This is a genomic window from Microbacterium sp. GCS4 (genome assembly GCF_001262495.1).
Taxonomy (GTDB): domain Bacteria; phylum Actinomycetota; class Actinomycetes; order Actinomycetales; family Microbacteriaceae; genus Microbacterium.
Map to the genome: position 1 here is coordinate 224616 of NZ_LGYE01000001.1, position 113611 is coordinate 338226.

A 113611-nucleotide genomic window follows, 5' to 3' on the forward strand; every position below is an offset into this window, starting at 1 on the left:
TCCTCGGCTGGATCCTGATCGAAAAGATCAAGGACGGCAAGCCCACCTCCGTCGGGGCCGCGTCCGGTGCCGTCGCGGGTCTCGTCGCGATCACCCCCGCCTGCGCCAACCTGACGCCGGGCTGGGCCCTCCTGCTCGGTGCCGTGGCCGGTATCGTCTGCGCCCTCGCGATCGAGCTCAAGTTCCGCCTCGGCTTCGACGACTCGCTCGACGTGGTCGGCATCCACCTCGTCGGCGGTCTGATCGGCACCGTGTACCTCGGCTTCTTCGCCACCGGCACCGGCCTGTTCGTGGGCGGCGACGCCCGTCAGCTCGCGGTCCAGGTGATCGCGGCGGCCGGTGTGCTGATCTACTCCTTCGTCGTGGCCTTCATCATCGGCTTCGCGATCCAGAAGACCATCGGCTTCCGCGTCACGAACGAGGACGAGATCGCCGGCGTCGACCAGGTCGTGCACGGCGAGGAGGGCTACGCGCTCGCAGACGCCTGAACGGCGGTTAGGGTGACCGTGTGGGCAACAGCAACGGCATCCTCGGCACTCTCGCACAGATCCTCCTGAACGCACTGGGATCGAAGAACAGGACGCCCCGGACGACCACTCGTCCGGGGCGTCCTGTCGCGCGCGTACGGCGTTCCGATGAGATGTCGGATGCGGTCGCGACGGCGGCCCCCGACGAACCTGCGGGTTCCGCGACGATCCGCGTGGATCCCGATCGCGTGGGCGACGTGCGCATCCAGTACGCCCCCGATCGGGACGGGGCGCCGGACGCGGGTGAGGTCATCTGGACGTGGGTGCCGTACGAGGAGGGTGACGGGCGCGGTAAGGACCGTCCTGTCCTGGTGATCGGGAGGCACTCCGCGAGCAGGGTCTACGCGGTACGGATGACGAGCAAGCCGCATGACCGCGATCGCGACTACCTCCCGATCGGCTCAGGCGCGTGGGACTCCCAGGGACGGGAGTCCTGGGTCGACATCGAGCAGCTCTACAGCGTGCACGAGACCGGGCTCCGCCGCGAGGCGGCGGTGCTCGACAAGGGGCGCTACGGGCGGGTGGTCGAGGCTCTCACCCGGCGCTACGGCTGGGCTCGCGGCTGACCGTTCCAATCCGTTCCGGTGAGGGTCGCGAACCACCTGTGAGCCGCACGGAGCGGCGCCACTAGGAGGAATCATGCGTTTCATCCCCACCAAGGTCCACGGCATCCTCGACTACATCGTCGGAGTGGCGCTCATCGCAGCACCGTGGCTGTTCGGTTTCGCGAGCATGGGCGGCCCCGCCGTCATCATCCCGATCGTCCTCGGTGTCGGACTGATCGTCTACAGCCTGTTCACCAAGTACGAGTGGGGCCCCTTCGGCTTCATCCCGATGCCCGTCCACCTCGTGTTCGACATCGTCGCGAGCCTGTTCCTGGCGCTCTCGCCGTGGATCTTCGGCTTCGCGAACCAGGCCCCGAATGTGTGGCTGCCGCACGTCGTCGTCGGTATCGCCGTGATCGTCGTCGTGATCTTCTCCCAGCCGCAGCCGGCGCGTGTGAAGACCGCCACGGCCTGATGACCGCCTGAGGCCCCGTACGGTATCGGTCCCGTGCGGGGCCTCAGTGCTGTCCCGGAATCCGCGCTTCTCGACCTCAGGGTGAGAGCGCCGCGCTCGTCCAGCGGGCGTAGAGCTGCCAGGGGTCGTCGGTCGTGCGCAGCGCGCGGATGTGCGCGCGCAAGTCCTCGTCGAGTGTGAACCACTCGCCGCCCTCTCGGATCGCGGCGAACTGCCGGTGCCTGGCCTGCTCGATCTCGCGACCCCCGGGTTCGAACGCGAGGAGCTCGTCGTGACGGATCGCGGCGAGGCGCTGCCGTGGTCGGCCGCTGGTACCGATCTTCACGCGACGGTCGTATCGCACGTAGTACACGACCTCGATCACGGGCCGCGGGAGGTCGACGTCGGGCGCAGTCCCGAAGCCACCCGCACCATGCGCACTCGAGGCCCGCCGCCACGCGGACGGCCTCGGATCTCCCGCACAGTGCGCAGGGGTCGGGAAGCCGGGCGATCCTCACGCTCGGACTCTAGGCGGCGCCACCGACATCCGCCGCGGCGCTCCGCCGTCTCTTCAGGCCGCGCGGCACCCAGCGCCACCATGTGACGTGGTGGTCGCCCTGCTCCACGTCGAACACCTGACCGCACACCGTGCACGCGCATTCGTAGGTCATCTCCCATCCCGGCGTGCTCGTGGAGCGGATCTCGGCGTGACCGCGGTCCTGCTCCTTGCGCGGGTCGTAGGTCAGCGAATCCGGGTAGGCCATGCACCAGCACAGGCCGTCGCGGTAGTTCTCGATGACCCGGAACGCGTGGTCGAGGTGCGTGCTGTTCAGGTAGATCATGCCGCCGAGCTCGACGCCCTCGGTGCGCGACCTCAGGCGTGGAAGAGTGGTCACCAGCGGCTTCAGGAGCTCCGGGTCCCGGCATCCGATCGTCTGCCACACGGCGTGCAGCACGCGTCGGGGATCCCCGGACTCATAGTCCTCGATCAGAGTCGGCATCCGGCCAGGCTAGCGCTCAGCACGGCACGACGAGCGGCGTTCCGGAGTGCGGGTCGGCGATCACGGTGCACTCGAGACCGAACACCTCGTGCACCCGCTCTGCGGTCACGATCGATGACGGCGCCCCCGAGGCCACCACGCTCCCGTCGCGCATCATGACCATGTGGTCGGCGAACCGTGCGGCCTGGTTGAGGTCGTGCAGCACGGCGACGATCGTCCGGCCCTCGCGGTGCAGCCCGTGGAACAGCCGCAGCAGATCGTACTGGTGAGCGATGTCGAGGAAGGTGGTCGGCTCGTCGAGCAGCATGGTCGGCGACTCCTGGGAGAGCAGCATCGCGACCCAGACGCGCTGGCGCTGACCACCCGAGAGCTCGTCCACCAGTCGTCCTGCGAGCGCGGTCGTCCCCGTGGCGGCGAGCGCGGCCGCGACCGCCGTCTGGTCGTCGTGCGACCACTGGCGCAGGATGGTCTGGTGCGGATGCCGCCCTCTCGCCACGAGGTCCGAGACGCGGATGCCGTCCGGCGCGATGGACGTCTGCGGCAGCAACCCGAGTCGGCGCGCGACCTCTTTCGTCGGCAGCTCCGCGATCGCTCTTCCGTCGAGCAGCACGCGACCTTCGCGAGGCTTCAGCAGCCGGGCGAAGGCGCGCAGCAGCGTCGACTTGCCGCACGCATTCGGCCCCACCACCACCGTGAACGATCCCGGCGGGATCTCCACATCGAGGTGCTCGGACACCACGCGTCCGTCGTACCCGATCGTGATGTCCTCGGCCTCGAGGCGTGCGGCCGTCTCGATGCGCGGCTGGTCGCGCCGGGTGATGAGGGTGTCCGTCATGCTGCTCTCCGTGATCCTCGATGCCGTGCGATCCGGCATCCGTCGTCCTGTCGTCTCGGTCGTGTCGTCGGGGCTCATCGTCGTCGGGCCTCCTGGATCAGCAGCCACACGAGATAGACCCCGCCGAGGCACACGGTCACGATCCCCACCGGGATCTGCGTCGGCGCGAAGAGGCGCTGCGCGAGCACGTCGCTGGAGACGAGGAGGAGAGCCCCGACCGCGCCCGACGCGGTGAGGGTCACGCTCGCGGAGCCGGTGAGCCGCCGGGCTATCTGCGGGGCCGCGAGAGAGATGAACGCGATCGGTCCGGCCATGGCCGTGACGACGGCCGTGAGCCCCACGCCGAGGATCACGAGCGCGAGCCGTGTTCCGCCGATGCGGACGCCCAGCGCCGACGCCGTGTCGTCGCCCATCTCCATCAGATGCATCCGGTCGACGAGCAGGGCGACCGCAATGGCGATCGGGACGATCACGCACGTCGCGACGAGCACCTGCTCGGCCGTGATGAGGTTGAGCGAACCCACGCCCCAGGCACTCGCGACCAGGGCGATGTTCAGGTCGGCGTTGAGGATGATCCACGTGTTCAGGGACGCGAGCATCGACGCCACGCCGATGCCGACGATGATGAGACGGAACCCCGTGAAGCCGCGCCGGAAGGCGAGGAGATAGACCAGCAGAGCCGTGGCGGCGCCCCCGGCGAGGGCCGCGGCCGCGGTGGTCGTGACGCTCACCCCGACGGTGGTGATCACGAGGAGCGCGCCCGTGTACGCGCCGGCGTCGAAGCCGATGACATCGGGGCTGTTGAGCGGGTTCCGAGTGAGCGACTGGAAGATCGCGCCGCCGACACCGAGAGCGAGACCGAACACGAGGGCGCCGAGGACCCGGGGGAGGCGCCACTCGAGGATCACGAGCTCGGCTCGGGAGTCACCCAGTCCCACGAGCGTCGCGAGCACCTCGCCGGGGCTGAAGGCGACGTCCCCGAGGGACAGCGCGAGCACGCCGACTGCCATCGCCAGCAGCAGTGCTGTGAGGGTCACGACCGCGGCGCGGACGTCGATGCGCCGCGAGAACAGGGCCGTGCGCGCGGCGACGACGCGGCGCCCCGCGTCGACCGCCGGGGGAGGGGCGAGCAGATCGGTCACAGTCCGCTCGCCTTCCGTCGGCGCACGAGCGCGATGAGCACGGGAGCACCGATCAGCGCGGTCACGATCGACACCGGCAGCTCCCCGGTGCGCAGGACCAGGCGTCCGACGACGTCTGCGGTGAGCAGGAGAAGCGGAGCGGCGAAGAGCGTGCCCAGCAGGATCCACCCCTGGTGCGGACCGACGAGCCAGCGCACGGCATGCGGCACCATGAGCCCCACGAAAGCGATGGGTCCGGCAGCGGCGGTCGCCGCGCCGCACAGGAGGGTGACCGCAACGATCGACAGCACACGCGTCAGGATCACGCGCGAGCCGAGCGCCGTCGCGAGATCGTCGCCGAGGGCGAGTGCGTTGAGCGACGGAGCGAGGCAGAAGGCGAGCAGCAGACCGACCGGCAGAAAGGGGAGGACGGCGTAGACGTCGGGTGTCAGCGAGGTCAGGGAGCCGGCGTTCCAGGTGCGCATCGAGTCGAAGACCTTCGGGTTGAGGAGTCCGATGGCGGCGACCACCCCGCCCGTCACCGCGCCGAGGGCCACCCCCGACAGTGTCATGAGCAGGGGGTCGGGGGCGCTGCGGCCGGCGGAGCCGATGAGGTACACGAGAACCGTGGCGGCGATCGCGCCCGCGAAGGAGAACCAGATGTAGCCACTCGCTGCGCTCACGCCGAAGAACGCGACTCCGATCACCACTCCGAGGCTCGCACCGGCGTTGACGCCGAGGATGCCGGGGTCGGCGAGCGGGTTGCGGGTGAAGCCCTGGATCAGGGCGCCGGCGATGCCGAGTGCGGCGCCCACCGCGAGGCCGACCACGGTGCGCAGGACGCGCATGCCCTGCACGATGGCTCCGGCATCGCCGTCCCCGTGGACGAGACCCGACCACACCTCGGCGAGGCCGATGCGCTGCGAGCCGAAGACGATGCTGGCGACACAGACGACGGCCAGTGCGAGAGCGAGCAGACCGACGATCAGGCCCCGACGCGATGTCGGGACCTGTGTCGCCTGCTCCTCGGTGAGGAGAGCTGTCATGACGGGAGAGTCACAGTCCGAGCTTCTCGAGCTCGGCCTCGTAGTCGTCCTCGATGTCCTCGGCCGACCGGGTGTCGTCGTCCCACATGGCCATGAGCCGGGACTGCGTGTCCTCGTCGAGGGCCTCGTAGCGCTCGCGCCAGGCCTCCGCGTTCTCGGTCCAGTATCCGATCACCTTGTATTCCGTCGCCGGCAGGCGCAGGTCGTGGCGGAGGTGCTTGCGCACTCCACGGGTCGCCTTGGTCTCGCCGGCGACCCAGACGTACCCCGGTCCGTCCGGCAGCTCGGATGCACGGAGGATCTCCTCGATGCGCGTCGGCGCGTGTCCGTTGCCACCGTGCACCCAGTGCAGCTCGACGCTCGCGGGCAGGGCGATGGCCAGCTCGTCCTCCGCGGAAGCCACCTCGACGACCACCCGGGTCCGAACATCCGCCGGCGCCGTCTCCGCGAGGCGCGCCGCGGCCGGGAGCCCTGTGGCATCCGCGATCAGCAGTTGCCACCGGATGTCGTCCGGGGGCGCGTAGAGTCCCTTCGGCGTGTTGACGCCGACCACGTCTCCCGGCTGCGCCCGCAGCGCCCACCGCGCGGCGACTCCGCCGTCGTGCACGACGAAGTCGACCGTGAGCTCGTTCGCGGCGGCATCCCAGTCCCGCACGGTGTAGGTGCGCATCGGGGCGGGCTCGACGCCGTCGGGGAACGCCCAGTACCCGTCGTCGGTCGGGTAGGGGAGGTTCGGCTCGGTCTGATCGTCCTCGGGGAAGAAGACCCGGAAGTACTCGTCGCCGACGCCGGTCGACACGAAGCCCTGCAGACCGTCACCGCCGAACACGATGCGGACCATACCGGGGCTCAGCCGTTCGACGCGCTGAGCGACGATGCGGTGCACGAGGTTGACGCTCATCCGAGGAGCGCCTTCTCGACGACGGAGAGGAATGCGTCCTGCCCGCTGGGGGAGCCGTAGATCATCTCGTAGTTGTACGGGTGGTACTGCTTGTCGGTCACGAACGAGAGGCTCTGCCACAGCGCGTTCTGCTTGAGCGCGTCGTCGGTCTCGACCCAGACGGTGCCGTCCTCGTTCGCGCCGGTGAACACGACGTCGATGCCTTCGAGCTGGCCGAGCTGCTCCGGGCTCAGCTCGGCGTAGTCCTCGCCTGCGGGCAGTCCCTCGTCGGTCGCGTTCATGAGCGGGGCCATCTCGAGGCCGAGGTCGGCGAACACGAGGCACGGCACGCCGTAGCACGACACGGTCACCTGCCCGTCCCAGTACCCCATGTCGGCGACGACCGGGTGGATGTCCGCGGCCTCCAGGCGAGCGCGGATGTCGGCGACCCGTGCCTCGTACCGGTCGACCCACGCCTGCCACTCGTCCTCGCGTCCGAGGTCCTTCGCGGTCTGGGCGACGGCGTCGCGCCAGTCACCGCCGTCGAAGGCGTTGTAGGTGTAGGTCGGGGCGATCTTCTGCAGCTGGCCGTCGAGGTCCTTCTCGTAGCCGAGTCCGCTCAGGATGAAGTCGGGCTCGGCGTCCAGGACGGCCTCGAGGTTGAACTCGGGGAAGTTGCCGAACGTCTTCAGGCCTTCGAGTTCCTCCTGCGGGAAGAAGTCCGGGAACGACGTGAAATCATCGCGGATGGGCTGGGTTCCGGCGAGGTCGAAGCCGAGCGTGATGAGGATGTCGAGATCGGTGGTGTAGAAGCCCAGTGCGGCCTTCGGCTCGGCGGGCATCGCGATCTCGGCGCCTGCGGGCGTGGTCACCTCGACGGTGTCGCCGGCCGCGGATCCGGAGGCGGAGGCCCCGGCGCAGGAGGTGAGCAGGAGGGCCGTCGCTGCGAGCGCGGCGAGGGAGAGGGGTGTGGAGCGCATGACTGTCTTCCGGGATTCGGGATCGGGGATGCCGAGCAGCAAGGTAAGGCTTGGCTAACCCAGTATCGATCCGCGCTGTGTTCCGGAGCGGCCGTGCCGTATCGCGCTCAGGCCGACTTGCGCTCTGCGGCGCTCCTGGCGGAGGCGAACTCGCCCGGAGTGCGCCCCAGTTCGCGACGGAACGCCTGCACGAAGGCGCTCGGGGTCGCGTACCCGGATCGACGGCTGACGAACGACACGGTGTGGTCGGCGGCGAGCCACTCGATCGCCCGTCGCATGCGTGCACGGGTGCGCCAGGTCGAGAAGCTCATCCCGGTCTCCGCGACGAACAGGCGGGAGAGGTTGCGCGCGCTCGCGCCTACGTGTCGACCCCAGTCCTCGATCGAGCGGTCGTCGGCGGGATCGGAGAGCAGCGCTTCGGCGATCAGTCGTGTGCGCGTGTCGAGGGGGAGCGGGAGATCGATCGTCGACACCTCGACGGGCTCGAGCAGGCTCACGACGAGCTCCTCGGCGTGCGCCCTCGGGATCGTCGGCAGGTACGGCGGATTCTCAAGGCGGTCCAGGAGCACGCGGATGACGTCGGGCATCGCGACCGCCGTCGTCCGCGAAGGCGCGTCCGCGACGTCCAGGTCGATGAAGGTGCAGCGGAAGGTCGTGCCGGCCGCGGCGGCCACGCGATGGGCGACACCCGCCGGGATCCAGAGACCCAGCGTGCCGGGGATGGCGAAGTATCCGTCGTCCGTCTCGGCGGTCAACGCCCCGCGAGTGCCCCACAGGAGCTCGTGACGGTCCTCGTGGACGTGCTGTTCCCATTCGACGCGGTCCGAGAGTGCAAAGGAGTTCGTGCCGATGCGCCACACGACGGAGTCGTCGGTCTCGGTCTCCGTCCGGGGCATCGCTTCTCGCCGGTCCTCTCGGGTCGTGGTAAGGCGACCCTAAGTTACCATGACGCGAGCGGGGGGGGACGAGGAAGCCCCGCCACTGGATCGGTGTGCGGGGCTTCTGTGGTGGGCGATACCGGACTCGAACCGATGACCTCTTCCGTGTGAAGGAAGCGCGCTACCAACTGCGCCAATCGCCCATTCCCGTGGGGTACGTCAACCGATACTACCGGACGCCCGGAGCCCCCGACGACCATCCTGAGAGACACGCGCGAGAATCGGTTCCGGTTTGGACAGCGGCGGATCATCGGCTAATGTTTCATAAGTGCCCGGGACAACAACCGGGAACAACGCGGATGTAGCGCAGTTGGTAGCGCACAACCTTGCCAAGGTTGGGGTCGCGAGTTCGAGTCTCGTCATCCGCTCAAGTGCAAGGGCCTTCTTCGGAGGGCCTTCAGCACGTGGGGTCAATCCACACGGTGGCGTGGCCGAGCGGCTAGGCACCGGCCTGCAAAGCCGTTTACACGGGTTCGAATCCCGTCGCCACCTCTCTACAAACTGAATAGCCCATACGGGCGCGATTGGCGCAGCGGTAGCGCGCTTCCCTGACACGGAAGAGGTCACTGGTTCGATCCCAGTATCGCGCACACTGAAACCCCCGGTTCTGCCGGGGGTTTTCTCGTATTCCCGTGGGAGGTCTCGTGCGTCCCTGCGCTGAAGATCTCCATCACGCAACCCCCTTCGAGTCGAGCGGTCCTCGACCTATCGTGCTGACATGGTGGACACAGGCTCGCGGGCGCATATCGAGATCGACGGACGAGACTTCATTCTCGGAGACGGCCGGGATCTGACCGAGGTGATGACTCAGATCGAGGCAGCGGCAGCATCCCCTCCCGCCTTCATCTACCTGTCCACGGGCGATCAGATGGTGGCCGTGCTGATCCATTCCCGCTCTCGCGTCGTCGTCACGACCGGCGGGGCGTACACGAGCGAAGTGGCTCCCGAGATGTGGGACAGCATGCCCGACTGGGGGCTCTGAGCGCGCTGAACTACGGGGTGGCGTCGTCCGGTAGCTCGAGGACCTCGTCCACGAGCGCGACGGCGCCGAGCCCTACCACCACGAACTCGAGATGCGAAGCATCGATTTCAGGGGTTGATATCGCAACGATCCTGCGGTAGTCAATCCCCCCTGCGAAGTTTCTCGAATGCGGGATGCTGGTGAGACGCTTGCTGAGCCCACGCAGCAATCCCTCGCATTGCACCCCCGCGGTGTCGTGGTCATCAGAGAGAAGTGCCGTGGGCCGACTCACGTATGAAGGTAGTCAGAAGGTCGAGATCGAAGACCGGGCGCTCACCCACCTGCAGATCGTCATCACGTCCAAGCTCCGCCGGGGAGAGCCGTTCGCTCTGTCCTGGAAGGACGACATCAGCACGGGCGGCGGACGCAGCACGGTGTGGGTTAACCCGCAGAGCGCACTCGTCTTCAAGTACCACGGCGGACGACAGCCCTCCATCAACAGAGCCTGGATAGACGCGCTGACGCAGACCGCGAATGCACCGTCGGGTCTGTACCTCGTTCCGGAACCCGCAGCGCGTCCGGGAGTCGCGGCAGAGGACTGATCGAGCGACGGCGCGACGGACCGCCGGAGCGCGTGCGCATACGACGAAGGTCATGGGGTGGCTGGACGAAGATCGGCGCAATTTGTGTCGGACTGCCAAAATCCCAGATCAGAGATGATCGGCTGTTCGCATGGGAGCGCTCACGCGCCTCATCCGTCACACCTGCATCATTGTCACCACCTGAGAGTTCGCCTATCGTTTTCTGACAACGTCGCATCCGGACACCGGGTCCGACGGGACCTTGAGGGGGGTTCGCGATGGTCGGGGGAGGTGCGCGGCGACGACTTCGTCGGTCGTTCGTCGCGATGGCCACCGCCGTCGCCGTGATCGCCGCCGGCCTCACGCTCGGTACTCCCACCTCGGCGGAAGCCGCCGTCGTGCAGTGGGGCACGAACTCCGGAACCGCCCCGAACTATCAGGCCAACGTCAACGGCGACTTCCTCATGGCAGGAAACGGCGTCCTCGCCTGCTCGGCAACGACGGCCACCACGAACGGCTCCTGCGTCGATCTGCACGCCGCATCGAGCACGAACGCGCAGAACGTCAAACGACAACTTCGTCATGACACAGAACAACTCCGTGACGGGGTTCACCTCGAACTCGAGCAGCGCGACCATGACGATCCCGTCCGGAGCGACCGTGGTCAAGGCGTTCCTCACCTGGAGCGCCAACACCGGCGTGTACACGGGTGACACCCGACGCCTGTGCGCGCAGTACTCCGCGGGTCGCGGGGTCGCGACCATGCCGGCGGGCAGCGCGACCGGTTACACGAACCGCTCGGTCCAGCTGAAGGTGGCGAACGCGGCCATCACCGACATCGCGCCCGGCAACGTGCTGGTCGACCCCGCGTCACAGGCGACTGCCCTGTACTACTCGGCCAGCGCCGACGTCACCTCGGCGTTCGCCTCGGTGCCCACGGGCACCGAGGTCACGATCTCCGCCGGCAACATCTGGACCCCGACGGGAGCCGGATGCTACGCCGGGTGGTCGATCTCCGTCGTCTACGACTACGGGACGTACCTGCCGAACAACCCGGCCTCCGTGCCGCACAACATCATCTACTACGAGGGCCACGTGCGTCAGGGAGCCAACGACGCCGACCTCACCGTCGCGTTCAACGGCTTCACCGCCGTCGCAGCAGGCACCCGCGCGGGCTTCACGCTCTTCGAGGGCGACCGCAACATCACCGGAGACTCGGCGTCGTATTCGCGCGGGGGATCCACCGCGTACACGGAGATCCCGAACGCCGCGGGCGCCACCGGCAACATCGGCATCTCGCGCGCGGTGGGGTCGGTCAGATACACCGGAACAGCGGGCACGGCGTTCACGAACCAGAGCGTCGACGTCGCTTCGGTCCCGCTGTCGAACGTCGTCGCCGGCGACTCCACCGTCAATCTCCGACTGGGCACTTCCGGTGATTCCTATCTGCTGCGCAACGCGATGCTCTCGGTCCCGACGGCCGGTCTGCAGCTCGTGAAGACCTTCGACGGCACCGCGGACACCCAGGCGCGCACGGCGACCGAGCTCGCGACGTTCACGATCCGCATCACGAACACGGGCGCCGGCACCCTGCGCAACATCGTCGTGACCGACGATCAGGCGAACTGCGCCCGCAGCCTCGGCACTCTCACGCTCGCGCCCCTCGAGTCGACCACCTACACCTGCACCGCATCCGCCCCCTCGTCCACGGGATACGTGTCGACCGCGGACGCGACCGCGAGAACCGTGGTGGGCGACTTCCTCGCTCAGGACAGCGACAGCACCACGGTGCTGCTCAGCGCCATCAGCCTGACGAAGACCAGTGCCCTCGCCCCTGGCGGCACCGGCAAGGCCGGCGACGTCGTCAACTACACGTTCACGGTCACGAACACCGGCCAGTCGGTCCTCACGGGCATCGTCATCACCGATCCGCTGGTCGGTCTGTCCGCGATCACCTTCGGCGCGTGGCCGGGCACCGCGGGAACGCTGACGCCGGGGCAGTCGGTCACCGCCAGTGCGACGTACACACACAAGCAATCGGACGTGGATGCCGGATCCGTCGCGAACACCGCCACGGTGAGCGCGGCGGACAGCGACGGGGGAGTGCGCCCGACCGGGCAAGCCAACCGCGTCACGCCGATCGCGGCGGCCGGCGCCGTCACCGTCACGAAGACCGGCGCCCTCGCGAGCGGCGCCACCGGCCGCGTCGGCGACCGCATCAATTACACGTTCACGATCCGCAACACGGGCAACGTCACGCTCGCGAACGCGTCGCTCGTCGACCCTCTGCCCGGGCTCTCGCCTCCGGTCGTCACCTGGCCCACGTCCACCTCGGGCGTGATCCCCGTGGGCCAGGCAGCCACGGCCACCGCGTTCTACACGATCACGCAGGCCGACGTCGATGCGGGCAGCGTCCGCAACACGGCCTGAGCGACGGCGCGAGCCTGTCGAACGCTCGTCACGACTCGGCGCGTGACGAGCGCTTGACCACGTCGTAGGCGGCCAAGGCCGCCTTCCGAGTCTCACCGAGGTCGACGATCGGCTCTGTGGGAGCGTCGGCCGCCCATTCGGAGATGTACAGACCCTGCGGGTCGAACTTCTTCGCCTGCAGCTCCGGGTTGAACACCCGGAAGTACGGGGCGGCGTCGGCGCCGGAACCGGCGACCCACTGCCAGTTGAACGGGTTGTTCGCTCCGTCGGCGTCGACCAGCGTGTCCCAGAACCACTCCTCGCCGCGCCGCCAGTCGATCAGCAGGTTCTTCACGAGGAACGAGGCGGTCACCATCCGGACCCGGTTGTGCATGTAGCCCGTGCGCCAGAGCTCCCTCATGCCCGCGTCGACCAGAGGCACCCCGGTCTCGCCCTTCTGCCAGGCCTCGAGGTGCGAGGGGTGCAGGCGCGGCCACGGGAAGGCGTCGAACTCGCGGCGCAGGTTCTTCGTCGCGAGCTCTGGAAAGTGGAACGCGGTGTGCCAGGCGAATTCGCGCCAGCCGAGCTCCGACAGGAAACCCGCCGCGCCGTCGACGGCGACCGCCTCGTGCCACACCGTGAAAGGGCTGAGCTCGCCCCAGCGGAGACGCGGCGACAGCAGAGAGGTCGCACCGGCTGAGGGCTCGTCGCGTGCGCGGTCGTACTGCGGGAGGTCCTCGTGGAGGAACTCGTGCAGCCTCGTGCGTGCGGCGGCTTCGCCGGGTTCCCAGGTGTCCCGCAGACCCCCGGCCCAGTCGGGCCAGGTGGGGAGCAGATCCCAGCCGTCGAGATCGTCGGATGCCGGGCCGCCGCGCAGCCCGTGAAGGCTGCGGGGAGTGGGGAGAGGCGCACGCGGTGCGGGCAGGGCGCGCGCCGCGCGCCAGAAGGGCGTGAACACCGAGAAGTGGGTCCCGGCGCCCGTCTTCACGGTCCACGGCTCGTGCAGCAGCGACGCGTGGAAGGAGGCGACCTCCAGGCCGTCGTCGCGCAGCGCGGTCTTGAGGGAGCTGTCGACCTCGCGCTCCGCGCCCCCGTACCGTCGGTTCCAGAACACGGCGGAGGCGCCGCTCTCGTCCACGACCTCGCGCACCACCTTCTCGGCCGGACCGCGGCGGAGCACGAGCGTCGTACCGAGATCGTCCAGCGTGTCCGCGAGCGACGCGAGCGAGTGGTGCAGCCACCAGCGCGCCGCCCCGCCGAGTGGTCGGATCCCGGGCGACTCCTCGTCGAGCACGAACAGCACGACGATCGGCTCGTCGCGGTCCATCGCGGCGCGCAGGGCGGGGTTGTCGGCGACGCGCAGGTCGTCGCGGAGCCACACGAGTGAGGGGGAGGCCATGCGCCTATTGTCCCCGTCCCCGGTCGCCCGTGCAGAGTCTCAGTTGCGGCCTCGACGCCGACGTCGGCGGACGGTAGGCTTCCGGTCCGGACGGGTCGCCCAGACAGCCCACGCGACGAGCACGGGCTGCAGGAACAGCCGTCCGAACCGACGTCGGTCGGTGTCGAGACCCGGCGCGGATCGGCCGGTCCGCCACTGGTGCACATTGCCGGGGAACACGGCGACGAAGAAAGCGGCGGTCGCGAGCCCCACACGTCGGCGTTCCTTCGTCAGACCGACCAGCGCGGCGGCGAGACCCACCTCGACCGCGCCCGAGGCGATCACGATGGCCTCCTTGTCGAGGCGCGTGAGCCGCGTGGCCCAGTAGGGAACGACGAGCCGGAAACCGCGCGTGCTGACGAAGTGCATGATGCCGGCGGCGGCGAGGAGGGCGGCGAGCAGCCAGCGGAGCACGTCTTTGAGCATGCGCCCCACGCTACCGTGGCAGCATGACCGTGCTCCGCATCAGCATCCTCTTCGTACTCGCCGCCGCCGCCGAGATCGGCGGAGCCTGGCTCGTGTGGCAGTCGGTCAAGGAGGATCGGGGGTGGATGTTCGCGGTGCTGGGCGTCATGGCGCTCGGCGCGTACGGGTTCCTCGCCGCGCTGCAGCCCGACGCGAACTTCGGACGGGTGCTGGCCTCCTACGGCGGGATCTTCATCGCCGGATCCCTGGCCTGGGGGATCATCGTCGATGGGTTCAGGCCCACGATGTGGGACTGGATCGGCTCAGCCGTCGCGCTGGCCGGCGCGGCGATCATCATCCTCGCGCCCACGGCGGCGACGGCAGCCTCGGAGGGCGGCGCGTAGAGGTCGGGAGCGGTCGCTCATGCGAGTAGCCTTGTCCGAGACCCAGATGGAGTGTTCCGTGCCTGAAAATGCCCAGCCGAAAGACGGCTTCGCCCTGTTCTCCGACCGCTCAGTCGTCGCCATGCGCGTCAACGGGACCCTCAAGGACCTCGCGACCACGGTGACCGACGCCGACGAGGTCGAGCCGGTCACGATCGACAGCCCCGACGGTCTGAGCATCCTGCGCCACTCCACCGCCCATGTGCTCGCTCAGGCGGTGCAGCGCATCAACCCGCAGGCGAACCTCGGCATCGGCCCGCCCATCACCGACGGCTTCTACTACGACTTCGGCGTCGACTCCCCGTTCACGCCCGAGGACCTCAAGGCCATCACGAAGGAGATGCAGCGCATCGTCCGCGAGGGCCAGCGGTTCGTGCGTCGTGTCGTCACCGACGACGAGGCGCGCGCCGAGCTCGCCGACGAGCCGTTCAAGCTCGAGCTGATCGGGCTCAAGGGCGGCAAGGAGGCGGCGGAGGGCGCGTCGGTCGAGGTCGGCGAGGGCGAGCTCACGATCTACGACAACACGACCCGCGACGGCGAGGTCGTCTGGAAGGATCTCTGCCGCGGTCCGCACCTGCCCAACACCCGCATGATCGGCAACGGCTGGGATCTGACCCGCATCGCCGCCGCGTACTGGCGCGGCAGTGAGAAGAACCCGCAGCTGCAGCGCATCTACGGCACGGCGTGGCCCTCCAAGGACGAGCTGCGTGCGTACCAGCACCGGCTCGAGGAGGCCGCCAAGCGCGACCACCGCCGACTGGGCAAGGAGCTCGACCTGTTCTCCTTCCCCGAGGAGATCGGTTCCGGTCTCTCGGTGTGGCATCCGCGCGGTGGCATCGTGCGCGGCGAGATGGAGCAGCACGCGCGCACGCGACACATCCAGGGCGGCTACACCTACGTGTACACGCCGCACATCTCGAAGGAGGACCTGTTCCTCACCTCGAACCACCTCGTGACGTACAAGGAGGGCATGTACCCGCCGATCGTCATGGACGAGGAGCGCGACGACGAGGGCAACGTCACCAAGCAGGGCCAGGACTACTACCTGAAGCCGATGAACTGCCCGATGCACATCCTCATCTATAAGGAGCGCGCCCGCAGCTACCGTGACCTGCCGCTGCGCTTCGCGGAGAACGGCACGGTCTACCGCAACGAGCTCTCCGGTGCGCTGCACGGCCTCACCCGCGTGCGCGGCTTCACCCAGGACGACTCGCACCTGTTCGTCACGCCCGACCAGCTGGAGGGCGAGGTCGCGAAGGTCCTCGACTTCATCCTGTCGATGCTGCGCGACTTCGGTCTCACCGACTTCGAGCTCGAGCTGTCGATGAAGGACGACGAGAAGTCCAAGTGGATCGGATCGGACGAGTTCTGGGAGTCGTCGACCGACGCGCTGCGCCGCGTCGCCGTCGCATCCGGTCTGAAGCTCACCGAGGTGCCGGGCGAGGCCGCGTTCTACGGCCCGAAGATCGACCTCAAGACGCGAGACGCGATCGGTCGTACGTGGCAGCTCTCGACGGTGCAGGTCGACCCGAACCTGCCCGAGCGCTTCGAGCTGGAGTTCATGGACAAGGACGGTCAGAAGAAGCGACCGATCATGATCCACCGCGCGCTGTTCGGCTCGATCGAGCGGTTCTTCGCGATCCTGCTCGAGCACTATGCGGGTGACTTCCCGGTGTGGCTGTCGCCCGTGCAGGTGGTCGGCATCCCCGTCGCGGAAGACTTCGCCGACTACCTCGGCGACGTCATCCGCACGCTGCGCGACTCCGGAGTCCGCGCCGAGCTCGACACCTCCGACGACCGGATGCAGAAGAAGATCCGCACGCACACGACCGGCAAGGTCCCGCTGCTGCTGATCGCGGGGGAGAAGGACCGGGATGCCGGCACTGTCTCCTTCCGTTACCGCGACGGCTCGCAGGAGAACGGCGTGCCGATCGCCGACGCTGTGTCGCGCATCCGCGCCGCGATCGCCGACCACACTCTGGTGCAGACCGCCGGGGACCTGGCGTGACCGACGAGCACTCCTCCGTCGAGGACGCCGGTCTCCTGGCCGGCGTCTCCGACGAGTTCCAGCGCCTGTGGACCCCGCACCGGATGGCGTACATCCAGGCCGGGCCCGAGCCGCTGCGCGAGGAGTGCCCGTTCTGCGAGGCACCGAAGTTCCCGGATGCCGAGCGTCTGATCGTCGCCCGCGGCGAGACGGCGTACGTGCTGCTGAACCTGTTCCCGTACAACTCGGGTCACCTGCTCGTGTGCCCCTACCGGCACATCGCCACCTACGACCAGGCGACCCCCGAGGAGGTCGCCGAGATCGGCGCGCTCACCCAGATCGGGATGCGCGTGCTGCGCGAGGTGTCCCGCTGCGACGGCTTCAACCTCGGGATGAACCAGGGCGCGGTGGCCGGTGCGGGCGTCGACGGGCACCTGCACCAGCACGTCGTGCCGCGGTGGACGTCCGACGCGAACTTCTTCCCGATCGTCGCGAAGACCAAGGCGCTGCCGCAGCTGCTCGGCGAGGTGCGTGAGGCTGTGTCGGCGGCCTGGCCGAAGCCCTGATCCGCTGCCAGCGGGGTTGTGGGGAGGCTCAGCGCACCTGGCGGGCGGTGAACTGCATCCGCGGGTGCGCGTAGAACTCCTGCGCCTCGACGAGCTGCAGCTCGCGTGCGCCGGACTCGAGCGTCAGGCTCAGCAGGTCGAACACGCTGGATGCCGTGCGCTCGAGGGCGAGCTTCGCGTCGCCGGTCGCGACGTAGTGCGAGGTGAAGAGCGCCGCGGTGACGTCGCCGGATCCATTGGCCTTCATCGGCAGACGTGGGGTCTGTACGATCCAGGCGCCCTTCGCGTCGGCGACGAGCATCTCGATCGTCCCCTCTTCGCGGTCAGGTCGTTCGACGCTCGTGACGAGCACCGTGGTCGGGCCCATCGCCATGGCCAGATCGACCGAGGCGAGGGTGGACTCGAGCGTGTCCGGCTCGGTGCCGGTCAGGAACCCGAGCTCGAACTGGTTCGGCGTGATGATGTCAGCCACGGGGACGACCTTCTCGCGCAGCAGCACGGGGATCGCCGGTGCGACGAAGCATCCGGACTTGGCGTTGCCCATGACCGGGTCGCACGCGTAGACCGCATTCGGGTTCGCGGCCTTGACGCGCGCGACCGCGTCGATGATGACGTCGCCGATCCCCTCCCCGCCCTGGTAGCCGCTGAGAACGGCGTCGATCTCGGGGAACGCCTCGCGCTCCTCGATCCCGGTGATGACCTCGCGCACATCCTCCGGTGAGATCATCGGTCCGCGCCAGGCACCGTAGCCCGTGTGGTTCGAGAAGTTCACGGTGTAGACGGGCAGCACCTCGACGCCGATGCGCTGCATCGGGAACACGGCGGCGGAGTTGCCGACGTGTCCGTAGGCGACGGCGGACTGGATGGAGAGGACCTTCATTCCCCGATCCTTTCTCTGAGTGTGAGTGCGGGCGGGTGCTCGCGGCGGGTCGTCATCGCGTGGCCGCGACGAGGTCGGTGACGAGCGTCTCCGCATCGTCGTCGGAGAGATCGTGCACCGTGAGGCGCAGGTGATGCGAGGGGGCCGCACGCTCGTCGAGGGCGAACTCGTCACCGGTGCGAGCGAGCCATCCGCGGCGCATGAGTCTTTCAGCGACGAGCCTCGCCGGCCGCGGAAGGGCGACCCACAGGCTCAGACCGTCGGTCTGAGGGGCGTCCAGACCGGCATCCCGCAGCAGCGACGAGAACCGGGCGTTGCGCTCGACGTAGTGCTCCCGGGCCGCGGCGATCGAGGCGGTTACATCGGGGTCGGTGAGCTGCGTGAGCGTGAGCCGCTGCAGCAGATGACTGACCCACGTGGTCCCTGGGCTCAGGCGCATCGCGAGGCGCTCGGCGGTCGTCGGGTCGGTGGCGGCGACCGCGAGGCACATGTCCGGACCGAGGAACTTCGAGACGGAGCGCACGAGGGCATATCGGCGATGTGCGGGGCCGATCAGGCTCTCGTAGGGGCGTCCTGACAGCATCGAGAAGTGGTCGTCCTCGATGAGGAGCACATAGGGGTGATCGGCCAGGACGGCGCGCAGCTCCGCCGCGCGCTCGGGGGTGAGGCTCGCGCCGGTGGGGTTCTGCGCGCGCGGTGTGCAGATCACGGCGCGGACGCCCGCGTCGAGAGCGGCACGGAGTCCGTCGACGGTCATGCCCTGCTCGTCGACGGGGACCGGCACGGCCCGGTATCCGCCGAGGCGGACCGTGTGGATGCTGGCGAGGAAGCACGGATCCTCGAGCGCGACCGCATCGTCGCGCATGAGGGCTTGCGCGAGGAGGCGCTCGACCGCGTCGACGGCACCGCTCGTGATGGTGATGCGGAAGTCGATCGAGTCCAGGTCGCCCGCGACCCACTCCTGCGCCCAGGTCTCGAGCCCGCGGTCGATCACGGGCTCCCCGTAGAGCACCGGTCGTCCGGCGACCGTCGCGAGGGCGCTGGAGGGGTCGGGGATCAGTCGGGGGTCGGGGTTGCCGGTGCCGACGTCGCGCAGCACGGTGTCGGCGGCGTACCCTTCCTGGGCCACGCTCTCGTGCCCGGCGATCACGGTGCCGGCGCGTCCTCGCGAGACGACGAGTCCCGCCTGCGCGAGCTGACGGTAGGCGGCGACGGCGGTGTTGCGGTTCACGCCCAGCGTCGCAGCGAGCTCGCGAACCGGGGGGAGTGCGCTGCCGGCGCCGAGGACTCCGCGATCGCGCAGGTCGCGCACGCTGGCGGCGATGTCGGCCGCGGTGGTTCCGGTGATCTGGTCGCTCATGTGTCCTCGTGTCGATTCTATGTCGTTCCGGACAGTGCTATCGTTTGACCTAGATCAAACCCCGACAGGAGTCAGTCATGACCGAGAACCCCACCACCGGATCCTCCCGCGTCAAGCGCGGTCTCGCCGAGATGCTCAAGGGCGGCGTCATCATGGACGTCGTGACCGCCGAGCAGGCGAAGATCGCCGAGGATGCCGGTGCCGTCGCCGTCATGGCGCTCGAGCGGGTGCCCGCCGACATCCGCGCGCAGGGCGGCGTGTCGCGCATGAGCGACCCCGACATGATCGACAGCATCATCGACGCCGTGTCGATCCCCGTCATGGCGAAGGCGCGCATCGGCCACTTCGTCGAGGCCCAGGTGCTGCAGGAGCTCGGCGTCGACTACATCGACGAATCCGAGGTGCTCTCACCCGCCGACTACGTGAACCACATCGACAAGTTCGGCTTCACGGTGCCGTTCGTCTGCGGGGCCACGAACCTCGGCGAGGCGCTGCGTCGCATCAACGAGGGCGCCGCGATGATCCGCTCGAAGGGCGAGGCCGGCACGGGCGACGTCTCGGAGGCGATGAAGCACATCCGCAAGATCCGGGGAGAGATCGCCGCCCTCACCGCGCTGCCCAAGGACGAGCTGTTCGTCGCGGCGAAGGAGCTGCAGGCGCCGTACGAGCTCGTGGCCGAGATCGCCGAGACGGGGAAGCTCCCCGTCGTGCTGTTCGTCGCCGGCGGCGTCGCGACGCCGGCGGACGCTGCGATGATGATGCAGCTCGGCGCGGACGGCGTGTTCGTGGGCTCCGGCATCTTCAAGTCGGGCAACCCCGCTGAGCGGGCGAAGGCCATCGTCAAGGCCACCACCTTCTTCGACGACGCGAAGGTCATCGCCGAGGTCTCCCGCGGACTCGGCGAGGCCATGGTGGGGATCAACGTGTCGGACCTGCCCGCACCGCACCGCCTCGCCGAGCGTGGCTGGTAGTCCTCGGGTCGGTGTGCTCGCGCTGCAGGGCGACGTGCGCGAGCATGCCGCCCTGCTCGCCGGACTCGGGGCCGAGGTCGAGCTCGTGCGACGCCCGGCTGAGCTCCACGCCGTCGACGGCCTGGTGATCCCCGGCGGAGAGTCGAGCGTCATTGACAAGCTGTCGCGACTGTTCGGGATGCAGGGGCCGATCCGCGCGGCGATCGACGCCGGGGTGCCGGTGCTCGGCACCTGTGCGGGTCTGATCATGCTCGCCGATCGGCTCGTCGATGCGATCGACGGGCAGGAGTCCTTCGGCGGACTCGACGTCACCGTGCGCCGCAACGCCTTCGGCCGTCAGGTCGAGTCCTTCGAGGCCGACCTCGACGTGCCGGACCTCGGGGGAGACCCCGTGCACGCCGCGTTCATCCGCGGCCCGGTGGTGGAGAGCGTCGGGCCCGCGGCATCCGTGCTGGCGTCGCTGGACGACGGTCGTGTCGTCGCGGTCGAGCAGGGCGCTTTGCTCGGTCTGAGCTTCCACCCGGAGATCACGGGGGAGACCCGGTTCCATCGCCGATTCCTCGACCGGGTCGCGGCGCGGGTCTGAACCGCATTCGGTCCGCACGGGTACGGTGTCGGAATGCGAACGCCTGTGGGGACGACCGGAGTCAGTGCGAGTGGAGGCACGGTTGAACTCGTCGGCCGGCGCGGCACGGAATGGGCAGGTGTGGCCGACCGACCTGTCTCGCTGTCGGACGCTCTTGCGCTCCTCGACGCGGACGAGCAGGGCACGGCGCACGCGGATCCGGCATACGACCGCGCCATCCCGTCGGCGGATGCTGCGGCGCCGCGTCTCGCTCGCGGACAGGAGATCCTGTGGCGCTACGGGCGCGTGATCGAGACCGCGGTCGTCGTGCGGGACGACGACCGCGGCCTGGTCGCGTGGACGCCCTCGGGCTCCGCCCGCCTCGACGCCGTGCCCGCGGATGGTCGGCGCGTGCGGGACGTGCCGCTCGCGCAGCGCTCGCTCGTGCCGTGGCACGCCGTCGAGGGCGCATGGCGAGGCCCCGGCATCCTCCGCATCGCTCCGACAGGCATGCCGTGGTCGGTGTGGTTCTTCCGCCGGGAGGATGGCACGCCCGATGGCGTCTACGTCAACATCGAGCTGCCGCACCGCCGCATCGCCGGCGCCGAGGCGGCCGTCTTCACCCGCGACCTCGTGCTCGACCTCTGGATCGACGCCGAGCATCCGGGCGATGAGGACGTCTGGCTCAAGGACGCCGACGAGCTGGAGGCTGCGGTCGAGCAGGGGCGGTTCACGCCGCAGCAGGCTGAAGCGGTGCGGGCGATCGCGGACCACGCAGGAGCGGACTTCATCGCGCACGGCACGTGGCCGCTGGACGAGGGGTGGGCGGAGTGGATGCCGGATGCCGCCATGGACGTCCCGATCATGCTGCCGGACACCGCGGCAGTGGTCGCAGCACGCGCGCGCTCGGGGTCCACGAGTCTCGAGGACTGACGTCCCTGCTCGGTCGCGCCTGCGGACCGGCGCATGCCTGCGCCGACGTCGGTCTCGGACGGGCCGCAGTGCGGTTCGATAGACTGGACGACGCCCTGGGCCAGCCCCGGGCGGATACGACGAGCGGAGACTTATGTCCGGGCATTCCAAATGGGCCACGACCAAGCACAAGAAGGCCGTCATCGACGCGCGCCGTGCCAAGTCGTGGGCGAAGCTCATCAAGAACATCGAGGTCGCGGCCAAGCTCGGCGGAGCCGACCTGGCGGGCAACCCGACGCTGTTCGACGCCGTGCAGAAGGCGAAGAAGACCTCGGTCCCGAAGGACAACATCGACCGCGCGGTGAAGCGCGGCGCGGGCATCGGCGGCGAAGCCGTCGAGTACACCTCGATCATGTACGAAGGCTACGGACCCAACGGCGTCGCCCTCATGATCGAGTGTCTGACCGACAACAAGAACCGCGCGGCCGCAGAGGTGCGCACGGCGCTCAGCCGCAACGGCGGCACGCTCGCCGACCCGGGCAGCGTCGCGTACAACTTCAGCCGCAAGGGCGTCATCGTGGTGAGCTCCGAGGGCACGACCGAGGACGACGTCATGATGGCGGCACTCGAGGCCGGGGCCGAGGAGATCGAGCCGCACGCTGAGGGATTCGAGATCGTCACGGAGGCGACCGACCTCGTGACGGTCCGTTCGGCGCTGCAGGATGCCGGCATCGACTACGAATCGGCCGATGTCGAGTTCGTCCCGAACCTCAAGGTGGAGATCGACGCCGACACGGCGCGCAAGATCTTCCGCCTGATCGACGCCCTGGAGGACAGCGAGGACGTGCAGAACGTCTTCAGCAACTTCGACCTCACGGCCGAGGTGCAGGCCGAGCTCGAGAACGAGGACGACTAGGCGCGCCGAACCCGACGGAGGCGGCGCCCCGCCTAGCCTGGGGGAGTGACCTCCACCTCGCTTCGCGTCCTCGGCATCGACCCGGGCCTGACCAGGTGCGGCATCGGCATCGTCGACGTGGATCGCGCCCGTCGGGGAACGCTCGTGCACGTGGGCGTCATCCGGTCGTCGCCGGACGCGCCGATCGGCGAGCGCCTGGCGCTCGTCGCCGCCGGCATCCGCGAAGCGCTGGAGGTCCACCGTCCGGATGCCGTGGCGGTCGAGCGCGTGTTCGCGCAGCAGAACTCCCACACCGTCATGGGGACGGCGCAGGCGAGCGGCGTGGCGCTGCTGCTCGCCGCCGAGGCGGGGTTGCCCGCGGCCACGCACACGCCGAGCGAGGTCAAGGCCGCGGTCACCGGATACGGGTCCGCCGACAAGAAGCAGGTGCAGGCGATGATCGCCCGGATCCTGCGTCTGGACACGCCCCCGCAGCCGGCCGATGCCGCGGATGCGCTTGCGATCGCCCTGTGCCACGCGTGGCGCCGCGGGACCGCGACGTCCTCGCCGGGCGACGCTCTGACACCCGCTCAGCGCGCATGGGCCGACGCCGAGCGTGTCGCTCGAACATACGTACGATCCCGCGTCTAGGCTGGGAGGATGATCTCCTCGCTGCACGGCACGGTCCTGCACACGTCCTCCGACCACGTCGTGATCGACGTCGGCGGTGTCGGCTTCTCGGTCGCCGTGCCGGGTGACGTCGCGCACACGGCCACGGTCGGGGAGCGCCTGCAGCTGCACACGAGCCTGATCGTCCGCGAGGACGCGCTGTCGCTGTACGGGTTCGCGCAGCGTGACGAGCTCGAGATCTTCGGTCTCCTCATCAGCGTCACGGGAGTCGGCCCCAAGTCCGCGCTGGGGGTGCTCTCGCACCTCACTGTCGATCAGATCGCCGAGGCGGTGACCGCGGAGGACGACGCGCCGTTCCGCCGCGTGTCGGGGATCGGGCCCAAGACCGCGAAGCTCATCGTCGTGCAGCTCGCCGGAAAGGTGCATCCGAGCAGCCCCGTGTCGAAGCCGACAGCCGCCGGGGGGTCGGACGTGGTCGATCAGGTCGCCGCGGCCCTGGTCGGACTCGGCTGGTCGGAGAAGGTGGCGGTCGAGGCCGCAGCGCAGACGGCGGCGGAGGCGACGGATGCCGAGCGCGCGGCCGTCGCGCCGCTGCTGCGTCGCACGCTCGCGGCGCTGGGGCCGGCACGTGTCTGACGCGCGCGACGCGACCGAGCCGGTCGACGAGACCGAGCTCGCGATCGAGGGCGCGCTGCGCCCCACGAGCCTGGGTGACTTCGTCGGCCAGCAGAAGGTCCGCGGGCAGTTGCAGCTGCTGCTCGACGCCGCGCGCATCCAGAGCCGACCGCCCGACCACATCCTCCTCGCGGGTCCGCCCGGTCTCGGCAAGACGACTCTCGCGATGATCGTGGCGCACGAGAGCGAGCGTCCACTGCGGTTGTCCAGCGGGCCCGCCATTCAGCACGCCGGCGATCTGGCCGCGCTGCTCTCGAGCCTCGTACCCGGGGAGGTGCTGTTCATCGACGAGATCCACCGGATGGCGCGTTCCGCCGAGGAGATGCTGTACCTCGCGATGGAGGACTTCCGCATCGACATCATGGTGGGCAAGGGTGCGGGTGCGACGAGTATCCCGCTCGAGCTCGCGCCGTTCACGCTCGTCGGCGCGACGACGCGTTCGGGTCTGCTGCCGAACCCGTTGCGAGATCGCTTCGGGTTCACCGGGCATCTCGAGTTCTACGACGAGTCCGAGCTCGAACAGGTCATCGCCCGTTCGGCGCTCGTGCTCGGCGTCGATCTGCCCGGTGACTCGCTCGCGGAGATCGCCCGACGATCGCGAGGCACGCCCCGCATCGCGAACCGGCTGCTGCGGCGCGTGCGCGACTACGCGCTCGTGCACGGTGGCGGCGCGGCCTCGCTCGACGACGTGCGCGCCGCGCTCGAGCTGTACGACGTCGATCCGATCGGGTTGGACAGGCTCGACAGGGCCGTGCTGGATGCTCTGGTCCGGCGTTTCCGCGGGGGACCGGTGGGGCTCAGCACCCTCGCGGTCGCGGTCGGCGAGGAAGGCGAGACGGTCGAGAGCGTGGTCGAGCCCTATCTCGTGCGCATCGGTTTTCTGGGCCGCACGCCACGCGGACGGGTGGCGATGCCCGAGGCGTACCAGCATCTCGGCATCCCGCACCCGGACGGGACGCTTCGCCTCGATGACCTATAATCACTGAAGACTTCCCCCCGATAGAACTGTGCGCCCTTGGCTGGTGCGTGCACCTGAGAAAGGCGCTAGCCCTCATGCCCATGGAAATCCTCCTCTTCGGCCTCCTCGCCGTCCTCGTCGTCTTCATGTTCGTCAACGGCCGCCGCCGTCAGAAGCAGATGAAGGCCGAGCAGGAGGAGAAGGCGACCAAGACGGTCCCCGGCGTGAAGGTCCTGCTGCAGGGCGGCATCTACGGCACGATCGTGGCGTACGACCACGACGACCTCGACTCGCCGGCCCTCGTCGAGATCGCGCCGGGCACCGTCATCGAGGTCCACAGCCAGGCCATCCTCCGGATCGTCGAGCCCAAGGACCTGACCGACGGCGTCGAGGGCGTCGGCGAAGAGGCCCCCGTCATCGTGGAGGAGACTCCGGTCGTCGATGAGACTCCCGCGGTCGAGACCCCCGAGGAGACGCGTCGTCGCCTCGACAAGGACGCTGACGACAAGTAAGACCCGCCCTCGCGGCACTCGGCACTCCGGCATCTCAGAAAGCTGATCTCACGTGGCCACTTCCTCCCCGGTCCGTCACGCCTGGCGGGTCCTCCTCGGACTCCTCCTGGTGACGGGCATCCTGTTCGGCATCAACGCGCTCGGCGTCTACGTCTTCCAGAAGAGCTCCTGGGCGCCCGAGCTCGCGCTCGACCTGCAGGGCGGCACGCAGATCATCCTCAGCGCCGAGACCGAGGACGGCGCGGCGCCGTCCGCCGAGCAGCTCGACCAGGCGGCCGCGATCATCCGCCAGCGCGTCGACGCCTCCGGTGTGGCCGAGGCGGACATCACGACCGAGGGCGGCCGCAACATCGTCGTCCAGATCCCGGGCGCGGCAGACGATCAGACGCGTGAGCGCATCCAGTCGAGCGCACAGCTGCAGTTCCGCTCGGTCATCTACACCACGGCCGCCACGAACACCTTCGTGGGCGACGACGGCAACGAGACGCCGTACCCGACGCCCGACGACTCGGTGAGCGACACCCCGACCGCCGAGCCCACCGACGCGAGCGACCCCTCCTGGGTCACCGACAAGCTCATGGCGGAGTTCCAGGCGTACGACTGCTCGAACCCCGAGAACGATCCCTCCCGTGAGCCGGCCGACAAGCCGCTCATCGCCTGCGACCCGACCGGTCAGGCGAAGTTCATCCTCGGCCCGACCGAGCTCACCGGAACCGCGATCACCGACGCGCAGGCCGGACGCGACCCGCGCTCCGGCGCATGGATCGTGCAGCTGACCATGAACGCCGACGGCACGCAGGCCTTCGGCGAGGTGAGCACGCGCCTGAACCAGAACCGCCTCGCGAACCTCTCGCCGCGCGACCAGTTCGCGTTCGTGCTCGACGGATCCGTCATCAGTGCCCCGCGCATGAACGGCCAGATCCTCGACGGACGCCCCAGCATCTCCGGTGACTTCACGCAGGAGACCGCGACGACCCTCGCCGATCAGCTGAAGTTCGGCGCCCTGCCGCTCAGCTTCGAGGTGCAGAGCTCCGACACCGTCTCTGCGACGCTCGGCACCCAGCAGCTCCAGATCGGGCTGATCGCGGGGCTCATCGGCCTCGCGCTCGTCGCCCTCTACTCGCTGTTCTCCTACCGAGCTCTCGGGACGGTGATCATCGCGTCGATCGCGGTGATGGCGGTCTTGACCTACATCGTGATCTGCATCCTGGCCTGGCGTCTGGGCTTCCGCCTCTCGCTCGCGGGTGTGGCGGGTCTCATCGTGTCGATCGGATTCACCGCCGACTCGTTCATCGTCTACTTCGAGCGCATCCGAGACGAGCTGCGAGACGGCAAATCGATCACCGCGGCCGTCGAAGACGGATGGGGTCGCGCCAAACGCACGATCTACATCTCGAAGTCGATCAACGTGCTCGCGGCCGTGGTGCTGTACATCCTCGCGGACGCCACCGTGAAGGGCTTCGCGTTCACGCTCGGTCTGACGACCATCATCGACGTCCTGATCTTCGTGATCTTCACGCACCCGGTCATGCAGATCCTCGCCCGCACGAAGTTCTTCGGGGGCGGCCACAAGCTGTCCGGTCTCGACCCCGAGTCCCTCGGAGCCGTGTATCGCAGCCGCACCCAGTTCCGTGAGGTCTCCGCCGCCTCCACCGGACGCGGTGCGAAGAACGCCCGCTCGCGCGGAGAGGCCGAGCGTCGCCAGACCATCGCGGAGCGCAAGCGCGCCGAAGCACTCGCCGGTGAGAAACGCACCAGCACCGGAAGTGAGGGGGACGCGTGATGGCTTCCATGAACGAGTTCGGAAACAACCTCTACACGGGCAAGACGTCCTTCCCCTTCGTCGGCAAGCGCCGCCTGTGGTTCATCATCGCGATCGCGCTCGTCGTGGGCTCGGCCCTCGTGCCGCTCATCCGTCCGATCCAGTTCTCGATCGAGTTCACGGGTGGATCGCAGTTCACGGTGCAGGCGCCGGACACGACCGACCAGCAGACCGCGACGGACGCCGTGCAGTCGGTCGTTCCCGAGGCCGCGACCAAGGTCGTCGTGGTGAACGGCTCCGACATCCGCGTCCAGACCGACCAGATGAGCTCCGCCGAGACGCAGCAGGTCTCCGCGGCCCTGGCGGAGGCATACAAGGTGGACGCGGACGCGGTCACCTCGTCGTTCATCGGACCGGCCTGGGGCGAGAACGTCACGAAGCAGTCGCTGTGGGGTCTCGCGATCTTCCTCGCGCTGACGTTCCTGATCCTCGCGATCTACTTCCGCACCTGGAAGATGTCCGCCGCGGCCATCCTCGGTCTGCTCGACGTGCTCGTGATCACGGTCGGCGTCTACGCGCTGGCCGGATTCGAGATCTCGCCTGCCGCCGTGATCGGCTTCCTGACCATCCTCGCCTACTCGCTGTACGACACCACGGTCGTGTTCGACAAGATCCGCGAGAACACGACGGAGGACGGTGAGAAGTCCGCGCGCCTGTTCGGCGAGTCGGTCAACTTGGCCGTGAACCAGACGCTCGTCCGCTCGATCAACACCTCGGTCGTCGCGGCTCTGCCCGTCGGTGCGATCCTCTTCATCGGATCGTTCTGGCTCGGGGCCGAGACGCTCACCGACATCTCGCTGTCGATCTTCGTCGGCATCCTGGTGGCGACGTACTCCACGCTGTTCGTGGCCGCACCGCTCTACTCGCTCTTCCGCGAGAACGAGCCGCAGATCAAGGCTCGTGACGCGCGAGTGCGCGAATCGCGCGAGCGCGCAGCCGTCGAGGCCTGATCGTTCCCGCTCGGCGGGGCCGCACCCCGCCGAGCACGCGTAAGATGTTGTGATTCGGAGGTGAGCGGATGGCGGAACCGCAGACGACGTCGCAGGGATCGAGCCTGAGACGACTGGTTCCCCGCATCTTCTCCCGTGCGCCCCGGGTCAACGACCTGGACAACCTCCTCCGCACCGTCCGGGCCAATCACCCCAAGGGCGACATCGCGGTCATCGAGCGCGCATACGCGGTCGCCAAGGAGAAGCACGAGGGCCAGAAGCGTCAGAGCGGCGAGCCGTACATCACGCACCCGCTCGCCGTCGCGCAGATCCTCGCCGAGATGGGGCTCGGTCCTCGGGCCATCGCGGCCGCGCTGCTGCACGACACGGTCGAGGACACCGGGTACGCGCTGACCGATCTGACCGCCGAGTTCGGCGACGAGGTCGCGATGCTCGTCGACGGCGTCACGAAGCTCGACAAGGTCAAGTACGGCGAGAGCGCGCAGGCCGAGACGGTCCGCAAGATGATCGTCGCGATGTCGAAGGACATCCGCGTGCTCCTCATCAAGCTCGCCGACCGGCTGCACAATGCCCGGACCTGGGGCTTCGTGCCTCCCGAGAAGGCAGCCAAGAAGGCCAAGGAGACGCTCGAGATCTACGCGCCCCTCGCCAACCGACTCGGCATCCAGGCCATCAAGTCGGAACTCGAGGATCTCTCGTTCGCCGTGCTGCACCCGAAGATCTACAACGAGATCCACAACCTCATCGCACAGCGCACTCCGCAGCGCGAGAAGTACCTGGGTCAGGTCGTCGAGGAGATCGACGAGGATCTGCGCGATCTCCGCATCCGCGGCAAGGTCGTCGGCCGCCCTAAGCAGCTGTACTCGGTCTACCAGAAGATGGTCGTCCGAGGACGAGAGTTCGACGACATCTACGATCTGATCGGCATCCGGGTTCTGGTCGCCTCCGTGCGCGACTGCTATGCGGTGCTCGGAGCGATCCACGCACGATGGACGCCGCTTCCCGGTCGCTTCAAGGACTACATCGCGACGCCGAAGTTCAACCTGTACCAGTCGCTGCACACCACGGTGATCGGTCCGTCCGGTCGCACGGTCGAGATCCAGATCCGCACGCACGAGATGCACCAGCAGGCCGAGTACGGTGTCGCGGCGCACTGGATGTACAAGGAACGGATGAACGGCGGCAAGGCCGAGGTCCGCGCGGCCGACCGCGACATGGCGTGGCTCGCGCACATCTCCGACTGGCAGGCCGAGACCGCCGATCCCGGCGAGTTCCTCGACTCCCTGCGCTTCGAGATCGGCGCGAAGGAGGTCTACGTCTTCACCCCGAAGGGCCGCGTGATCGGCCTTCCCGCCGGTGCGACCCCCGTGGACTTCGCGTACGCCGTGCACACCGAGATCGGCCACCGGACCATGGGGTCGAAGGTCAACGGACGTCTCGTGCCCCTGGAGTCCGAGCTCAAGAGCGGCGACGTGGTCGAGGTCTTCACCTCCAAGAATCCCGACGCCGGCCCCAGCCAGGACTGGCTCGGCTTCGTCAAGAGCACCCGCGCGCGCAACAAGATCCGCGGCTGGTTCACGAAGGAGCGCCGCGAGGAGGCGATCGAGCAGGGCAAGGAGTCCATCGCCCGGGCGATGCGACGCCAGAACCTCCCGCTCCAGCGCCTGATGAGCCAGGACTCGTTCGCCGAGGTCGCGCATCAGCTCAAGTACGAAGACGTCTCGGCGCTCTACGCAGCGGTGGGCGAGGGACACGTCTCCACGCAGTCGGTGCTCGAGAAGGTCACCGCGCTGGTCGCCGAGAGCGATCCGCCCACGGGCGCGATCGACCTGCCGGAGCGCGTCCCCACCCGTGAAGCGCGCGCCGGAGACTCGGGCGTGCTGGTGCGCGGGGCTGCGGACATCCTCGTGAAGGTCGCGAAATGCTGCACCCCGGTGCCGGGAGACGACATCGTCGGCTTCGTCACGCGGGGGAGCGGCGTCTCGGTGCATCGTTCGGACTGCGTCAACGTCAAGGCGCTCGCGAGCGAGGAGGACCGCTTCGTCGAGGTGTCGTGGGCGCCGACGACCAAGAGCGTGTTCCGGGTGCAGATCCAGGTGGAGGCACTCGACCGCTCCGGTCTGCTCTCGGACGTCACCCGGGTGCTCAGTGAGCACCACGTCAACATCCTGTCGGCGACGGTGAGCACGACGGACGAGCGGCTGGCCCTCAGTCGCTTCGTGTTCGAGATGGGCGACGCGGTGCATCTCGACCGTGTCCTCAACGCCGTGCGCCGCATCGACGCGGTGTACGACGTGTACCGCGTCACATCGTCCTGATCCGCAGAAGGGCCGCGCGCCCTGACACCTTCCCGGGCACCCGATGCAGCGCGTCGATCGCAGCGACGGCGGCGGGCACCAGCTCGGGATCGACGGCGGCGAGCGCCGTCATCCATGCCCGGACGCCCGGGTCTCGATGGAGTGCCACGGCGAGGTCGACCATCGTGCGCAGCGGTGTCGTGGTCAGGACGCCGCCGAGCAGCATCCGATCGCTCGCATCGACGAACACGTCGTGCATGACGAGTCGGGTGGACGGCGCAGGACGGAATCGGCTGCCGATCGCCCGACTCACATGATGTCTGGCCGGGGGAGCATCCCCGGCGCCGTGGATCCATGCGGCGGTCCGACCCGAGGCCGCCGTGCCGCGGGGGATCAGGGAGGCCAGGGTCGCGGCACGTGTGGCAGGCACTTCGACGAGGTCGGCCGGGATGAATCCGTCGCCGAGGTCCACGAGGTGCCCGTCGAGCCGGGCGGCGCAGAGCTCGGCGAGCGCCAGACGACCACCCGGCAGATACAGGAGAGCGGGATGCATCACGCCAGTGTGGCGCAGTGCATCCCGCCCTTCGGTGCCGTATGGCGATTCTGTGGAGAGTCGCCCGTGGAGACTCAGCCGCCGAGCGCGTTCAGCCAGGCACGACGAGCTTCGAGGGCGTCGGCCGCTTCCTTCGCTGCCTTCTTGTCGCCGGACTTCTCAGCGGCGGCGAGTTCGGACTCGAGCTTCTCGATCGCTTCCACGAGCTGCGAGCTCATGTCGTTGGCGCGTGCCTTCGTCTCCGGGTTGTTCTTCTTCCAGTCCACGTCCTCGCGGGCCTTGAGCGCCTGCTCGATCACGCGCAGACGATCGTCGAGCGCGCGCTCCTTGTCGCGGGGGAAGATGCGGCCGATCTCGTCCCACTGGCGCTGGATGCCGGTGAGCAGCGCGCGGGCGCGCTTGATGTTGGACTCGTCGGCGACGGCCTTCGCCTCCTCGAGGAGGGCCTGGCGTGCCTCGATCTTCGGAGCCGAGTCGGCCTCCTCCGCGGCGGCCTGTTCGGCGCGGGCCGAGTACAGCGCGTCGCCGGCGGCCTTGAACCGGGCCCACAGTGCGTCGTCCGCCTTGCGGCCGGCGCGACCCGCGGCCTTCCACTCGTCGAGGAGAGTGCGGTACGCGGGGATGCCGTCCACGCCACGGGGCGCGAGAGCCTCGGCGCGCTCCACCAGGCGCGACTTCGCATCGCGCGCGGTCTTGTGGGCGTCGTCGAGCTCGGAGTAGAACGCACGGCGCGCCTTGTCGACGACGGAGCGTGCGTCGCGGAATCGCTTCCAGAGCTGCTGCGAGATCCCCTTCGACAGGCGGGGTCCGTTCTGCTGCTGAGCCTGCCACGCATCGAAGAGCTCGCCGAGCTCCGCGGTGACCTGCTTCCACTGCACCTTGGAGAGATCGCGCGCGGCGATCGCCTCGGCGCGCTCGACGAGCGCGGTGCGGTCGGCGATCGCCTGGTCCACGAGCTCCTTGGCCTGCTGCGCCTCCTGCGCGGTGGCCTCCGACAGCGACGACGTCAGGGCGTTCAGACGATCCCGGAGTCCGGCGAGGTCACCGACCGCTGCGGCATCCGTGGCCTCCTCGAGGAGGTGCCCGGCCTGCTTGACGAGGTCGCTCGCCGAGGCGCCGCCCGCGGCGTGCCGCTGCTCGAGAGCGACCACCTTGAACGCGATGTCGTCGTACTTGCGCACGAAGTAGGCGAGAGCCTCCTCCGGCGTGCCGTCGGGATACTGGCCGACGACGCGCCAGGTCTCGCCCTCGCGGACCTCGACCGTGCCGTCCTCAGCGACGCGGCCCCACTCGGCGGCGTCGGACGAGGGGGTCGGGATCGCGGCGGTGACGGGCGCCACGGAGGCGGGAGTCGGCAGCTTGCGCGGCATGGGCACGGCCGGCGGGGCCGGGACGGGCGGAGTCGGCTTCGAGGGGTCGGTGGCAGACACGTGATTCTCCTTGCGCGGACGGACCGCGGGAGGCGGAAAGGACGAGAGCCAGCCTAGTACGCCGGACGCCCCGTGATGGGGCGAGGTCGCGTCACCCCGCGGGCGTCTCGCTCGGGGCGGGCTCCTCGGCGGGCGCGGGGGAGTCGGAGGGAAGCGGCGAGTCCGTGGGAAGGGGCGCGTCGGTGGGCTCGACGCTGGGCGTCGGCTCGGGCGCCGGTGCAGTGACCTGTGCATGCACCACCTGACTGGCGACGGCCCCTCCGACGACGATGATCCCGACGATCACGGCGATCGTGTTGTCACGCACCCGCCGGCGGATCTGACGATCGTGCCACCCCGTGCGCGCGACGTGGAGCCGTGCGCGCTCCGCCTCGGTGCGCGAACGCTGTGCACCCTTGGATCCGCGTGCCGCCATGCCCTGCTCCCTGTTCCGACGCGATCGGGCGCGTCGCCAGAGAGCCTACCGCCGACCGCGCGCTCACGCGGGACACCGCAGTGTCGCCGGCCCGCGTTAGCCTGGGGAGATGACCTCCGCTGCCGCACTGCTCTCCGGGCAGACGCCCCTCGCCGTGCGCATGCGTCCGGTGTCGCTCGAGGAGGTCGCGGGGCAGAAGCACCTGCTCCGCGCAGGATCGCCGATCGTCGCTCTGGCGGATCCCGCGGCATCGTCGCCGGGAGCGGTGTCGATCATCCTGTGGGGCCCGCCCGGGACGGGCAAGACGACTCTCGCGCAGGCGATCGCCCGCTCCTCGGGACGTCGCTTCGTCGAGCTCTCGGCCATCACGGCAGGAGTGAAGGACGTCAGGGAGGTCATGCAGGAGGCGATCACCCAGCGCGACCTCTACGGCCAGACGACCATCCTGTTCCTCGACGAGATCCACCGATTCACCAAGGCGCAGCAGGACGCGCTGCTCCCGGGCGTCGAGAACGGCTGGGTCATCCTGATCGCCGCGACGACCGAGAACCCCTCGTTCTCCGTCATCTCGCCGCTGCTGTCCCGCTCGCTCCTGCTGACGCTGCAACCGCTCACCGACGACGACATCGGCGTGCTGGTCGACCGCGCCGTCGCCGATGCCCGTGGGCTGAACGGCGCGGTGTCTCTCGCGGACGACGCGCGCGCCGCCCTGATCCGCCTGGCATCCGGAGATGCGCGCCGCGCGCTCACGGGTCTCGAAGCCGCGGCGGCAGTCGCGATGTCGCAGGGTCAGGAGGGTGAGACCCCGGCGGTCAGCGCCGACGACGTCGCGCAGGCGGTCGACAAGGCGCTGCTGCGCTACGACCGTCAGGGCGACGAGCACTACGACGTGATCAGCGCGTTCATCAAGTCCATCCGCGGTTCCGACCCCGACGCGGCGCTGCACTACCTCGCGCGCATGATCGAAGCGGGGGAGGACCCGCGCTTCATCGCCCGTCGCCTGGTGATCTCCGCGTCGGAGGACGTCGGGCTCGCCGATCCGCAGGCGCTGTCGATCGCGGTGGCCGCCGCGGATGCCGTGGCGTTCATCGGCATGCCCGAGGGGCGCATCCCGCTCGCCGAGGCCACGGTGTACCTCGCGACCACCGCGAAATCGAACGCGGCCTACACGGGCATCGACGCCGCGATCGCCGATATCCGCGCCGGCGGCTTCGGTCGCGTGCCGTTGCATCTGCGCGACGCGCACTATCCGGGAGCGAAGAGGTTGGGACACGGCCGGGGGTACGTGTACCCGCACGACAGCGAGTTCGGCATCCTCCCGCAGCAGTACCTGCCGGACGAGCTGCAGGGACGGCGATACTACGAGCCGAAGAACCTCGGCGCCGAACGCGACATCTCGGCACGTCTCGAACGCATCCGTCGCATCCTCGACGGACGCTGACCCCGCGGGAAACGCGCGGGCGGTTCACCGATCGGGAAGCTCCTGCCCGTGCCATTCGATATCCCGGGTCGTCGCGGCCGCGAGCGGGACGCGATTCCGGAGCGCGGTGAGAGCGAACCCGCCGAGCAGCAGGGCATACGCGAACGACGGCATCGGATCGTCGCGGACGTGCACGACATCGCCGATGCCGCGGTCGGTTCGCCCTCGGCGGAAGAGGTTCATCACCCGGATCGGCGCGGGCGCCACGGCCCTCGCCGGTGGCGGCTGATCCTCGGGCGGGTGCGGTGCGGCGAAGAGTGCGCCGAGGTCGGCATCCGCGAGACAGTGGATGCCGCTGGTGACCCGGGGGAGTGCATTCGATGCGATGCGGCGAGACGATCGCGTCGAAGTGCGGTCTCGGGGACGGGGACATCCAGGCGCTCGAGGACCCGCATCGCCTCGTGCTCGTCGTGCAGCGCGGCGATGTCGTCGAACGATCCGGCGGCGATGCGCACGTCGGGGCATCGCCGCCGCAGCCATTCCGCCCCGCGCGCCACGAAGAAGGTCTCCTCGCAGGCCGGCACGACGAGGTGTAGGACGTGTTGGCCGCCGAGCGCGTGTCGGGGACGAACAGGGGCAGCACCGTCGCGTCGTCGACGACGATCGCGAGCATCGTGCCCCGCGCGTTCGCCACCATCGACGCCACGCCGTCCGCTGCGAGGAGCCGGATGTACACGGCGGCCGTCCGCGCGTCGGGATGAACGAATCGTGCGGGATCGAGGGCGTCGGCCGCCTCGATGCGGACCCGGACGACCTCGTGCAGGAGAGGCATCCTTTCGACCGTCCGTCGGTGCGGATGGGTGATCCACGAGTACCGGAGTCGATCTGTTAGACTAGATCGGCTCGAAACCGAGTTTTCGGGCATCTCCTCGTCCACACCACACCTTGCTGGCGCCCCGGCGTGCGCTCCAAGGCAGGACGCGGCGATACGTCCGCGAGTCGCGAAAGACGCGACCGCGTCATCGGAAGGACAGCTTCGTGACCACGAAGTCCCAGGACCGCCGCAAGGTCCGTCTCAGCCGCGCCCTCGGCGTGGCGCTCACCCCGAAGGCCGCCCGCTACCTCGAGAAGCGTCCCTACGCTCCGGGTGAGCACGGCCGCACCAAGCGCAAGGCCGACAGCGACTACGCCGTCCGTCTGCGTGAGAAGCAGCGTCTGCGCGAGCAGTACGGCATCCGCGAGAAGCAGATGCGCAACACGTTCAACGAGGCTCGTCGTCAGGACGGCCTGACCGGTGAGAACCTGGTCGAGCTCCTCGAGATGCGTCTCGACGCCCTCGTGCTGCGTTCGGGCTTCGCCCGCACCACCGCACAGGCTCGCCAGCTCGTCGTGCACCGTCACATCCTCGTCGACGGCCAGCTCGTCGACCGCCCGTCGTTCCGCGTGAAGCCGGGTCAGCTCATCCACGTCAAGCCCAAGAGCGAGGGCACCGAGCCCTTCCAGGTGGCAGCAGCCGGCGGTCACGCCGAGGTCCTGCCTCCCGTTCCCGGCTACCTCGAGGTCGAGCTCGACAAGCTCCAGGCCCGCCTGGTCCGTCGTCCGAAGCGCGCCGAGGTCCCCGTGACCTGTGAAGTGCAGCTCGTCGTCGAGTACTACGCGGCTCGCTGAGCATCAGCATTCGAGCAGAGGGCGTCGGGGTCACCCGACGCCCTCTGTCGTTTCCGCCTACGATGGAGAGACCGCGCCTCCGCGGGTCTGACACGAGGATGACGACATGAAGAACGTGCTGTGGTTCCTGATCGGCGTGATCGGCGGCTTCGTCGCGGCGCATTTCATGAACAAGGACCCGCGCGGACACGACATCCTCGCGGAGGTCGACGCTCGGATCAACGAGTTCACCGGCATCATCGGCGACGCGTACCGCGAGCAGCAGGCACGACTCACCGACCCCGCGGACGACTGACCGTCGGGCGCGCGAGCGCCGAGACGACCGTCCGCCATTCCCCACCCCGTACGCAAGGACACCCGGCACACCCATGAACACTGCGGAGATCGCGCAGCGCTACCTCGACTTCTTCGAGAAGAACGACCACCTCATCGTCCCCTCGTCCTCGTTGGTCAGCGACGACCCCTCGCTGCTCTTCACGGTGGCGGGCATGGTCCCGATGATCCCGTACCTCACCGGTGTGGTCCCGCCTCCGCACCCGCGCATCGCCGATGTGCAGAAGTGCATCCGCACCAACGACATCGAAGAGGTCGGCCGCACGGCTCGCCACGGCACGTTCTTCCAGATGCTCGGCAACTGGTCGTTCGGCGACTACTTCAAGGAAGGCGCGATCCGCTACGCCTGGGAGCTGCTGACGAGCTCCGAGACCGACGGCGGACTCGGCTTCGACGAGAAGGACCTCTGGGTCACGGTCTACGAGACGGACGACGAGGCCGAGGCGATCTGGCGCGACATCATCGGTCTGAAGCCTGAGCGCATCCAGCGCCTGGGCCGTGCCGACAACTACTGGAACACGGGTCAGCCCGGCCCCGGGGGACCCGACTCGGAGATCTTCTTCGACCGCGGTCCGTCCTACGGCAAGGACGGCGGGCCCGCCGCTGACGACACCAGGTTCCTCGAGATCTGGAACCTCGTCTTCATGCAGGACTTCATCGAGAACATCCGCGGCAAGACGGATTTCGACATCGTCGGCGAGCTGCCGATGAAGAACATCGACACCGGCATGGGCCTCGAGCGCGTCGCCTTCCTCAAGCAGGGTGTCGAGAACATGTACGAGATCGATCAGGTGCGTCCGGTGCTCGACCGCGCCGTCGAGCTCTCGGGCCGTCGCTACGGCGCCGTGCACGAGGACGACGTGCGCTTCCGGGTGATCGCCGACCACGTCCGCTCGTCCCTCATGCTGCTGTCGGACGGCGTCCGCCCGTCGAACGAGGGCCGCGGCTACATCCTCCGCCGTCTCATGCGGCGAACGGTACGCGCCATGCGCCTCCTGGGCGTCGACGAGCCCGCATTCCCCGAGCTCTTCGCGGCCTCTCGCGACGCCATGAAGTCCGCGTACCCGGTGCTCGAGAGCGACTGGGCGACGCTGTCGTCCGCCGCCTTCGCCGAGGAGGAGACGTTCCGACGCACGCTCGCCCAGGGGTCGACCATCCTCGACCTCGCCCTGGACGACACCAAGAAGAGCGGATCGACGGCCCTCAGCGGTCGCGAGGCCTTCCTGCTCCACGACACCTACGGATTCCCGATCGACCTGACGCTGGAGGTCGCCGAAGAAGCGGGTCTCGAAGTCGACCGTGCGGCGTTCGACTCCCTCATGAAGGAGCAGCGGGATCGTGCCAAGACCGACGCCCGCAACCGCAAGCGCCAGCTCGCGGACGTCTCGGTGTACCGCGACCTTCGGGCGCTCGGCGAGACGGGCTTCGACGGCTACACCGAGCTCGAGGTCGACTCTCGCGTGCTCGGCATCCTCGTCGACGGCCAGGTCGTGCGTTCGGCCGCCGAGGGACAGATCGCCGAGATCGTTCTCGCCGAGACCACGCTCTACGCGGAGTCCGGTGGACAGGTCGCCGACAAGGGCGTGATCGTCGGCCCCGGCTACGAACTCGAGGTCCTCGACGTGCAGAAGCCCGTGCCGGGCCTCATCAGCCACACGGTCGAGGTGACCCGCGGCTCCGTCTCGGTCGACGATGCGGCCACCACGGTCGTGGACGCCGCGAACCGCCGCGCCGCGCGCCAGGCCCACTCCGCCACGCACCTCGTGCACGCGGCGCTCCGCGACACGCTCGGCCCGACCGCCACCCAGTCCGGATCGCTGAACCGTGCGGGGTACATGCGGTTCGACTTCGCATGGTCGCAGGCGCTGTCGACCGACACGCGCTCCGAGATCGAGGAGATCACGAACCGAGCCGTCAACGACGCGCTCGAGGTCACGACTCGCATCGTCACGCTCGATGAGGCGAAGGACGCCGGCGCCATGGCGCTGTTCGGCGAGAAGTACGGCGATGTCGTGCGCATGGTCGACATCGGCGGCCCCTGGTCGCGTGAGCTCTGCGCCGGCACGCACGTGACCTCGAGTTCCGAGATCGGTCTGGTCAGCCTCGTCGGCGAGTCGTCCGTCGGCGCATCGAATCGCCGCATCGAGGCGCTGGTCGGGCAGGACGCCTTCCGCGAACTCGCCGCCGAGCGTGCGCTCGTGTCGCAGCTCACCGCATCCCTCAAGACGCCGCGCGATCAGCTCGCCGAGCGCATCGCGGACCTGTCGTCGAGCCTGAAGGCCGCGGAGAAGCGCATCGCGCAGTTCGAGGCCAAGGAGCGCGCCGGCCAGGTGCCCGCGATCGCGGACGCGGCCTCGCGCGTGGGCGCCTATCGCGTCGCTGCCCAGTCGCTCGGGGACGCCGCTTCGGCCGATGACGTGCGAGAGCTCGTCCTCGGCGTGCGCGAGCGTCTCGGCTCCGATCCCGCCGTCGTGGCCCTCGGAGCGGTCGTCAACGGTCGACCGGTCGTCGTCGTCGCGACGAACGACGCCGCCCGCGCGGCCGGCGCGAAGGCCGGAGCGCTCGCGAAGCGCGCTGCATCCGTGCTCGGCGGTGGCGGCGGGGGACGCGACGACGTCGCTCAGGGCGGGGGGACGGATGCTGCGGCGCTGTCCGCCGCGCTCGAGGCCGTCTCTCAGGAGCTGCAGGCAGCGTGACGGGCTTCCGCCGCGGGGTTCGCCTCGGGATCGACGTCGGCCGGGCACGGATCGGCGTCGCGCGATGCGACCCCGACGGCATGCTCGCCGTGCCGGTGGAGACCGTGCCGCGCGACGATGCGGCGATCGACCGGATCGCGCAGATCGCCGCCGAGTACGAACCGCTCGAGATCGTCATCGGTCTGCCGGTGAACCTCCGCGGCGCGGACACGGCGTCGACCACCGACGCGCGCGAGTTCGCGGCGGCGATCGAGGCGCGCGTGGGCACGCCGGTGAGGCTCGTCGACGAGCGGCTCAGCACGGTGACCGCACACGCCGCATTGAGATCTTCGGGCAGAACCCAGAAGAACTCTCGTAGCATTGTGGATCAGGTCGCCGCCGTGGTCCTGCTGCAGCAGGCGATTGATACGGAGAAGAGCATGGGAAACCCGCCCGGCTCCACGATTCCGCTCGACGAGGAGTCCCCCTGACGATGCCCGAACGCGATAGTGCTTCCCCCCGGCACGATCCGGACGCCCGCCTGGGCGACCTGTTCGAGAACCTTCCCGACCCGACGCTGCAGAGCCCCACGGTGGACAACACCCCGCCGGCTCCCGGGTCGCGCCGGGCCGCGCGCGAGGCCGCGAGTCGAGCGAACGGACTGAGCGGCGGCGATGCCGCCGACCCCACCTCGCCCGACGAGGGCGGGCCGCAGCCTGAGGTTCCGACTCCCGCATCCGCGTCGCGACCGACGTCAGCGCCGGTCGACGCCCCGGGCCGCACGAGTCCGGTCGTCTCCTCGCCCGTCGCCGATGCGACACAGGACGAGGGGACGCCGACGCGCGCTCTGCCGATCACGCGCACGCCGGCGGCGGGCGCGCAGGCCCCGGCAGCCGAGACCACGGACCCCGGCGCCCCTGCCGCCGGGGGTCGTCTGGAAGATCTCTTCCACAGCGAGCCGGCGGCGGACGAGAGGCATGGTGCTCCGCGCACGAAGAAGCGCCGCACCGGCTGCCTCGTCGCCCTCATCATCGTGCTCGCCGTGATCGGCGGGATCGTGGGTGCCGGCGTCTGGGCGTGGAACACCTACGGCGACAAGATCAGCGACACGCTCGGCTGGGGCGACCCGAAGGACTGGGAGCCGGGGATCGCGTCGGGCGAGGTGCTCGTGACGATCAAGGACGGCGACACCGGGGGACCCGTGTCGACGGCGCTCTTCGAAGCGGGCGTGACCCGCACGGAGGACGTCTTCTACGACTACCTCGTGAACGAGAACATCGCGGTCACCTTCTACCCGGGTGTCTACCGCATGCAGGAGAAGATGACGGCGGAATCCGCGCTCGAGGCGCTGCAGAACCCCGAGAACAAGATGGAGAACTCCGCGAGCGTCTCCGAAGGTGCCACGATCGCGTCGTCGCTCCCGACCATGGCGGAGTCCCTGGGGATGCCGGTGGAGGATCTGCAGGCGGCGATCGATCTGGGGCCGGCCGCCTACGGCGTCGATGCGCAGAGCCTCGAGGGCTGGCTCTTCCCGGCCGTCTACACGTTCGATCCCGGTGTCACCGCGCAGGGCGTCATCCAGCGGATGGTCGACCGCACGCGCGAGTCGCTGAACGCGGCGGGCGTGCCTGCCGGTGACGAGCAGCGCGTGTTGACGATCGCGTCGATCATCCAGCGTGAGGGCATGACGGCCGACTTCGACAAGGTGTCGCGCGTCATCCAGAACCGCCTCGACATCGACATGAAGCTGCAGATGGACTCGACGGCACAGTACGGCTACGGCTCCCTGCACGAGGGCGTCGTGTCCAGCTCTGCCGAGGCACTTGCCGACCCCAACCCCTGGAACACCTACGTCAACACGGGACTGCCCGTCACGCCGATCGCGAGTCCGAGCGACGCCGCGATCAAGGCGGCGATGAACCCGGCGGATGGCCCCTGGCTCTACTTCGTGACGGTCAACCTCGCGACGGGCGAGACCCAGTTCTCGGAGACCTACGAGGAGCACCTGCAGGGCGTCGAGAAATGGGACCAGTGGTGCAAGGAGAACCCCGACGGAGGATGCGCGGCCGGATGACCCGTACGCGTCTCGCCGTATGGGGCGACCCCATCGCGCACTCCCGTTCGCCGCAGTTGCACGACGCGGCCTATCGGGCGCTCGGTCTCGACTGGGAGTACTCGCGCCGCCGGGTCGACGCCGAGGGCTTCGGCGCTTCTCTGCAGTCGCTCGACGCCACCTGGCGGGGTCTGTCCCTCACGATGCCGCTCAAGGAGAGCGCTCATCGGGCTGCGGACGTCCGTGACCGCCACGCCGAGCTCACCGGCGCCGTCAACACGCTCCTGTTCGCGGAGCGCCTGCACGGCTTCAACACCGACGTCGGCGGCATCGTCGATGCGCTGCACGAGTACCGGGTGACCGAGGTGGACCACGTCCGCATCCTCGGCGCTGGCGCGACCGCGGCATCCGCCCTCGTCGCCGTCAGCGAGATGGGAGCCACCCGCGTCGACGTGCGCGCGCGTCGGCCGGAGCGCGCCGCGCACCTCCTCGCGCTCGCGGAGAATCTGGGTCTCGATGCCCACGCGGCCCCCTTCGACGAACCGCCGTCCCCGGTCGCCCTCACCGTCGCGACGCTCCCCGGCGGCAGCGCCCTTGATGCGGGCATCGTCGAGCCTCTCGCGGCCACCGGGGGAGTGCTGTTCGACGTCGCCTACGCGCCCTGGCCATCGTCGCTGGCGACGGTCTGGCCCGGGGAGGCCGTGTCCGGACTCGGGATGCTGCTCCACCAGGCCGTGCGGCAGGTCCGCATCTTCCACCACGCCGATCCGGGCATCCCGCTCGACGACGAGGCAGCTGTGCTGAGTGCCATGCGCGAGGCGCTCGAGTCGTAGGACGACACGCGGCACGAATCGGGGTGCGACGCGTGGGAGACTAGAGCAATGCTCCGCGTGCTCACGGCCGGCGAATCGCACGGCCCAGAACTCATTGCCGTCATGGAGGGCCTGCCCTCGGGCGTCCCGGTCTCGTCCGAGGCGATCCAGGCCGACCTCGCACGTCGCAAGCTCGGCTACGGCCGGGGGTCGCGCATGAAGTTCGAGCAGGACGAGCTGTCGATCTCCGGCGGCGTGCGACACGGGAAGACCCTCGGCAGCCCGATCGCGCTCCGCATCGGCAACACCGAGTGGCCCAAGTGGATCGAGGTCATGAACCCCGAGCCCGTCGAGCTGACGGACAAGTCGCGTGGTCGCAGCGCCCCGCTCACGCGACCGCGCCCCGGCCATGCCGACCTCGTGGGCATGCAGAAGTACGACTTCGACGAGGCGCGGCCCATCCTCGAGCGGGCGAGCGCGCGCGAGACCGCCGCGCGCGTCGCACTCGGCGCCGTTGCACGCTCCTTCCTGGGAGAGCTCGGCATCCGTCTCGTGAGCCACACTCTCTCGATCGGTCCCGTGCAGGTGCCGGAGGGTGCCGCGCTCCCCACGCCCGACGACGTCGACGCACTGGACGCCGATCCGCTGCGCTGCTTCGACGCGGAGACCTCCGCGCGAATGGTCGCCGAGGTCGACGACGCCAAGAAGGACGGCGACACGCTCGGCGGCATCGTGGAGGTGCTCGCCTACGGTCTCCCGCCTGGGCTCGGTTCGCACGTGCACTGGGACCGCCGTCTGGACGCGCGCCTCGCGCAGGCGCTCATGAGCATCCAGGCGATAAAGGGAGTAGAGGTCGGAGACGGCTTCGAGACCACCCGCCGCCGCGGATCCGCCGCGCACGACGAGCTCTTCGCGACCGCCGACGGCATCGCCCGGGGATCCGACCGAGCAGGCGGCACCGAGGGCGGGATGTCCACGGGCACCGTTCTGCGCGTCCGCGCAGGTATGAAGCCCATCGCGACCGTGCCGCATGCGCTGCGCACGATCGACGTCGCGACCGGCGACGACGCCACGGCCCACCACCAGCGCTCCGACGTGTGCGCCGTGCCCGCCGCCGGCGTGGTCGCCGAGGCCATGGTCGCGATCGAGCTCGCTCGAGCCGTGCTGGAGAAGTTCGGCGGCGACAGCGTGCGCGAGACGCGACGCAATCTCGAGGGATACCTCGACGCGATCCCCGCCGAGCTGCGCACGACCCCGGCCTCCGAGGCGGCGCTCATCGCGCATGACGAGCGAGGCTGAACGGCTCACGCTGGTGCTGGTCGGCCCGATGGCCGCCGGCAAGACCAGTGTGGGACGTCGGGTGGCCCGCAGGCTGAAGGTGCCGTTCATCGACACGGACAAGCGCGTCGTCGCGGCGCACGGACCGATCCCGACGATCTTCGCCGAGTTCGGCGAGGATCGGTTCCGGGAACTCGAGCGGGAGGCCGTCGCCGCGGCGCTCGGCGAAGGCGGAGTCGTCTCGCTCGGCGGCGGAGCCGTGACGGATGCGGGCACACGCGACCTCCTCCGAGAGCATCCGGTCGTCTTCCTGACGGTGACGCCCGAGGCGGTCGCCGAGAGGATCGCCGGCGGTGGACGTCCGCTGCTGGACGGAGAGGATCCGCTCGGCCGCTGGACGCGCATCCTGGAGGAGCGTCGCCGCTGGTACGAGGAGGTGGCGTCGACGACGTTCGACACCTCACGACGGCCGATGCATCGCATCGCCGAGGAGATCGCCGCATGGAGGAGAGAGCAGGCATGAGCACGACGACCATCAGCGTCACGGGGGAGACCCCGTACGACATCACGATCGGGCGGGACATCCTCGATCGGGTGTCGGACGCGCTCGACGCCGGGGTGCGCAAGGTGCTGGTGGTGCATCCGCCGACGCTCGCCGCGCGTGCCGCCGAGCTGCGCGACCGCCTGCTCGCCGATACCGCGAACGGGCCGCGCGAGGTGCTGCTCGCCGAGGTACCGGATGCCGAGCAGGGCAAGCGCATCGAGGTGGCTGCGTTCTGCTGGCAGGTCATGGGACAGGCCGACTTCACCCGCTCGGACGCCGTGATCGGCTATGGCGGCGGCGCCGTCACGGATCTTGCCGGGTTCGTCGCCGCGACGTGGCTCCGTGGCGTGCAGCTCGTGCAGGTGCCGACCACCGTCCTCGGGCTCGTCGACGCCTCGGTCGGCGGGAAGACGGGCATCAACACCGCCGAGGGCAAGAACCTCGTCGGCGCGTTCTGGGCGCCGAGGGCCGTCATCGGCGACCTCGACGAGCTGGGCAGCCTCAGCGCGAACGAGGCCACCGCGGGCTTCGCCGAGGTCGTGAAAGCGGGGTTCATCTGGGCGCCCGAGATCCTCGACATCGTCGAGTCCGACCCCGCGCGCGCCGTCGACACGACCACCCCGGAGTTCCGCCGTGCGATCGAGCTCGCGATCGACATGAAGGCCCGGGTCGTCTCGGACGACTTCCGTGAGGCCGGTCAGCGGGAGATCCTCAACTACGGCCACACGCTCGGGCACGCCATCGAGCACGCCGAGCGCTACCGCTGGCGTCATGGCGCGGCCATCTCGATCGGCATGGTCTACGCCGCAGAGCTCTCGCGCCTCGCAGGCCGGCTGTCCGACGCCTCGGCCGAGCGGCACCGGACGATCCTGCAGTCGCTCGGGCTGCCGACGACGTACCGGGCCGGCGCCTGGCGGACGCTGCTCGCGACGATGCAGCGCGACAAGAAGACCAGGGGAGGGATGCTGCGGTTCATCCTCCTCGACGAGATCGGCAAGCCGACCGTGCTCCAGGCTCCCGACGAGTCGCTGCTGTTCGCCGCGTATCAGGAGGTGGGGGAGTGACCCGCCGCATCCTGCTCGTGAACGGGCCGAACCTCAACCTGCTGGGCACCCGCGAGCCTGAGGTCTACGGCACGGCGACGCTCGCCGACGTCGTGGCCCTCACGGTCGCGACCGCGCGGGACGAGGGGTACGAGCTCCGCGCGGTCCAGAGCAACCACGAGGGCGTCCTGATCGACGCGATCCACGACGCACGCGCCGACTGCGCAGGGATCGTGATCAACCCCGGCGGCTTGACGCACACGTCCGTGGCGCTGCGCGATGCGCTCACCGGGGTCGATCTGCCGTTCGCGGAGGTGCACATCTCGGACGTGTACGCCCGCGAGGAGTTCCGTCACCACTCGTATCTCCACGACGTCGCTGCGGTGCGCGTGATCGGCGAGGGCGTCGAGGGGTACGCGACCGCCGTGCGACAGCTCGTCGCGCTCATCCCGTAGAATCGACTGTCGGCCCGCCCCGCCATCCGGCAGCGAGCGGCCCCCACGGACTCACGAAACGGAACTCCCGCACATGGCATCTACCGCAGACATCAAGAACGGCGTCGTCCTCAGCATCGATGGACAGCTCTGGAGCGTCATCGAGTTCCAGCACGTGAAGCCGGGCAAGGGCGGGGCGTTCGTGCGCACCAAGCTCAAGAACGTCGTGTCAGGCAAGGTCGTCGACCGCACGTACAACGCGGGCGCGAAGATCGAGATCGAGAACGTCGACCGCCGCGACTACACCTACTTGTACACGGACGGCGACGGCTACGTGTTCATGGACCAGACCGACTTCGACCAGATCACGGTCGGCGCAGCCACCGTCGGCGACGCCAAGAACTTCCTGCTCGAGAACCAGCAGGTCACCATCGCGCTCAACAACGGCAACCCGCTGTACCTCGACCTGCCCGCGTCGGTGATCCTCGAGATCACGTACACCGAGCCCGGACTCCAGGGAGATCGCTCGTCCGCCGGCACCAAGCCCGCAACGCTGGAGACCGGCTATGAGATCCAGGTCCCGCTCTTCGTCGAGGCCGGCACCAAGGTCAAGGTCGACACCCGCACGGGTGACTACCTCGGTCGCGAGAAGTAAGGCGTGAGCGCCCGGACGAAGGCGCGCAAGCGCGCACTCGACATCCTCTTCTCCGCGGACGTGCGTGGCGACGAGCTCGCCGTCACGCTCGCAGCGGAGGCGACGCGTGCGGCCAGCGAGCCGGCGCGCGAGGCCTCCTGGCTCTACGCCCGCGAGGTCGTCGACGGGATCCTCGATCACCGAGACGAGATCGACGAACAGATCACGACGCACAGCCGCGACTGGCGTCTCGAGCGCATGCCCGCGGTCGACAGGGCGCTGCTGCGCATCGGCGTGTGGGAGATCCTGTACAACGACCAGGTGCCGACCGCTGTCGCGATCGACGAGGCTGTGGAACTCGCCAAGGAGTTCTCGACGGACGACTCCGGCGCCTTCGTGCACGGCGTGCTCGCGCGGGTGGCGCGCGCCGCCTGAGCGCGAACGCACGGATGTCGACGGCGTCGATGTCGGCGGATCACGGGACGATGGCGGGATGAACGACTGGCGCTCCCTGCTGCCGACCCCCGAGGGCGGAAGGCGCGCCCCTCTGGCACTGGGTGTCGAACTGCGTCTCCGCGATCCCCGGGGCTCATGGTCCGCGAGGCCGCAGCGCGCGGCCACGCCGCGTGACATCGCGAAGCGCGAGGGGGAGGTGCTCCTGGGGGTGCGCCCCCTGGTGCGCAGTGACGCGACCGGCGCCTGGATCCAGGGCGGTGCCTCGTGGGACCTGGTGCGGCGTCCGGGCACGCAGTTCGCCGCCGCGGCATCCCGCTGGTTCGCCGATCTCCTGAACATCTCACGCGACTCTCTGCTCTCCGGCGCCTCCGGCGACTGGTTGATCCTTGATCATGTGGAGTCGGCGCTCCTCTGGCCGCACCTGCGCGCCGCCGCCGCTCTCGGCATCCCGCTCGTGTCGACGCAGAAGCAGGTGAGGGTGACGCTCGTCGACTCCGTGGAACTGTCCGCGGAGATCCGGCGGGAGGACTCGGGCGCACTGCGCATGCAGGCCGCGGCTGTGTTGGACGGGACGACCGTGACCGCCGAGGACATCCACCCGATCGGGGGCACCGGGGTCTACACTGCGGCCGTCGTCGGTCGAGGGATGGACGTGCTCCTGGGGGAGTCGCCGCTGGATCCGGCCGTGCGGGCGCTGCTCACGGCGCGCTCCGGGGTCGAGATCGACGCCGGCGAGGAGCGGGCCTTCCTGCGGGACGCGTATCCGCTGCTCGCACGCCGTATCGCGGTGCGCGCGCACGGCGCGGTGCGGCTGCCCGAGCTTCCCCGTCCGACCCCGGTGATCACGGTGGCGTTCCAGTCCGGCGACGTCGTGCGATGGACGTTCGAGTGGGACTACGCCGGGTTCGGACGGCATCCCTTCTCCTGGACGGGCGATGCGGTGCGCGACGTGCACGCCGAGGATGACGCGCGCGGGGGACTCGTCGACGTCTGGACCCGTGCGACGGAACGGGAGTTCGCACCGCAGGGGTCCCTGCACGACGTCGCGGCTGCGGAGTTCGTGTCCGCGGCGGTCCCCGCACTCGAGGCCGAGGGCGTGGAGGTCGTCGTCACCGGACGTCGAAAGGCGTATCACGAGTTGTCCGGTGAGCCGGAGGTCACGATCTCGACGGTCGAGACCACCGATGCCGACTGGTTCGACCTCGGAGTCCTCGTGCGGATCGATGGACGCAGCATCCCCTTCGAGCCCCTCTTCACGGCCCTGAGCAGGGGCCGCAAGAAGCTCCTGCTCGCGGACGGAGGCTACTTCTCCCTCGCGCACCCCGCGCTCGGGCGGCTCCGTGACCTCATCGACGAGGCGGGCGGCCTCGACGAGTGGGAGACGGGCCCCAGGATCAGCCGCTATCAGGTCGATCTCTGGGAGGAGTTCGAGGACCTGGCCGACGAAGCACTGCCCGCCGTGACCTGGCGGGCGACCGTCGAAGGCCTGCGCGATTCCTCCGGCGTCCCGCCGACGCCGGTGCCGCTCGGCCTCAAGGCCGCCCTTCGTCCGTACCAGAAGTCCGGCTTCGACTGGCTCGCCTTCCTGTGGCGGCATCGACTGGGCGGCATCCTGGCCGACGACATGGGTCTCGGCAAGACGCTGCAACTGCTCGCGCTCATGCAGCACGCGCGGGAGCAGGGCGAGACCCGTCCCTTCCTCGTCGTCGCGCCGACCTCGGTGACGGGCACGTGGCGCGCGGAGGCCGCGCGCCACGCACCAGATCTGCGCGTGGTGGTCGCAGGCTCCACGATCGCGGGGGGTGCTGGATCTCTCGTGACGGCCGCTGCGGGCGCCGATGTCGTCGTGACGTCCTACGCGGTCGCGCGGCTCGACGAGGACGCGTTCGCACGCGTGTCCTGGGCGGCCCTGGTGCTCGACGAGGCGCAGTTCGTGAAGAACCCCGCGACGAGGGTGCATCGCGCCGTCGCATCCTTCGACGCCGAAGTGACCATCGCCGTCACAGGCACCCCGATGGAGAACAGCCTCAGCGAGCTCTGGGCGCTTCTCTCGCTCACGGCCCCGGGGCTGTTCGCCTCGGCACGGGCGTTCCGCGAGCACTACCTCCAGCCCATCGAGCAGGGCAAGGTTGCGGAGAACGCCGAGGGCGGCGACTACCGACGCCGTCGTCTCGCCCAGCTGCGGCGGCGGATCCGTCCGCTGGTCCTGCGGCGCACGAAGGACCATGTCGCCGCCGATCTCCCACCGAAGCAGGAGCAGCTGCTCGAGATCGAGCTGAGCTCCGCACACCGCTCCCTGTACGACGTGGTGCTGCAGCGCGAGCGCCAGAAGGTCCTGGGGCTGCTCGAGGACCTCGATCGGAACCGCTTCATCGTGTTCCGCTCGCTCACGCTGCTGCGCATGCTGAGCCTCGCCCCCGCGCTGATCGACGAGGGCGATGCGACGATCGGCTCCCGCAAGCTGGACGTGCTGCTCGAACGCGTGGAGGAACTGCAGGCGGAGGGACACCGTGCACTGGTGTTCAGCCAGTTCACGTCGTTCCTCGATCTCGCGCAGGAGCGCCTTGCGGCGGCGGGCATCCCGTTCGCGAGACTCGACGGATCGACCCGACGGCGGCAGGAGGTCGTCGACGGATTCACCGCGGGGGAGCAGCCCGTGTTCCTCATCAGCCTCAAGGCCGGGGGCTTCGGACTCACGCTCACCGAGGCGGACTACGTCTTCCTCCTCGATCCCTGGTGGAACCCTGCCGCGGAGGCCCAGGCGATCGACCGCACACATCGCATCGGACAGACGGAGCAGGTGTTCGTGTATCGAATGGTCGCGACGGGCACGATCGAGGAGAAGGTGCTCGACCTGCAGCGTCGGAAGGCGCGACTGTTCTCAGCGGTGATGGACGACGACGACCTGTTCGCGCAGTCGCTCACCGCCGACGACATCCGGGGCCTGTTCGACGCCCGATGATTTCTCCCGGCCGGTCTCCGGGGCCGTACAGGAGGCCCTCGGTAGAATCGAACGGTTCACTTCAGGAGGAATGCATGCGGATCACGGGACTCGGCCACGCCGGGATGTTCATCGAGACGGTCGGCGGGAACATCATCTGCGACCCCGTCCTCGGACCCTCGTTCTTCGGATCCTGGTTCCCGTTCCCCGACAACCGCGCTCTCGACTGGGAGCGTTTCGGGCGTGAGGCCGACTTCCTCTACATCTCGCACCGCCACCGCGATCACTTCGACCCGAAGCTGCTCGAACGCTACATCCGCAAGGACATCGAGGTGCTGCTGCCGGAGTACCCGATCGACGATCTCGAGCAGGACATCCGTGCGCTCGGCTACACCAACATCACCTACGCGCCGGCGGGGGAGATCATCGAGCGCGGCGATCTCAAGATCATGATCACGCCGCTGCGCGCCCCGAGCGACGGCCCGATCGGCGACTCCTCGCTCAGCGTCGACGACGGCACGGGCTCGGTCCTGAACCAGAACGACTCGCATCCTCTCGACCTCGAGAAGCTGCTGCACTTCGGACGCCCGGACGCGTACTTCACGCAGGTGTCGGGAGCGATCTGGTGGCCCATGGTCTATGACCTGCCTCTCGACGCCAAGCAGAACTTCGCGCAGCTCAAGCGCGATGCGCAGAACAAGCGCGCGATGTACTACATCGAGAAAGTCGACGCGCCGCACGTGTTCCCCATGGCGGGACCGCCCATGTTCCTCCGCGATGAGCTCTTCGATTTCAACGGGCTCGGTCGCAACGGCGAGTCGATCTTCACGGACCAGAAGCAGTTCCTCGCGCACATGCACGAGAAGGCTCCGCAGTACGACGGTCGGCTGTTCGTGCCCGGCACGGTCGTCACGGTCGCCGACGGCGCGGTCACCACCGAGCAGACGCTGTACACCGACGCGGAGCTGTCCCACATCTTCGATGAGAAGTGGGACTACCTGGAGGAGCAGCGATCCACGCGCCAGCAGGAGATCCGCGACGAGGAGGCCTCCCGTGCGGAGGTGCTGTCCGCGCAGGAGATCCTCGAGGAGCTCAAGGCCTGGTGGGAGCCGCTGCTGAAGAAGTCCCGTACGATCCGACTCGGCGTGGGCGGCAACGTGCGCTTCAAGATCGGCGACCTGGACATGGTGGTCGACTTCCCGCGGGCGAAGGTCCGAGAGTACGCGGGCGAGGACTGCATCTACTGGTACACGATCCCCGCGGACCTCGTCTCGACGAACATCCGCGACCACGAGATCGACTGGTCGAACTCGATCTTCCTGTCGATGCAGTTCTCCGTCGGTCGCAGCGGCAAGTTCAACGAGTTCCTCACGACCTTCCTCAAGTGCCTGTCGGTCGATCGCATCGAGTACGTCGAGAACTGGTACCAGGAGCAGACCGACCAGACCGAGGATGCGGAGATCGGCGACTGGGTCGTGCAGCGACGCTGCCCGCACCTTCGCGCGGACCTCACCAAGACCGGCAAGGTCGACGAGGACGGCATCCTGACGTGCAGCATGCACGACTGGAAGTGGGACCTGAAGACCGGTCGCTGCCTCTCGACGACCGGTCACCCGATCCGTTCGACGAAGATCGACGAGGTCACGGACGCGGTGCTCAGCGAGGCGAGCTGAGGCATTCCGAGATCCCAGTACCACCACGACGTTCGGTGGTACTCTCGGCTCATGCCCACGACACTCCCGAGGATCCAGGTCACGCAGAGCACGAAACTCCGCGACGCTCTCGAACTCGCCGAGGCGGAATGGCCCGGGCTTCCCAAGTCCGAGCTCGTCGGGCGGCTGGCGATCCTCGGCGCGGAATCGCTCACATCCCAGCGGTCAGCGAGGCGAGCGGCGAGGCGGGCGGCGCTCGAAGCGACTCGCGGCACGATCGCGTACCCGGCCGGCTACCTCGACGAGCTCCGCAAGGACTGGCCGGAATGATCGTTCTGGACGCCGGAGTGCTGATCGCGCACCTATCCGTGGACGATCCCCATCAAGACGCCGCGTTCGACATCCTCGATACGGAGGACGACCTGCTCGTGCATCCGCTGACGATCGCGGAGGCCCTGGTCCATCCCGCGCGCGTCGGCACTGAGGTCGCGGACCTTGCTCGTATCGAGACGCTCGGTCTGCTCCGTCGCGAGGAGGACGTCGACGAGCCGGTGCGGATCGCACGTCTGCGCGCAGTCTCCTCGCTGAAAATCCCCGACTGCGCGGTGCTGGTGACGGCGGAATCGTTCCGCGCCACGCTCGCGACGTTCGACCACCGGCTCGCCGAGGTCGCGCGCGGGCGGGGACTCCCCGTCGTCGGAGCCTGAGCACTCCGATAGAGTAGATCCGCAAGCAACCTTTAACACCGTCCTGTGAGGCGGAGAAGGGAGCGGCTGATGAGTGCACGCACCGTCCTGCACGAAGCCGATATCTCGCGGGCTCTGACCCGCATCGCGCATGAGATCCTCGAGTCCAATCGAGGAGCCGAGAACCTCGTTCTCCTGGGCATCCCGACCCGCGGCGTCGCACTCGCCCAGCGCCTCGCTCACCTGATCGGCGAGATCTCGCAGACGCCCGTTCCCGTAGGGGCGCTCGACGTCACGCTCTTCCGCGACGACCTGGCGAAGCATCCGACCCGGTCGCCCCAGCCCACGGACATCCCCGCCGGAGGGATCGACGGACGCACGGTGGTGCTCGTCGACGACGTGCTCTTCTCAGGGCGCAGCATCCGGGCGGCACTGGATGCGCTGCAGTCGATCGGACGTCCCGCGGTCGTGCGTCTGGCCATCCTCGTCGACCGGGGGCACCGCGAACTCCCGATCCGCCCGGACTTCGTCGGCAAGAACATCCCGTCGTCACGGCAGGAGCGGGTAAACGTGCGTCTGCGCGAGAACGACGACGCCGAGGAGGTGACGATCGAAGCATGAGGCACCTGCTCGACACGCGCACCCTCGACCGCGACACCGCACTGCGGATCCTGGACGTCGCCGAGGACATGTCCGACACGCAGTCGCGGGAGATCAAGAAGCTCCCGACGCTGCGCGGCAAGACCGTGGTGAACCTCTTCTTCGAGGACTCCACGCGCACCCGGATCTCCTTCGAGGCCGCAGCCAAGCGGCTCTCCGCCGACGTCATCAACTTCGCGGCCAAGGGCTCCAGCGTGTCCAAGGGCGAGAGCCTGAAGGACACCGCACAGACGCTGCAGGCGATGGGAGCGGATGCCGTCGTCATCCGGCATCCCGCCTCCGGCGCCCCGCAGACGCTCGCGACGAGCGGGTGGATCTCCGCCGGCGTCGTGAACGCGGGCGACGGCACGCACGAGCATCCGACGCAGGCGCTGCTCGACGCGTTCACGATCCGCAAGCGCCGCTTCGGCGCCGAGAGCCGGGGCCGCGACCTCGCCGGTGTGCGGGTCGTGATCGTCGGCGACGTGCTGCATTCCCGGGTCGCGCGGTCGAACGTGTGGCTGCTGTCCACGCTCGGCGCCGAGGTCACGCTCGTGGCCCCGCCGACCCTCGTGCCGCAGAACGTATCGCTCTGGCCCGCACGGGTTCTCTACGACCTCGATCAGGCTCTGGCCGAGGAACCGGACGCGGTCATGATGCTCCGGATCCAGCTCGAACGCATGAACGCCGCGTATTTCCCGACTGAGCGGGAGTATTCCCGTCGCTGGGGCCTCGACGCACGGCGTGCGGCAGCGCTACGGGGCGATAGCATTGTGATGCACCCCGGACCCATGAACCGCGGGCTGGAGATCAGCTCGGAGGCGGCGGATTCGCCGCGCTCCACCGTGCTGGAACAGGTCACGAACGGAGTGTCAGTGCGCATGGCCGTGCTGTACCTGCTGCTGGCAGGCGAACGAGACGACGAACGAGGGGGAGACCTGTGAGCGAGACCCTCGTCATCACCGGCGCGCAGCTTCTCGGCGCCGAGAGCGCCGACATCATCGTGGAGGACGGTCGCATCACCGAGATCGGCAGCGGCCTGAGCCGCTCTGGTGCGCGCGTGATCGACGCCGACGGCCTCGTGGCCCTCCCCGGGCTGGTCGACCTGCACACGCACCTGCGCGAGCCCGGCTATGAGGCGTCCGAGACGATCCTCACCGGCACGCGTGCTGCGGCGGCCGGTGGGTTCACCGCGGTCTTCGCGATGCCGAACACCTCGCCCGTGGCCGATACGGCAGGCGTCGTCGAGCAGGAGTTGGCGCTCGGTGAGGCCGCCGGCTACGCGACCGTGCAGCCGATCGGCGCCGTCACCGTGGGCCAGAAGGGCGAGCGGCTCGCCGAGCTCGGCGCCATGGCCACCTCGCGAGCCCAGGTGCGTGTGTTCAGCGACGACGGCTTCTGCGTGTTCGATCCGCTCATCATGCGCCGCGCGCTGGAGTACGTGAAGTCCTTCGACGGTGTGATCGCGCAGCATGCGCAGGATCCGCGCCTGACCGAGGGCGCGCAGATGAACGAGGGCACGGTGTCCGCCGAGCTGGGCCTCGCCGGATGGCCTGCCGTCGCCGAGGAGTCGATCATCGCGCGCGACGTCCTGCTCGCCGAGCACGTCGGGTCGCGCCTGCACGTGTGCCACCTCTCGACGGCCGGCTCCGTCGACATCATCCGCTGGGCCAAGAAGCGCGGCATCGCCGTGACGGCTGAGGTCACTCCGCACCATCTGCTGCTGACCGACGAGCTCGTGCGCGGCTACGACGCCCGCTACAAGGTCAATCCGCCGCTGCGCCGCGAGGAGGACGTCCTCGCGGTCCGTGAGGGGTTGGCCGACGGGACCATCGACATCGTCGCGACCGACCACGCCCCGCACCCGAGCGAGCACAAGACGTGCGAGTGGCAGGCGGCGGCGAACGGCATGGTCGGTCTGGAATCCGCGCTACGCGTGGTGCACCAGTCCATGGTGCAGACCGGGCTGATCGGGTGGAGCGATGTCGCGCGCGTGCTGAGCGCCGCCCCGGCGCGGATCGGCCGCCTTTCCGGGCACGGCACGCCCCTCGAGGTCGGAGCGCCGGCGCAGATCGCGTTGTACGACGCATCCGTCGCGGGAGTGTTCACCGCCGCCGACCTGCATGGACGCAGCGCGAACTCGCCCTACCTCGGTCGAGACCTGCCCGGCCGGGTCGAGTACACGATCCACGGCGGCACGGTGACGGTCGACGGCGGTGCCGTGGTCGAGGAGCTGCACGCATGATCCCCAGGGATGTCGCGATCGCGGTCATGATCGCGCTGGCGGTGCTGGTGCTCCTGGCGATGGTGTTCGCCTGGCGACGACGTCTCCGACGCGACGCGGGGCTCGCGGCCCCGCTCGGCGTGCCCGAGCATGCCGAGGTGATCGACCGGCACGAGGTGCTCTACGTCTCGACGACCAAGCACGACCAGCCGCTCGAACGCCTCACCATGTCTCCGCTCGCGTATCGCGCTCGCGGCGAGGTCGCGGTGACGGACCGCGGACTGGCGCTCTGCCTCGACGGCGCGCCGACCGTGTTCCTCGCCTCGTCCCGCCTCACCGGCGTCGACCGCGCGACGGTCACGATCGACCGCGTCGTCGAACCGGGCGGTCTCGTCCGGGTGGCGTGGAGCGCCGACGACGACACCGTGGTCGACTCCTATCTCCGTCTCACCGACGGCGACCCGAAGAACTTCATCTCTGCATTGCAGCAGCTCGTCCCCGCCTCCGGCGCCGCGGACGACTCGGCTGCCCCCGACACAGGAGCACAGTCATGACCTCCCTCCCCGAACCCGCCGTCCTGGTCCTCGAGGACGGCACCCGCCACTCCGGCCGCGCCTACGGCGCGCTGGGGACGACGCTCGGCGAGGTCGTCTTCGCCACCGGAATGTCCGGCTACCAGGAGACGCTCACCGACCCCTCGTACGCGGGACAGATCGTCCTCCAGACCGCACCGCACATCGGCAACACCGGCATGAACGACGAGGACACCGAGTCGCGACGCATCTGGGTGGCCGGCTACATCGTGCGCGACCCCTCCCGGGTCGTCTCGAACTGGCGTGCGAACGCCTCGCTCGACGAGATCCTCGTGCAGGACGGCATTGTCGGCATCAGCGGCATCGACACTCGTGCCATCACGCGCCACATCCGTTCCGCCGGTTCCATGCGCGGCGGGATCTTCTCGGGCGAGGCGGCCGGCCTCGCTGCCGAGGAGCAGCTCCGGATCGTCCGCGAGGCGCCGGAGATGGCCGGGCAGAACCTGTCGGCCCAGGTCTCTGTGGACGTCGCGATCGTGACGGATGCCGTGGGGGAGAAGATCGGCAACCTGGCGGTCCTCGATCTCGGCGTGAAGCAGGCGACGATCGACAACCTCGCGGCCCGCGGCTTCGAGGTGCACGTCCTGCCGCAGTCCTCGACCTTCGCCGACATCATGGCGATCGATCCGGTCGCGGTGTTCTACTCGAACGGTCCCGGCGACCCCTCCGCCTCCGACGGCCAGGTCGCGGTGCTGCGCGAGGTGCTCGACGCCAAGCTGCCCTACTTCGGCATCTGCTTCGGCAACCAGCTGTTCGGGCGGGCGCTCGGTCTCAGCACGTACAAGCTGACGTTCGGCCACCGCGGCATCAACCAGCCAGTCCTCGACAAGTCCACCGGCAAGGTCGAGATCACGGCGCACAATCACGGGTTCGCCGTGGATGCGCCGCTCGACGGCTCCTTCGACAGCCCGCACGGCTACGGCGCGGTCGAGGTCAGCCACGTCGGTCTCAACGACAACGTCGTGGAGGGACTCCGCGCCCTCGACCTCCCCGCGTTCTCGGTGCAGTACCACCCCGAGGCAGCGGCCGGTCCGCACGACGCCAACTATCTCTTCGACCGGTTCCGCGACATGGTCATCGCGAGCAAGAAGGACGCACAGTAATGCCCAAGCGCGACGACATCAATTCCGTCCTCGTCATCGGCTCCGGCCCGATCGTCATCGGTCAGGCCTGCGAGTTCGACTACTCCGGCACCCAGGCGTGCCGTGTCCTCCGCGAGGAGGGCGTGCGGGTGATCCTCGTGAACTCCAACCCCGCGACGATCATGACCGACCCCGACTTCGCCGACGCGACGTACATCGAGCCGATCACCCCCGAGGTGATCGAGACGATCATCGCGAAGGAGAAGCCCGACGCGATCCTGCCGACCCTCGGCGGGCAGACCGCGCTGAACGCGGCCATGGCGCTCGACGAGCGCGGCATCCTGGCCAAGTACGGCGTCGAGCTCATCGGCGCCAAGGTCGACGCGATCAAGAAGGGCGAGGACCGCCAGGTCTTCAAGGAGCTCGTGCTCGAGGCCGGCGCCGACGTCGCCAAGAGCGTGATCGCGCACACCATGGACGACCTGCTCGCCGGTGCCGAGAAGCTCGGCTACCCGCTCGTCGTGCGTCCCTCGTTCACGATGGGCGGCCTGGGCTCGGGCTTCGCCTACGACGAGGAGGACCTCCGCCGCATCGGCGGCGCCGGTCTGCGCGACTCGCCGACGACCGAGGTGCTTCTGGAGGAGTCGATCCTCGGCTGGAAGGAGTACGAGCTCGAGCTCATGCGCGACACGGCCGACAACACGGTCGTCGTCTGCTCGATCGAGAACGTCGACCCGGTCGGCGTGCACACCGGTGACTCGATCACCGTCGCGCCAGCGCTGACACTCACGGACCGCGAGTACCAGAAGATGCGCGACATCGGCATCGACATCATCCGCGCCGTGGGCGTCGACACGGGTGGCTGCAACATCCAGTTCGCGGTCGACCCGACCAACGGGCGCATCATCGTGATCGAGATGAACCCGCGCGTCTCGCGCTCGAGCGCCCTCGCGTCCAAGGCGACGGGCTTCCCGATCGCGAAGCTCGCGGCGAAGCTCGCACTGGGCTACCGCCTGGACGAGATCCCCAACGACATCACAGGGGTGACCCCCGCCAGCTTCGAGCCCACGCTCGACTACGTGGTCGTCAAGGTGCCCCGTTTCGCGTTCGAGAAGTTCCCTGCCGCCGACGCCACCCTCACCACGACCATGAAGTCCGTCGGCGAGGCGATGGCGATCGGGCGCAATTACGCCACCGCCCTGCAGAAGGCTCTGCGCTCGCTCGAGAAGCGCGGCTCCAGCTTCCACTGGGGTCCCGAGGAGCGCTCGGTCGAGGAGCTGCTCGAGATCGCGAAGATCCCGACCGACGGTCGCATCGTGACGCTGCAGCAGGCGCTGCGCAAGGGCGCGACGGTCGAGCAGGCCTTCGAGTCCACCGCCATGGACCCCTGGTTCCTCGACCAGATCGTGCTGATCAACGAGGTCGCCGAGATCGTGCGCACGGCCCCTGAGCTGGATGCGGCGACGCTGCGCTACGCCAAGGAGCACGGCTTCTCCGACGCGCAGCTCGCGCAGCTCCGGGGGGAGAGCGAGGAGGAGATCCGCGGCGTGCGCCACGGGCTCGGCATCCGTCCCGTCTACAAGACGGTCGACACGTGCGCCGGCGAGTTCCCGGCTCTCACGCCGTACCACTACTCCAGCTACGACGCCGAGACCGAGGTCGCGCCGTCCGAGCGCACGAAGGTCGTCATCATCGGCTCCGGCCCGAACCGCATCGGCCAGGGCGTCGAGTTCGACTACTCCTGCGTGCACGCCTCCTTCGCGCTGTCGGACGCCGGCTTCGAGACGGTGATGGTGAACTGCAACCCGGAGACGGTGTCGACCGACTACGACACCTCGGACCGCCTGTACTTCGAGCCGCTCACGCTCGAGGACGTCCTGGAGGTGCTGGATGCGGAGGCCGCGAGCGGCACGATCCTCGGCGTCGTCTGCCAGCTCGGCGGCCAGACTCCGCTGGGCCTCGCGAAGGGCATCGAGGCGGCCGGGTACACCGTGCTCGGCACGAGCCCCGCGGCGATCGACATCGCCGAGGAGCGCGAGCTCTTCTCGCAGCTGCTCGACACGGCGGGGCTCCTCGCTCCGCGTCACGGCACGGCCGTCGACGTCGAGGGCGCGGTGGCCGTGGCGGAGGAGATCGGCTACCCCGTGCTCGTTCGTCCGAGCTTCGTCCTCGGCGGCCGGGGCATGGAGATCGTGTACGGCACCGAGGCGCTTCGCGACTACTTCGTGCGCACGGCCGGCGAGGTCGTGATCGAGGAGGGCAAGCCCCTGCTGGTCGACCGCTTCCTCGACGATGCGATCGAGCTCGACGTGGATGCCCTGTACGACGGAACTGATCTCTTCATCGGCGGCGTCATGGAGCACCTCGAGGAGGCCGGCATCCACTCCGGCGACTCCAGCTGCACGCTGCCGCCCGTCTCGCTGGGACGCACCGACATCGACCGCGTGCGCGAGGCGACTCTCGCGATCGCCGAGGGCGTGGGCGTCCGCGGCCTCCTGAACGTGCAGTTCGCGATCAGCGCCGGCGTGCTCTACGTGATCGAGGCCAACCCGCGCGCGAGCCGCACGGTGCCGTTCGTCTCCAAGGCCCTCGGTATCCCGATGGCCAAGGCGGCGAGCCGCGTGATGGCGGGCGCGACGATCGCCGAGCTCCGTGCCGAGGGCATGCTGCCCCCGCAGGACGGCTCACGCGTGCCGCTCGATGCGCCCGTCTCGGTCAAGGAGGCCGTGCTCCCGTTCAAGAGGTTCCGTACCGCCGACGGCAAGACGGTGGACTCGGTCCTCGGCCCGGAGATGCGCTCGACCGGCGAGGTCATGGGCATCGACCGCGACTTCCCGACCGCGTTCGCGAAGAGCCAGGCCGCGGCCTACGGCGGGATGCCGACGTCGGGAACCGTGTTCATCTCCGTCGCCGACTCCGACAAGCGAGCGGTGATCCTGCCCGCGCACCGGCTGCAGCAACTGGGCTTCACGATCGTCGCGACGGAGGGCACCGCCGAGATCCTCTCGCGCAACGGCATCGCGGTCACGGTCGTCGAGAAGTACAGCGACACGCAGGAGTCGGGCGCGCGCAACATCGTCGACTTGATCAATGACGGCGAGATCGACATCGTCGTGAACACGCCCTCGGGCGGTGCGGCCCGCGCGGACGGCTACGAGATCCGCGCAGCGGCCGTGGCCGCCGACAAGGCCCTCTTCACGACCATGGCCGTGCTCGGAGCGGCCGTGAGCGGCATGGACGCGGCCCACGAGGGGTTCCAGGTGAAGAGCCTCCAGGAGTACGCCCTCGACCGGAAGGCCGCGGTGTGACGACCTCCTTCGGCGAGCGGGTCCGTGGCGTCCTCGACGCCCACGGCCCGCTCTGCGTGGGCATCGACCCGCATGCATCCCTCCTGGACGCCTGGGGGCTCGGGCAGGATGCCGCCGGAGTCCGTGAGTTCGGGCTGCGCACCGTCGAAGCGGCCGCGGGACGGGCCGGGATCGTGAAGCCGCAGGTGTCGTTCTTCGAACGCTTCGGATCGCCCGGGTTCGCCGCGCTCGAAGACGTGCTCGCCGCCGCCCGCGATGCCGGACTGCTCGTGATCGCCGACGCCAAGCGCGGCGACATCGGCACGACGATGGACGCCTATGCGACCGCCTGGCTCACCCCCGGTTCGCCGCTCGAAGCCGACGCGCTCACGGTCAACCCGTTCCTCGGCGTCGGTGCGCTGGACGGCACGTTCGCCCTGGCGCACGAGCACGGCAAAGGCGTGTTCGTGCTGGCCGCGACGAGCAATCCCGAGGCGCTGCCGCTGCAGCGTGCGGAGTCGGCCACCGGCCGCACGGTCTCGGCCGACATAGTGTCGGTCGTCTCGGCGCGCAACGCCGAGCACGTCGCCGCGGGGGAGTGGGGCGGCATCGGGTTCGTGGTCGGGGCGACCGTCGACTGGACGGATGCCGGACTCGCGGCGTTCGCACCGCCCGCGCCGATCCTCGCGCCGGGGTTCGGAGCCCAGGGAGCGACGCCCGCTGATCTGCACCGTCGCTTCGGCTCGATGAGCCGCACGGTGATAGCGAGCGAGAGCCGCAGCATCCTCGCCTCAGGTCCCGCCGGGCTCGAGGACGCCATCGACGCGCGCGTCGCCGACTACAGGGAGGCCCACCGTGGCTGAAGCACGCCCGGTTCCGGAGGTCGATCGCGCGGCCGCAGCGCGCAAAGCCGTGGAGCGTCGCCGCGCCCGTGCCTCGCTCAAGCGCGATCTCACGATGCGCGTCATCACGCCGCAGACGGTGGTCGCGCGAGCGGCCGCCGACCCCGACTCGGTCGAGGGCTCGATGCGGATCACCGATTTCCTCCTCGCACTCCCCGCGATCGGCGCGGGCAAGCGCGACCGCATCCTCGAGGAGCTGAGCATCTCGCCCGTCAAACGCCTCGGCGGCCTCGGCGTACGTCAGCGCGTCGCGCTCTCGGCGTGGCTGGACGACCGCTTCCCAGTGCTCGAGCCGCGCGGCGCCCGCAGCCGGCTGCTCGTCCTGGCGGGCCCCACCGCGGTGGGCAAGGGCACCGTCGCCGCCTACATCCGCGAGCACAATCCCGAGATCCACCTCTCCGTGTCCGCGACCACCCGCGCTCCGCGCCCCGGCGAGGTCGACGGCGTGCACTACTACTTCGTGGACGACGCGGAATTCGACCGCTTGATCGCTGCGGACGAGCTTCTCGAGTACGCGGTCGTGCACAACAGGTCCCGGTACGGCACGCCGCGGGCGCCGATCGACGCCGCGCTGGCCGAGGGGAAGACCGTCCTCCTCGAGATCGACCTGCAGGGCGCGCGTCAGGTGCGACGCGCCGAGCCGAGCGCGACGCTGATCTTCCTGCTGCCGCCGACATGGGACGAACTCGTCCAGCGACTGGTCGGCCGGGGTACGGAGGAGGCGGAGGAACGGGCCAGGCGACTGCGCACCGCGAAGGTCGAGCTGGCCGCCCAGAACGAGTTCGATCACCTCGTCGTGAACGAGGACGTCGCCGCTGCGGCCGCGGAGGTCGTAGAATTGTCCTCAGGCTCTGCGCGCTGAGTCCTCTCGCGCGCCCGTAGCACCGTCTTCGCGACGATTCCGTCGCCTGATCAGGAGGTCCCACCATGGCCGGACACCACAACAAGGGCATCATCGATCCCCCCATCGACAACCTGCTCGACCGCGTGGACTCCAAGTACGAGCTCGTCATCTACGCGGCGAAGCGCGCGCGTCAGATCAACGACTACTACTCGGACCTGCACGAGGGCAACCTCTTCGACAACGTCGGCCCGCTGGTCGACTCCTCCGTCGAGGACAAGCCGCTGACCATCGCCCTGCACGAGATCAACGAGGACAAGCTCCGCCTGCGTCACGCCGAGTGACGTCCCGTGACCGCGTCGCCCGCTGATGTCGGCGGCGCGGTCCACAATGGGGTCCAGCCCCGTCACCCGTCCGATCCCGTCCTGGAGCCCCGATGAGCGCCCTGCGTCTGTTCACGTCCGAGTCCGTCACCGAAGGGCACCCGGACAAGATCTGCGACCAGATCTCGGACAGCATCCTCGACGGCCTCATCGCGAAGGATCCGGGGTCCCGCGTCGCCGTCGAGACCCTCGTGACGACGGGCCTCGTGCACGTCGCGGGGGAGATCCGGACGGACGCGTACGTCGACATCCCGACGATCGTCCGTCAGGTCGTCAACGGCATCGGATACACGTCGAGCGACACCGGCTTCGACGGTGACTCGTGCGGCGTCAGCGTCTCAGTGGGGGAGCAGTCCTCGGACATCGCGCACGGCGTCGACAACGCGCAGGAGCACCGGGACGGGTCGTCGATCGATCCGCTCGACGGCCTCGGCGCGGGCGATCAAGGAATCATGTTCGGTTTCGCGACGAACGAGACGCCGCAGCTCATGCCCATGGCGGCGTGGACCGCGCACCGCATCGCCGAGCGCCTCACCGAGGTGCGTCGTTCCGGTGCCTTGCCGTTCCTCCGTCCGGACGGAAAGACCCAGGTCACTCTCGGCTACGACGGGTTCACGCCGAAGACCGTCGACGCCGTGGTGCTGTCGACGCAGCACAACCCGGACATCTCCCAGGAGGAGATCCAGGCGCAGGTGCGCGAGCACGTGATCGACCCCGTGCTCGCCACGACCGGTCTCGACCTCGACGACGTCACGTACTACATCAACCCCGCAGGTCCCTTCGTGACGGGCGGCCCCAAGGGAGACGCCGGACTCACCGGACGCAAGATCATCATCGACACCTATGGCGGCGCGGCTCGTCACGGTGGCGGTGCCTTCAGCGGGAAGGACCCGTCCAAGGTGGACCGCTCCGGCGCCTATGCGACGCGCTGGGTCGCCAAGAACGCCGTGGCCGCCGGGCTCGCCGACCGCCTCGAGGTTCAGGTCGCCTATGCGATCGGCGTCGCACGTCCGGTCGGCCTGTACGTCGAGACCTTCGGCACCGGCAAGGTCTCCGACGAGGTCATCACCACGGCGATCCTCGACGTGTTCGACCTCCGACCCCAGGCGATCATCGACCACCTCGATCTGCTGCGCCCGATCTACGCGCAGACAGCCGCGTACGGTCACTTCGGCCGCGAGCTCCCCGAGTTCACCTGGGAGCGGACCGACCGCGCAGAGGAACTGCGGCGGGCTGCCGGTCTCTGAGTCGCGCATGGTGACGCAGAGCCGACGCATCGCGCGCGTGCTCCTCGATTCGCCGCTCCCGCAACTGGACCGGCTGTTCGACTACGCGCTGCCCGAAGAGATTGTCGACGTCGCGCCGGGCGCGCGCGTGCGGGTTCCGCTGCGCACCGCAGGGCGCGTCGTGGACGGGTTCATCGTCGAGCTCGACACCGAGAGCGACGCCGATCGCGCGCTGTCCGAGGTCGACACCCTGGTGTCGCCCGTGCCCGTGCTGCCCGAGCGGCTGTACCGACTCGCGCGCAGGGTCGCCGACAGGGCGGCGGGGTCGGCATCCGACATCCTGCGTCTCGTCATCCCCAAGCGCCAGGTGCGCGTCGAGAAGGCGTGGACCGCTGACACGCCGGCGGTCTCCCCATCGGAGGATGCTCGCGAACGCGCGGCGGATCTCGTGTCGCAGTACGACGGGCTCGCCGAGGTACTCGACGCCGGTGGTCGCGCTGCGGTCGAGGCGATCCCCGCAGCGCGCGAGGGCGCGCCTGGATGGGCGGCTCTGCTCGCCGCCTCGGCATCGCGGATGCTCTCGGCGGGACGGTCCAGCATCCTGGTCGTGCCCGATCATCGTGATCTCGATCGGCTGCTGTCGGCGCTCGCACCGGTCCTGCCTCCGGAGTCGATCGTGCGTCACGACTCGCGTCAGACGAACCCGGATCGCTATAGGGCATTCCTCCGCACGCTCGAGGACTCGCCGTGCGTGGTCATCGGCAACCGATCCGCGGTGTACGCACCGGTGCGCGCCGGTCTGGTCGCGATCTGGGATGACGGCGACACGCTGCTGGGGGAGCCGCTCGCGCCCTACGTGCACGCTCGCGACGCGGCGCTGCTGCGTCAGGAGCAGGAAGGCTCAGCGCTCCTGTTCGCGGGCCACACGCGCACCACCGACGTCGAGAGGCTCGTGGCGCGCGGCTGGCTGGAGGATGTGAGAGCCGCCCGCCGCGTTCTGCCGCGGGTCGTGCTGAGCACGCCGCAGGAGATGGAGCAGCCCACCGCCCAGCGGATGCCGTCCTCGGCGTTCCTCGCGACCAGGACCGCCGCCGCGGAGGGACCCGTGCTCGTGCAGGTCTCGCGCCCGGGTTTCGCGCCGTCTCTCGTGTGCGCCGAATGCCGTGCGCCGGCGCGCTGCGCGCACTGCGGCGGCCCGCTCGGGGCGACGCACCGCGGCGCGGTCCCGGTGTGCGGGTGGTGCGGGCGCGGCGCCCGCGCGTGGGCATGCCCGCACTGCTCGTCGACGCAGCTCCGCCTGGCGTCCTCGGGGAGCGAGCGGACCGCGGATGAGCTCGGCAAGGCGTTCCCCGGGATCCGGGTGATCGTCGCCGACTCAGCGCACCCGGTCGAGCGCGTCGCCGACAAGCCGGCGCTCGTCATCGCGACGAGGGGCGCCGAACCCCTCGCGGACGGCGGATACCGCGCGGTCGTGCTGCTCGACGGACCGCGGATGCTGCAGGCACCCGACCTCCGGATCGGCGAAGCGTGTCTGCGCTGGTGGTCGAACGCCGCGGCCCTCGCCGCCCCGGGCGCGCCCGTGCACCTCGTGGGTGTCGACGGCGCTGTCGCCCGCGCCCTCGCGACCTGGACTCAACCCGCCTATGCTCGCGCAGAGCTGGCGGAGCGTGATCCGCTGCACATGCCCCCGGCGGCGCGCGTGGCGCTCGTCGAGGGCTCCGCCGCGGCAGTCGGGCGTGCTCTCGCGTCTCTCCACGAGCTCGCCCTGCCCCCCGACGCTGTGCTCGGACCGGTGCCACTCGAGTCGGACGACGTGCCTCCCCGGGTCCGCGCCCTCGTCCGCTTCGACTACGGCGCGGGCGCCCGCGTGTCGTCCACGCTGCGCGCGGCTGTCGTCTCCGAGGCCATGAGCGCGCGCCGGGGCAAGGGACGCTCGACACGGAGCACTCTCACGGTCCGCCTCGATATCCTCGATCCAGAGCTCTGACCGGCCTCCGCCGATCGGTTCCGTTCGTCCCCGCATCCCTCCGGAGCACCTTCATGCGTCTCGTCTTCGCCGGCACACCCGCCGCCGCCGTTCCCACTCTCCGCCGCCTCGCCTCCGAGCATGACATCGCGGCGGTCATCACGCGTCCGGATGCCCCTCTGGGGCGCAAGCGCGTGCTGACCCCGTCGCCGGTCGCTCAGGCCGCGCACGAGCTCGGTCTGCCGGTGATCCCGGCAGCGCGGCTCGACGAAGAGGCGACCGCGCGCATCTCCTTGCTCGAACCCGAGCTGGGCGTGATCGTCGCGTACGGAGGCCTCGTGCGCGAACCCCTGCTGTCCATCCCGAAGGCCGGGTGGATCAACCTGCACTTCTCCCTGCTGCCGCGATGGCGGGGTGCGGCCCCGGTGCAGCGCGCTCTCATGGCCGGCGACGACAGGATCGGAGCGAGCGTGTTCCAGCTCGTCCCCGCTCTGGACGCGGGCGAGGTCTTCGGGATGCGCGAGGTCGCGGTCCCCGGCGATGCGACGGCGGCGACTGTGCTCGAGATCCTCGCCGCGGACGGAGCGGACCTCACGTCCGAGGTCGTCGCGGGCATCGCAGCGGGCACCGCTCGGGCGGTCCCGCAGGAGGGCGAGGTCACGCTCGCCCCCAAGCTCACCTGGGAGGACGGCGCTCTCGACTGGACGGCTCCGCGCGCAGAGGTCTTCGCCCGCTACCGCGGTGTCACACCGGAGCCGGGCGCGCACACCACCGTCGTCGGGCAGCGGCTCAAGATCCTCGAAGCGAACGTCGACGCCGAGATGGCCGACGTCGCGCTCGCTCCCGGAGAGGTCGCCGCGACGAAGCATGCCGTCCTCATCGGGACCGCGGACGCGCCGCTCGCCGTCACACGCGTGCAGCCCGCGGGCAAGGGCGCGATGCGCGCGGTCGACTGGTGGCGCGGTGTGCACGGCGGCGACGGGACGAGGTTCGGATCATGAGCGAACGCGACCGGATCCGTGGCGGAGCGGAGAACCGACGTCCCCAATCCGACTCCCGACCGGCGCGGCGGAATGCCGGACCATCGGATGACGACCGGAACGGTGGCGCGCGGAACAGGGGTCAGCGCGCTGCGCGGAGCCCGCAGCGCGGAGTGCAGCCTGCACGCCGCGTCGCGTACGACGTGCTGCGTGCGGTGTCCGACTCCGACGCGTACGCCAACCTCATCCTTCCGACGGCGATCGCCGAGGCGGGCCTGACTCCGCAGGACGCGGCGCTCGCGACCGAACTCGCCTACGGGACCCTGCGACGTCGGGGAACGTACGACGCGGTGATCGCGGCCGCCGCCGACCGCTCCGCGGAGGACATCGATCCTGCGGTGCTCGACGCCCTGCGTCTCGCCGCGCACCAGCTCCTCGCGACGCGGGTGGCATCCCATGCGGCCGTGAACGAGTCCGTGAACCTCATCGCCGCGGCCCAGGGGCGCGGAGCGGCGGGCTTCGCGAACGCCGTGCTGCGTCGGATCGCGCGGGAGACGCCCGGACAGTGGGAGGAGCGCATCGAGTCGACGGCGCGGTCGGACGACGAACGCCTCGCCCTGCGTACCGCGCACCCGGTCTGGGTCATCCGGGCACTGCGTCGTGCCCTTGCGGCGGAGGGCCGCGGCGAGGAGCTCGACGATCTCCTCGCCGCCGACAACGTCTCGCCCGAGGTCACCTTGGTCGCGCTGCCCGGGCTCGCCGCCACGGGCGAGCCCCGACGTCCCTTCGCGCCGACCGCCTACGGCTCGCCCGGTGGCGATCCGCACCGCGTCGTGGCCGCCTCCGGTGGCACGGTCCGTGTGCAGGATGAGGGATCGCAGCTGGTCGCCCTCGCTCTCGCGGCCGCGTCGCCGATCCGGGCGGGGGAGCGGTGGCTCGATCTCTGCGCCGGACCCGGGGGCAAGACGGCGCTGCTGGGGGCTGTCGCGCACCAGCACGATGTGCACCTCGAGGCGAACGAGGTCGTGCCGACCAGAGCACGTCTGGTGCGCAAGGCCCTGCGTGCGGTCCCCGGCGACATCGTCGTGCACGAGGCGGACGGGCGTGTCCTCGCCGCTGAGCATCCGGCGGAGTTCGACCGCATCCTCGTCGACGCGCCGTGCACAGGCCTCGGCGCGCTTCGTCGCCGTCCCGAGGCACGCTGGCGCAAGACCCCGGCGGACGTCGCCGATCTCGTGCCGCTCCAGGTCGAGCTCCTGTCCGCCGCTATCGGTGCCCTCGCGCCCGGGGGGATCGTGGCCTACGTGACGTGCTCGCCGCATCTCGCCGAGACCACGGGCGTGGTGCAGGAGATCCTGCGCACCCACGATGACATCACGGAGCTCGACGCTCGCGCCGTCCTCGCCGGAGTCGCGGAATCGCCGATCGATCTCGCCTCCGACGGCTCAGGACGCGTCCAGCTGTGGCCCCACCGGCACGGCACCGACGCGATGTTCCTCGCGCTCCTCCAGCGGCGCGACGCCGCTGCGGACCGCACGACCACGGAAGATCGAGGAGACTAGAGCCGTGGACCTCCCCGACGCACCGCGCATCAATCCCAGCATCCTCGCCGCCGACTTCGTCAACATGCAACGCGACCTCGCACGCATCGCGACGGCAGACTTCGCTCACGTCGACGTCATGGACAACCACTTCGTGCCGAATCTGACGTTCGGTCCGCAGATGGTCGAGCGCATCCAGGCGACGAGCCCGATCCCGCTCGACGTGCATCTCATGATCACGGATCCTGACCGCTGGGCGCCCGCGTACGCGGAGCTGGGGGCGGCGAGCGTGACGTTCCACCTGGAGGCCGCCGCCGACCCGATCTCCCTGGCCCGAGCGCTTCGCGGCATCGGCGCCCGGGCAGGGGTGGCGATCAAGCCGGACACGCCCGCCGAGGGCCTGTACCCCGTGCTGGACGAGTTCGATCAGATCCTGGTGATGACCGTGGAGCCCGGGTTCGGCGGGCAGGGTTTCATGCCCGAGACCATGCCGAAGCTGCGAGCCCTGGCCGATGAGGCGAGGCGCCGCGGGTCGAACGTGTGGCTGCAGGTCGACGGCGGCATCTCGGACGCGACGATCGAGCAGGCGGCTGCTGCCGGGGCCGACACCTTCGTCGCCGGCTCCGCCGTGTACGGTGCGGACGACGTCGAGGCGGCCGTCACCCGGCTCAGGGACCGCGCCAGAGCCGCTAGCCTGGAACCGTGAAGACTTTCGACGAACTGTTCGCCGAGCTCAGCCTCAAGGCCGAGACCCGACCCGAGGGCTCGGGCACGGTCGCGGAGCTCGACGGCGGCGTGCACACGATCGGCAAGAAGATCGTCGAGGAGGCCGCCGAGGTCTGGATGGCGTCCGAATACGAATCCGATGACGCCGCGGCAGAGGAGATCTCGCAGCTGCTGTACCACGTGCAGGTGATGATGCTCGCGAAAGGCCTGACCCTGCAGGACGTCTACCGACATCTGTGATGCGCCCCGCCCCATTCACTCCGAACTGAAGGCTGCACCATGCTGCGCATCGCTGTCCCCAACAAGGGCTCTCTCTCCGAGACGGCCGCCGAGATGCTCGCGGAGGCCGGTTACGCCGGTCGTCGCGATCCCAAGACCCTGCACGTGATCGACCCCGAGAACGACGTCGAGTTCTTCTTCCTGCGCCCCAAGGACATCGCGACGTACGTCGGGTCAGGAGCGATCGACGTCGGCATCACCGGTCGTGATCTCCTGCTCGACGCGCGCATGCCCGGAGCGCGTGAGATCGAGGCGCTCGGCTTCGCCGGCTCGACGTTCCGGTTCGCCGCGCCCTCCGGTCGCTACACGGACGTGTCCGAACTCGACGGTCTGCGCATCGCGACCTCGTACCCCGGTCTCGTCGACGCGTTCCTCGACGAGCGCGGCATCGCCGTGGACCTCGTGCCGCTGGACGGTGCCGTCGAGTCCGCTGTGCGCCTCGGCGTGGCGGATGCCGTCGCCGACGTCGTCGAGACCGGCACGACGCTGCGCCAGGCCGGCCTCGACGTGTTCGGTCCGATCATCCTCGAGTCCGAGGCTGTGCTGATCGCCGGACCGCACGACGCGGAGGGCTCCGAGACGCTCCTCCGTCGCCTGCGCGGGGTGATGGTGGCTCGCCGCTTCGTGATGATCGACTACGATCTCCCCGCAGCCCTCCTCGACGACGCCGTGAAGGTCGCCGGGGGCATCGAGTCGCCGACCGTGTCGCCGCTGCGCGATCCCGAGTGGGTCGCAGTGCGGGTGATGGTGGCGCGCTCGCGCGTGAACCCCGTCATGGACGAGCTGTACGCCCTCGGCGCTCGGGCGATCCTCGTGACGGCGATCCACAACGCGAGGCTCTGATGACGCTCGCCAGCCGCGTCATCCCGTGCCTCGACGTCGCCGAGGGGCGTGTCGTCAAGGGCGTCAACTTCGAGAACCTCCGCGACATGGGCGACCCCGTCGAGCTCGCGCGCCACTACGCCGCGCAGGGAGCGGACGAGATCACCTTCCTCGACGTCACGGCCACGGTCGACGCGCGGGCGACCACGTACGACGTCGTGCAGCGCACGGCCGAACAGGTCTTCGTCCCGCTCACGGTCGGCGGGGGAGTGCGCTCGGTGGACGACGTCGCTCGCCTGCTCGCGGTCGGCGCCGACAAGATCGGCGTCAACTCAGCGGCGATCGCCCGTCCCGACCTCCTCGGCGAGATCGCGGATCGTTTCGGTGCGCAGGTGCTCGTGCTGTCGCTCGACGTCAAGCGTGCGGACACCACCGCGTCCGGCTTCGTCGTCACGACACACGGCGGGCGCACCCAGACCACGCTCGACGCGCTGGAGTGGGCGCGCGAAGCGGCAGAGCGCGGCGCCGGCGAGCTGCTCGTCAACTCGATCGACGCCGACGGCACGCGCGACGGCTTCGACCTCGAGCTCGTGTCGTTGATGCGCGAGATCGCCTCGGTGCCCGTGATCGCCTCGGGCGGAGCGGGGAAGGCCGAGGACTTCGCCCCGGCGATCAAAGCGGGCGCGGATGCCGTTCTCGCCGCGAGCGTCTTCCACACCGGAGCGCTCACGGTCGGCGACGTCAAGGATGCGCTGCGCAGCGAAGGGGTGATCGTCCGGTGAGCACGGTAGACGAACGCATCGGGCAGGTCGCCTTCAACGCCGACGGGCTGGTACCCGCCATCGTGCAGCAGTGGGACACCGCCGAGGTGCTCATGCTCGCCTGGATGGATGCCGAGGCCCTGCGTCGCACCCTCACGAGCGGTCGTGCCGTGTACTGGTCTCGCTCCCGCCAGGAGTACTGGCGGAAGGGCGACACCTCCGGCAACATCCAGGTCGTCCACGAGGCGCGTCTCGACTGCGACGGCGACGCGGTGCTTCTGCGTGTCGACCAGACGGGCCCGGCGTGCCACACCGGCACGCGCACCTGCTTCGACACGACCGACCTGGACGCCGTGGACGGGAGCACCGCCCTATGAGGATCGCTCGTCGCGGGCGCATGATCGGCGTCCTCGGCTTCCTGCTCGCGGGCGCCGTGGGCATCATCTCGTCGACCCAGACGTGGCTCACGGTGGAGCGTGCGGATGCGGGCGAGGCGATCCTGGTTCCCGGCGCGTCCGCGCTCCCGCTGCTCGCGCCGCTGAGCCTGGCCGTACTGGCACTCGGCGTCGCGATGTCGATCGTCGGCCCTGTGCTCCGTCTCGTGTTCGGCATCCTGGGGCTGGCGACCGGCCTGTTCCTGGCGTGGACCACGGTGCAGCTGTTCCTCGCCGAGCCGCTCGCGGCGGTGCGAACCACGGTCACGGAGACCACGGGCCTGGCCGGTGATGCCGCCGTCGCGGACGTCGTGCGCGGCATCGCGCTCTCGGCGTGGCCTGTCATCGCCCTCGTCGGCTGGGTCGTGCTGATCCTCGCATCCGTCGTCGTGGTCCTCACCTGGCGCCGCTGGAAGACCGGAGGACGGCGCTATCGCACCGACGCGCCGCACGGCACCGAGAGCAGCGGGCCCGTCGACGCGATCGATTCCTGGGACGACCTGTCGCGCGGAACCGATCCGACACGCTGACCCCGATAGACTGAACCCGATCCCGCACGCCGTCCCCGGAGGAGACCATGACCAACCCGATCGCCGACCCCGGCCACGGACACTCGCCTGCAGCCTGGACGGCCGTCATCATCATGCTGGTCGGATTCACGATCGGCACGGTCGGCTTCTGCTTCGCCGAGTTCAGCCCGCTGTGGGTCTCGCTGATCTGGATCGGCGCCGCGCTCATCCCCGTGGGCGCCGTCGCCGGCTGGGTCCTGGCCCGTGCCGGATACGGCGTGAAGGGTCCCAAGTACTCGCCGAAGGCGCACTAGTGGTCCTCGCCGACCTCACGGCCGGCGCAGTCGCAGACGCGGAACGCCGCTCCCTCACGCGGCCGCTGGCTGAGGTGGAGCGCAACGCGCTGGAGCGCCCCGCTGCCAAGGACGCCCTGTCGTTCCTCGCCCCGACCGACCGGGTGAAGATCATCGCGGAGGTGAAGCGCGCGAGCCCCTCGCGCGGCGCCCTCGCCGACATCCCCGATCCCGCCCACCAGGCGTCCCTGTACGAGACGGGCGGTGCCTCGGCGATCAGCGTGTTGACCGAGGAGCGCCGTTTCGGGGGCAGCCTCGCCGACCTCGAGGCCGTGACCGCGCGGGTGTCCCTCCCGGTGCTCCGCAAGGACTTCATCGCCACGCGCTACCAGGTGCTGGAGGCGAGGGCGGCAGGCGCCGACCTCGTCCTGCTCATCGTCGCGGGCCTCGAGCCTGCGGTGCTGCAGGACCTCTTCGGCTTCATCGGCGACCTCGGCATGACGCCGCTCGTCGAGACGCATTCGGCCGACGAACTCGAGGCGGCGATCGACCTGGGTGCGCCGCTGATCGGCGTGAACGCGCGTGACCTGAAGACGCTCGAACTCGACCGCGACCTGTTCGGGCGTCTCGTCGACCGCATCCCCGACACCGCCGTGAAGATCGCGGAATCGGCGGTGCTCACCCCCGACGACGTCGTGCACTACCGCTCCGCGGGCGCCGACGTCGTGCTGATCGGCGAGGCGCTCGTGACCGGCGACCCCGTCGCCACCCTCAAGACCTTCCTGGAGGCGTGATGAGTCTGCGAGAACAGCACGGTCCGCTGTTCGGCGAGTACGGCGGGCGCTACATGCCCGAGTCGCTGATCGCCGCGATCGACGAACTGACCGAGGCGTACGCCGAAGCGATCGCCGATCCGGCGTTCCGCGCGGAGCTCGCCGAGCTCCTCGGCTCCTACGCGGGTCGGCCGTCGCCGATCACGGAGGTCGCTCGTTTCGCCGAGCATGCCGGGGGTGCCCGGGTCTTCCTCAAGCGCGAGGACCTCAACCACACGGGTTCTCACAAGATCAACAACGTGCTGGGACAGGCTCTGCTCACGAAGCGCCTGGGCAAGACGCGCGTGATCGCCGAGACCGGTGCCGGGCAGCACGGCGTCGCGACCGCCACCGCCGCCGCACTGTTCGGACTCGACTGCACGATCTACATGGGCGAGGTCGACACCGAGCGCCAGGCGCTCAACGTCGCGCGGATGCGTCTCCTCGGCGCCGAGGTCGTGCCCGTCACCTCGGGGTCGCGCACGCTCAAGGATGCGATCAACGACGCCTACCGTGACTGGGTCGCGACGGTCGAGACGACCAATTACATCTTCGGGACGGCTGCGGGGCCGCATCCGTTCCCGGCGATGGTCCGCGACTTCCAGAAGGTGATCGGCGAGGAGGCGCGCCAGCAGCTGCTCGACGAGGTCGGACGCCTGCCCGACGCCGTGATCGCCTGCGTGGGCGGTGGCTCCAATGCCATCGGCATGTTCGATGCCTTCCTCGACGACGAGGGCGTGAAGCTCTACGGCGTCGAGGCAGCCGGCGACGGCGTCGACACGCCGAAGCACGCCGCATCGATCGAGCGGGGACGCCCCGGCGTGCTGCACGGCGCGAAGACCTACGTCCTGCAGGACGAGGACGGCCAGACGATCGAGTCCCACTCCATCTCCGCAGGTCTCGACTACCCGGGCGTCGGCCCGGAGCACTCCTGGCTCGCCGACATCGGTCGCGCGGAGTACATCCCCGCGACGGACGACGAGGCCATGCAGGCGCTGCGTCTACTGAGCCGCACGGAGGGCATCATCCCGGCGATCGAATCCGCCCACGCCCTCGCCGGCGCGCTGCGTCTGGGGCGCGAGATGGGGCCGGATGCCGTCCTCGCGGTGTGCCTCTCGGGTCGCGGAGACAAGGACATGGACACCGCCGCACGCTATTTCCACCTGTACGACGAGGCGGCACGCGAGCACGACGTCGCCGAGGAGACCGCCGCGGAGGACGCGGCCTCGAAGGGGGAGCCCCAGCTATGAGCCGCGTGGAAGAGGCCATCGCGGCCGCGCACGCCGCCGGGCGCAGCGCCTTCGTGGGCTACCTGCCCGTCGGATTCCCCGACCTCGAGACCAGCATCCAGGCAGCGATCACGCTCGCCGAGAACGGTGTCGACATCATCGAGCTCGGCCCGCCGTACAGCGATCCCGTGATGGACGGCGCCGTGATCCAGGAGGCCACGACCGCGGCCCTCGCGAACGGCTTCAAGATGAAGGACCTGTTCACCGCGGTGCGTGCCATCACAGCGGCGACGGACGTCCCCGTGCTCGTCATGACCTACTGGAACCCGGTCTTCCAGTACGGCGTCGACCGGTACGCCGACGACCTCCTCGCCGCCGGCGGCGCAGGGCTCATCACACCCGATGTCACGCCCGAGGCCGCAGGAGAGTGGATCGCCGCGAGCGAGCGCACCGGACTCGACCGCGTGTTCCTCGCCGCGCCGACCTCGTCGGACGAGCGCCTCGACCTCGTCGTGAAGTCCTCGACCGGGTTCGTCTACACCGTCTCGACCATGGGTATCACGGGCGAACGCGCCGAGCTCGACCGCGCCGCTCGCACTCTCGTCGGGCGCCTCCGCGACCACGGTGCGGCTCGGGCCTGCGTCGGCATCGGCATCTCGACCGCCGAGCAGATCGCCGGTGTCTCCGAGTACGCGGACGGCGCGATCGTCGGCACTGCCTTCGTCCGGGCCCTCCGCGACGGCGGACTCCCCGCTCTCGCGGACGTCACCCGCACCCTGGCCTCCGGCACGTCGTCGGCACACGCCACCACCTCGAACTAGAATCGCACTCATGTCCCTCGCGCTCCACAGCTTCACCGGCGTGCTCGCCAGCATCCCCAGTCCTCCCGTGTCGTACATCGACCTCGGCCCGCTGCGGATCCACTTCTACGCGCTGTGCATCATCGCCGGCATCATCGCGGCGGTCCTCCTGACCAACCATCGTCTGTCGCGTCGGGGAGCGGAGCCGTGGGTCGTGATCGACATCTCGATCCTGGCGGTGCCCCTCGCGATCATCGGGGCGCGGATCTTCCACGTGCTCACCCACCCCGGGTTCTACTTCGGCGAGGGCAAGAACACGTGGAACCCCTTCGAGCCCGGTTCGGTGTGGGCGATCTGGGAGGGCGGCATCGCGATCTTCGGTGCGCTGATCGGCGGCGCTGTGGGTGCCTACCTCGGCTGCCGGTGGACCGGAATCCGCTTCTGGACCTTCGCCGACGCGCTCGCTCCCGGTCTCCTGCTCGCTCAGGCCATGGGACGCTTCGGCAACTGGTTCAACCACGAGCTCTTCGGTCTTCCGACCGACCTTCCTTGGGGTCTGGAGATCGAGTCGACGAACTCCGCCTTCCCTCCGGGGCTGCCCGAGGGAACGCTGTTCCACCCGACCTTCCTCTACGAGGTCATCTGGAACGGACTGGGCGTCATCGTCCTGCTCTGGATCAGCCGCAAGGTCACCAGTCTGCAGTGGGGCAAGACTTTCGCGATCTACCTGATCTGGTACTCCGCGGGCCGCATCCTCTGGGAGTCGATCCGCATCGATCCCAGCGAGATCTATCTCGGCCTCCGCAGCAACGTATGGGCAGCGATCATCGGCGTCATCGTCGGCCTCGCGATCCTGATCGTCCAGTCGCGTCGCCACCCCGGCCTGGAGCCGTCTCCGTACCAGCCGGGTCGCGGACGGAAGGATCTGGACCCTGATGTAGACTCGCAGGACAATCCCTCCGACTTCGTGGACCTGAGTGAGCCTCCGTCCGAAGAAGTCGCCGCAGGAGCCAGCGCCACAAGCACCGCTCCCACGGACGCGGACGGCTCCCGATAACAGCCGACCGGTCCGTGAGGACCCCATCGCATCCACCCGGCCAATGACGTCCCCGGGTTCTCCGCAGATCTGAGGACGGTTCAGGTGTATTTTCAGCCTCCCCACGGCGCGTCCGGCGCCTACCCGCCGAAGCAGGGCATGTACAACCCGGCGTTCGAGAAGGACGCCTGCGGCCTGGCCATGGTCGCGACCCTGCGCGGCGAAGCCGGGCACGACATCATCGCGCTCGCGCTGCAGGCCCTTCGCAACCTGGAGCACCGCGGAGCGATCGGCTCCGATGCGGGAACGGGTGACGGCGCCGGCATCCTCACTCAGATGCCGGACGCGTTCCTCCGTGCGGTGACGGATTTCGAACTGCCGCCGGTCGGGGAGTACGCCGCCGGGCTGGCTTTCCTCCCGCGCGACTCGAGCGTCCGCCGCGAGCAGAAGGCGGGGATCGAGAAGATCGCGCGGTCCGAAGGCCTCCGCGTCCTCGGCTGGCGCGAGGTCCCGACCGCCAACGAGAACCTCGGCAAGCTCGCCGACGAGGCACGACCCGCCTTCGAGCAGCTCTTCGTGAGCGCCGGCGGGGGCTCTCACGCGGACGCCCCGCTGACAGGCATCGCGCTCGACCGGGTCGCCTACCGTCTGCGCAAGCGGGCCGGCCACGAGCTCGGAGCGTACTTCGTCTCGCTGTCGGCGCGGACCCTCGGCTACAAGGGCATGGTCACCACCCTCCAGCTCGAGCCGTTCTACCCCGACCTGCAGGACGAGCGCTTCATGTCGGAGCTCGCCGTCGTGCACTCCCGGTACTCGACGAACACCTTCCCGTCGTGGCCGCTCGCGCAGCCGCTGCGCATGCTCGCGCACAACGGGGAGATCAACACGGTCGGCGGCAACCGCAACTGGATGCGCGCGCGCCAGTCGCAGCTCGAGTCCGAGCTGCTCGGTGATGTCGCCCCGCTGCTCCCCATCTGCACCGACGGCGCGAGCGACTCGGCGTCCTTCGATGAGGTCCTCGAGCTCCTGACCCTCACGGGCCGCAGCCTGCCGCACGCCATCATGATGATGGTCCCCGAGGCCTACGAGAAGCAGTCGGACATCGCCCCCGAGCTGCGCTCGTTCTACGAATACCACTCGAACCAGATGGAGCCGTGGGACGGCCCCGCAGCCCTGATCTTCACCGACGGCACGCTCGTCGGCGCGACACTCGACCGCAACGGCCTCCGCCCCGGACGATGGACCGAGACGACGGACGGGCTGATCGTGATCGGCTCCGAGACCGGCGTGCTCACGTTCGAGCCCGAGCGGATCAAGCGTCGCGGACGTCTGCAGCCCGGCAAGATGTTCCTGGTCGACACCGCGCAGCAGCGGATCATCGAGGACGAGGAGATCAAGCGCGACCTCGCCACGATGCACCCGTGGCAGGAGTGGCTGGATGCCGGGTCCGTGCGACTCGCGGACCTCCCTGAGCGCGAGCACATCGTGCACCCGCCCGCTTCGATCACGCGTCGTCAGCGCACCTTCGGGTACACGGAGGAAGAGGTCCGGATCCTCCTCACCCCGATGGGGCAGACGGGCGTGGAGCCCCTCGGAGCGATGGGGTCCGACACTCCGATCGCGGTGCTGAGCAAGCGTCCGCGTCTGCTGTTCGACTACTTCACCCAGCAGTTCGCGCAGGTCACGAACCCGCCGCTGGACTCCATCCGCGAAGAGGTCGTCACGAGCCTCAAGCTCGGGCTCGGCCCCGAGAGCAACCTGCTCACCTGGGGCCCCGACCACACGCGCACGGTATCGCTCGACTTCCCGGTGATCGACAACGACGAGCTGGCGAAGATCAGGCACATCGACAAGGCGCTGCCCGACCGTTCGAGCGAGACGATCAAGGGTCTGTACCACTTCGACGTCGGCTCCAACACGCTCGAGAAGCGTCTCGAGGAGATGTGCGTCGAGGTCGACGAGGCGATCGAGCGCGGCGCGGAGTTCATCATCCTGTCCGACCGCGACTCCAATAAGGATCTGACCCCGATCCCGTCGCTTCTCATGGTGTCGGCCGTGCATCACCACCTCATCCGGCGCGAGAACCGGATGAAGGTCGGTCTGATCGTCGAAGCCGGCGATGTGCGCGAGGTCCACCACGTCGCAACGCTGATCGGCTACGGCGCGTCCGCCGTGAACCCCTATCTCGCGATGGAGACGGTCGAGCACCTCGTGCGCACCGGCTACATCACCGGCATCAGCCCCGAGAAGGCGGTCAAGAACCTCATCTACGCGCTCGGCAAGGGCGTGCTGAAGATCATGTCGAAGATGGGCATCTCCACCGTGTCGTCCTACGCCGGCGCGCAGGTGTTCGAGGCCGTGGGCCTGAGCGAGGAGTTCATCGACAAGTACTTCACGCGCACGGAGTCCAAGCTCGGGGGCATCGGCATCGCCGAGATCTTCGCCGAGAACCAGGCCCGTCACGACTACGCCTACCCGGAGGATGCCGCGGCGCGCGCACACGAGCGTCTGTGGACGGGCGGGGAGTACCAGTGGCGCCGAGACGGCTCGCCCCACCTGTTCAACCCCGAGACGGTGTTCAAACTGCAGCATGCGACGCGTGAGCGTCGCTACGACATCTTCCGCGACTACACGCGTCTCGTGGACGACCAGGCCGCCGAGCTGAAGACCCTTCGTGGTCTCTTCACCCTGCGCACAGGCACCCGCAAGCCCGTGCCGCTCGACGAGGTCGAGCCGGTGTCGGCGATCGTCAAGCGCTTCTCCACGGGAGCGATGAGCTACGGCTCGATCTCCAAGGAGGCGCACGAGACGCTCGCCATCGCCATGAACCGGATCGGCGGCAAGTCGAACACCGGCGAGGGCGGAGAGGATGCCGACCGTCTGGTGGATCCCGAGCGCCGCAGCGCGATCAAGCAGGTCGCCTCCGGACGTTTCGGCGTCACGAGCCTGTACCTGACCGAGGCCGACGACATCCAGATCAAGCTCGCTCAGGGCGCCAAGCCCGGCGAGGGCGGTCAGCTGCCGCCGCAGAAGGTCTACCCGTGGGTCGCGCGGACACGCGGCGGCACGCCCGGTGTCGGGCTCATCTCGCCGCCGCCGCACCACGACATCTACTCGATCGAGGACTTGAAGCAGCTGATCTTCGACCTGAAGCGGGCGAACCCCGAGGCGCGGATCCACACCAAGCTCGTGAGCCAGTCGGGAATCGGCGCGGTGTCGGCCGGCGTCGCGAAGGCGCTCAGCGACGTCATCCTGGTGTCCGGTCACGATGGCGGCACGGGTGCCAGCCCGATGAATTCGCTCAAGCACGCCGGAACGCCCTGGGAGCTCGGTCTCGCGGAGACGCAGCAGACGCTCATGCTCAACGGCATGCGCGACCGCGTCGTCGTGCAGGTCGACGGCCAGCTCAAGACCGGCCGCGACGTCGTCATCGGCGCGCTGCTGGGTGCGGAGGAGTTCGGATTCGCCACCGCTCCGCTCGTCGTGAGCGGCTGCATCATGATGCGCGTCTGCCACCTCGACACGTGCCCGGTCGGCGTCGCGACGCAGAACCCGGTCCTGCGCGAACGCTTCACGGGCAAGCCCGAGTTCGTCGTGAACTTCATGGAGTTCATCGCGGAGGAGGTGCGAGAACTGCTCGCGGAGCTGGGCTTCCGCTCACTCGACGAGATCATCGGACGCGCCGAGTTCATCGAGGTCGACGCCGCCGTCCAGCACTGGAAGGCCGAGGGTCTCGACCTCAGCCCCGTGCTCGACGGACCCGCGTTCCCGGCGAGCGAGCCTCGCCGCAGCCGGCGCGCCCAGGATCACGAACTCGACAAGCATTTCGATGTGCAGCTGATCGACGTCGCGGGGCCCGCGTTGCTGAACGCCGAGCCCGTCGTCGTCGAGCTTCCGATCGCCAACACCGAGCGCGCAGTCGGCACGATGCTCGGCCACCAGGTGACCTCGCGTCACGGCGCCGCGGGGCTGCCTCGCGGCACGATCGACGTGACCCTGCACGGCACCGCGGGCCAGTCCCTCGGCGCGTTCCTCCCGTCGGGCATCGTGCTGCGCCTCGAGGGCGACGCGAACGACTACGTCGGCAAGGGTCTCTCCGGCGGCGACATCACGGTCCGGCCGCCGCGCGGCTCGTCCATCGTGCCGCAGGAGAACGTGATCGCCGGAAACGTGATCGGCTACGGCGCCACCTCGGGGACCATGTTCCTCTCCGGCGTCGTGGGGGAGCGGTTCCTGGTGCGCAACTCCGGTGCCACGGCCGTCGTCGAGGGCGTGGGCGACCACGCACTCGAGTACATGACCGGAGGCGTCGCGGTGATCCTCGGCACCACGGGGCGCAACCTCGGCGCCGGTATGTCCGGAGGTGTGGCGTACATCCGCTCGCTCGAAGCGGGCAAGATCAACGCGCAGTCTCTCGGCAGCGGGGAGCTGATGCTCGAACCGCTCGACCGTGCCGATCTCGAAGTGCTGCGCAGCCTGATCGCAGAGCACGTGGAGCGGACGGCGTCGCCGCTCGGCTCCGACATCCTCGCCCGATTCGACGAGATCTCGGGCGAGTTCACCAAGGTGCTTCCCCGCGACTTCGCCGCGGTGCGCACCATGCGAGACGAAGCCGTCGCCGAGGGCATCGACCCCGACGGCGACGTCGTCTGGAACCGGATCCTGGAGGTGACCGGTGGCTGATCCCAAAGGTTTTCTGAAGGTCACGGAGCGCGAGCTCCCGGCCCGTCGTCCCGTCCCGGTGCGCATCATGGACTGGAAAGAGGTCTATGAGGCCGGCGACCAGGCTGTGCTCAAGCGCCAGGCTGGACGCTGCATGGACTGCGGCGTGCCGTTCTGCCATCAGGGCTGCCCGTTGGGCAACTTGATCCCGGAGTGGAACGACCTCACCTGGCGCGGCGAGGGTCGCGCGGCAATCGACCGCCTGCACGCGACGAACAACTTCCCGGAGTTCACGGGGCGACTGTGCCCCGCCCCCTGCGAGAGCTCGTGCGTACTGGGAATCAACCAGCCCGCGGTCACGATCAAGCAGATCGAGCAGTCGATCATCGACGAGGCGTTCGCGAAGGGCTGGGTCGAGCCTCAGCCGCCCGCTCGTTTGACCGGCAAGACAGTCGCCGTCGTGGGGTCCGGCCCGGCGGGCCTCGCCGCGGCCCAGCAGCTCACCCGCGCCGGCCACACCGTCGCCGTGTTCGAGCGCGACGACCGCATCGGCGGTCTGATGCGTTACGGCATCCCGGACTTCAAGATGGAGAAGGGACAGCTCGAGGCTCGTCTGCGCCAGATGCAGGAGGAGGGCACGCGGTTCCGTGCCGGCGTCGAGATCGGCAAGGACATCACCTGGTCCGATCTCCGCGCACGTTACGACGCCGTGGTGATCGCCACCGGCGCGACGGTGCCCCGCGACCTGCCGATCCCCGGGCGCGACCTCGACGGCGTCCATTTCGCAATGGAGTACCTCGTCGAGTCCAACCATGCGGTGGCCGGCGACAAGGTCACCGAGCAGATCACCGCCGAGGGCAAGCACGTCATCGTGATCGGCGGCGGTGACACCGGAGCGGACTGCATCGGCACCGCGCATCGCCAGGGCGCGTTGAGCGTCACCAACCTCGCGATCGGCAAGCAGCCGGGAACCGAGCGGCCCGCGCACCAGCCGTGGCCGATGATGCCGACCGTCTTCGAGGTGTCATCCGCGCACGAGGAGGGCGGTGAGCGCGTATTCCTCGCGTCGACCGTCGAGTTCCTGGCGAACGAGGTCGGCGAGGTCCGCGCCCTGCGCGTGGCGGAGACCGAGTACATCGACGGACGCCGGGTCCCCAAGAGCGGCACCGAGCGGGAGATCCCCGCGGACCTCGTGCTGATCGCGATGGGCTTCACTGGTCCGGAGCAGGACGGCTTCACGGAGGACACCCGTCCGCAGGTGACCGACCGCGGTGCGTTCCGCCGTGACGACAGCTACGAGTCGACCATTCCCGGCGTGTTCGTGGCCGGTGACGCGGGTCGTGGCCAGTCGCTCATCGTGTGGGCGATCGCCGAAGGCCGCGCAGCCGCTGCGAACGTGGACCGCTTCCTGATGGGCGACACCGTGCTGCCGGAGCCGGTGCGTCCGCACGAAGTCGCGATCGCCCTCTAGCCCGCGTAGGCTGAGCGCGGCACCGTCGCCTGATTTCCATCCCCCACTTCTACCCTGGAGAATCCGTTGAGACGCGCGAAAATCGTCGCCACCCTGGGCCCCGCAACATCCACCTATGAGACCGTGCGTGCACTGATCGACGCCGGCGTGGATGTCGCGCGCCTGAACCTCAGCCACGGCGACTACTCCGTGCACGAGAACAACTACGCGAACGTCCGTCGCGCCGCGGAGGACGCGGGTCGCGCCGTCGCGATCCTCGTCGACCTGCAGGGACCGAAGATCCGCCTCGGCAAGTTCGAAGCCGGCCCCTACGAGCTCGCGAAGGGTGACATCTTCACCATCACGACCGAGGACATCATCGGCAACAAGGAGATCTGCGGTACGACCTTCAAGGGCCTGCCGCAGGACGTCAAGCCGGGGGACTTCCTGCTGATCGACGACGGCAAGGTCCGCGTCGAGGTCGTCGAGACCGACGGCGTGCGCGTCACGACGCGGGTCGTGGTCGCCGGTGCAGTCTCGAACAACAAGGGCATCAACCTCCCCGGCGTCGCCGTCAACGTGCCGGCGCTGAGCGAGAAGGATGAGGAGGACCTGCGCTGGGGCCTCCGCATCGGCGCCGACCTCATCGCGCTGTCTTTCGTGCGGAACGCCGCCGACGTGACACGCGTGCACGAGATCATGGCGGAGGAGGGCGTCAAGGTCCCCGTCATCGCCAAGGTCGAGAAGCCGCAGGCGGTCGACGCGCTCGAGGAGATCGTCGACGCGTTCGACGCGATCATGGTCGCCCGCGGCGATCTGGGTGTCGAGCTGCCGCTGGAGGCCGTGCCGATCGTGCAGAAGCGCGCGGTCGAGCTCGCCCGCCGCATGGCCAAGCCGGTCATCGTCGCGACGCAGATGCTCGAGTCCATGATCAACAGCCCGGTGCCGACCCGCGCCGAGACCTCGGACGTGGCGAACGCGGTGCTCGACGGTGCTGACGCCGTCATGCTCTCGGGCGAGACCAGCGTCGGCGACTACCCGGTCGTCGTGGTCGAGACCATGGCGCGGATCATCGAGTCGACCGAGGAGCACGGGCTGGAGCGCATCGCGCCTCTGACCACGAAGCCCCGCACCCAGGGCGGTGCCATCACGCTCGCCGCTCTCGAGGTCGCCGAGTTCGTCGAGGCCAAGTTCCTCTGCGTGTTCACGCAGTCCGGAGACTCGGCTCGCCGCCTGTCGCGCCTCCGTTCGCGGATCCCGATGCTCGCCTTCACTCCGGAGCCCGACATCCGCCGCCGCATGGCGCTCACCTGGGGCATCCGGTCCAGCCTCGTCGACATGGTGCAGCACACCGACCTGATGTACCTGCAGGTCGACGACTATCTGCTGAAGAACGGTCTCGCCGCCGAGGGCGACAAGGTCGTCGTGATCTCCGGATCCCCTCCCGGGATCGTCGGGTCCACGAACGACATCCGCGTCCACAAGGTCGGGGATGCCGTCAACGGTGCGGCACCGATCTACAAGGAAGCCACGGTCTGACCTGATCGGTCCGTCACGAGGGGGAAGGAGCGTACGCTCCTTCCCCGTCGTCGTCGACGGCGTCAGTGTCCCGACGCGGCGCAGGTCGTCGTAGGAGGGCGTCCAGAGCTCACATCGGCGAGCCAGAGGAGCATGTCCGGCAGGGCCGCATAGGCCGCGAGGCCGTGGTTCACGCCGGGATAACGGTGGAAGTCGACATCGGCTCGCTGCGCGCACAGACCCGTGACGTAGTCCTCGGTCGCCGACGGCCGGACGAGTTGATCTGCGAGCCCTTGACCGACGAAGATCGGCACGTCGATGGGGGAGGAGCCGGCGCTGTTCTCCTCGAGCACGGTCTTCCACGGCTCGGTGCTCGCAGGGTCGCTCGTGACGTACCGACCGATCAGCGGATCCGCGATCTCATGGATCTCCTTCACGTCCGAGAGCAGACACATCGACGCCATCTCGGGTGTCGCCGCCGCGCCCGCGGGGGTGAGAATGGAGGACAGCGCCTCCTCCCCGAACCGGTGCGCGTAGGCGGCTTCGTACGCGGGGATCGCGTACGACGCGATGGTGACGCCGGAGATGTCGATGATGTCGTCGCTCATGAGCTCAGTGAGGTCGGCTGCCGGAGCGGCGACCGCGACACCGCGGACGGACAGCTCCGGGGCGTATGCGGTGGCGCGCTCGGCCGCGAACAGCACGGCCTGCCCTCCCTGCGAATGCCCCCACAGCACGAGATCCGTCCCGATCTGCGCGGCGTCGATGCCGTGGGCGGCGCGGACGGCGTCGAGGATGCTGTTGGACTCGGGGACGCCCAACAGGTAGGAGGAGTCACCGGGCACGCCGAGTCCGGGGTAGTCGGCGGCGACGACCGCGTAGCCGGCGAGCAGGAACTCATGGAGTCCTTCGATCAGCTGGAACGGATCGACGTCGAGTGACGGCGCGCACGCGGGTGCGGCGCCGCTGGTCGGATGTCCCCAGGCGATGCTGACGCGGCCGCTGTCCGGCGCGGGGACGTCCGGGACGATCACGACCGCGGAGGCTGCGACGTCATCGCCTGCGAGATCGCGCGTGTGGTAGATCACACGCCACGCCGCCGCGCCCAGGGGAGCGCTGTCGATCCGCTCCGATCGGATGACGTCACCGGGCTCACCCGACGGCATCGGCGACGGCAACCGGTAGAAGCCCGCATCGGAGACGAGGTCGGCCTCGCCCTCGATGTGGCGGCGGATGGCGTCCGTCGCGAGCACCCCGGCGACGAGGACGACGGCGACCAGCACGCCGGCGAGCACGCGACGTCGACGCCGCGTGCGGCTCCAGATGTCGGACGCGGGATTCGCTCGCATGAAGTCTGTCTAGCGCATGATCGCTGTCCACGACAGATCTGCGAGACCTCGGTGCCGGCGGTGGGACTCGAACCCACACGCCCTCACGGACAGAGCATTTTGAGTGCTCCGCGTCTGCCATTCCGCCACGCCGGCTCGTGTGTCGCGTCTACGACTGTAGCGCAGCACGACTGCACGGATGTGCGCGGACGGGTGCCTTCCCGGCCGCGGAGGAGTCTCTCCACTAGGATGGAGGCGTGACAGAGCAAGAACAGGCTGAGCAGCCCACGGCATCCGCACCTCGACGCGTCGTCGTCGCCGAGGACGAATCGCTGATCCGCCTCGACATCGTCGAGATCCTCCGCGACAACGGATTCGATGTCGTCGGCGAGGCCGGAGACGGCGAGACGGCGGTGGCGCTGGCGACCGAGCTGCGTCCCGACCTCGTCATCATGGATGTCAAGATGCCTCAGCTCGACGGCATCAGCGCCGCGGAGAAGCTGCACAAGGGCAACATCGCGCCCGTGGTTCTGCTGACCGCGTTCAGCCAGAAGGAGCTCGTGGAACGGGCGAGCGAGGCGGGCGCGCTGGCCTATGTGGTCAAGCCGTTCACGCCGAACGACCTGCTTCCCGCGATCGAGATCGCGCTCGCGCGCCACGAGCAGATCATCACGCTCGAGGCCGAGGTCGCCGACATGGTCGAACGCTTCGAGACCCGCAAGCTCGTCGATCGCGCCAAGGGCCTGCTCAACGAGAAGATGGGACTCTCCGAGCCCGAGGCCTTCCGCTGGATCCAGAAGGCCTCGATGGATCGTCGTCTCACGATGCAGGATGTCGCCAAGGCGATCATCGAGCAGCTCGCACCGAAGAAGTAGCACGATGCATCCGCTCGATGCGGATCACGTGCTTCGTCCGGTTCGCACGGGCGATGGGGCAGCGCTGGCACGGGCGTACGCCGCGAACAGGGAGCATCTCGCCCCCTGGGAGCCGTCGCGCTCGGACGTGTTCTTCACGCGGTCGCACCAGGAGCAGCACGTCGAACAGTGCCTCGCAGACGTCCGGGCAGGACGTGGGTACCGCTTCGTGATCGAGTCGGGTGACGGAGAGATCCGCGGCCGGGTCAACCTGAACAACGTCGTGCGCGGAGCTTTCTGGAGCGCCGATCTGGGCTATTGGATCGATGGCCGTCATACTCGCCGAGGACTCGCTGGACGTGCGGTCGCTCTCGTCTCGGAGCACGCTCGCACGGAGCTGCACCTGCATCGCCTGCAGGCGGCGACCCTGCTCCACAACACCGCGTCGCAGCGCGTTCTGACCTCGGCCGGATTCGAACGCATCGGCATCGCCCCTCAGTATCTGCGCATCGCGGGGGAGTGGCAGGACCACGTGCTCTTCCAGCGCATCCTCGTGTGATCCCTCCTCCACGGATGCCTTCGTCGAGATACTTCTCCACACTGGCTCGATCACGCCCCGCGAGCAGCGACGCGACGCGTAGTGTCGTCGCATGCCATTGAGCCCCGCCGCCCTCCAGCTCCGCGTCGAGCAGAACACGAACGACATCGCATCGATCTACGAGATCCTCGAGGGGATCGGCAAGAAGCTCGACGAGCACGACGCGCGTTTCGACGGCATCGACGGGCGTCTCGACGGCATCGACGGGCGTCTCGACGGCATCGACGGGCGTCTCGACGGCATCGACGGGCGTCTCGACGGACTGAGCTCGCAGATGGCCGAGGTGCTCGGCATCCTTCGAGAGGGGATCAGACCGGAAGGTCCTTGATCATGTTGGTGATGCGGATCGTCGAGCATCGGCGTCCCTGATCATCGGTCACGACGATCTCATGCACGGTGATGCTGCGTCCGAGGTGGACCGGGGTGCATACACCGGTCACGAGACCGGAAGTGGCGGAGCGCGTATGCGTCGCATTGATGTCCACGCCGACGGCGAGACGGCCATGACCCGCGTGAAGATTGGCCGCCATGGAGCCGAGCGACTCGCCGAGCACCACGTAGGCGCCTCCGTGCATGAGTCCCACAGGCTGCGTGTTGCCCTCGACCGGCATCGTCGCGACGCATCGGTCCGTGGCGAACTCGACGAACTCCATGCCCATCTTCTCGGCGAGCGCCCCCATGCCCCGTGCCGTCGCCCAGTCGAGTCCGGTCCCGGACACTGTCTCGCTCATGAAGCCTCCTCAGCGCGTGTCCGTGGTCCTCGTTAGGCTGACAGGGTGACGGACTCCGCAAAGCCTACCCTCATGGTCGTCGATGGCCACTCGCTCGCCTACCGCGCCTTCTTCGCGCTCCCGGTGGACAACTTCACCACCAAGGACAACCAGCACACGAACGCCATCTACGGGTTCCTATCGATGCTGGTGAACCTGATCAAGGCCGAGCAGCCCACGCATCTGGCGATCGCGTTCGACACCTCCCGCCACTCCTTCCGCACGGATGAGTACCCCGAGTACAAGGCCACGCGCTCCGAGACGCCCCAGGAGTTCCGTGGGCAGATCCCCCTGCTCCAGGACTGCCTCGCCGCGATGTCGATCCCGGTCCTGACGAAAGAGGGCATCGAGGCGGACGACATCCTCGCGACCCTGTCCACCCAGGGGGCCGAGCAGGGCTATGAGGTCCTCGTGGTCTCGGGCGATCGCGACACGATCCAGCTCGTGAACGATGACATCACCCTGCTGTATCCCAACGTGCAGGGGGTGTCGCAGCTCAAGCGCTACGACCCGACCACCGTGCAGGAGCGCTACGGCGTACGCCCCGAGCAGTACCCCGACATCGCGGCCCTCGTGGGTGAGACGAGCGACAACCTCCCCGGTGTGCCCAAGGTCGGCGAGAAGACGGCCGTCAAATGGCTCACGCAGTTCGGATCGCTCGACGAGCTGCTCGCGCGCGCAGAGGAGATCAAAGGCGTCGTCGGCGGCAACCTCCGCGACCACATCGAGGACGTGCGCCGGAACCGCAAGCTCAACCGCCTGTTGCGCGATGTCGAGCTCCCGGTCGCACCGGACGACCTCTCGGTGAGGCCGATCGACGCGCAGGCCGTGCGCGACATCTTCGCGCGTCTCGAGTTCCGCACGCTGCTGCCTCGGGTGTTCGACGCCGTCGGCGCCGGCGAGGTCGCAGACGATCCGGCCGCGGTGGTCGAGCTGCCGAGTCCCGAGCAGCTCGACGCTGCGGGCTTCGCCGCCTGGGCACAGGCACAAGAGGGGGATGTCGCGCTCCGCGTGGTCGTGCAGAACGGCGTGCCCACGCGCCTCGGAGCGGCGACGGTCGAGGCACTCCGCGAGGTCGATTGGAGCGAAGCGACCGCAGGGGATCTCGCCGAGTGGCTGCAATCCGACCGGCCCAAGGTGCTCCACGACGCCAAGCCGCAGGTCAAGGCGCTGCTCCGGCGCGGCATCCGCCTCGACGGCCTGGCCTACGACACCAGTCTCGCCGGATGGCTGCTGCGCCCGAGCTTCCCGGATAAGACTCTCGCCGATCTCGTGGAGCGTTACCTGGGCGAGAAGCTGCCCGAGGCGGATCCGTCCCAGCTCGTGCCCGAGACCGAGGGCGCGACCCCGTCGCAGGAGGCGTGGTTCGCCCTCCGCGTCGCCCAAGCCCTCCGCGAGGACATCCCGGAGTCCGTGGGCGCTGTGCTCACCGACATCGAGTTGCCGACGCTGCTCACGCTCGCGGATATGGAGGTCGCGGGAGTCGCGGTGTCCCACGAGGTTCTGTCCTCGTTCTCGGGCGAGCTCGGATCCCGTGCCGAGGGACTCGCGCAGGAGGCGTTCACGATCGTCGGACGTGAGTTCAACCTCGGGTCTCCGAAGCAGCTTCAGGAGGTGCTGTTCGACGATCTTCAGCTGCCGAAGACCCGCAAGACCAAGACCGGGTACTCGACCGACGCCGCCGTGCTCGCCGATCTCCAGGAGACGAACCCGCATCCGTTCCTCGGGCTGCTCCTGCAGCACCGGGAGGCGACCAAGCTGCGGCAGATCATCGAGTCGCTCGACACCGCGATCGGCGACGATCACCGCATCCATACGACCTACGTGCAGACGGGCAGCCAGACGGGGCGGTTGTCGAGCACCGACCCCAACCTGCAGAACATCCCGGTGCGCACCGAGGAGTCGCGTCGCATCCGCAGCGCGTTCCAGGTCGGCGACGAGTACGAAGCGCTGCTCACGGCGGATTACTCGCAGATCGAGATGCGCATCATGGCACACCTCTCGGGAGACGAGGGCTTGATCGAGGCGTTCAACAGCGGCGAGGATCTTCATCGCTTCGTGGGTGCACGCGTGTTCGGGGTGGATCCGTCGGACGTCACGCCCGCCATGCGCACGAAGGTCAAGGCGATGTCCTACGGCCTGGTCTACGGACTCTCGGCCTTCGGGCTCTCCAAGCAGTTGCGGATCGAGCAGTCCGAGGCGAAGCAGCTCATGATCGAGTACTTCGCGCGCTTCGGGGCGGTCCGCGACTATCTGCGTGCCTCGGTGCTGCAGGCGAAAGAGGACGGTTACACCGAGACCATCTTCGGTCGGCGCCGCCCGTTCCCCGACCTCGCCTCGCCCAACCGCGTCCTGCGTGAGAACGCGGAGCGCGCAGCCCTCAACGCTCCGATCCAGGGCAGCGCCGCCGACATCATGAAGATCGCCCTGTTCCACATCCACGGGGATCTCCGCTCGGAGGGCCTCGCATCGCGCGTGCTGCTGCAGATCCACGACGAACTCGTGGTCGAGGTGGCACCGGGGGAGTGGGATGCTGCCGAGCGGATCGTGCGGACGCGGATGGGCGACGCCGCGTCTCTGTCGGTGCCGCTCGATGTGCAGGTGGGCCGCGGGCAGGACTGGAACGAAGCAGCTCACTGACGTGCAGGGGCGGCTGCGCGAGACCGACGTGTCCGCGCGGCCGCCGCGGGCTACGCTGAAGGGATGACGTCTTCTCCGCGCATCCCTTCCGCCATCGACAAGGTCGCCGACGACTGGGTCGACACGATCGCTGTGCTGGCGCCGACGCTCGGCACATACATCGGTCGCGACGAGGTCAATGACCGTTTCGGAGATCTCAGCCCCGAGGGGCATGAGCAGATCGCCGCGGCGACGAAGGAGACTCTGGCCACGCTCGCCGCGCTCGAGCCGGTCGACGCGATCGACGAGGTGACCAAAGCCGACCTCAGCGCCGAGCTCTCACTCGACCTCGAACTGCACGAGGCTCGGTGGCACCTGCGCGACCTCAACGTCATCGCCTCCGCTGCGCAGGACGTGCGCTCCGCCTTCGACCTCATGCCGACAGCAACGGTCGACGACTGGTCCGTCATCGCGACTCGGCTCGCCGCGGTGCCCGAGGCGCTGCGAGGCTACACCGAGACCCTCCGAGCCGGTATCGCGGCGGGGGTCATGCCCGCGCGGCGCCAGGTCGTCGAGGTCGCGACACAGATCGATCGCTACATCGCGGATGACGGCTTCTTCGCGTCCTTCGTCGCCCACGCGACGCCTGAGGAGGGGAATCTCCCCGCCTCGCTCGCCCGCACGCTCGACGAGAACTCCGCATCCGCTCGCGTCGCCTACGGCGCGCTGCGTCGCTTCCTCGCAGAGGAGCTTGCGCCGGAAGCCTCCGAGGAGGATGCGGTCGGCCGCGACCTGTACGCCCTCAACTCCCGACGATTCCTCGGCGCGACGATCGACCTCGACGAGACCTACGAATGGGGTCGCGAAGAGCTTCAGCGGATGGTGGCCGAACAGACCGCGATCGCGAACGAGATCCTGCCCGGCGCCAGTGTCGAGGAGGCGGTGGCCCACCTCGAGTCGGACTCGTCGCGCAAGCTGGTCGGCACCGACGCGCTGCAGCGATGGATGCAGGAGACGAGTGACCGCGCCGTCGCCGAACTGGGCGCCACGCACTTCGACATCCCGGACGAGATCCGGACCCTGGAGTGCATGATCGCTCCCACGCAGGAGGGCGGGATCTACTACACCGGCCCGACGGACGACTTCTCCCGCCCGGGGCGGATGTGGTGGTCGGTTCCCGAGGGCGTCACGGAGTTCGACACCTGGCGTGAGCTCACGACCGTGTACCACGAGGGCGTTCCCGGACACCACCTGCAGATCGCGCAGGCGGTCTACAATCGCGCCGAGCTCAACTCGTGGCGTCGCCTGCTCGCGGGCACGTCCGGCCACGCCGAAGGATGGGCTCTGTACGCGGAGCGTCTGATGCAGCAGCTCGGGTATCTCGACGACCCGGCCGACCGCCTGGGGATGCTCGACGGGCAGCGCATGCGGGCCGCCCGGGTGGTCCTCGACATCGGCGTGCATCTGCGCAAGCCTCGCCTCGACGGCGAAGGCACCTGGGATGCGGCATCCGCGCTCGACTTCATGCGCGGCAACGTCAACATGTCCGACCAGTTCGTGCAGTTCGAGGTGAACCGCTATCTCGGCTGGCCGGGGCAGGCTCCGTCCTACAAGGTCGGGCAGCGCATCTGGGAGCAGGTCCGCGACGCGTATCGAGCCGAGCGCGGCGACGGGTTCGACGTCAAGGAGTTCCACAAGCGCGCGCTGGACATGGGCGGCGTGGGTCTCGACACCCTGCGGACGGCGCTTCTCGCTCGCTGATGGGAATGGTCCAGCGCGAGTCGTTGTTCATTCACCTGAATAGAAAGGGCTGACATGGACATCGAGTTCGGGCTGGACACATTCGGCGACATCACGCGCGACGCCGACGGAGAGCTGCTGACGGCGGCGGAGACGATCCGGAACGTCGTCGAGCAGGCGGTCCTCGCGGACCGCGTCGGTGTCGGCTTCTTCGGCGTGGGGGAGCACCACCGGTCGGAATTCGCGGTGTCGGCGCCCGAGATGGTCCTCGCGACGATCGCGGGGCGTACGGAGAGCATCCGCCTCGGGACCGCCGTGACGGTGCTGTCCTCGGACGACCCCGTGCGGGTCTTCGAGCGGTTCTCGACCCTGGACGCCCTCTCGAACGGACGAGCCGAGGTCGTTCTCGGCCGCGGATCGTTCATCGAGTCGTTCCCGCTGTTCGGCTACGACCTCCGTGACTACGAGGCTCTTTTCGAGCAGAAGCTCGAGCTCTTCGTCGAACTCCTGAAGGAGCAGCCGGTGACGTGGTCGGGCAGCATGCGCGCCTCCCTCGAGAACGCGGACGTGTTCCCGAAGACCGCGAACGGGCTGCGCACATGGGTCGGCGTCGGCGGAAGCCCGGAATCGGTGGTGCGCGTGGCGCGTCACGGCCTCGGTCTCATGCTGGCGATCATCGGCGGCCCCGCGGCGCGATTCCGGCCGTTCGTGGACCTCTACCACCGCTCCGTGGCGTCCTTCGGCACGGCCTCTCATCCGATCTCGGTGCACTCGCCGGGGCACATCGCCGCGACGGACGACGAGGCCTGGGATGCCGCGTACTCGGGCTTCGAGGCGATGAACAACACGATCGGGCGCGAGCGGGGATGGCCGGCGTACAGTCGCGCTCGATTCCAGAACGATGTCGGGCCCGCGGGGGCTCTCTACGTCGGGTCTCCCGATCGCGTGGCGGCGAAGATCGCCGACACCGTGCGCACCCTCGGGCTCGGGCGTTTCGACCTGAAGTACGCCACGGGGACCCTGTCGCACGAGGCCATGATGACGAGCATCGAGCTCTACGGCACCGAGGTCATCCCGCGGGTGCGTCGCCTGCTGGCCGACGACTGAGACGAGACGACCGGCTCGGCAGGACCCGGTGAGTCCTACGATGGGGAGCATGGCACATCCCGTCCTGCCGAGCCGCGAGTCGCTGGCCGGTCGTCTCGACGATCTGCCGTTCACCCGTCGCCACCTCCGGGTGCTGACGGGATCGGGGGTGGGCTGGGCCCTCGACGCGATGGACGTCGGACTGATCTCGTTCGTCCTCGCGGCGCTGACGCAGCAGTGGGGGATCACCAAGACGGATGCCGGGTGGATCGCCTCCGTCGGATTCATCGGCATGGCGATCGGCGCGACGCTCGGCGGTCTCCTCGCCGATCGTCTGGGGCGACGCCAGGTCTTCGCGCTCACCCTGCTCGTGTACGGCGTAGCGACCGGGGCGAGCGCTCTCGTGAGCGGCCTCGCCGCGCTGCTGGTGCTCCGTTTCCTGGTGGGCCTCGGACTCGGTGCCGAGTTGCCGGTCGCCTCGACCTACGTGAGCGAGTTCGCTCCCGCCCGCATGCGCGGGCGTCTGATCGTGTTGCTCGAGGCGTTCTGGGCGGTCGGCTGGACCGCTGCCGCGGTGATCGGCTACTTCGTGATCCCTGCGTCCGGCGACGGATGGCGTTGGGCGTTCGCTATCGGCGCCGTCCCCGCCCTGTACACGCTGATCGTGCGGTGGGGTCTCCCCGAATCGCCGCGCTGGTTGGCGTCGCGCGGACGCATCGCCGAAGCCGACCGCATCGTGTCGACCTTCGAGGTGGATGCCCGCGTGGAGCGCGCGCCGTCGATCCGCCGCGAGCCCGAGTCGCGTCCGCTCGCGCGAGACCTCAGGACGCGTGTCTCGGGGCTGTGGAACACAGAGTTCCGGATCCGCACGGCGTGCCTGTGGGTGGTCTGGCTCTGTGTGAACTTCTCGTACTACGGCGCGTTCATCTGGATCCCCAGCATCCTCGTCGACGCGGGGTTCGATCTCGTGCGGTCCTTCGGATTCACTCTCATCATCACCGTGGCGCAGCTTCCCGGCTACGCCGTCGCCGCCTGGTTGATCGAGGTCTGGGGCCGCAGAGTCACCCTGTCTGTGTTCCTCGGCGGATCGGCGGTCGCGGCCGTGTTCTTCGGCACCTCGACGACTGAGGCCGCGATCATCGCGTCGGGAATGGCGCTCTCCTTCTTCAACCTCGGCGCTTGGGGTGCCCTGTACGCCGTCACGCCGGAGATCTACCCGACCTCGTTGCGCGGCACCGGCGCCGGGTGGGCCGCCGGAGTCGGACGCATCGCCTCGATCGTGGCGCCGCTCGCCGTCCCTGTGCTGCTCGTCGCGGGTGGGGCGCCGCTGCTCTTCGTGATCTTCGGCGCGTGCTTCGTCGTCGCTGCTGCGGCGGCCTGGGGGCTGGTCGACCGTGGGGGAGCGGCACTCGACGACCGATAGCCCGCGCCTCGCGCCCTCGCGCGCCGCCCCACGCCACCTCGCACCAATATGCTGGTCTGATGGCAGAGGTGCGCTACGTGGCCATCGGCGACTCCTTCACGGAGGGGGTCGGCGACGTGCTCCCGGACGGCCGCGAACGAGGCTGGGCCGACCTCGTCGCCCAGGGCTGGGCGACGGCATCCGGTCGGTCCATCAGCTATGCGAACCTCGCGATCCGTGGGAAGTTGGCCTGGCCGATCGTCGAGCAGCAGCTCGAACCCGCCCTCGCCCTCCGCCCCACGCATCTCTCGTTCAACGGCGGCGGCAATGACATGCTCCGCCCGCGGACCGACCCCGAGCACATCGCCGATGCGTTCAGCCGCGTGCTCCGCCGGTGCGATGAGGAGGGGGTCACACTCATCCTCCTGTCAGGAGCCAACCCGAGCGGGCAGCTGCCGATGGGGCCGCTCGTGCAGAAACGCGGGGACCTGCTCTCGGAGGCAGTGCTCCGGCGGATCGAGGATCGCCCCGACGTCGTGCGGGCCCTGAACTGGCCGGATCGAGAGCTCGCCCGCGCGCCATACTGGTCAGAGGACCGGCTGCACATGAACGCGTCCGGCCATCATCGCGTCGCGGCACGCGTGCTCCACGCGCTCGGCCTCGAGCCCGACCCGACCTGGTGGTCGCCGACCGAGCTGGCCGCGGCCGGTCCCGCGGGCCTCGCGTACTACCGGCAGTTCGTCGGCCCATGGGTCCGACGTCGGGTCACGCGCACATCGTCGGGAGACGGCCGCGCGGCCAAGTACCCCGATTGGGTCGAACGGACGCCGCAGGCGTGACGGACATCGAGCTGAGGCGAATCCCCGCCGGTGCTGTGACGCTGCACGACGCCCGACGCTCGGTGCAGCGCACGGTCGAGCTCGAAGCCTTCGAGATCGGAGTGTTCGCGGTGACGGAGGAGCAGCTCGCCGAGATCCTGCCGATCCCGTCCCAGCATCCCCGGCGTCCTGCCCGCGACCTCAGCTGGCTGCGCGCGGTGCACTTCTGCAACGCGGCGTCCGAATGGGAAGGGCTGGACCCCGTGTACCTGTTCGATGGAGAGAACGTCACCTGGGACACGACCTCCGAGGGATATCGGCTGCCGACCGAGGCCGAATGGGAGTTCGCGTGCCGCGCCGGCTCCGCAGGACCGCACTACGCCCCGCTCGCCGAGGCCGCCTGGACCTCCGCTGATGGCGTGTCCGCACCGCAGGACGTGGGCGGGAAGCTGCCGAACCTGCACGGCCTCTTCGACACCCTGGGCAATGTGTGGGAATGGTGCTGGGACCTCCTGGATCCCGCGCGGTACGACGACTACCGCGTGTTCCGCGGCGGCGGATTCGCCGACGATGCGTGGAGCGTGCGTGCCGGAGTGCGCCGAGGCGGTGGCACCCGGATGCACCACGACGATGTCGGCGTCCGGGTCGCTCGCGGCGCGTTCGACAGCCTCGACGGCGGTGACGAGGTGCAGGGATGGTCGGCATCCGCAGACCGCGAGCGGGCAGTCGTGGACGGCGCCGTGCCCTTCGGCTGGACACCGATGGGTCGTGCAGCGCGCTGAGCGTATCGCCGGTCGTCGTTTTGCTCGGCGGCACGGGGGAGTGGGAAGCTGAGAGGATGACTGCGCGCTTCTCACTCATCGTGTCCCAGGGCCGTGTGGCGGACCGCACGGACGGAGCCCTCGTCGGCGCGCGGCTCGTGGGCGAGGCGCTCTCGCGCCTGCTCGGCGTGGAGCAGCAGGTCATCGGGACGCCCACGGCATCCCGCACCGACGACTGGTCAGAGGCCCTTCCTGAGGCGAAGGCCACTCTGCACGGTCTGCGCGACGCCGTCGCTGCCGCGATCGACGCCGACCGCACGCCCCTTCTGGCGACCAACACCTGCGCCGCGAGCCTCGGCACGCTGCCCACCGTGGCGGATCGCCACCCCGATGCGGTGCTGCTCTGGATCGACGCGCACGGCGACTTCAACACCCCGGACACGACCGGGTCGGGGTACCTCGGTGGAATGGTGGTGGCCGCCGCGTGCGGGCTGTGGGACAGTGGCCACGGTGCCGGGATAGACCCGCGTCGGGTGATCGTCGTCGGTGGCCGCGACATCGATCCGGCGGAGGGCGATCTGCTGGCACAGGCCGGCGTCACCGTGCTCGCGCCGGACGAGAGCACACCCGAGCGTGTGACAGAGCTCATCGACGGCCGCCCCGTGTGGATCCACGTGGACTGGGACGTCCTGGAGCCCGGGTACATCCCGGCCGCATACCGGGTCGGGGCGGGCCTGCTCCCTCATCAGATCGCGGCGATCTTCGCGGCGCTTCCCGCCGGCTCGGTCAAGGGCATCGAGCTGGCAGAGTTCGAGGCGGGCGACGACGAGGTCCCCGAGCGCGTCAGTCTCGAGCTCATCCTCGAGACGTTCCAGCACCTCGCGCGCTGAGCGCGGTCACCGACGTGGGTCGGGATCCAGTCCCATGCGGATGCGGGTGCGCTTGCGCTCGACGAGGATGAACGTCGTGCCCAGTAGCCACAGGGGCACGGGCATCAGGAAGGCGATGCGGAACGCGTCCAGGGAGTAGGTCTCTGGCGAGCCCGCGCCCTGGAGATCGAGCGCGAGACCGATCAGGAAGATCGCGATCAGCGCGGCGATGAAGCCGCCGGCGTTCGTGACACCGGTCGCCGTGCTGAGCCGGTGCGAGGGGTTGTGTGTGCGCGCGTGGTCGAAGGCGATCATGCTCGCGGGGCCGCCTGTCGCGAGAGCGACGGCGAGCACGTACAGGAGCCACAGCGGTGCGGGTCCGGGCAGCGCGATCACGACGACCCAGGCGACCAGCTGCACCGTGACGGCAGGAAGCACGAGCGCTAGGGAGCGGTGGTTCGGCAGGCGACGCGACAGATCGCCGATCACGGGGCCGAGTGCCATGCCCGCGATGACGTAGACGGAGATGATCCCGGCCGCGTGGGCGGGGGAGAGCCCCTGCGCGGCTGTGAGAAAAGGCATTCCCCACAGCAGGATGAAGGCCGTTCCCGCGAAGGGAGTGGTGAAGTGCGACCAGAATGCCAGTCGGGTGCCCGGATGCGCCCAGGCCGCGCGGATGCCGACGCCGGTGTCGATCGCGGAGGTCACGACACGGATCACGCCGGTGTCGGTGTCGACCGAGACGTCCGCGCCTCTCTCGGGCGGGTGGTTGCGGATCACGAGCGCCACGAGGATGGTGAACAGCACGCCGAGTCCCGCGACGCTGCCGAAGGTGATCGTCCAGCTCGTCGAGTGCAGCAGTGCGGCGAGCGGCACGAGGGCGATCAGCTGACCCGCCTGACCGAGGATCCCGGTGAACTGGACCATGAGGGGACCGCGCTGCGCCGGGAACCAGGTCGCCACGAGGCGCAGGACCGCCGGGAAGATCGCGGCGTCCCCGGCCCCGAGGAGGTTGCGGGCGACGAGCGCGATGCCGATGCTGGGGGAGAGCGCCATGGTGAGCTGTCCCGCGGCCATGAGGAACATGCCGATCGTCATGATGGGCCGTGAGCCGTATCGGTCCAGCAGCACCCCGACCGGGATCTGCATGCCGCCGTACACCGCCAGCTGCACGACGGCGAACAGTGCCAGAGTCGAGGCGTCGGCCTGGAAGCGATCAGCGGCCTCGACCCCCACGGCGCCGAGGGACGTGCGGTTGGTGATCGCGAGAACGTAGGCGGCGACGCCCACCGACCAGATCAGCCAGGCCCGCCACCCCGGAGCCGACACGGGGGAGTGGGAGATCTGACGCACCCCTCCACGCTACTCCTGCGCCGACGGGGGACCGCATCCGGCCACGGGGATGCCGTAGTGGACGTCGGCGGCCCTCGCTACCGTTGCGTCATGACTCCGACATCGCAGCACCATTCGATCGACTACGTCGAACTCGTCGTGCAGGACCTCGACGCAGCGCGGCGATTCTACGGCGAGGCCTTCGGGTGGACGTTCGTGGACTACGGGCCGACATATGCGGGCATCTCGTCGCCCTCAGGCGACGGGTCCGAGGTCGGAGGGCTGCTGCTCTCGGATCAGGGGCGCCCGCCGGGAGGTCCGCTCGTGCTCCTGTACTCGGACGATCTCGATGCGACGCAGCAGGCGATCACCGCGGCGGGCGGCGCCGTGATCCAGGGACCGTACGAGTTCCCCGGGGGACGGCGGCTGCACTTCACCGACCCGAGCGGCAACGAGCTGGGGGTCTGGGCGGCGTCCTGAGCGAGGAGTGTACGGCGCACAGTGACGCGAGTGGCTGTGCCTGTACCGGCACGAACGATGTTCGAATGAGCGGCGTCCCCGTGACATCATCTCGTGTGTGGTGAATCAACTGTGTGATGTCGAGCTGTCGGGTCCTGAACGCAAACTCCTGTCGCGGGGTTTGAGGGAGTGGGGTGGTCCTGCGCACTGCAGTGAGGCGATGGCAGTCGCCCTCGGGTTCGAAGGCACAGAGTCTTTGCTTCGTGACGGCGCTCACCTCGCCAAGCGGATTTCGGATGGGGAGCCTCTGAGCCGCGAGGACTGGACCCGCGCGCTGATGGCCACCGAAGTCGTGTTCATCAGCGACGTCATCGGGTCGGGCGTCGATTGGATCTCCACGACGGAGTACACAGATGCCGAGACGATTCAGGCGTTGAGAACCATTCAGCACAAGCTCGTCGCGGTCGTGCTCCGGCCGGGGAAGACCGGCGATGTCCCGGGTTGGCTGTCGCGGTAGCCGTGCCATGGAAAGTGAACTGACATAATGTGCATTATCGGCTCTTGTGGATCCACGCGAGAGAGGCCCCTGCGATCGCTCGTTAGGCTCGGACCATGAGCGGAGATGCCACAGACATCCATTGGGACGACGCGCGTCAGGCGAACCGGGACAACTGGGACGATCGTGTGCCCCTGCACCAGAGCGCCTACGGCATCGACGCGTTCGATGACCCGGCGCATCTGAGTGACGTCGTCGTGGACGATCTTCCCGTCTTGACCCGCGCACTCGGGACGAACGACCTCAGCGGGCTCGATCTGGTGCACCTGCAGTGCCACATCGGAACCGACACGATCTCGTTGGCTCGTGCGGGTGCGACGGTGACCGGCGTTGATTTCTCCCGACCAGCGCTCGTCGCGGCTGAGGCTCTGGCGGCACGCGTCGGCGCCGAAGGATCCTGGGTCGAAACCGACGTGCTGGACGCTCGTGCCGCCGTCAGCGGAGACTTCGATGTGGTCTATACCAGTATCGGGACCATCTGCTGGCTGAACGATCTCGACCGATGGGCGACGCAGATCGTCCAACTGCTGCGGCCCGGCGGAACGTTCTTCATCAGGGACGGTCATCCTGCTCTCTATGCACTCGATGAGGACGCCCCGCAGCTCACCGCGCGGTACCCGTACTTCGGCGACGGCCGGGCGCAGCGGTGGGACGACGCCTCGACGTACGCCGGCGACGGCGTCGTCGCGCACGCTCGGACCTATGAGTGGGCGCACCCCCTCTCCGAGATACTCGGCGCGCTGCTGCGTTCCGGGCTGCGGATCGTGCACTTCGATGAGGGCCGCACGCTGCCCTGGCGGTTCAGCTCCCGCATGGTCGAGGTCCCCCGGGGCTACGCCTGGCCGGAGGCGGAACGAGACCTGGTGCCCTGCACGTATACGATCATCGCTCGACGCGACTGAGCGCGTTCAGCGAGGCCGTCGTGTGAAGTTCCGATGCACGACGCCACCGGGCGACGTCGTGGACTCGATCTCGTAACGCTCCTCGAGACCTTCGAGTCCGTCCCACAGTCGCTCACCGCGTCCGAGCACGATGGGCGCGATCACGAGGTGCATGCGATCCACCAGATCCGCGGCGAGGAACTGCCGCACGGTCTCGACGCCTCCGCCGATACGGACGTCCTTCTCCCCCGCCAGCTCCCGTGCCTGACGAAGCGCCTCCACGGGATCGGCGTCCATGAAATGGAAGGTCGTGCCTCCGGCCATCTCGATGGGCTCGCGCACATGGTGGGTCAGCACGATGACCGGCGTGCGGAACGGCGGCTCATCGCCCCACCACCCCTTCCACTCGTCGTCCGTCCACGGGCCGCGCTGGGGCCCGAACTTGTTCCGACCCATGATCTCGACCCCGATGCCGTCGTTCCAACGACGTGCGAACGCGTCATCCACGCCATCCGACCCGGGTCCGTCTCCGGGCAGACCCATGTTCCGGAAGGTCCGGGTGCCGAAGGCCCAGGCCATCAGACGATGACCGGCATGGCCGAACGGCGCTTCGAGCGTCTGCCCCTCCCCTGCTCCGAAGCCGTCGAGCGAGATCGTGAAGTTGTGGACACGGACGAGAGACACGGTGTGCTCCTTGGATGAGGGTGGCGGGATCAGGCCCCGACGTAGGCGGCGAGGTGCTCCCCGGTGAGCGTGGAACGATCGGCGACGAGGTCGGCGGGACTCCCCTGGAACACCACACGGCCGCCGTCGTGACCCGCCCCGGGACCGATGTCGATGATCCAGTCGGCGTGGGCCATGACGGCCTGGTGGTGCTCGATCACGATCACGGTCTTGCCCGACTCGACGAGGCGATCGAGAAGACCCAGGATGTTCTGCACGTCGGCGAGGTGGAGACCTGTCGTCGGCTCGTCCAGCACATAGACATCCCCTTTCTCGCCCATCTGGATGGCGAGCTTGATGCGCTGTCGTTCACCACCCGACAGCGTGGAGAGCGGCTGTCCCAGGGACAGGTATCCCAGCCCCACGTCATCCAGTCGTCCGAGGATCGCCGTCGCGGCCGGCAGCTTCGCCTCCCCCTCGGAGAAGAACACCCGCGCCTCCGAGACGGGCAGGTCGAGCACCTCGGTGATGTCCTTGCCCGCGAGCTTGTACTCGAGCACGGCCGCCTGGAAGCGCTTGCCGCCGCAGTCCTCGCACGGCGTCTCGATCGTGTCCATGAACCCGAGCTCGGTGATGATGACGCCGGCACCCTTGCAGGTGGGGCACGCGCCCTCCGAGTTCGCGCTGAACAGGGCGGGCTTCACCCCGTTGGCCTTCGCGAAGGCCTTGCGAATCGGCTCGAGGAGCCCCGTGTACGTCGCCGGGTTGCTGCGCCGTGATCCCTTGATCGCCGCCTGGTCGATCGCGACCACGCCCTCGCGCTTCGACACCGAGCCGTGGATCAGCGAACTCTTGCCCGAGCCGGCGACACCGGTGACGACCGTGAGCACTCCCGTCGGGATGTCGACGTCGACGTCCCGCAGGTTGTTGGCCGTCGCGCCGCGGACCTCGATCACCCCGGTGCTCGTGCGCACGGAGGACTTGAGAGCGGCCCGGTCGTCGAGGTGGGTGCCGGTGCGCGTGCCGCTCGACTTGAGTCCATCGACCGACCCCTCGAAGCAGATCTGTCCGCCCGCGCTGCCCGCGCCGGGACCGAGATCGACCACGTGATCGCCGATCGCGATGGTCTCGGGCTTGTGCTCGACCACGAGGACCGTGTTGCCCTTGTCCCGCAGGCGGAGCAGCAGACTGTTCATGCGCTGGATGTCGTGCGGGTGCAGCCCGATGGTGGGCTCGTCGAAGACGTAGGTGACGTCCGTGAGCGAGGAGCCGAGGTGTCGCAGCATCTTGATGCGCTGCGCCTCACCGCCGGACAGCGTGCCCGACGGGCGATCGAGGCTGAGGTAGCCGAGTCCCAGGGTCACGAACGCGTCGAGGTTCGCGCGCAGCGCCTCGAGCAGCGGAGCCGCGCCCGGCTGATCGAGGCCGCGCACCCACTCGGCGAGATCGGTGACCTGCATCCGGCACGCGTCGGCGATGCTGATCCCGTCGATCTTCGAGGATCGTGCACCCTCGGTGAGCCGCGTCCCCTCGCACTCGGGGCACGTCGCGAACGTCGCGACGCGTTCGACGAAGGCGCGGATGTGGGGCTGCAGTGCGTCGAGGTCCTTCGAGAGCATGGACTTCGTGATCTTGGGGATCAGCCCCTCATAGGTCATGTTGATGCCCGAGATCTTGACCTTCGTGACCTCGCCGTAGAGGAAGAGGTGACGCTGCTTCTCGCTGAACTCGGCGATCGGCTTGTCGCCGGGATAGAAACCCGACTGCGAGAACCCCTTCACCATCCAGCCGTCGGCCGTGTAACCGGGAACCATGATGGCGCCCTCGTCGAGCGACTTCGTCTCGTCGACGATCTGCGCGAGATCGAGGTCGGACACCGCTCCCCTGCCCTCGCAGCGCGGGCACATCCCGCCGAGGTAGATCGCGTCCTTCACGATCTTCTTCTCGCCTCCGGGTCCGGTCATGACCCCGCTCGCCTTCTGCGTCGGGATGTTGAAGGAGAAGGCCGTGGGTCCGCCGATGTACGGCTGGCCGAGCTTGCTGAACAGGATGCGGAGCATGGCGTTCGCATCCGTGACGGTGCCGACGGTGGAACGCGGGTTCGCGCCGAGACGCTCCTGATCGACGATGATCGCCGTGGTCAGGCCTTCGAGCACGTCGACGTCGGGCCGCGGCACGGAGGGCATGAAGCCCTGCACGAACGCACTGTAGGTCTCGTCGATCATGCGTCGCGACTCCGCGGCGATGGTGTCGAACACGAGTGAGCTCTTCCCCGATCCGGACACCCCCGTGAACACCGTCAGCCGGCGCTTGGGGATGTCGACGCTGACCTCCTTCAGGTTGTTCTCGCGCGCGCCCTGGACGCGGATCAGGTCGTGGCCGTCGGCGACGTGGGTCATCGTGGTCCTCGGAGTCGTGGCCGGTCAGCCGGCCTGGTTGATACGGAGCAGGTTACCCGCAGGGTCGCGGAATGCGCAGTCACGGACGCCGTAGGGCTGGTCCATGGGCTCCTGAACCACGTCCGCTCCCCTCTCCACGAGTCGCTCGAACAGAGCGTCGAGATCGTCGCTCGAGAGGGTGAGCGCGCCGTAGCTGCCCTTCGCTATCAGCTCGAGGATCGTCTGGCGCTCGGAGTCCGTGATCCCGGGGTCCGTCGCCGGCGGGTGGAGCACGATCGAGGTCTCGGGCTGCCCTTCCGGTCCGACGGTGAGCCAGCGCAGACCGTCGTAGCCGACGTCGCCCCGCACCTCGAACCCCAGGGCATCGCGGTAGAAGCCGAGAGCAGCCTCGGCGTCCGTGTGCGGCAGGAACGCGTAGTGGATGTTGATGTTCATGGGTTCAGGTTAGGTGCGCGTCGGTGCGCGGTGCTTCTCGATTCCTGATCGGTCGGGTGACATGTTTCGCCTGGAACGTCGGTATGCCGTCGACGTGTGCGGCGCGTTCACGGTACACCCCGGGTGGGACACCGACGAGTTCGGTGAACCGGGTCGTGAAGGTGCCGAGGGAGGAACCGCCGACCTCGGTGCACACCTCGGTCACCGACAGGTCGCCGCGGCGGAGCAGGGCCATCGCCCGTTCGATACGCCGGGTCATGAGGTAGGAGTACGGCGACTCCCCGTAGGTCTCACGGAATCGGCGGCTGAGGTGACCGGCCGACATGTGCGCTCCCCGCGCGAGCGACTCGACGTCGAGCGGCTGCGCATACTCCCGGTCGATCCGGTCACGGACCTTGCGCATGATCACGAGCTCGCGGAGTCGGGCGTCGGAGTCGGCGGTCACGCGAGAATCATCCCATGTCGCGGGATGCCGCCGTATGACGGCTCGCGACGCCGGCGGACGGTCCTCCCCCGCTCGGACTGTGGGAGCGCTACCCTGTGATCATCCCTCACAGGGTTCTCTCAGAAAGGGTCTCCCACCATGTCTGATTCGATCGCGACGGAAGCGTCGTCGCTCTTCAAGTCCATCCGCATCACCCTCGCCGTCTCGGGCGTCATCGCACTCGTCGCCGGCATCGTCCTGCTCGTCTGGCCGGTCAAGTCGGCCGTGATCGTGACGGGGATCGTCGCCGCCTATCTCGTCGTCGCCGGTCTCGTGTACATCGGCCTCGGCATCTTCTCGCACCGCAAGGGCGGGTGGGCGCGAGTCGGGCACCTCGCGCTCGGCCTGCTCTACATCGTGGCGGGCATCATCGCGTTCGCCAACCTCGGCGTCGCGGCGGCGACACTCGCGCTCGTCGTCGTGATCTTCATCGGCATCAGCTGGATCGTCGACGGCGTCGTCTCCCTCACGCTGCTCGGCAGCGACGGCTCCCGCGTGTGGACTCTGCTCTACGCACTGCTCAGCATCGTCGCCGGCATCATCGTGCTGTTCTCTCCGCTCTACGCCGCGGCCGTGCTGTGGCTGTTCCTCGGGATCTCGCTCGTCGTTCTGGGGATCGTGCAGATCGTCCGCGCGGTCACCATCGGGAAGGACGCGAAGAACGTCGCCGCGACGGTGCGACCGGATGCCGCGAGCTGACTCACCGGTCATGCAGGAAGAGGCGCCCCGTCCGATCCCGGACGTGGCGCCTCTTGTCCGCTCCGGCGTCGGGTCACTCGGCCGCGAAACCGCTCACGTCGCCCACGAGACGGGTGTTGTCGGCGGGGACCGGGTCGACCGCCGCCCGGGCGACCTCGGCCGCGAACTCGGACACGTTGTAGAGCTTGCCCGCCGACTCGCGACGCTCCGCGATCGCCCCGGGGTTCGCCCGCTCGAGGAGGGTCGCCGTGATCGTGCCCTCGATCATGTCGCCTGAGACGACCGTGAAGCCGATCCCCTTCTCGGCGAGACCCGGGATGCGCTCGCGGAGCGCGTCCTCGCCGGCGCGCTTCGACAGCGCGACCGGCTCGTACTCGGGCATCGTGGGCGTCGTGCGGATGAAGTGCGCCTGGTGGCTCGTGACGAACACGACGCGCGACCCCTCGCCCAGCAGCGGCGTCGCGGCCTCGAGCACGTTGATCTGCGCGTCGCGGTTGAGGGTCAGCGCATAGTCCTCGGCCATGCCGGACTCCATGCCCCCCGAGGCGTTGAGCACGAGGACGTCGAGGCGGCCGTACTCGGCCTTGACGGCGTCGAGCATCTCGGCGACCGAGGCGGGGTCGGTGAGGTCGGCCCCGACGACAAGAGCACGGCGACCCAGTTCGCGCAACTGCGCGGCGAGCTTCTCAGCGCGAGGCGCCTTGTTGCGGTAGTTGATGACGACGTCGGCTCCCGCCTCGGCGAGGTAGCGCACGGTGTCGGCACCGATGCCGCGGGACGATCCGGTGACGAGCGCCACCTTGCCGTCGAGGGATCCTGCGGGAAGAACGTCGGTCACGGTGACTCCTCAAGTGCATCGAACGCCGTGATCGCACGGCGAACCCAGACTACCAACCGGCCGCGGGCACGCCGTGATCGCGGCGCACGTGCGTGATAGGTTGACCGCAAAGGGAGGCAGCATGAACGACTTCTCCGTCTTCATCGACATCGTCGAGAACTGGGCCTGGATCGGCTGGCTCGTCCTCATCGCCCTCTTCCTCGTGATCGAGATGCTGACCCTCGATTTCACGTTCCTGATGCTCAGCTTCGGCAGCGCGATCGGGCTCGTCACCGACCTCGTCGGCCTACCGGCGTGGGTGCAGGTCATCATCGCCGCCGTCGCGGCCGCCGCATTCATCCTCCTGCTGCGCCCGCCGCTGCTGCGTCGACTTCATCGTGGCGAGGATCCGACGAAGTCCAACGTCGACGCGCTGCTAGATCTGCGAGGCATCGCCTTGCAGGACGTCACGCAGATCTCGGGACAGGTGAAGCTGAGCAACGGCGACACCTGGACCGCCCGCTCGCTGTCGCCCGTTTCCATCCCGCAGGGCTCGCCGGTCGCGATCAGCGCGATCAACGGGGCCACCGCCATCGTCCGCCCCGTCAACGACTAGGAGAGTTCCGTGGAGGATTCCTCGTTCATCCCGACCGCGATCCTGTGGATCTTCATCATCGCGGTCATCATCTTCGTGGTGGTGACGCTGGCTCGATCCATCCGCATCATCCCGCAGGCCACGGCCGGCGTGGTCGAGCGCCTCGGGCGGTACCACAAGACGCTGACGCCAGGCCTCAACATCCTCGTGCCGTTCATCGACCGCCTGCGCCCACTGATCGACATGCGCGAGCAGGTCGTGTCCTTCCCGCCGCAGCCCGTGATCACGGAGGACAACCTCGTCGTCTCCATCGACACGGTCGTCTACTTCCAGGTGACGGATGCGCGGGCCGCGACCTACGAGATCGCCAACTACCTGGGCGCGGTCGAGCAGCTCACGACGACCACCCTCCGCAACGTCGTCGGTGGCCTCAACCTCGAAGAGGCTCTCACGAGCCGCGACAACATCAACGGCCAGTTGCGCGTCGTGCTCGACGAGGCGACGGGCAAGTGGGGCATCCGCGTCGGCCGCGTCGAGCTCAAGGCGATCGACCCGCCCATCTCGATCCAGGACTCCATGGAGAAGCAGATGCGCGCCGAGCGAGACCGTCGCGCCGCGATCCTCACCGCAGAGGGCTCCAAGCAGTCGCAGATCCTCGAGGCTGAGGGCCGCCGCCAGGCCGAGATCCTGCGCGCCGAGGGCGACAAGCAGGCCGCCGTCCTGCGTGCTCAGGGTGAGGCCGAGGCCATCCAGAACGTGTTCAGCGCGATCCACCAGGGGCAGCCGGACGACAAGCTCCTCGCCTACCAGTACCTGCAGATGCTGCCGAAGATCAGCGAGAGCGAGTCCAGCAAGCTGTGGATCATCCCGAGCGAGCTCACCGAGGCGCTCAAGGGCATCGGCAGCGCCTTCACGCCCAAGCCGGGCCAGGGACCGACCAGCGCGCCCGGCGCGTGACGCACCCGTACTTCGAGAAGACCGCCCACCCGCGGGTCTTCGCGCATCGCGGCCTCGTGACGGAGCAGGGCGGAGCCTCGGGCGTGTGGGAGAACACCGCCGCCGCGTTCGCCGCCGCACACGCCGCCGGCGTGGAGTACATCGAGACCGACTGCCAGGTCACCGCGGACGGCGACGTGATCCTGTTCCACGACTCGACGCTCACGCGCCTGACCGGCGATCACCGAGCGGTCCGGGAGGTGTCGACGCGCGAACTGGCCGATCTCTTCGCCGATCACGGAGGCCTGCTGACGGTGTCGGATGCTCTCGCGTCCTTCCCGTCCTCCCGGTTCAACATCGATGTGAAGACACGGGATGCCGCGGAACCGCTCGGCGCGATCCTCGCCGATCACGTCGACCGCGTGCTCGTGACCAGCTTCGACGACACCAACCGCCGCGCCACGATCTCGGCCGTCCTGCGCGCAGGCGCCGGGCTGCGTCCTGCCACGTCCGGAGGCAGCCGCACGATCGCCGCCGTACGAGCCCTGTCGGCCCTGCGCCTCTCCCCCGCTCGCGTCCTCCGCGACGTCGACGCGCTCCAGATCCCCGTGCGCCACGGACGCCTTCGAGTGCTCACGCCCGTGCTTCTCGACGCGGCGCACCGGTTCGGCGTCGAGGTGCACGTCTGGACCGTGAACGACCCGTCCGACATGCGTCGACTCGTCGACCTCGGCGTCGACGGGATCGTGTCGGACCGCGCCGATCTCGCCGTCGAGACCCTCAGCGCCTGAGCGGAACACGGCCTCCTGCGCTGTCGCGCTGGGATTCCGCTGTGAATCGCGCCGAGAAGACGCGGGCGTGGATGAAGCCCACAGGCTGGGACGTTATACCTGACAGCGACGAGAGGACCACACAATGGCAGATCGCAGCCTACGCGGCATCCGACTCGGCGCCCAGAGCCTACAGAGCGAAGAGGGCGTCGTGTTCATGGAGCGCCGGGAGACCACATACACCTGTGACGCATGCGGCCATGTCACGAACCTGATGTTCGCGGCCGATGCCGAGCCGCCGCAGACCTGGGAGTGCCGCTCGTGCGGCGCCGAGGCACGACTGAACGTCGACGGTCAGGCCGTCACGCTCGAGGCCACGGACGAGAAGGCCGCACGCACGCACTGGGACATGCTCATGGAGCGCCGCACCCGCGCCGAGTTGGAAGAGCTCCTCGAGGAGCGTCTCGCCTTCATCCGCGCCCGCCGCGGCGCCGGTGAGGACCCGACCCGGGAGAAGATCGGCGCCTGATCAGCGCCGACGGGCGCGCCACCACCCGATCACGAGCGCACCCAGTCCGCCCCACAGCAGAAGCTGCTGGATCCAGGGGCCCAGAACCACACCCGCCGTGAGGCCGGAGCGCAGCTCGACATCTTCGAGCAGGGCTCCGGCCTCATCCGCGTCCAGGCTCGACACCGTCGCGCCGTCCGGCCGGATGATCTGGCTGGTTCCCACCGTCGACACGTTCACGACGCTCCGCCCGGTCTCGATCGCGCGCATACGAGCGAAAGCGAGCTGCTGATAGTTCTCGTCTGTGCCGCGGAAGTCCGCGTTGTTCGTCTGGAACACGAGGACCTCGGCGCCGTCGCGGACACCCTGGTCGACCACGTCGTCGTAGATCACGTCGAAGCAGATCGCGAGTCCCACCGGAACCCCGTCGATGTCGATCACCGAACTGTTGATACCCGGCGTGTACTCACGCTGGATGAGGCCTATGAGATCTGGGGCCAGCGCGTTGAAGAAGGGCCGGTCCGGTACGTACTCGCCGAAGGGGACGGGGTGCCGCTTGTCATGGATCGCCTCGGCAGCACCATCGCGCCACAGCATGGAGGTGTTGTAGTACCGCTCATCGCGTCCGGTCGCCGCGTTCGCCAGCAGAGGGGCGTCGATCCGAGCGCTGACCAGACTGATCCGTCGTGCGAGGTCCGGAGTCTGGAACGGATCGTAGTCGAGGGATCCCTCGGGCCACACCAGCAGGTCGACGTCTTCGCCGTACAGGGGCTCGGTCGCTTCCGTCTGCGCGTCCACGACGGAGTACGGGGTCCGTTCGTCGAAGTAGCCGGTCGGACCGTTGCCCTGAACGGCGGCGATCCGCATGTTTCCCGAGGCCGCAGTCGGAAAAAGCGGTGTGAAGAACAGCACGAGAACGAGAGCCGCCGGCACCATCAGGGTAACCGGGCGGAAGACCCGACGCAGACGCACGAGCTCGATCAGCACCGCGACCAGCAGCACCATGACGAAGCTGAGCCCGGAGACGCCGAGCCAGGACGTCACGGGTGCCAGAGGGCTCTGCGCCTGCGTCATCCCGAGACGTGCCCAGGGGAAGCCCCCGTAGGGCCAGGAGCCGACGAACAGCTCTCGCCCGACCCAGAGTGCGGCGACCACCACCGGCAGCACGACGATGCGTCCCCAGCGGCCGGGTAAGGCACGGGGGACCCACCGATATGCCAGGGTGATCAGGATCAGCGCGAGGGCGGTGAGTCCGCCCTCGACGACGCTCAGTGCGATCCACGGCACCGGCCCCAGGTATCGCGAAGTCCAGGACACGAGCAGGGCGAAGAAGAGGATCCCGAACACGGCGGCCACGAGCAGCGCGCCGCCCGCCCGTCGCCCGATCAGCGACACCAGCAGCAGGGCGGTCGCCGGGAACGCCAGCACCCAGACGGCCGCATCCGGGTAGGAGAGGTCCATCAACACAGCGGCGAGGGCGGCGACGAGGACTGCGGCCCACAGCGGGAGGATCGGGCGCCCCGGTTCGGCGCTCGCTCGAGAGTCGGACATCGATCCCCTTCTCACATCGACGAGTAGGCGACGATTCCTCGTCGAACCCCGTCGAGCGCGGTGCGCGCCGTGCGCGCGATCGTCGCATCCTCGGCGACGATCGACAGCTGGTCGAGCAGATCGATGGTCTGCTTGGCCCACCTCACGAAGTCGCCGGCGGCCATGTCGGCGTCGATCAGCACACGATCGAGCGTGCCGCCTCGCGCCCAGGAGTGCATGGCCCCTGCGAGTCCCGCGGCGAGAGGCTCCGTGCCGGGCAGATGGTGGTCCTTCTCGAGATCGTCGAGCTCGGCCCAGAGCGTCGTCGTCTTCTCATACGCCGCACGGAAGGCCCCGCGGGGCAGACCCCGCTCCCCCGCGTTCGCCTCGTCGCGCCGCGGCTCGTAGACGAGACAGCAGGCCATGGCGGCCAGCGACGGGGCGTCCAGCCCCTTCCACAAGCCCTGACGAAGAGACTCGGCCACCAGAAGGTCGCGTTCGCCGTAGATGCGGCGCATCGTGCGACCAGCGCTCGTGAGGACCAGCTCCTCGGCGTCGCGGTTCAGATAATCGAGCGTTTCGAGCACCTCGACGACGCGATCGAACACGCGGGCGACGGTGCCCGTGCGGGTCTCGATCTGTCGACGGGTGCGATCCGTCTCGCGCTTGAGCTTCCAGTACCGCTCTGCCCACCGTGCGTGAGACTCGCGGTCCGGGCACCGGTGGCATCCATGCCGCTGCATCCGGGTGCGGAGGGCTTGGATCTGCTTCATCCGCTTGTCGCGCGCCCCCCTCGGGGCGTTCGAGTCCTGGCGGTTCTTCTTCTCCAGATCGGTGATCTCGCGGCGCATCGCGGCATACTCCATGAAGTCGCCGTGATCGCACGTCATCGCTGACCGATAGCCGTCGAGCGACTCCTCCGCCTCGCGAACCTTCCGCGCGAGGCCGACGACTGCCCGATCGGCCTGGAACTGCGCGAACGACGACTCCAGCACCTCCCGCGCCCTGGCCTTCCCGAACAGGTCGATCAGGTTGACCGCCATGTTGTACGTCGGCCGGAAACTGGAGTTCAGCGGATAGGTGCGGCGGGATGCGAGTGCGGCGACCGCCTGCGGGTCCATTCCCTCGGTCCACTGCACCACGGCGTGGCCCTCGACGTCGATGCCGCGGCGGCCGGCGCGACCGGTGAGCTGCGTGTACTCGCCCGAGGTGATCGCGACGCGCGCCTCGCCGTTGAACTTCTCCATCTTCTCGAGGACCACGGTCCGTGCAGGCATGTTGATGCCGAGCGCGAGGGTCTCGGTCGCGAAGACGACCTTCACGAGCTTGCGTTGGAAGAGCTCCTCGACGACCTCCTTGAAGGCGGGGAGGAGTCCGGCGTGGTGGGAGGCGACGCCGCGTTCCAGGTTGTCGAGCCACTCGAAGTAGCCGAGGACGCCGAGATCCTCGTCCTGGAGCGACCGGGTGCGCTCCTCGACGAGCGCTCGGATCTCCGCACGCTCCTCCGCCGAGGTGAGACGCAGGCCGGAGCGCCGGATCTGCTGCACGGCGGCGTCGCAGCCGACCCGGCTGAAGATGAAGAAGATGGCCGGGAGGAGGTTCGAGCGCTCGAGCAGCCGCACCACCTCGGGGCGGTCCATCCGCTCGATGCGCCGAACGTTCGCGGAGCGGACGGGGCGACGGCCGCCGCGCGGCGGCCTCTGCGCCTGACGCCCCGCATGGCGGTTGCTGCGGTACGACTGCGCCTCGCGATTCTGCTCGTAGTGCGAGCCCGTGAACGAGCGGATGCGCATGAGCTCCTGGTTCACGCGCGCGGTCGCGAGACCAGCCCGGTCGTCGAACAGCGGCAGCAGGTCGTCGCGCACGAGGACGTGCTGCTCGAGAGGCACGGGACGGATCTCGGAGACGATCACCTCCGTGTCGCCGCGTACCGTGTCCAGCCAGTCGCCGAACTCCTCCGCGTTCGACACCGTCGCACTCAGCGACACCAGACGCACGTGCGGCGGGAGGTGGATGATGACCTCTTCCCAGACAGCACCGCGGAAGCGGTCGGCGAGGTAGTGGACCTCGTCCATCACGACGTAGCGGAGGTCGCGAAGCGCCGCGGAGTCCGCATAGATCATGTTGCGGAGCACCTCGGTCGTCATCACGACGATCCGGGCGCCGCCGTTGATGTTCGTGTCACCGGTGAGCAGTCCGACCTGGTCGGCGCCATACACGTCGACCAGTTCGCGGAACTTCTGGTTCGACAGCGCCTTCATCGGCGTGGTGTAGAACGCCTTGTCTGTCGGAGTCTGCATCGCGAGGTGGATCGCGAACTCTCCCACGATCGTCTTGCCCGCGCCGGTGGGCGCGGCGACGAGCACGCTGTTGCCGCGTTCGAGCGCGTGGCAGCCTTCGATCTGGAAGCGATCGAGGTCGAACTTCTGGCGGGCGGCGAACGCGGCGGTCTCCGGATGCCCCGCGGACTCGCGGGCGGCCGCGTACCTCTCGGCGGGCGAGCTCATGCGGCCGTCGTGCCGAGGCCGGCGGCTTCGTCGCGCTTGCGCTTGCGACGGTCGAACAGCATGGAGACGAGGGCGGCGGCGAAGTAGAGCAGCACGAGGATACCGGCCAGCATGAACATGCTCACGAGATCTGCGGCCGGGGTGGCGAGAGCTCCGAAGACGCACGAGATGAGGATCGCGACACGCCAGCCCTTGAGGATGTCGCGGCCCGTCATGATCCCGGCGACGTTCAGGGCGACGAGGAACACCGGGAGGACGAAGGATACCCCGACCACGATCATGAGTTTGAAGACGAAATCATAGAACGCGGATGCCTCGTAGAGGTTGTTGCCGCCCTCAGGTGTGAAGCCGGCCATCAGCTCGATCACGTGCGGGACCACGAGAGTGCCGACGTAGCAGCCCGCGAAGAACAGCGGGATCGCCGCACCCACGAAGCTGACCGTGTACATGGTCTCTTTCCTGGTGAGTCCGGGCATGATGAACGCCCAGATCTGCCAGAGCCACACAGGTGCGGAGAGGAAGAGGCCGATCGAGAATGCGATGCGCATCCGCAGGTCGAACGGTGCGGTGACCGAGGAGAACGTCAGCGCGACGATGCTCTCGCCGCGTTCATTGGCGACGTGTCGGATCGGCTCCGTGATGAAGTGGATGATCGGATCGGTGACGAGGAAGGCCACCACCATGCCGAGGACGAGTGCGACCGCCGCGATGATGAGGCGCTTTCGCAGTTCGACGAGATGGGCGCCGAGCGACATCCGTCGATCGCGGCGCCCATCGCTCGCAGCCTGTGGGGCCGAATCGATAGCGGCCACTGAGTTCAGCTGGGGCGTTCAGGCCCGGAAGGGGTTCCGTTGTCCGGCGCCGTGGAGCCGTTGTCCTTGGGAGCCTCGACCTTCTCGGCCACGGCGTCTTCCTCGCGCATGGCCTTCATCTCGCCCTTGAAGACGCGGGCCGACTGGCCCATGCTCTTCGCGAGCGCCGGGAGCTTCGCCGCTCCGAACAGAAGCAGGACGATGACCACGAGGGCCAGCAGATGCCAGCCGGTCAAACCAGCCATAGGTTACTCCTCAAGTCGGGGATTGCGACCAGTCTACCCGGCGTCCGCCGTATCCGGGTCCCTATACAAGGCGAGTCCCGCCGCCGCCCATTCCCGGGTCGCCGTTCGCGCCACACCGGGATCGACGACCTCGATGACGCCACCGAAGCGTGCGGCGAGGCGTTTGACTCCTCGGGGATCGGCGAGATGCAGCCGGGCCGTCACGACACCGTCGACGGACTCGACGTCGTCGCCAATGAGGAACCCGCGCAGCAGCGGGGCGATCCGTTCGGGCACGCGCACGCGGACCTCGCCCTCGTCCGCAGCCGCGGCGAACGCCTCCGGTACGTGGTCGCCCGCATGGGTGATCGGGATGTCCGTGAGGTGCGCGTCGCTGACGCGATCCAGATGGAAGGTGCGCATCGCCTGACGGAGGTGGCACCAGCCCTGCAGATACCACTGCGCGTTCGTGATGAGAACCTGCACGGGGTCCACTGTGCGCGTCGTCGGTGCGGCATCCGGCGCCTGATACGTGAACGCGACAGCCACGCCGCTCTGAATGCCGGCGGAGACGACCTGACGGACCTCGTCGACCGCGCTCGGAGCGACGACGACCTCGGCCGGCGCATCCGCGGCGCCTCTCGACAACTTCGAGATCAGCCCCGTGACGAGGCCCGAGTCGGACACGGCGGGTACGGCCGCGACCATCTGGAGTCCGGCGAGCAGCGCGGCGGCCTCTCGGGCCGTGAATCGCGGCACGCGACGGAGGGCCACGTCGTTCGTGATCTCGATCACGTCCTCCTGGTCCAGGAGGTCCCAGTTGATGTCGAACATCTCCTGGGGCTGCTGCCAATAGCCGGAATCACCCGGCAGGCCGATCACCGTGAGCTTCTCGACCATCTGGCGCATCTCCCGCGGAGTGACGCCGAACTCGGCTGCCGCTTCACTCAGCGAGACCTGTCCGTGCTCCAGCAGGTACGGCACGAGCGTGAGATAGACACGTACACGATCAGCCGCGAGCAGAGGCTTCGCCGTGGCGCTCATCCAGTCACCTCCTCGGACGCGTTGGCTGCGACCACCGCGCGGAGTCGGGAGATGACGGCCTCACGCAACGACGCGGGTTCGACCACCCGCACTTCGGGACCGTAGGACGCCAGCTCGTCGGCGAGGATGTGCAGGTCGACGAACGGCACGCGGATCCCCTGGGTGGCGGGAGTGGCACGTCGGCCGAGCCGGAGCGACGCCTCCGTGCCGGGCGTCACCTCGAGCAGCGCGGAATTCTCCGCGGCGACGCGCTCGAGACCGCTCAGCGCCCTCTCCCCCGCGCCGTCCCGCAGAGACGGGTCGAACGCGGTCGCAGTGACCCTGACGGCTCCGACGATCCGGCTGAGGAGGAACATCCGGTCCTCCTCGATCTCGACGTCGACGCCGAACACGTGCCACCGGGCCTCGTAGTCGACGAGTGCCAGAGGGCGGATGCTGCGTCGGCGCGGAGCGTCCTCCCCCGGCTTGAGGTAGTCGAAGACGACGACGCGGCTCTTCTCGATCGCGTCCTGCAACGGCGCGAAAGCCTCGCTGCTCGCGGTGATCCGG

At 69.0% G+C, this 113611-nt stretch carries 114 protein-coding genes and 5 tRNA genes (2 of these 119 only partly in view); 87 read left to right on the top strand and 32 right to left on the bottom strand.

From position 1 onward, the window contains the following. The 3 genes from AKH00_RS01145 to AKH00_RS01155 form a co-directional block, all read left to right on the top strand. On the top strand, window positions 1-488 hold the 3' portion of the coding sequence (locus AKH00_RS01145) for an ammonium transporter (RefSeq protein WP_050720899.1). 751 nt of this gene lie to the left of the window's left edge; the window shows 488 of its 1239 coding nt (coding positions 752-1239); the start codon falls outside the window, past its left edge; it ends in the stop codon at window positions 486-488. 20 nt (window positions 489-508) lie between these two features. Beyond that, the gene (locus AKH00_RS01150; RefSeq protein ID WP_200903778.1) at window positions 509-1093 is read left to right on the top strand and encodes a type II toxin-antitoxin system PemK/MazF family toxin; all 585 of its coding nucleotides are present in this window, start codon (window positions 509-511) and stop codon (window positions 1091-1093) included. A 73-nt stretch (window positions 1094-1166) separates the two neighbouring features. After that, on the top strand, window positions 1167-1547 hold the full coding sequence (locus AKH00_RS01155) for an SPW repeat domain-containing protein (RefSeq protein WP_050720900.1): 381 nt from the start codon (window positions 1167-1169) through the stop codon (window positions 1545-1547). A 76-nt stretch (window positions 1548-1623) separates the two neighbouring features. Here AKH00_RS01155 and AKH00_RS01160 read toward each other — a convergent pair whose 3' ends face one another. The 9 genes from AKH00_RS01160 to AKH00_RS01200 all read right to left on the bottom strand — a co-directional run bounded on the left by AKH00_RS01160 (window position 1624) and on the right by AKH00_RS01200 (window position 8470). Next, on the bottom strand, window positions 1624-1872 hold the full coding sequence (locus AKH00_RS01160) for a GIY-YIG nuclease family protein (protein WP_235556651.1): 249 nt from the start codon (window positions 1870-1872) through the stop codon (window positions 1624-1626). A gap of 181 nt (window positions 1873-2053) precedes the next feature. Beyond that, window positions 2054-2527, bottom strand: a complete 474-nt coding sequence (locus tag AKH00_RS01165; RefSeq protein WP_050720901.1) for a hypothetical protein — start codon at window positions 2525-2527, stop codon at window positions 2054-2056. A 16-nt stretch (window positions 2528-2543) separates the two neighbouring features. After that, window positions 2544-3362, bottom strand: coding sequence for an ABC transporter ATP-binding protein (locus AKH00_RS01170; RefSeq protein ID WP_050721974.1), 819 nt, complete (start codon window positions 3360-3362; stop codon window positions 2544-2546). A gap of 74 nt (window positions 3363-3436) precedes the next feature. After that, window positions 3437-4504 (bottom strand): FecCD family ABC transporter permease, encoded by a 1068-nt coding sequence (locus AKH00_RS01175; protein WP_200903779.1) that lies wholly within the window; start codon window positions 4502-4504, stop codon window positions 3437-3439. Then, window positions 4501-5529, bottom strand: coding sequence for an iron chelate uptake ABC transporter family permease subunit (locus AKH00_RS01180; RefSeq protein WP_082297336.1), 1029 nt, complete (start codon window positions 5527-5529; stop codon window positions 4501-4503). Before AKH00_RS01180 ends, AKH00_RS01175 begins: the two co-directional genes overlap by 4 nt. Window positions 5530-5539: 10 nt before the next feature. Next, complete coding sequence (locus AKH00_RS01185) at window positions 5540-6430, bottom strand: siderophore-interacting protein (RefSeq protein ID WP_050720902.1); 891 nt, start codon at window positions 6428-6430, stop codon at window positions 5540-5542. Beyond that, window positions 6427-7389, bottom strand: a complete 963-nt coding sequence (locus tag AKH00_RS01190) for an ABC transporter substrate-binding protein (protein ID WP_050721977.1) — start codon at window positions 7387-7389, stop codon at window positions 6427-6429. Before AKH00_RS01190 ends, AKH00_RS01185 begins: the two co-directional genes overlap by 4 nt. A gap of 107 nt (window positions 7390-7496) precedes the next feature. Further along, a complete protein-coding gene (locus AKH00_RS01195; protein ID WP_082297337.1) occupies window positions 7497-8285 on the bottom strand; it encodes a helix-turn-helix domain-containing protein in 789 nt (262 codons plus the stop codon). A gap of 109 nt (window positions 8286-8394) precedes the next feature. Next, window positions 8395-8470: transfer RNA gene (locus tag AKH00_RS01200), tRNA-Val, on the bottom strand. Window positions 8471-8622: 152 nt separating this feature from the next. On the opposite strand from AKH00_RS01200, the gene AKH00_RS01205 reads away from it, so the two are divergent. The 7 genes from AKH00_RS01205 (at window position 8623) to AKH00_RS01235 (ending at window position 12299) form a co-directional block, all read left to right on the top strand. Further along, a tRNA-Gly gene (locus AKH00_RS01205) sits at window positions 8623-8695 on the top strand. Between the two features lie 53 nt (window positions 8696-8748). Then, window positions 8749-8819 (top strand) — tRNA-Cys (locus AKH00_RS01210). Window positions 8820-8845: 26 nt separating this feature from the next. Then, window positions 8846-8917: transfer RNA gene (locus tag AKH00_RS01215), tRNA-Val, on the top strand. A 128-nt stretch (window positions 8918-9045) separates the two neighbouring features. Further along, a complete protein-coding gene (locus tag AKH00_RS01220) occupies window positions 9046-9309 on the top strand; it encodes a hypothetical protein (protein WP_050720903.1) in 264 nt (87 codons plus the stop codon). A 257-nt stretch (window positions 9310-9566) separates the two neighbouring features. Then, window positions 9567-9890 carry a DUF7882 family protein gene (locus tag AKH00_RS01230; protein ID WP_050720905.1) on the top strand — a complete coding sequence of 108 codons (324 nt, stop codon included), beginning with the start codon at window positions 9567-9569 and terminating at the stop codon, window positions 9888-9890. 305 nt (window positions 9891-10195) lie between these two features. After that, a complete protein-coding gene (locus tag AKH00_RS17930) occupies window positions 10196-10582 on the top strand; it encodes a hypothetical protein (protein ID WP_161804370.1) in 387 nt (128 codons plus the stop codon). After that, window positions 10506-12299: a DUF7507 domain-containing protein gene (locus AKH00_RS01235; RefSeq protein ID WP_161804371.1), complete on the top strand. Its 1794-nt coding sequence runs from the start codon at window positions 10506-10508 to the stop codon at window positions 12297-12299. Before AKH00_RS17930 ends, AKH00_RS01235 begins: the two co-directional genes overlap by 77 nt. A 28-nt stretch (window positions 12300-12327) precedes the next feature. Here the strand turns inward: AKH00_RS01235 and AKH00_RS01240 are convergent, their stop codons facing one another. Both AKH00_RS01240 and AKH00_RS01245 read right to left on the bottom strand, forming a co-directional pair. Further along, entirely contained in the window at window positions 12328-13677 is a 1350-nt protein-coding gene (locus tag AKH00_RS01240; protein ID WP_050720907.1) for a cryptochrome/photolyase family protein, read from the bottom strand. A 39-nt stretch (window positions 13678-13716) separates the two neighbouring features. Beyond that, window positions 13717-14142, bottom strand: a complete 426-nt coding sequence (locus tag AKH00_RS01245) for a DoxX family protein (RefSeq protein WP_050720908.1) — start codon at window positions 14140-14142, stop codon at window positions 13717-13719. A 23-nt stretch (window positions 14143-14165) separates the two neighbouring features. Between AKH00_RS01245 and AKH00_RS01250 the strand changes: the two genes are divergently transcribed. The 3 genes from AKH00_RS01250 to AKH00_RS01260 are packed head-to-tail and all read left to right on the top strand — an operon-like array spanning window position 14166 to window position 17117. Next, window positions 14166-14525 (top strand): YnfA family protein, encoded by a 360-nt coding sequence (locus AKH00_RS01250; protein WP_050720909.1) that lies wholly within the window; start codon window positions 14166-14168, stop codon window positions 14523-14525. Window positions 14526-14571: 46 nt separating this feature from the next. Further along, the gene (gene thrS, locus AKH00_RS01255; RefSeq protein ID WP_050720910.1) at window positions 14572-16572 is read left to right on the top strand and encodes a threonine--tRNA ligase; all 2001 of its coding nucleotides are present in this window, start codon (window positions 14572-14574) and stop codon (window positions 16570-16572) included. Further along, window positions 16569-17117: an HIT family protein gene (locus tag AKH00_RS01260; protein ID WP_050720911.1), complete on the top strand. Its 549-nt coding sequence runs from the start codon at window positions 16569-16571 to the stop codon at window positions 17115-17117. Before thrS ends, AKH00_RS01260 begins: the two co-directional genes overlap by 4 nt. Window positions 17118-17145: 28 nt before the next feature. On the opposite strand, the gene pdxY is transcribed toward AKH00_RS01260, so the two are convergent. Next, window positions 17146-17997, bottom strand: a complete 852-nt coding sequence (gene pdxY, locus AKH00_RS01265) for a pyridoxal kinase PdxY (protein WP_050720912.1) — start codon at window positions 17995-17997, stop codon at window positions 17146-17148. 52 nt (window positions 17998-18049) lie between these two features. Beyond that, entirely contained in the window at window positions 18050-19357 is a 1308-nt protein-coding gene (locus AKH00_RS01270) for an aminotransferase class I/II-fold pyridoxal phosphate-dependent enzyme (protein WP_050720913.1), read from the bottom strand. A gap of 77 nt (window positions 19358-19434) precedes the next feature. On the opposite strand from AKH00_RS01270, the gene pdxS reads away from it, so the two are divergent. From pdxS to AKH00_RS01325, 11 genes are all read left to right on the top strand, one after another. Beyond that, window positions 19435-20328 carry a pyridoxal 5'-phosphate synthase lyase subunit PdxS gene (gene pdxS, locus AKH00_RS01275; RefSeq protein WP_050720914.1) on the top strand — a complete coding sequence of 298 codons (894 nt, stop codon included), beginning with the start codon at window positions 19435-19437 and terminating at the stop codon, window positions 20326-20328. Next, window positions 20318-20914: a pyridoxal 5'-phosphate synthase glutaminase subunit PdxT gene (gene pdxT / locus AKH00_RS01280; RefSeq protein ID WP_050720915.1), complete on the top strand. Its 597-nt coding sequence runs from the start codon at window positions 20318-20320 to the stop codon at window positions 20912-20914. Before pdxS ends, pdxT begins: the two co-directional genes overlap by 11 nt. A gap of 120 nt (window positions 20915-21034) precedes the next feature. Further along, the gene (locus tag AKH00_RS01285; protein WP_050720916.1) at window positions 21035-21826 is read left to right on the top strand and encodes a DUF402 domain-containing protein; all 792 of its coding nucleotides are present in this window, start codon (window positions 21035-21037) and stop codon (window positions 21824-21826) included. Window positions 21827-21959: 133 nt separating this feature from the next. Further along, entirely contained in the window at window positions 21960-22721 is a 762-nt protein-coding gene (locus AKH00_RS01290; RefSeq protein ID WP_050720917.1) for a YebC/PmpR family DNA-binding transcriptional regulator, read from the top strand. A gap of 45 nt (window positions 22722-22766) precedes the next feature. Next, complete coding sequence (gene ruvC / locus AKH00_RS01295) at window positions 22767-23351, top strand: crossover junction endodeoxyribonuclease RuvC (RefSeq protein ID WP_050720918.1); 585 nt, start codon at window positions 22767-22769, stop codon at window positions 23349-23351. A gap of 9 nt (window positions 23352-23360) precedes the next feature. Further along, entirely contained in the window at window positions 23361-23966 is a 606-nt protein-coding gene (gene ruvA / locus AKH00_RS01300; RefSeq protein WP_050720919.1) for a Holliday junction branch migration protein RuvA, read from the top strand. Further along, window positions 23959-24984 carry a Holliday junction branch migration DNA helicase RuvB gene (ruvB, locus tag AKH00_RS01305; protein WP_050721979.1) on the top strand — a complete coding sequence of 342 codons (1026 nt, stop codon included), beginning with the start codon at window positions 23959-23961 and terminating at the stop codon, window positions 24982-24984. Before ruvA ends, ruvB begins: the two co-directional genes overlap by 8 nt. Window positions 24985-25058: 74 nt before the next feature. Further along, window positions 25059-25475 (top strand): preprotein translocase subunit YajC, encoded by a 417-nt coding sequence (locus tag AKH00_RS01310; protein WP_442922366.1) that lies wholly within the window; start codon window positions 25059-25061, stop codon window positions 25473-25475. A 52-nt stretch (window positions 25476-25527) separates the two neighbouring features. Continuing rightward, entirely contained in the window at window positions 25528-27258 is a 1731-nt protein-coding gene (gene secD / locus AKH00_RS01315; RefSeq protein ID WP_050720921.1) for a protein translocase subunit SecD, read from the top strand. Beyond that, window positions 27258-28247, top strand: coding sequence for a protein translocase subunit SecF (gene secF, locus AKH00_RS01320; protein WP_050720922.1), 990 nt, complete (start codon window positions 27258-27260; stop codon window positions 28245-28247). The genes secD and secF overlap by 1 nt, the downstream gene beginning before the upstream one ends. A 68-nt stretch (window positions 28248-28315) precedes the next feature. After that, window positions 28316-30565 carry a RelA/SpoT family protein gene (locus AKH00_RS01325; protein WP_050720923.1) on the top strand — a complete coding sequence of 750 codons (2250 nt, stop codon included), beginning with the start codon at window positions 28316-28318 and terminating at the stop codon, window positions 30563-30565. Here AKH00_RS01325 and AKH00_RS01330 read toward each other — a convergent pair. The 3 genes from AKH00_RS01330 to AKH00_RS01340 form a co-directional block, all read right to left on the bottom strand. After that, window positions 30552-31097, bottom strand: a complete 546-nt coding sequence (locus tag AKH00_RS01330) for a hypothetical protein (protein WP_050720924.1) — start codon at window positions 31095-31097, stop codon at window positions 30552-30554. The two genes, AKH00_RS01325 and AKH00_RS01330, sit on opposite strands and share 14 nt — an antisense overlap. Window positions 31098-31171: 74 nt before the next feature. Further along, window positions 31172-32527, bottom strand: coding sequence for a DUF349 domain-containing protein (locus AKH00_RS01335; RefSeq protein ID WP_235556652.1), 1356 nt, complete (start codon window positions 32525-32527; stop codon window positions 31172-31174). A 91-nt stretch (window positions 32528-32618) separates the two neighbouring features. After that, window positions 32619-32942, bottom strand: coding sequence for a hypothetical protein (locus AKH00_RS01340; RefSeq protein ID WP_050720925.1), 324 nt, complete (start codon window positions 32940-32942; stop codon window positions 32619-32621). A 109-nt stretch (window positions 32943-33051) separates the two neighbouring features. Between AKH00_RS01340 and AKH00_RS01345 the strand changes: the two genes are divergently transcribed. Continuing rightward, window positions 33052-34383, top strand: a complete 1332-nt coding sequence (locus AKH00_RS01345) for a replication-associated recombination protein A (protein ID WP_082297339.1) — start codon at window positions 33052-33054, stop codon at window positions 34381-34383. Between the two features lie 24 nt (window positions 34384-34407). On the opposite strand, the gene AKH00_RS01350 is transcribed toward AKH00_RS01345, so the two are convergent. Continuing rightward, window positions 34408-34605 (bottom strand): hypothetical protein, encoded by a 198-nt coding sequence (locus AKH00_RS01350; protein ID WP_152926082.1) that lies wholly within the window; start codon window positions 34603-34605, stop codon window positions 34408-34410. Between the two features lie 356 nt (window positions 34606-34961). Here AKH00_RS01350 and AKH00_RS17935 point away from each other — a divergent pair, with 356 nt between their 5' ends. The 44 genes from AKH00_RS17935 to pyk all read left to right on the top strand — a co-directional run bounded on the left by AKH00_RS17935 (window position 34962) and on the right by pyk (window position 82587). Next, entirely contained in the window at window positions 34962-35123 is a 162-nt protein-coding gene (locus tag AKH00_RS17935; protein WP_161804372.1) for a hypothetical protein, read from the top strand. Between the two features lie 277 nt (window positions 35124-35400). Next, entirely contained in the window at window positions 35401-36030 is a 630-nt protein-coding gene (rpsD, locus tag AKH00_RS01360; RefSeq protein WP_050720928.1) for a 30S ribosomal protein S4, read from the top strand. Between the two features lie 106 nt (window positions 36031-36136). Further along, on the top strand, window positions 36137-36325 hold the full coding sequence (locus AKH00_RS01365; RefSeq protein ID WP_050720929.1) for a hypothetical protein: 189 nt from the start codon (window positions 36137-36139) through the stop codon (window positions 36323-36325). A 73-nt stretch (window positions 36326-36398) separates the two neighbouring features. Then, complete coding sequence (gene alaS / locus AKH00_RS01370) at window positions 36399-39059, top strand: alanine--tRNA ligase (protein WP_050720930.1); 2661 nt, start codon at window positions 36399-36401, stop codon at window positions 39057-39059. After that, window positions 39056-39529 (top strand): Holliday junction resolvase RuvX, encoded by a 474-nt coding sequence (gene ruvX, locus AKH00_RS01375; protein WP_050720931.1) that lies wholly within the window; start codon window positions 39056-39058, stop codon window positions 39527-39529. The genes alaS and ruvX overlap by 4 nt, the downstream gene beginning before the upstream one ends. A 2-nt stretch (window positions 39530-39531) precedes the next feature. Then, window positions 39532-41112 carry an endolytic transglycosylase MltG gene (gene mltG, locus AKH00_RS01380; RefSeq protein WP_050720932.1) on the top strand — a complete coding sequence of 527 codons (1581 nt, stop codon included), beginning with the start codon at window positions 39532-39534 and terminating at the stop codon, window positions 41110-41112. Beyond that, window positions 41109-41924 (top strand): shikimate dehydrogenase, encoded by an 816-nt coding sequence (locus AKH00_RS01385; RefSeq protein ID WP_050721982.1) that lies wholly within the window; start codon window positions 41109-41111, stop codon window positions 41922-41924. Before mltG ends, AKH00_RS01385 begins: the two co-directional genes overlap by 4 nt. Window positions 41925-41972: 48 nt before the next feature. Beyond that, window positions 41973-43202 (top strand): chorismate synthase, encoded by a 1230-nt coding sequence (aroC, locus tag AKH00_RS01390; RefSeq protein WP_050720933.1) that lies wholly within the window; start codon window positions 41973-41975, stop codon window positions 43200-43202. After that, the gene (locus tag AKH00_RS01395) at window positions 43186-43704 is read left to right on the top strand and encodes a shikimate kinase (RefSeq protein ID WP_050720934.1); all 519 of its coding nucleotides are present in this window, start codon (window positions 43186-43188) and stop codon (window positions 43702-43704) included. Before aroC ends, AKH00_RS01395 begins: the two co-directional genes overlap by 17 nt. Beyond that, window positions 43701-44789, top strand: a complete 1089-nt coding sequence (aroB, locus tag AKH00_RS01400; protein ID WP_050720935.1) for a 3-dehydroquinate synthase — start codon at window positions 43701-43703, stop codon at window positions 44787-44789. The genes AKH00_RS01395 and aroB overlap by 4 nt, the downstream gene beginning before the upstream one ends. Continuing rightward, window positions 44786-45223 carry a type II 3-dehydroquinate dehydratase gene (gene aroQ, locus AKH00_RS01405; protein WP_050720936.1) on the top strand — a complete coding sequence of 146 codons (438 nt, stop codon included), beginning with the start codon at window positions 44786-44788 and terminating at the stop codon, window positions 45221-45223. Before aroB ends, aroQ begins: the two co-directional genes overlap by 4 nt. 73 nt (window positions 45224-45296) lie before the next feature. Then, window positions 45297-45857, top strand: a complete 561-nt coding sequence (gene efp / locus AKH00_RS01410) for an elongation factor P (RefSeq protein ID WP_050720937.1) — start codon at window positions 45297-45299, stop codon at window positions 45855-45857. A 3-nt stretch (window positions 45858-45860) separates the two neighbouring features. Next, window positions 45861-46271: a transcription antitermination factor NusB gene (nusB, locus tag AKH00_RS01415; protein WP_050720938.1), complete on the top strand. Its 411-nt coding sequence runs from the start codon at window positions 45861-45863 to the stop codon at window positions 46269-46271. 58 nt (window positions 46272-46329) lie between these two features. Next, the gene (locus tag AKH00_RS01420) at window positions 46330-49254 is read left to right on the top strand and encodes a DEAD/DEAH box helicase (RefSeq protein WP_050720939.1); all 2925 of its coding nucleotides are present in this window, start codon (window positions 46330-46332) and stop codon (window positions 49252-49254) included. A 74-nt stretch (window positions 49255-49328) separates the two neighbouring features. Beyond that, window positions 49329-50906, top strand: a complete 1578-nt coding sequence (locus tag AKH00_RS01425) for a Rieske 2Fe-2S domain-containing protein (RefSeq protein ID WP_050720940.1) — start codon at window positions 49329-49331, stop codon at window positions 50904-50906. A 51-nt stretch (window positions 50907-50957) separates the two neighbouring features. Next, window positions 50958-51215 carry a hypothetical protein gene (locus tag AKH00_RS17940; RefSeq protein WP_050720941.1) on the top strand — a complete coding sequence of 86 codons (258 nt, stop codon included), beginning with the start codon at window positions 50958-50960 and terminating at the stop codon, window positions 51213-51215. Continuing rightward, window positions 51212-51592 (top strand): type II toxin-antitoxin system VapC family toxin, encoded by a 381-nt coding sequence (locus AKH00_RS17945; protein WP_050720942.1) that lies wholly within the window; start codon window positions 51212-51214, stop codon window positions 51590-51592. The genes AKH00_RS17940 and AKH00_RS17945 overlap by 4 nt, the downstream gene beginning before the upstream one ends. A gap of 69 nt (window positions 51593-51661) precedes the next feature. Next, window positions 51662-52192 (top strand): bifunctional pyr operon transcriptional regulator/uracil phosphoribosyltransferase PyrR, encoded by a 531-nt coding sequence (pyrR, locus tag AKH00_RS01440; RefSeq protein WP_050720943.1) that lies wholly within the window; start codon window positions 51662-51664, stop codon window positions 52190-52192. Next, window positions 52189-53154 (top strand): aspartate carbamoyltransferase catalytic subunit, encoded by a 966-nt coding sequence (locus AKH00_RS01445; protein WP_050720944.1) that lies wholly within the window; start codon window positions 52189-52191, stop codon window positions 53152-53154. Before pyrR ends, AKH00_RS01445 begins: the two co-directional genes overlap by 4 nt. Then, on the top strand, window positions 53151-54455 hold the full coding sequence (locus tag AKH00_RS01450; RefSeq protein ID WP_050720945.1) for a dihydroorotase: 1305 nt from the start codon (window positions 53151-53153) through the stop codon (window positions 54453-54455). Before AKH00_RS01445 ends, AKH00_RS01450 begins: the two co-directional genes overlap by 4 nt. Continuing rightward, complete coding sequence (locus AKH00_RS01455; RefSeq protein WP_050720946.1) at window positions 54452-54988, top strand: PH-like domain-containing protein; 537 nt, start codon at window positions 54452-54454, stop codon at window positions 54986-54988. The genes AKH00_RS01450 and AKH00_RS01455 overlap by 4 nt, the downstream gene beginning before the upstream one ends. Beyond that, window positions 54985-56130 carry a glutamine-hydrolyzing carbamoyl-phosphate synthase small subunit gene (gene carA, locus AKH00_RS01460; protein WP_050720947.1) on the top strand — a complete coding sequence of 382 codons (1146 nt, stop codon included), beginning with the start codon at window positions 54985-54987 and terminating at the stop codon, window positions 56128-56130. The genes AKH00_RS01455 and carA overlap by 4 nt, the downstream gene beginning before the upstream one ends. Beyond that, the gene (carB, locus tag AKH00_RS01465; protein WP_050720948.1) at window positions 56130-59417 is read left to right on the top strand and encodes a carbamoyl-phosphate synthase large subunit; all 3288 of its coding nucleotides are present in this window, start codon (window positions 56130-56132) and stop codon (window positions 59415-59417) included. Before carA ends, carB begins: the two co-directional genes overlap by 1 nt. Next, entirely contained in the window at window positions 59414-60259 is an 846-nt protein-coding gene (gene pyrF, locus AKH00_RS01470; RefSeq protein WP_050720949.1) for an orotidine-5'-phosphate decarboxylase, read from the top strand. Before carB ends, pyrF begins: the two co-directional genes overlap by 4 nt. Next, complete coding sequence (gmk, locus tag AKH00_RS01475) at window positions 60252-61160, top strand: guanylate kinase (RefSeq protein WP_050720950.1); 909 nt, start codon at window positions 60252-60254, stop codon at window positions 61158-61160. The genes pyrF and gmk overlap by 8 nt, the downstream gene beginning before the upstream one ends. 65 nt (window positions 61161-61225) lie before the next feature. Then, entirely contained in the window at window positions 61226-61483 is a 258-nt protein-coding gene (gene rpoZ, locus AKH00_RS01480) for a DNA-directed RNA polymerase subunit omega (protein ID WP_045258544.1), read from the top strand. 92 nt (window positions 61484-61575) lie between these two features. Continuing rightward, window positions 61576-62769, top strand: coding sequence for a methionine adenosyltransferase (gene metK, locus AKH00_RS01485; protein ID WP_050720951.1), 1194 nt, complete (start codon window positions 61576-61578; stop codon window positions 62767-62769). 7 nt (window positions 62770-62776) lie between these two features. Further along, window positions 62777-64735 (top strand): hypothetical protein, encoded by a 1959-nt coding sequence (locus AKH00_RS01490; RefSeq protein WP_050720952.1) that lies wholly within the window; start codon window positions 62777-62779, stop codon window positions 64733-64735. A gap of 53 nt (window positions 64736-64788) precedes the next feature. Further along, on the top strand, window positions 64789-65715 hold the full coding sequence (gene fmt, locus AKH00_RS01495) for a methionyl-tRNA formyltransferase (protein ID WP_050720953.1): 927 nt from the start codon (window positions 64789-64791) through the stop codon (window positions 65713-65715). Window positions 65716-65867: 152 nt separating this feature from the next. Then, complete coding sequence (locus AKH00_RS01500; RefSeq protein WP_050720954.1) at window positions 65868-67256, top strand: RsmB/NOP family class I SAM-dependent RNA methyltransferase; 1389 nt, start codon at window positions 65868-65870, stop codon at window positions 67254-67256. A gap of 4 nt (window positions 67257-67260) precedes the next feature. Continuing rightward, the gene (gene rpe / locus AKH00_RS01505) at window positions 67261-67941 is read left to right on the top strand and encodes a ribulose-phosphate 3-epimerase (protein WP_082297342.1); all 681 of its coding nucleotides are present in this window, start codon (window positions 67261-67263) and stop codon (window positions 67939-67941) included. Further along, window positions 67938-68201 (top strand): phosphoribosyl-ATP diphosphatase, encoded by a 264-nt coding sequence (locus AKH00_RS01510; protein ID WP_050720955.1) that lies wholly within the window; start codon window positions 67938-67940, stop codon window positions 68199-68201. Before rpe ends, AKH00_RS01510 begins: the two co-directional genes overlap by 4 nt. Before the next feature lie 39 nt (window positions 68202-68240). Then, complete coding sequence (gene hisG, locus AKH00_RS01515) at window positions 68241-69083, top strand: ATP phosphoribosyltransferase (RefSeq protein WP_050720956.1); 843 nt, start codon at window positions 68241-68243, stop codon at window positions 69081-69083. Further along, complete coding sequence (gene hisF, locus AKH00_RS01520; protein WP_050720957.1) at window positions 69083-69844, top strand: imidazole glycerol phosphate synthase subunit HisF; 762 nt, start codon at window positions 69083-69085, stop codon at window positions 69842-69844. Before hisG ends, hisF begins: the two co-directional genes overlap by 1 nt. Further along, the gene (gene hisI, locus AKH00_RS01525) at window positions 69841-70200 is read left to right on the top strand and encodes a phosphoribosyl-AMP cyclohydrolase (protein WP_050720958.1); all 360 of its coding nucleotides are present in this window, start codon (window positions 69841-69843) and stop codon (window positions 70198-70200) included. Before hisF ends, hisI begins: the two co-directional genes overlap by 4 nt. After that, window positions 70197-70787 carry a Trp biosynthesis-associated membrane protein gene (locus AKH00_RS01530; protein WP_050720959.1) on the top strand — a complete coding sequence of 197 codons (591 nt, stop codon included), beginning with the start codon at window positions 70197-70199 and terminating at the stop codon, window positions 70785-70787. Before hisI ends, AKH00_RS01530 begins: the two co-directional genes overlap by 4 nt. 47 nt (window positions 70788-70834) lie before the next feature. Then, a complete protein-coding gene (locus AKH00_RS01535) occupies window positions 70835-71080 on the top strand; it encodes an HGxxPAAW family protein (protein WP_050720960.1) in 246 nt (81 codons plus the stop codon). After that, a complete protein-coding gene (gene trpC, locus AKH00_RS01540; protein ID WP_050720961.1) occupies window positions 71080-71853 on the top strand; it encodes an indole-3-glycerol phosphate synthase TrpC in 774 nt (257 codons plus the stop codon). The genes AKH00_RS01535 and trpC overlap by 1 nt, the downstream gene beginning before the upstream one ends. Next, window positions 71853-73121 (top strand): tryptophan synthase subunit beta, encoded by a 1269-nt coding sequence (gene trpB, locus AKH00_RS01545; RefSeq protein ID WP_050720962.1) that lies wholly within the window; start codon window positions 71853-71855, stop codon window positions 73119-73121. The genes trpC and trpB overlap by 1 nt, the downstream gene beginning before the upstream one ends. Beyond that, on the top strand, window positions 73118-73921 hold the full coding sequence (gene trpA / locus AKH00_RS01550; protein ID WP_050720963.1) for a tryptophan synthase subunit alpha: 804 nt from the start codon (window positions 73118-73120) through the stop codon (window positions 73919-73921). Before trpB ends, trpA begins: the two co-directional genes overlap by 4 nt. 10 nt (window positions 73922-73931) lie before the next feature. Further along, complete coding sequence (gene lgt, locus AKH00_RS01555) at window positions 73932-74957, top strand: prolipoprotein diacylglyceryl transferase (protein WP_050720964.1); 1026 nt, start codon at window positions 73932-73934, stop codon at window positions 74955-74957. Between the two features lie 138 nt (window positions 74958-75095). Next, on the top strand, window positions 75096-79619 hold the full coding sequence (gene gltB, locus AKH00_RS01560) for a glutamate synthase large subunit (protein ID WP_152926120.1): 4524 nt from the start codon (window positions 75096-75098) through the stop codon (window positions 79617-79619). Continuing rightward, window positions 79612-81069 (top strand): glutamate synthase subunit beta, encoded by a 1458-nt coding sequence (locus tag AKH00_RS01565; protein WP_050720966.1) that lies wholly within the window; start codon window positions 79612-79614, stop codon window positions 81067-81069. Before gltB ends, AKH00_RS01565 begins: the two co-directional genes overlap by 8 nt. 66 nt (window positions 81070-81135) lie before the next feature. After that, window positions 81136-82587, top strand: coding sequence for a pyruvate kinase (gene pyk / locus AKH00_RS01570; RefSeq protein WP_050720967.1), 1452 nt, complete (start codon window positions 81136-81138; stop codon window positions 82585-82587). 62 nt (window positions 82588-82649) lie between these two features. On the opposite strand, the gene AKH00_RS01575 is transcribed toward pyk, so the two are convergent. After that, on the bottom strand, window positions 82650-83915 hold the full coding sequence (locus AKH00_RS01575) for an alpha/beta fold hydrolase (RefSeq protein WP_050720968.1): 1266 nt from the start codon (window positions 83913-83915) through the stop codon (window positions 82650-82652). A gap of 52 nt (window positions 83916-83967) precedes the next feature. Further along, window positions 83968-84050 (bottom strand) — tRNA-Leu (locus AKH00_RS01580). Between the two features lie 101 nt (window positions 84051-84151). On the opposite strand from AKH00_RS01580, the gene AKH00_RS01585 reads away from it, so the two are divergent. The 3 genes from AKH00_RS01585 to AKH00_RS01595 all read left to right on the top strand — a co-directional run bounded on the left by AKH00_RS01585 (window position 84152) and on the right by AKH00_RS01595 (window position 85674). Continuing rightward, window positions 84152-84769, top strand: coding sequence for an ANTAR domain-containing response regulator (locus AKH00_RS01585; RefSeq protein WP_025103469.1), 618 nt, complete (start codon window positions 84152-84154; stop codon window positions 84767-84769). Between the two features lie 4 nt (window positions 84770-84773). Then, window positions 84774-85307: a GNAT family N-acetyltransferase gene (locus AKH00_RS01590; RefSeq protein ID WP_050720969.1), complete on the top strand. Its 534-nt coding sequence runs from the start codon at window positions 84774-84776 to the stop codon at window positions 85305-85307. A 91-nt stretch (window positions 85308-85398) separates the two neighbouring features. Further along, complete coding sequence (locus tag AKH00_RS01595) at window positions 85399-85674, top strand: hypothetical protein (protein WP_161804373.1); 276 nt, start codon at window positions 85399-85401, stop codon at window positions 85672-85674. Here AKH00_RS01595 and AKH00_RS01600 read toward each other — a convergent pair. Continuing rightward, entirely contained in the window at window positions 85655-86077 is a 423-nt protein-coding gene (locus tag AKH00_RS01600; protein ID WP_050720971.1) for a hotdog fold thioesterase, read from the bottom strand. The genes AKH00_RS01595 and AKH00_RS01600 overlap by 20 nt on opposite strands. A gap of 45 nt (window positions 86078-86122) precedes the next feature. On the opposite strand from AKH00_RS01600, the gene polA reads away from it, so the two are divergent. The 7 genes from polA (at window position 86123) to AKH00_RS01635 (ending at window position 95432) form a co-directional block, all read left to right on the top strand. Then, window positions 86123-88756 (top strand): DNA polymerase I, encoded by a 2634-nt coding sequence (gene polA, locus AKH00_RS01605; protein WP_050720972.1) that lies wholly within the window; start codon window positions 86123-86125, stop codon window positions 88754-88756. 63 nt (window positions 88757-88819) lie between these two features. Then, window positions 88820-90496 (top strand): DUF885 domain-containing protein, encoded by a 1677-nt coding sequence (locus tag AKH00_RS01610; protein WP_050720973.1) that lies wholly within the window; start codon window positions 88820-88822, stop codon window positions 90494-90496. A 54-nt stretch (window positions 90497-90550) separates the two neighbouring features. Continuing rightward, a complete protein-coding gene (locus AKH00_RS01615; RefSeq protein ID WP_050720974.1) occupies window positions 90551-91582 on the top strand; it encodes an LLM class flavin-dependent oxidoreductase in 1032 nt (343 codons plus the stop codon). A gap of 49 nt (window positions 91583-91631) precedes the next feature. Beyond that, window positions 91632-92984 (top strand): MFS transporter, encoded by a 1353-nt coding sequence (locus tag AKH00_RS01620; RefSeq protein ID WP_050720975.1) that lies wholly within the window; start codon window positions 91632-91634, stop codon window positions 92982-92984. Between the two features lie 59 nt (window positions 92985-93043). Beyond that, entirely contained in the window at window positions 93044-93802 is a 759-nt protein-coding gene (locus AKH00_RS01625; RefSeq protein WP_200903780.1) for an SGNH/GDSL hydrolase family protein, read from the top strand. Continuing rightward, window positions 93799-94563, top strand: coding sequence for a formylglycine-generating enzyme family protein (locus AKH00_RS01630; protein ID WP_050720976.1), 765 nt, complete (start codon window positions 93799-93801; stop codon window positions 94561-94563). Before AKH00_RS01625 ends, AKH00_RS01630 begins: the two co-directional genes overlap by 4 nt. 56 nt (window positions 94564-94619) lie before the next feature. Next, entirely contained in the window at window positions 94620-95432 is an 813-nt protein-coding gene (locus tag AKH00_RS01635; RefSeq protein WP_050720977.1) for an arginase family protein, read from the top strand. A gap of 6 nt (window positions 95433-95438) precedes the next feature. On the opposite strand, the gene AKH00_RS01640 is transcribed toward AKH00_RS01635, so the two are convergent. Continuing rightward, complete coding sequence (locus tag AKH00_RS01640) at window positions 95439-96764, bottom strand: MFS transporter (RefSeq protein ID WP_082297345.1); 1326 nt, start codon at window positions 96762-96764, stop codon at window positions 95439-95441. Between the two features lie 90 nt (window positions 96765-96854). Here AKH00_RS01640 and AKH00_RS01645 point away from each other — a divergent pair, with 90 nt between their 5' ends. From AKH00_RS01645 to AKH00_RS01655, 3 genes are all read left to right on the top strand, one after another. Continuing rightward, window positions 96855-97223, top strand: coding sequence for a VOC family protein (locus AKH00_RS01645; RefSeq protein WP_050720978.1), 369 nt, complete (start codon window positions 96855-96857; stop codon window positions 97221-97223). Window positions 97224-97422: 199 nt separating this feature from the next. Next, window positions 97423-97719, top strand: a complete 297-nt coding sequence (locus AKH00_RS01650) for a hypothetical protein (RefSeq protein WP_200903781.1) — start codon at window positions 97423-97425, stop codon at window positions 97717-97719. Between the two features lie 95 nt (window positions 97720-97814). Next, window positions 97815-98660 carry a class I SAM-dependent methyltransferase gene (locus AKH00_RS01655; RefSeq protein WP_050720979.1) on the top strand — a complete coding sequence of 282 codons (846 nt, stop codon included), beginning with the start codon at window positions 97815-97817 and terminating at the stop codon, window positions 98658-98660. Window positions 98661-98666: 6 nt separating this feature from the next. On the opposite strand, the gene AKH00_RS01660 is transcribed toward AKH00_RS01655, so the two are convergent. From AKH00_RS01660 to AKH00_RS01675, 4 genes are read right to left on the bottom strand one after another with little or no spacing between them, the layout of a single operon-like run. Beyond that, window positions 98667-99323, bottom strand: coding sequence for a dihydrofolate reductase family protein (locus AKH00_RS01660; protein WP_050720980.1), 657 nt, complete (start codon window positions 99321-99323; stop codon window positions 98667-98669). Between the two features lie 29 nt (window positions 99324-99352). Next, window positions 99353-101701, bottom strand: a complete 2349-nt coding sequence (locus tag AKH00_RS01665; protein WP_050720981.1) for an ATP-binding cassette domain-containing protein — start codon at window positions 101699-101701, stop codon at window positions 99353-99355. Window positions 101702-101725: 24 nt separating this feature from the next. After that, window positions 101726-102136 carry a VOC family protein gene (locus AKH00_RS01670; protein ID WP_050720982.1) on the bottom strand — a complete coding sequence of 137 codons (411 nt, stop codon included), beginning with the start codon at window positions 102134-102136 and terminating at the stop codon, window positions 101726-101728. Window positions 102137-102140: 4 nt separating this feature from the next. Further along, window positions 102141-102539: a helix-turn-helix transcriptional regulator gene (locus tag AKH00_RS01675; RefSeq protein ID WP_050721986.1), complete on the bottom strand. Its 399-nt coding sequence runs from the start codon at window positions 102537-102539 to the stop codon at window positions 102141-102143. A gap of 180 nt (window positions 102540-102719) precedes the next feature. Here AKH00_RS01675 and AKH00_RS01680 point away from each other — a divergent pair, with 180 nt between their 5' ends. Then, the gene (locus tag AKH00_RS01680) at window positions 102720-103319 is read left to right on the top strand and encodes an HdeD family acid-resistance protein (protein WP_050720983.1); all 600 of its coding nucleotides are present in this window, start codon (window positions 102720-102722) and stop codon (window positions 103317-103319) included. Window positions 103320-103392: 73 nt separating this feature from the next. On the opposite strand, the gene AKH00_RS01685 is transcribed toward AKH00_RS01680, so the two are convergent. Beyond that, window positions 103393-104157, bottom strand: coding sequence for an SDR family oxidoreductase (locus tag AKH00_RS01685; RefSeq protein ID WP_050720984.1), 765 nt, complete (start codon window positions 104155-104157; stop codon window positions 103393-103395). Between the two features lie 121 nt (window positions 104158-104278). Between AKH00_RS01685 and AKH00_RS01690 the strand changes: the two genes are divergently transcribed. The 4 genes from AKH00_RS01690 to AKH00_RS01705 all read left to right on the top strand — a co-directional run bounded on the left by AKH00_RS01690 (window position 104279) and on the right by AKH00_RS01705 (window position 106966). Beyond that, entirely contained in the window at window positions 104279-104752 is a 474-nt protein-coding gene (locus tag AKH00_RS01690) for an NfeD family protein (protein WP_050720985.1), read from the top strand. A 9-nt stretch (window positions 104753-104761) separates the two neighbouring features. After that, on the top strand, window positions 104762-105688 hold the full coding sequence (locus tag AKH00_RS01695; RefSeq protein WP_050720986.1) for an SPFH domain-containing protein: 927 nt from the start codon (window positions 104762-104764) through the stop codon (window positions 105686-105688). After that, entirely contained in the window at window positions 105685-106458 is a 774-nt protein-coding gene (locus tag AKH00_RS01700; protein ID WP_050720987.1) for a glycerophosphodiester phosphodiesterase family protein, read from the top strand. The genes AKH00_RS01695 and AKH00_RS01700 overlap by 4 nt, the downstream gene beginning before the upstream one ends. A 124-nt stretch (window positions 106459-106582) precedes the next feature. Beyond that, window positions 106583-106966 carry an RNA polymerase-binding protein RbpA gene (locus tag AKH00_RS01705; protein ID WP_050720988.1) on the top strand — a complete coding sequence of 128 codons (384 nt, stop codon included), beginning with the start codon at window positions 106583-106585 and terminating at the stop codon, window positions 106964-106966. Here AKH00_RS01705 and lnt read toward each other — a convergent pair whose 3' ends face one another. The 6 genes from lnt to AKH00_RS01735 all read right to left on the bottom strand — a co-directional run. Beyond that, the gene (gene lnt / locus AKH00_RS01710) at window positions 106967-108496 is read right to left on the bottom strand and encodes an apolipoprotein N-acyltransferase (protein ID WP_050720989.1); all 1530 of its coding nucleotides are present in this window, start codon (window positions 108494-108496) and stop codon (window positions 106967-106969) included. It abuts the gene before it with no gap. An 11-nt stretch (window positions 108497-108507) separates the two neighbouring features. Then, entirely contained in the window at window positions 108508-110982 is a 2475-nt protein-coding gene (locus AKH00_RS01715) for a DEAD/DEAH box helicase (RefSeq protein WP_050720990.1), read from the bottom strand. Beyond that, on the bottom strand, window positions 110979-111737 hold the full coding sequence (gene tatC, locus AKH00_RS01720) for a twin-arginine translocase subunit TatC (protein WP_050720991.1): 759 nt from the start codon (window positions 111735-111737) through the stop codon (window positions 110979-110981). The genes AKH00_RS01715 and tatC overlap by 4 nt, the downstream gene beginning before the upstream one ends. 62 nt (window positions 111738-111799) lie before the next feature. Continuing rightward, window positions 111800-112039, bottom strand: a complete 240-nt coding sequence (locus AKH00_RS01725; RefSeq protein WP_050720992.1) for a twin-arginine translocase TatA/TatE family subunit — start codon at window positions 112037-112039, stop codon at window positions 111800-111802. Between the two features lie 33 nt (window positions 112040-112072). Next, entirely contained in the window at window positions 112073-113062 is a 990-nt protein-coding gene (locus tag AKH00_RS01730) for a helix-turn-helix transcriptional regulator (RefSeq protein ID WP_050720993.1), read from the bottom strand. Beyond that, window positions 113059-113611, bottom strand: the 3' portion of a protein-coding gene (locus tag AKH00_RS01735) for a helix-turn-helix transcriptional regulator (RefSeq protein ID WP_050720994.1). The gene runs 440 nt beyond the window's last position; only the last 553 of its 993 coding nucleotides appear in the window; its start codon lies off the right edge, out of view; the stop codon is at window positions 113059-113061. The genes AKH00_RS01730 and AKH00_RS01735 overlap by 4 nt, the downstream gene beginning before the upstream one ends.

Bases quoted from the DNA above. Each gene is read 5' to 3' on its own strand.
- AKH00_RS01155 (WP_050720900.1), top strand. From the start codon at position 1,167: ATGCGTTTCATCCCCACCAAGGTCCACGGCATCCTCGACTACATCGTC.
- AKH00_RS01165 (WP_050720901.1), bottom strand. From the start codon at position 2,527: ATGCCGACTCTGATCGAGGACTATGAGTCCGGGGATCCCCGACGCGTG.
- AKH00_RS01170 (WP_050721974.1), bottom strand. From the start codon at position 3,362: ATGACGGACACCCTCATCACCCGGCGCGACCAGCCGCGCATCGAGACG.
- AKH00_RS01180 (WP_082297336.1), bottom strand. From the start codon at position 5,529: ATGACAGCTCTCCTCACCGAGGAGCAGGCGACACAGGTCCCGACATCG.
- AKH00_RS01185 (WP_050720902.1), bottom strand. From the start codon at position 6,430: ATGAGCGTCAACCTCGTGCACCGCATCGTCGCTCAGCGCGTCGAACGG.
- AKH00_RS01190 (WP_050721977.1), bottom strand. From the start codon at position 7,389: ATGCGCTCCACACCCCTCTCCCTCGCCGCGCTCGCAGCGACGGCCCTC.
- AKH00_RS01195 (WP_082297337.1), bottom strand. From the start codon at position 8,285: ATGCCCCGGACGGAGACCGAGACCGACGACTCCGTCGTGTGGCGCATC.
- AKH00_RS01220 (WP_050720903.1), top strand. From the start codon at position 9,046: ATGGTGGACACAGGCTCGCGGGCGCATATCGAGATCGACGGACGAGAC.
- AKH00_RS17930 (WP_161804370.1), top strand. From the start codon at position 10,196: ATGGCCACCGCCGTCGCCGTGATCGCCGCCGGCCTCACGCTCGGTACT.
- AKH00_RS01235 (WP_161804371.1), top strand. From the start codon at position 10,506: ATGACGATCCCGTCCGGAGCGACCGTGGTCAAGGCGTTCCTCACCTGG.
- AKH00_RS01240 (WP_050720907.1), bottom strand. From the start codon at position 13,677: ATGGCCTCCCCCTCACTCGTGTGGCTCCGCGACGACCTGCGCGTCGCC.
- AKH00_RS01245 (WP_050720908.1), bottom strand. From the start codon at position 14,142: ATGCTCAAAGACGTGCTCCGCTGGCTGCTCGCCGCCCTCCTCGCCGCC.
- AKH00_RS01250 (WP_050720909.1), top strand. From the start codon at position 14,166: ATGACCGTGCTCCGCATCAGCATCCTCTTCGTACTCGCCGCCGCCGCC.
- thrS (WP_050720910.1), top strand. From the start codon at position 14,572: ATGGAGTGTTCCGTGCCTGAAAATGCCCAGCCGAAAGACGGCTTCGCC.
- pdxY (WP_050720912.1), bottom strand. From the start codon at position 17,997: ATGAAGGTCCTCTCCATCCAGTCCGCCGTCGCCTACGGACACGTCGGC.
- AKH00_RS01270 (WP_050720913.1), bottom strand. From the start codon at position 19,357: ATGAGCGACCAGATCACCGGAACCACCGCGGCCGACATCGCCGCCAGC.
- pdxS (WP_050720914.1), top strand. From the start codon at position 19,435: ATGACCGAGAACCCCACCACCGGATCCTCCCGCGTCAAGCGCGGTCTC.
- AKH00_RS01290 (WP_050720917.1), top strand. From the start codon at position 21,960: ATGTCCGGGCATTCCAAATGGGCCACGACCAAGCACAAGAAGGCCGTC.
- ruvA (WP_050720919.1), top strand. From the start codon at position 23,361: ATGATCTCCTCGCTGCACGGCACGGTCCTGCACACGTCCTCCGACCAC.
- AKH00_RS01310 (WP_442922366.1), top strand. From the start codon at position 25,059: ATGCCCATGGAAATCCTCCTCTTCGGCCTCCTCGCCGTCCTCGTCGTC.
- secF (WP_050720922.1), top strand. From the start codon at position 27,258: ATGGCTTCCATGAACGAGTTCGGAAACAACCTCTACACGGGCAAGACG.
- AKH00_RS01325 (WP_050720923.1), top strand. From the start codon at position 28,316: ATGGCGGAACCGCAGACGACGTCGCAGGGATCGAGCCTGAGACGACTG.
- AKH00_RS01330 (WP_050720924.1), bottom strand. From the start codon at position 31,097: ATGCATCCCGCTCTCCTGTATCTGCCGGGTGGTCGTCTGGCGCTCGCC.
- AKH00_RS01340 (WP_050720925.1), bottom strand. From the start codon at position 32,942: ATGGCGGCACGCGGATCCAAGGGTGCACAGCGTTCGCGCACCGAGGCG.
- AKH00_RS01345 (WP_082297339.1), top strand. From the start codon at position 33,052: ATGACCTCCGCTGCCGCACTGCTCTCCGGGCAGACGCCCCTCGCCGTG.
- AKH00_RS01350 (WP_152926082.1), bottom strand. From the start codon at position 34,605: ATGAACCTCTTCCGCCGAGGGCGAACCGACCGCGGCATCGGCGATGTC.
- AKH00_RS01365 (WP_050720929.1), top strand. From the start codon at position 36,137: ATGAAGAACGTGCTGTGGTTCCTGATCGGCGTGATCGGCGGCTTCGTC.
- alaS (WP_050720930.1), top strand. From the start codon at position 36,399: ATGAACACTGCGGAGATCGCGCAGCGCTACCTCGACTTCTTCGAGAAG.
- mltG (WP_050720932.1), top strand. From the start codon at position 39,532: ATGCCCGAACGCGATAGTGCTTCCCCCCGGCACGATCCGGACGCCCGC.
- AKH00_RS01385 (WP_050721982.1), top strand. From the start codon at position 41,109: ATGACCCGTACGCGTCTCGCCGTATGGGGCGACCCCATCGCGCACTCC.
- aroC (WP_050720933.1), top strand. From the start codon at position 41,973: ATGCTCCGCGTGCTCACGGCCGGCGAATCGCACGGCCCAGAACTCATT.
- AKH00_RS01395 (WP_050720934.1), top strand. From the start codon at position 43,186: ATGACGAGCGAGGCTGAACGGCTCACGCTGGTGCTGGTCGGCCCGATG.
- aroB (WP_050720935.1), top strand. From the start codon at position 43,701: ATGAGCACGACGACCATCAGCGTCACGGGGGAGACCCCGTACGACATC.
- efp (WP_050720937.1), top strand. From the start codon at position 45,297: ATGGCATCTACCGCAGACATCAAGAACGGCGTCGTCCTCAGCATCGAT.
- AKH00_RS01420 (WP_050720939.1), top strand. From the start codon at position 46,330: ATGAACGACTGGCGCTCCCTGCTGCCGACCCCCGAGGGCGGAAGGCGC.
- AKH00_RS01425 (WP_050720940.1), top strand. From the start codon at position 49,329: ATGCGGATCACGGGACTCGGCCACGCCGGGATGTTCATCGAGACGGTC.
- AKH00_RS17940 (WP_050720941.1), top strand. From the start codon at position 50,958: ATGCCCACGACACTCCCGAGGATCCAGGTCACGCAGAGCACGAAACTC.
- AKH00_RS17945 (WP_050720942.1), top strand. From the start codon at position 51,212: ATGATCGTTCTGGACGCCGGAGTGCTGATCGCGCACCTATCCGTGGAC.
- pyrR (WP_050720943.1), top strand. From the start codon at position 51,662: ATGAGTGCACGCACCGTCCTGCACGAAGCCGATATCTCGCGGGCTCTG.
- AKH00_RS01445 (WP_050720944.1), top strand. From the start codon at position 52,189: ATGAGGCACCTGCTCGACACGCGCACCCTCGACCGCGACACCGCACTG.
- AKH00_RS01455 (WP_050720946.1), top strand. From the start codon at position 54,452: ATGATCCCCAGGGATGTCGCGATCGCGGTCATGATCGCGCTGGCGGTG.
- carA (WP_050720947.1), top strand. From the start codon at position 54,985: ATGACCTCCCTCCCCGAACCCGCCGTCCTGGTCCTCGAGGACGGCACC.
- carB (WP_050720948.1), top strand. From the start codon at position 56,130: ATGCCCAAGCGCGACGACATCAATTCCGTCCTCGTCATCGGCTCCGGC.
- rpoZ (WP_045258544.1), top strand. From the start codon at position 61,226: ATGGCCGGACACCACAACAAGGGCATCATCGATCCCCCCATCGACAAC.
- metK (WP_050720951.1), top strand. From the start codon at position 61,576: ATGAGCGCCCTGCGTCTGTTCACGTCCGAGTCCGTCACCGAAGGGCAC.
- AKH00_RS01490 (WP_050720952.1), top strand. From the start codon at position 62,777: ATGGTGACGCAGAGCCGACGCATCGCGCGCGTGCTCCTCGATTCGCCG.
- fmt (WP_050720953.1), top strand. From the start codon at position 64,789: ATGCGTCTCGTCTTCGCCGGCACACCCGCCGCCGCCGTTCCCACTCTC.
- hisG (WP_050720956.1), top strand. From the start codon at position 68,241: ATGCTGCGCATCGCTGTCCCCAACAAGGGCTCTCTCTCCGAGACGGCC.
- hisF (WP_050720957.1), top strand. From the start codon at position 69,083: ATGACGCTCGCCAGCCGCGTCATCCCGTGCCTCGACGTCGCCGAGGGG.
- AKH00_RS01530 (WP_050720959.1), top strand. From the start codon at position 70,197: ATGAGGATCGCTCGTCGCGGGCGCATGATCGGCGTCCTCGGCTTCCTG.
- AKH00_RS01535 (WP_050720960.1), top strand. From the start codon at position 70,835: ATGACCAACCCGATCGCCGACCCCGGCCACGGACACTCGCCTGCAGCC.
- trpB (WP_050720962.1), top strand. From the start codon at position 71,853: ATGAGTCTGCGAGAACAGCACGGTCCGCTGTTCGGCGAGTACGGCGGG.
- trpA (WP_050720963.1), top strand. From the start codon at position 73,118: ATGAGCCGCGTGGAAGAGGCCATCGCGGCCGCGCACGCCGCCGGGCGC.
- lgt (WP_050720964.1), top strand. From the start codon at position 73,932: ATGTCCCTCGCGCTCCACAGCTTCACCGGCGTGCTCGCCAGCATCCCC.
- gltB (WP_152926120.1), top strand. From the start codon at position 75,096: ATGTACAACCCGGCGTTCGAGAAGGACGCCTGCGGCCTGGCCATGGTC.
- AKH00_RS01575 (WP_050720968.1), bottom strand. From the start codon at position 83,915: ATGCGAGCGAATCCCGCGTCCGACATCTGGAGCCGCACGCGGCGTCGA.
- AKH00_RS01590 (WP_050720969.1), top strand. From the start codon at position 84,774: ATGCATCCGCTCGATGCGGATCACGTGCTTCGTCCGGTTCGCACGGGC.
- AKH00_RS01595 (WP_161804373.1), top strand. From the start codon at position 85,399: ATGCCATTGAGCCCCGCCGCCCTCCAGCTCCGCGTCGAGCAGAACACG.
- AKH00_RS01600 (WP_050720971.1), bottom strand. From the start codon at position 86,077: ATGAGCGAGACAGTGTCCGGGACCGGACTCGACTGGGCGACGGCACGG.
- AKH00_RS01610 (WP_050720973.1), top strand. From the start codon at position 88,820: ATGACGTCTTCTCCGCGCATCCCTTCCGCCATCGACAAGGTCGCCGAC.
- AKH00_RS01615 (WP_050720974.1), top strand. From the start codon at position 90,551: ATGGACATCGAGTTCGGGCTGGACACATTCGGCGACATCACGCGCGAC.
- AKH00_RS01620 (WP_050720975.1), top strand. From the start codon at position 91,632: ATGGCACATCCCGTCCTGCCGAGCCGCGAGTCGCTGGCCGGTCGTCTC.
- AKH00_RS01625 (WP_200903780.1), top strand. From the start codon at position 93,044: ATGGCAGAGGTGCGCTACGTGGCCATCGGCGACTCCTTCACGGAGGGG.
- AKH00_RS01635 (WP_050720977.1), top strand. From the start codon at position 94,620: ATGACTGCGCGCTTCTCACTCATCGTGTCCCAGGGCCGTGTGGCGGAC.
- AKH00_RS01645 (WP_050720978.1), top strand. From the start codon at position 96,855: ATGACTCCGACATCGCAGCACCATTCGATCGACTACGTCGAACTCGTC.
- AKH00_RS01650 (WP_200903781.1), top strand. From the start codon at position 97,423: ATGGCAGTCGCCCTCGGGTTCGAAGGCACAGAGTCTTTGCTTCGTGAC.
- AKH00_RS01655 (WP_050720979.1), top strand. From the start codon at position 97,815: ATGAGCGGAGATGCCACAGACATCCATTGGGACGACGCGCGTCAGGCG.
- AKH00_RS01665 (WP_050720981.1), bottom strand. From the start codon at position 101,701: ATGACCCACGTCGCCGACGGCCACGACCTGATCCGCGTCCAGGGCGCG.
- AKH00_RS01670 (WP_050720982.1), bottom strand. From the start codon at position 102,136: ATGAACATCAACATCCACTACGCGTTCCTGCCGCACACGGACGCCGAG.
- AKH00_RS01675 (WP_050721986.1), bottom strand. From the start codon at position 102,539: ATGCGCAAGGTCCGTGACCGGATCGACCGGGAGTATGCGCAGCCGCTC.
- AKH00_RS01680 (WP_050720983.1), top strand. From the start codon at position 102,720: ATGTCTGATTCGATCGCGACGGAAGCGTCGTCGCTCTTCAAGTCCATC.
- AKH00_RS01690 (WP_050720985.1), top strand. From the start codon at position 104,279: ATGAACGACTTCTCCGTCTTCATCGACATCGTCGAGAACTGGGCCTGG.
- AKH00_RS01705 (WP_050720988.1), top strand. From the start codon at position 106,583: ATGGCAGATCGCAGCCTACGCGGCATCCGACTCGGCGCCCAGAGCCTA.
- lnt (WP_050720989.1), bottom strand. From the start codon at position 108,496: ATGTCCGACTCTCGAGCGAGCGCCGAACCGGGGCGCCCGATCCTCCCG.
- AKH00_RS01715 (WP_050720990.1), bottom strand. From the start codon at position 110,982: ATGAGCTCGCCCGCCGAGAGGTACGCGGCCGCCCGCGAGTCCGCGGGG.
- tatC (WP_050720991.1), bottom strand. From the start codon at position 111,737: ATGTCGCTCGGCGCCCATCTCGTCGAACTGCGAAAGCGCCTCATCATC.
- AKH00_RS01725 (WP_050720992.1), bottom strand. From the start codon at position 112,039: ATGGCTGGTTTGACCGGCTGGCATCTGCTGGCCCTCGTGGTCATCGTC.
- AKH00_RS01730 (WP_050720993.1), bottom strand. From the start codon at position 113,062: ATGAGCGCCACGGCGAAGCCTCTGCTCGCGGCTGATCGTGTACGTGTC.